75 protein-coding genes and 2 tRNA genes (2 of these 77 cut by a window edge) are annotated in these 115343 nt (G+C 45.1%); 33 read left to right on the top strand and 44 right to left on the bottom strand.

Features of this window, described 5'->3' with window-relative positions; all coding sequences use genetic code 11:
- The 7 genes from CLV98_RS12845 to asnS form a co-directional block, all read right to left on the bottom strand.
- Positions 1 to 95: the beginning of an RNA polymerase sigma factor gene (locus tag CLV98_RS12845; RefSeq protein WP_109674743.1), read on the bottom strand. The gene continues 514 nt to the left of window position 1, outside the view; the window shows 95 of its 609 coding nt (coding positions 1-95); its start codon is at positions 93 to 95; the stop codon falls past the left edge of the window.
- A 227-nt stretch (positions 96 to 322) separates the two neighbouring features.
- Complete coding sequence (locus tag CLV98_RS12850; RefSeq protein WP_109674744.1) at positions 323 to 1429, bottom strand: DegT/DnrJ/EryC1/StrS family aminotransferase; 1107 nt, start codon at positions 1427 to 1429, stop codon at positions 323 to 325.
- Between the two features lie 142 nt (positions 1430 to 1571).
- Positions 1572 to 2699, bottom strand: a complete 1128-nt coding sequence (locus tag CLV98_RS12855) for a YhgE/Pip domain-containing protein (protein WP_229203356.1) — start codon at positions 2697 to 2699, stop codon at positions 1572 to 1574.
- Positions 2700 to 2799: 100 nt separating this feature from the next.
- Positions 2800 to 4455 (bottom strand): complex I subunit 4 family protein, encoded by a 1656-nt coding sequence (locus CLV98_RS12860; RefSeq protein ID WP_109674746.1) that lies wholly within the window; start codon positions 4453 to 4455, stop codon positions 2800 to 2802.
- 19 nt (positions 4456 to 4474) lie between these two features.
- The gene (gene nuoL / locus CLV98_RS12865; RefSeq protein WP_109674747.1) at positions 4475 to 6415 is read right to left on the bottom strand and encodes an NADH-quinone oxidoreductase subunit L; all 1941 of its coding nucleotides are present in this window, start codon (positions 6413 to 6415) and stop codon (positions 4475 to 4477) included.
- A 62-nt stretch (positions 6416 to 6477) separates the two neighbouring features.
- Positions 6478 to 7692: a serine hydrolase domain-containing protein gene (locus tag CLV98_RS12870; protein WP_109674748.1), complete on the bottom strand. Its 1215-nt coding sequence runs from the start codon at positions 7690 to 7692 to the stop codon at positions 6478 to 6480.
- A 228-nt stretch (positions 7693 to 7920) separates the two neighbouring features.
- Positions 7921 to 9357, bottom strand: coding sequence for an asparagine--tRNA ligase (gene asnS, locus CLV98_RS12875; RefSeq protein WP_109674749.1), 1437 nt, complete (start codon positions 9355 to 9357; stop codon positions 7921 to 7923).
- A 204-nt stretch (positions 9358 to 9561) separates the two neighbouring features.
- Between asnS and CLV98_RS12880 the strand changes: the two genes are divergently transcribed.
- The 3 genes from CLV98_RS12880 (at position 9562) to CLV98_RS12890 (ending at position 11224) form a co-directional block, all read left to right on the top strand.
- Complete coding sequence (locus tag CLV98_RS12880; RefSeq protein WP_109674928.1) at positions 9562 to 10200, top strand: hypothetical protein; 639 nt, start codon at positions 9562 to 9564, stop codon at positions 10198 to 10200.
- An 81-nt stretch (positions 10201 to 10281) separates the two neighbouring features.
- Complete coding sequence (locus CLV98_RS12885; protein WP_109674750.1) at positions 10282 to 11061, top strand: enoyl-CoA hydratase/isomerase family protein; 780 nt, start codon at positions 10282 to 10284, stop codon at positions 11059 to 11061.
- Positions 11062 to 11150: 89 nt separating this feature from the next.
- Positions 11151 to 11224 (top strand) — tRNA-Arg (locus tag CLV98_RS12890).
- Positions 11225 to 11439: 215 nt separating this feature from the next.
- Here CLV98_RS12890 and CLV98_RS12895 read toward each other — a convergent pair.
- Positions 11440 to 11652, bottom strand: coding sequence for a hypothetical protein (locus CLV98_RS12895; protein WP_146202276.1), 213 nt, complete (start codon positions 11650 to 11652; stop codon positions 11440 to 11442).
- Between the two features lie 1868 nt (positions 11653 to 13520).
- Between CLV98_RS12895 and CLV98_RS12900 the strand changes: the two genes are divergently transcribed.
- On the top strand, positions 13521 to 15674 hold the full coding sequence (locus tag CLV98_RS12900; RefSeq protein WP_109674752.1) for a glycoside hydrolase family 31 protein: 2154 nt from the start codon (positions 13521 to 13523) through the stop codon (positions 15672 to 15674).
- 333 nt (positions 15675 to 16007) lie between these two features.
- Positions 16008 to 16376: a winged helix-turn-helix transcriptional regulator gene (locus CLV98_RS12905; protein WP_229203357.1), complete on the top strand. Its 369-nt coding sequence runs from the start codon at positions 16008 to 16010 to the stop codon at positions 16374 to 16376.
- A 73-nt stretch (positions 16377 to 16449) separates the two neighbouring features.
- Here CLV98_RS12905 and CLV98_RS12910 read toward each other — a convergent pair whose 3' ends face one another.
- Positions 16450 to 17973, bottom strand: a complete 1524-nt coding sequence (locus CLV98_RS12910) for a glycosyltransferase family 39 protein (RefSeq protein ID WP_109674753.1) — start codon at positions 17971 to 17973, stop codon at positions 16450 to 16452.
- A gap of 467 nt (positions 17974 to 18440) precedes the next feature.
- Between CLV98_RS12910 and CLV98_RS12920 the strand changes: the two genes are divergently transcribed.
- On the top strand, positions 18441 to 18572 hold the full coding sequence (locus tag CLV98_RS12920; RefSeq protein WP_109674755.1) for a transposase domain-containing protein: 132 nt from the start codon (positions 18441 to 18443) through the stop codon (positions 18570 to 18572).
- Positions 18573 to 18893: 321 nt separating this feature from the next.
- Here the strand turns inward: CLV98_RS12920 and drmB are convergent, their stop codons facing one another.
- The 4 genes from drmB to CLV98_RS12940 form a co-directional block, all read right to left on the bottom strand.
- The gene (gene drmB / locus CLV98_RS12925; RefSeq protein ID WP_211320035.1) at positions 18894 to 20897 is read right to left on the bottom strand and encodes an MrfA Zn-binding domain-containing protein; all 2004 of its coding nucleotides are present in this window, start codon (positions 20895 to 20897) and stop codon (positions 18894 to 18896) included.
- On the bottom strand, positions 20897 to 24502 hold the full coding sequence (locus CLV98_RS12930; protein WP_170120682.1) for a helicase-related protein: 3606 nt from the start codon (positions 24500 to 24502) through the stop codon (positions 20897 to 20899). Before CLV98_RS12930 ends, drmB begins: the two co-directional genes overlap by 1 nt.
- Positions 24495 to 26933, bottom strand: a complete 2439-nt coding sequence (locus CLV98_RS12935; protein ID WP_109674757.1) for a hypothetical protein — start codon at positions 26931 to 26933, stop codon at positions 24495 to 24497. The genes CLV98_RS12930 and CLV98_RS12935 overlap by 8 nt, the downstream gene beginning before the upstream one ends.
- 358 nt (positions 26934 to 27291) lie before the next feature.
- Positions 27292 to 28188, bottom strand: coding sequence for an SH3 domain-containing protein (locus CLV98_RS12940; RefSeq protein ID WP_211320036.1), 897 nt, complete (start codon positions 28186 to 28188; stop codon positions 27292 to 27294).
- 872 nt (positions 28189 to 29060) lie between these two features.
- On the opposite strand from CLV98_RS12940, the gene CLV98_RS23445 reads away from it, so the two are divergent.
- Complete coding sequence (locus CLV98_RS23445) at positions 29061 to 29210, top strand: hypothetical protein (RefSeq protein WP_158281253.1); 150 nt, start codon at positions 29061 to 29063, stop codon at positions 29208 to 29210.
- Here CLV98_RS23445 and CLV98_RS12955 read toward each other — a convergent pair.
- Positions 29197 to 30555, bottom strand: coding sequence for a DUF1593 domain-containing protein (locus CLV98_RS12955; RefSeq protein ID WP_109674761.1), 1359 nt, complete (start codon positions 30553 to 30555; stop codon positions 29197 to 29199). The genes CLV98_RS23445 and CLV98_RS12955 overlap by 14 nt on opposite strands.
- Positions 30556 to 31156: 601 nt before the next feature.
- Between CLV98_RS12955 and CLV98_RS12965 the strand changes: the two genes are divergently transcribed.
- A complete protein-coding gene (locus CLV98_RS12965) occupies positions 31157 to 31522 on the top strand; it encodes a DUF2200 domain-containing protein (protein ID WP_109674763.1) in 366 nt (121 codons plus the stop codon).
- 111 nt (positions 31523 to 31633) lie between these two features.
- Here CLV98_RS12965 and CLV98_RS12970 read toward each other — a convergent pair whose 3' ends face one another.
- Positions 31634 to 32611: a helix-turn-helix transcriptional regulator gene (locus tag CLV98_RS12970; protein WP_229203358.1), complete on the bottom strand. Its 978-nt coding sequence runs from the start codon at positions 32609 to 32611 to the stop codon at positions 31634 to 31636.
- A 44-nt stretch (positions 32612 to 32655) separates the two neighbouring features.
- Positions 32656 to 33237 carry a YdeI/OmpD-associated family protein gene (locus CLV98_RS12975; protein ID WP_109674764.1) on the bottom strand — a complete coding sequence of 194 codons (582 nt, stop codon included), beginning with the start codon at positions 33235 to 33237 and terminating at the stop codon, positions 32656 to 32658.
- Between the two features lie 241 nt (positions 33238 to 33478).
- On the opposite strand from CLV98_RS12975, the gene CLV98_RS12980 reads away from it, so the two are divergent.
- Positions 33479 to 33871: a RidA family protein gene (locus tag CLV98_RS12980; protein WP_109674765.1), complete on the top strand. Its 393-nt coding sequence runs from the start codon at positions 33479 to 33481 to the stop codon at positions 33869 to 33871.
- 129 nt (positions 33872 to 34000) lie between these two features.
- Here CLV98_RS12980 and CLV98_RS12985 read toward each other — a convergent pair whose 3' ends face one another.
- The 5 genes from CLV98_RS12985 to CLV98_RS13005 form a co-directional block, all read right to left on the bottom strand.
- The gene (locus CLV98_RS12985) at positions 34001 to 35500 is read right to left on the bottom strand and encodes a RagB/SusD family nutrient uptake outer membrane protein (RefSeq protein WP_109674766.1); all 1500 of its coding nucleotides are present in this window, start codon (positions 35498 to 35500) and stop codon (positions 34001 to 34003) included.
- Between the two features lie 11 nt (positions 35501 to 35511).
- A complete protein-coding gene (locus CLV98_RS12990) occupies positions 35512 to 38532 on the bottom strand; it encodes a SusC/RagA family TonB-linked outer membrane protein (protein ID WP_109674767.1) in 3021 nt (1006 codons plus the stop codon).
- A 160-nt stretch (positions 38533 to 38692) separates the two neighbouring features.
- Positions 38693 to 41317 (bottom strand): alpha-galactosidase, encoded by a 2625-nt coding sequence (locus CLV98_RS12995; protein WP_109674768.1) that lies wholly within the window; start codon positions 41315 to 41317, stop codon positions 38693 to 38695.
- Complete coding sequence (locus CLV98_RS13000; RefSeq protein WP_146202277.1) at positions 41304 to 45296, bottom strand: hybrid sensor histidine kinase/response regulator transcription factor; 3993 nt, start codon at positions 45294 to 45296, stop codon at positions 41304 to 41306. Before CLV98_RS13000 ends, CLV98_RS12995 begins: the two co-directional genes overlap by 14 nt.
- Before the next feature lie 12 nt (positions 45297 to 45308).
- On the bottom strand, positions 45309 to 46763 hold the full coding sequence (locus CLV98_RS13005) for an arylsulfatase (protein ID WP_109674770.1): 1455 nt from the start codon (positions 46761 to 46763) through the stop codon (positions 45309 to 45311).
- A gap of 784 nt (positions 46764 to 47547) precedes the next feature.
- On the opposite strand from CLV98_RS13005, the gene CLV98_RS13010 reads away from it, so the two are divergent.
- Entirely contained in the window at positions 47548 to 48690 is a 1143-nt protein-coding gene (locus CLV98_RS13010; protein WP_109674771.1) for a hypothetical protein, read from the top strand.
- 153 nt (positions 48691 to 48843) lie between these two features.
- Here CLV98_RS13010 and CLV98_RS13015 read toward each other — a convergent pair whose 3' ends face one another.
- The 12 genes from CLV98_RS13015 to CLV98_RS13075 form a co-directional block, all read right to left on the bottom strand.
- Positions 48844 to 50157, bottom strand: coding sequence for an alpha-L-fucosidase (locus tag CLV98_RS13015; protein WP_229203359.1), 1314 nt, complete (start codon positions 50155 to 50157; stop codon positions 48844 to 48846).
- 38 nt (positions 50158 to 50195) lie between these two features.
- Positions 50196 to 51707, bottom strand: a complete 1512-nt coding sequence (locus tag CLV98_RS13020) for a sulfatase family protein (protein WP_229203360.1) — start codon at positions 51705 to 51707, stop codon at positions 50196 to 50198.
- 37 nt (positions 51708 to 51744) lie between these two features.
- Positions 51745 to 54057 carry a GH92 family glycosyl hydrolase gene (locus tag CLV98_RS13025; RefSeq protein WP_109674774.1) on the bottom strand — a complete coding sequence of 771 codons (2313 nt, stop codon included), beginning with the start codon at positions 54055 to 54057 and terminating at the stop codon, positions 51745 to 51747.
- Positions 54058 to 54078: 21 nt separating this feature from the next.
- A complete protein-coding gene (locus CLV98_RS13030; RefSeq protein ID WP_109674775.1) occupies positions 54079 to 55569 on the bottom strand; it encodes a sulfatase family protein in 1491 nt (496 codons plus the stop codon).
- Positions 55570 to 55573: 4 nt separating this feature from the next.
- On the bottom strand, positions 55574 to 57424 hold the full coding sequence (locus CLV98_RS13035) for a family 20 glycosylhydrolase (protein WP_158281254.1): 1851 nt from the start codon (positions 57422 to 57424) through the stop codon (positions 55574 to 55576).
- 329 nt (positions 57425 to 57753) lie between these two features.
- Positions 57754 to 60051, bottom strand: a complete 2298-nt coding sequence (locus CLV98_RS13040) for a glycoside hydrolase family 95 protein (protein WP_229203361.1) — start codon at positions 60049 to 60051, stop codon at positions 57754 to 57756.
- A 16-nt stretch (positions 60052 to 60067) separates the two neighbouring features.
- Entirely contained in the window at positions 60068 to 61636 is a 1569-nt protein-coding gene (locus CLV98_RS13045; protein WP_109674777.1) for a sulfatase family protein, read from the bottom strand.
- 736 nt (positions 61637 to 62372) lie between these two features.
- A complete protein-coding gene (locus tag CLV98_RS13050) occupies positions 62373 to 64100 on the bottom strand; it encodes a RagB/SusD family nutrient uptake outer membrane protein (RefSeq protein WP_158281255.1) in 1728 nt (575 codons plus the stop codon).
- A gap of 39 nt (positions 64101 to 64139) precedes the next feature.
- On the bottom strand, positions 64140 to 67670 hold the full coding sequence (locus tag CLV98_RS13055; protein ID WP_109674779.1) for a SusC/RagA family TonB-linked outer membrane protein: 3531 nt from the start codon (positions 67668 to 67670) through the stop codon (positions 64140 to 64142).
- Between the two features lie 67 nt (positions 67671 to 67737).
- Positions 67738 to 68922: a FecR family protein gene (locus tag CLV98_RS13060; protein WP_109674780.1), complete on the bottom strand. Its 1185-nt coding sequence runs from the start codon at positions 68920 to 68922 to the stop codon at positions 67738 to 67740.
- Positions 68923 to 69218: 296 nt separating this feature from the next.
- Positions 69219 to 69773 carry an RNA polymerase sigma factor gene (locus CLV98_RS13065; RefSeq protein ID WP_146202278.1) on the bottom strand — a complete coding sequence of 185 codons (555 nt, stop codon included), beginning with the start codon at positions 69771 to 69773 and terminating at the stop codon, positions 69219 to 69221.
- Positions 69774 to 70354: 581 nt separating this feature from the next.
- Positions 70355 to 71827 (bottom strand): T9SS type A sorting domain-containing protein, encoded by a 1473-nt coding sequence (locus CLV98_RS13075; RefSeq protein WP_158281256.1) that lies wholly within the window; start codon positions 71825 to 71827, stop codon positions 70355 to 70357.
- 770 nt (positions 71828 to 72597) lie between these two features.
- Here CLV98_RS13075 and CLV98_RS13080 point away from each other — a divergent pair.
- The gene (locus tag CLV98_RS13080; protein WP_229203362.1) at positions 72598 to 73164 is read left to right on the top strand and encodes a Crp/Fnr family transcriptional regulator; all 567 of its coding nucleotides are present in this window, start codon (positions 72598 to 72600) and stop codon (positions 73162 to 73164) included.
- Positions 73165 to 73234: 70 nt separating this feature from the next.
- Positions 73235 to 73831, top strand: coding sequence for an NAD(P)H-dependent oxidoreductase (locus CLV98_RS13085; RefSeq protein ID WP_109674785.1), 597 nt, complete (start codon positions 73235 to 73237; stop codon positions 73829 to 73831).
- Positions 73832 to 75411: 1580 nt separating this feature from the next.
- Here the strand turns inward: CLV98_RS13085 and CLV98_RS13095 are convergent.
- The 4 genes from CLV98_RS13095 to CLV98_RS13110 form a co-directional block, all read right to left on the bottom strand.
- Positions 75412 to 75485, bottom strand: a tRNA-Asn gene (locus CLV98_RS13095).
- Between the two features lie 87 nt (positions 75486 to 75572).
- Positions 75573 to 75854 (bottom strand): hypothetical protein, encoded by a 282-nt coding sequence (locus CLV98_RS13100; protein ID WP_109674787.1) that lies wholly within the window; start codon positions 75852 to 75854, stop codon positions 75573 to 75575.
- A gap of 35 nt (positions 75855 to 75889) precedes the next feature.
- The gene (gene rsmG / locus CLV98_RS13105; protein ID WP_109674788.1) at positions 75890 to 76510 is read right to left on the bottom strand and encodes a 16S rRNA (guanine(527)-N(7))-methyltransferase RsmG; all 621 of its coding nucleotides are present in this window, start codon (positions 76508 to 76510) and stop codon (positions 75890 to 75892) included.
- The gene (locus CLV98_RS13110) at positions 76501 to 77631 is read right to left on the bottom strand and encodes a glycosyltransferase (RefSeq protein WP_229203363.1); all 1131 of its coding nucleotides are present in this window, start codon (positions 77629 to 77631) and stop codon (positions 76501 to 76503) included. Before CLV98_RS13110 ends, rsmG begins: the two co-directional genes overlap by 10 nt.
- Positions 77632 to 77739: 108 nt before the next feature.
- Here CLV98_RS13110 and tgt point away from each other — a divergent pair, with 108 nt between their 5' ends.
- From tgt to CLV98_RS13160, 10 genes are all read left to right on the top strand, one after another.
- Positions 77740 to 78873, top strand: a complete 1134-nt coding sequence (gene tgt, locus CLV98_RS13115) for a tRNA guanosine(34) transglycosylase Tgt (RefSeq protein WP_109674790.1) — start codon at positions 77740 to 77742, stop codon at positions 78871 to 78873.
- Positions 78874 to 79090: 217 nt separating this feature from the next.
- Positions 79091 to 80545: an OmpA family protein gene (locus CLV98_RS13120; protein WP_109674932.1), complete on the top strand. Its 1455-nt coding sequence runs from the start codon at positions 79091 to 79093 to the stop codon at positions 80543 to 80545.
- A gap of 113 nt (positions 80546 to 80658) precedes the next feature.
- The gene (glf, locus tag CLV98_RS13125) at positions 80659 to 81777 is read left to right on the top strand and encodes a UDP-galactopyranose mutase (protein ID WP_109674791.1); all 1119 of its coding nucleotides are present in this window, start codon (positions 80659 to 80661) and stop codon (positions 81775 to 81777) included.
- Positions 81778 to 81943: 166 nt separating this feature from the next.
- Positions 81944 to 82642, top strand: a complete 699-nt coding sequence (locus CLV98_RS13130) for a tyrosine-protein phosphatase (protein ID WP_109674792.1) — start codon at positions 81944 to 81946, stop codon at positions 82640 to 82642.
- A gap of 5 nt (positions 82643 to 82647) precedes the next feature.
- Entirely contained in the window at positions 82648 to 85080 is a 2433-nt protein-coding gene (locus CLV98_RS13135; RefSeq protein ID WP_109674793.1) for a tyrosine-protein kinase domain-containing protein, read from the top strand.
- A 50-nt stretch (positions 85081 to 85130) separates the two neighbouring features.
- Positions 85131 to 86207 (top strand): glycosyltransferase family 4 protein, encoded by a 1077-nt coding sequence (locus tag CLV98_RS13140; protein WP_109674794.1) that lies wholly within the window; start codon positions 85131 to 85133, stop codon positions 86205 to 86207.
- On the top strand, positions 86204 to 87355 hold the full coding sequence (locus CLV98_RS13145) for a glycosyltransferase family 4 protein (protein WP_109674795.1): 1152 nt from the start codon (positions 86204 to 86206) through the stop codon (positions 87353 to 87355). Before CLV98_RS13140 ends, CLV98_RS13145 begins: the two co-directional genes overlap by 4 nt.
- A gap of 6 nt (positions 87356 to 87361) precedes the next feature.
- Positions 87362 to 88585 carry an O-antigen ligase family protein gene (locus CLV98_RS13150; protein WP_109674796.1) on the top strand — a complete coding sequence of 408 codons (1224 nt, stop codon included), beginning with the start codon at positions 87362 to 87364 and terminating at the stop codon, positions 88583 to 88585.
- A 933-nt stretch (positions 88586 to 89518) separates the two neighbouring features.
- Entirely contained in the window at positions 89519 to 91495 is a 1977-nt protein-coding gene (gene dnaG / locus CLV98_RS13155) for a DNA primase (RefSeq protein WP_109674797.1), read from the top strand.
- A 41-nt stretch (positions 91496 to 91536) separates the two neighbouring features.
- Positions 91537 to 92385, top strand: a complete 849-nt coding sequence (locus tag CLV98_RS13160; protein ID WP_109674798.1) for a DUF2911 domain-containing protein — start codon at positions 91537 to 91539, stop codon at positions 92383 to 92385.
- A gap of 139 nt (positions 92386 to 92524) precedes the next feature.
- Here CLV98_RS13160 and CLV98_RS13165 read toward each other — a convergent pair whose 3' ends face one another.
- The gene (locus CLV98_RS13165; RefSeq protein ID WP_109674799.1) at positions 92525 to 92821 is read right to left on the bottom strand and encodes a YtxH domain-containing protein; all 297 of its coding nucleotides are present in this window, start codon (positions 92819 to 92821) and stop codon (positions 92525 to 92527) included.
- A gap of 59 nt (positions 92822 to 92880) precedes the next feature.
- On the opposite strand from CLV98_RS13165, the gene CLV98_RS13170 reads away from it, so the two are divergent.
- The 3 genes from CLV98_RS13170 to CLV98_RS13180 all read left to right on the top strand — a co-directional run bounded on the left by CLV98_RS13170 (position 92881) and on the right by CLV98_RS13180 (position 98912).
- Entirely contained in the window at positions 92881 to 94029 is a 1149-nt protein-coding gene (locus CLV98_RS13170; protein WP_229203364.1) for a WD40/YVTN/BNR-like repeat-containing protein, read from the top strand.
- A gap of 187 nt (positions 94030 to 94216) precedes the next feature.
- The gene (locus CLV98_RS13175; protein ID WP_109674801.1) at positions 94217 to 97396 is read left to right on the top strand and encodes a SusC/RagA family TonB-linked outer membrane protein; all 3180 of its coding nucleotides are present in this window, start codon (positions 94217 to 94219) and stop codon (positions 97394 to 97396) included.
- 28 nt (positions 97397 to 97424) lie between these two features.
- Positions 97425 to 98912, top strand: coding sequence for a RagB/SusD family nutrient uptake outer membrane protein (locus tag CLV98_RS13180; protein WP_109674802.1), 1488 nt, complete (start codon positions 97425 to 97427; stop codon positions 98910 to 98912).
- A gap of 65 nt (positions 98913 to 98977) precedes the next feature.
- Here CLV98_RS13180 and CLV98_RS13185 read toward each other — a convergent pair whose 3' ends face one another.
- On the bottom strand, positions 98978 to 100525 hold the full coding sequence (locus tag CLV98_RS13185; protein ID WP_109674803.1) for a bifunctional GNAT family N-acetyltransferase/carbon-nitrogen hydrolase family protein: 1548 nt from the start codon (positions 100523 to 100525) through the stop codon (positions 98978 to 98980).
- 288 nt (positions 100526 to 100813) lie between these two features.
- Positions 100814 to 101821: a YpdA family putative bacillithiol disulfide reductase gene (locus tag CLV98_RS13190; protein WP_109674804.1), complete on the bottom strand. Its 1008-nt coding sequence runs from the start codon at positions 101819 to 101821 to the stop codon at positions 100814 to 100816.
- Between the two features lie 158 nt (positions 101822 to 101979).
- On the opposite strand from CLV98_RS13190, the gene CLV98_RS13195 reads away from it, so the two are divergent.
- From CLV98_RS13195 to CLV98_RS13230, 8 genes are all read left to right on the top strand, one after another.
- The gene (locus CLV98_RS13195) at positions 101980 to 102984 is read left to right on the top strand and encodes an aminodeoxychorismate synthase component I (protein WP_109674805.1); all 1005 of its coding nucleotides are present in this window, start codon (positions 101980 to 101982) and stop codon (positions 102982 to 102984) included.
- Complete coding sequence (locus CLV98_RS13200) at positions 102962 to 103573, top strand: aminotransferase class IV (protein ID WP_109674806.1); 612 nt, start codon at positions 102962 to 102964, stop codon at positions 103571 to 103573. The genes CLV98_RS13195 and CLV98_RS13200 overlap by 23 nt, the downstream gene beginning before the upstream one ends.
- 141 nt (positions 103574 to 103714) lie before the next feature.
- Complete coding sequence (priA, locus tag CLV98_RS13205; RefSeq protein ID WP_262512150.1) at positions 103715 to 106225, top strand: replication restart helicase PriA; 2511 nt, start codon at positions 103715 to 103717, stop codon at positions 106223 to 106225.
- Between the two features lie 26 nt (positions 106226 to 106251).
- Positions 106252 to 107691, top strand: coding sequence for a pyruvate kinase (gene pyk, locus CLV98_RS13210; RefSeq protein WP_109674807.1), 1440 nt, complete (start codon positions 106252 to 106254; stop codon positions 107689 to 107691).
- A 139-nt stretch (positions 107692 to 107830) separates the two neighbouring features.
- Complete coding sequence (locus tag CLV98_RS13215; protein ID WP_109674808.1) at positions 107831 to 108205, top strand: BlaI/MecI/CopY family transcriptional regulator; 375 nt, start codon at positions 107831 to 107833, stop codon at positions 108203 to 108205.
- Positions 108205 to 109683 (top strand): M56 family metallopeptidase, encoded by a 1479-nt coding sequence (locus CLV98_RS13220; RefSeq protein ID WP_109674809.1) that lies wholly within the window; start codon positions 108205 to 108207, stop codon positions 109681 to 109683. The genes CLV98_RS13215 and CLV98_RS13220 overlap by 1 nt, the downstream gene beginning before the upstream one ends.
- 199 nt (positions 109684 to 109882) lie before the next feature.
- Positions 109883 to 110281 (top strand): VOC family protein, encoded by a 399-nt coding sequence (locus CLV98_RS13225; RefSeq protein ID WP_109674810.1) that lies wholly within the window; start codon positions 109883 to 109885, stop codon positions 110279 to 110281.
- A 107-nt stretch (positions 110282 to 110388) separates the two neighbouring features.
- On the top strand, positions 110389 to 111423 hold the full coding sequence (locus CLV98_RS13230; protein WP_109674811.1) for a Gfo/Idh/MocA family protein: 1035 nt from the start codon (positions 110389 to 110391) through the stop codon (positions 111421 to 111423).
- Positions 111424 to 111491: 68 nt separating this feature from the next.
- On the opposite strand, the gene CLV98_RS13235 is transcribed toward CLV98_RS13230, so the two are convergent.
- The 4 genes from CLV98_RS13235 to CLV98_RS13250 all read right to left on the bottom strand — a co-directional run.
- On the bottom strand, positions 111492 to 111884 hold the full coding sequence (locus CLV98_RS13235; RefSeq protein WP_109674812.1) for an ExbD/TolR family protein: 393 nt from the start codon (positions 111882 to 111884) through the stop codon (positions 111492 to 111494).
- A 107-nt stretch (positions 111885 to 111991) separates the two neighbouring features.
- On the bottom strand, positions 111992 to 112672 hold the full coding sequence (locus CLV98_RS13240) for a MotA/TolQ/ExbB proton channel family protein (RefSeq protein ID WP_109674813.1): 681 nt from the start codon (positions 112670 to 112672) through the stop codon (positions 111992 to 111994).
- Positions 112673 to 112952: 280 nt separating this feature from the next.
- Complete coding sequence (locus tag CLV98_RS13245) at positions 112953 to 113609, bottom strand: hypothetical protein (RefSeq protein WP_109674814.1); 657 nt, start codon at positions 113607 to 113609, stop codon at positions 112953 to 112955.
- A gap of 22 nt (positions 113610 to 113631) precedes the next feature.
- On the bottom strand, positions 113632 to 115343 hold the 3' portion of the coding sequence (locus tag CLV98_RS13250; protein WP_158281257.1) for a TonB-dependent receptor. The gene runs 589 nt beyond the window's last position; only the last 1712 of its 2301 coding nucleotides appear in the window; the start codon falls outside the window, past its right edge; its stop codon occupies positions 113632 to 113634.

The following is a 115343-nucleotide window of genomic DNA, read 5'->3' on the forward strand; positions in this document are numbered from 1 at the left end:
TCGGAGTAGGCATCATACAGTCGTTGAAAGGCCGAGCACGAGCCGGTCTCGACAAAATTATTCCAATACACCAGATCCAACCCTCTTAAATTCATCCTAAAACGTATTAGTAAATTAACAAAAGTAAGTATTATCGGAATTTTACCTAAATTACTTACATAATTTTTACAAAATAGGACAATCTTAATTAATTTTAATAAAGCTTAATATTGGAAAGGTTCCAGGCCCCTTTCGAAACCGACTATACACCCAATCATCAATACTTTATTCACCCTCCTTCTGCCCGGAGCCTTCCTTGTTTGACCAGCCTTTCCAAAAGATCTTATAGAGGGCTTAATGCGACACCGGCTTCATTTACGGCCCCAATGACCCGTTGCACCTCCTCCGCTGACAACTCAGCATGCAAAGGCAAGCTAATAACCTCCCGATGTATCTTTTCAGTAAGGGGCAAGCGGCAGGAATGAAGGTACCCATAGGCCTTTTGCTGGTGAATGGGAGTAGGATAATGCACCTGTGCCTCTATGCCCCGAACGCTCAAATATTCCAGCAACCGCTCTCGAGCCGGATGCCGTATTACAAACAAATGCCAGGCATCTTCCCATAGGGTGCCCGCCGGTGGCAGCTGTACCCATGGGGCTGTGATACCTTCTAGATAGCTGTGAGCGATATGCCTTCTGCGCCTATTACAACGATCCAAATCCATCAATTTTACCCCTAACACCGCCGCTTGCAGCTCATCCATCCGGCTGTTGTACCCTTGGTATTCGTTGCTGTACCGTATCGTGGCGCCGTAATTACGCAACGCCCTTACCTTATTGGCCAATAGCGCATCGTTGGTGGTAACGGCCCCAGCATCGCCAAGGGCTCCCAAATTTTTGGTAGGATAAAAACTAAAAGCGGTAGCATCGGCTATGCTCCCCACCTTTTGGCCTAAAAACGTGGCCCCATGCGCCTGTGCCGCATCGGTGATCAGCTTGAGCCCGTGCCGATTGGCTATATCGCTTAGGGCGTCCATCTCGCAACTTTTACCGTATAAATCTACCGCTAAAATGGCCCTCGTCTTCCGGGTGAGGTGACGCTCTATCATTCGGGGATCGAGCAACATGGTGCCATCATCAGGCTCCACCAATACGGGCGTTAGGTTCAATAAAGATACGGGAAGTACGGAGGCTATATAGGTATTGGCCGGGACGATCACCTCACTCCCTGCCCGAAAATCGTATGCTTTCAAGATCAAGAGTAGCGCATCCAACCCACTCCCCACTCCTACCGCAAACTGGGCCCCACAATAAGTGGCAAAAGCCTGCTCAAAAGCCTCTAACTCCTTCCCTAGCAGGTACCGACCCGACCGTGCCACGCGCAATATCGCCTCCTCCATCGCGGACTGGTAGGGTGCATTGATTCGGTTAAGATCGAGGAAAGGGATCATGACGGGGTATATTGAGCCTCCTAGAGTAACCCATGTAGTACCTACATTGGGGCATTTGACTAGCAAAATATACGAAATATCTCCCTATCATTGGACAGATCACCCTGACAATCAGTCGACTTAAATTGGGATAGCGTACGGTTCACATAAATATCCCCCAGCCGAAATACCTACTCAGCACCATCAGACCTTTGACCGGCAAAGGCTCCAACCATACAATTTTATTATAACCCATCGTAAATACTTGAGGCTCTAGCACACATAATACCATGGCGATAAATAGCAAGAGGGTAAGTACTGGAGTAGACGTATGTCGTTTTAAAATAGCAACGCTCAACAATATAAAGGGAAAGCCATAGCCGAAGGCTCTGTCGATGTCATGAACGTAGATACCGGTGGTGATCAATACCAAAAAGCCCAATACAAAGAGGAGTAAAAGCCAATTTCTCTTTTGTAGTTTTAAGATAAGCGCTCCAGCTAGTAGCAGCAGCCAGGTACCTTCGAAGGCCGTCCATAGGCTACTTCCAATACCATTGCGGTGTTGGTTTTCGAACATCACCGGTAGCCCCACGGCCGAATAATGATGTGCTTGAAAATATGTATATTTCACATACATCCGAATGGACAGATAGAGGACCCAAGCCAGCCAGACCATCAGGCTGCGTCCGGTAAACATGGATTTTAGAATGGACCAAAAATCTGCTTTCCCATCTCGATCGGCCTGAATGATAGCCCAAAATATCAGCACATAGCCGCCAGCCACCACGGCCCTTTCGTCTGTAAAATAAGCCACCAACATAGCCAAGCCAACCACCCATTTTTTCTGCGAGGTCAATGCCAGCAAAATAAAAAAATAAGCGATCCCATCTCCGTATCCATGCACATCGGCAAAGGACCATACACTCACGAAGATATTGGAAACGGCCAGCAACACGAGGGCCGTAAGCACCTTATTCTGAAAAAGCTGGTAACAGAAACGCCCTAAGAGGTAAATAAAACCTACGGCCAGGGCAAATTGAACCCCCAGTATCACCAGCAGCTTACCTCCTGTCAGATAGTACAAGGCCGGAAGCACCCACCTAAACACCATGGCCTCGCGACGTACGCCCAGGGTATAGTCGGCAGGATGTAGCAGGTCCTGGGCTTGATTGTGAATAAACAACCAGGCATCCAGCTTAGCACCCGAGGCACTGAAATGGTCGAGTAGCAGGGTATAGGGCGGAAATGCCAGGAATAACGACAGGGCCACACAGCATGCTACTAATTTCAACAACCAGTATTCAGAGGACAGGAAATGCTCTAACCTAGCTAAAAACCGTTGATAAAAGTCTTCGAGTATCATGGTGTGAAAGGAGGAATTATTACTACGCTTATTTTATAAAACTGGAAACACTAGCCCCTGTCCATTCGAAAATCAATCCCGGCATCAAGCCCAATAGCATGGCCAATATGGCCAGAGGAATGAGCAGAAGGTATTCGCGTTTTGTCAAGTCTGCAAAGGGTGTCTCCGCCGATTTGTAATAAAACTCTCCAAAGAACATGCGCTGATAGGTCCACAGGAAATAGGCGGCGGCTAGCACGATCCCCAAGGTAGACAAGGCAGGAATCCATACCGGCATGGCGTCGGCCTGAAAGGCCCCCATCAGCGTAAACAACTCCCCTACAAACCCAGAGAACCCAGGCAGACCCAAAGAAGCGAAATAGGCGATGCCGGTCAAAATGGTAAACTGAGGCATGACCCGTATAAGTCCCCTGTAATGTTCTATCTGACGGTCATGTGTGCGATCGTAAAGCACCCCTGTTAGCAAGAAAAGCATGGACGACAACACGCCATGACTCACCATCTGGTATATGGCGCCATTGAGACCTTCGGCCGTAAAAGCGGCAATACCCAATAAAACGAACCCCATATGGGAGACCGACGAATAAGCGATCATTTTCTTGAGGTCTTTCTGCCCTAAAGCGTTGAAACCGCCATAAACGATCGATATTAACGCCAATATCCCCAACGGAACCATGCTGTACTCGGCCTCATAAGGGAAAAACCCATCGACAATCCTGATAAACCCATAGCCTCCGATTTTCAATAGGATACCCGCCAAAACGACAGAGATAGGTGTCGGTGCCTCCACGTGGGCGTCGGGAAGCCAGGTATGGAAGGGCACTACGGGAAGCTTGACCCCAAAACCGATAAATATCAGCCAAAACGCTAGCATACGAACCGGCATATTCCATATATATAAGCCAGAGTCAATATTCAGGATAGACCCCGGAATGTAGTTGGCCAGATTGGCCAGGTATTCGAAGCGGAAGGTATGGACGAGCTGGGCTGGCGACAGGCTACCGTTGGCCAGGTATTGCTGTATAAGGGCCATAGCTTCCGTCGGACCCGCCTGTGGCGGCAATTGCAGCCCCACATACCGGGCGGTTTCCAGGGGATCTATTACCGATAGGTACAGGCCGATCATGACGATAAGAATCAGCAAGGAACCAAAAAACGTATAAATAAAAAACTTGAGTGCCGCATACTCCCTGCGAGGACCTCCCCAGAGGCCTATCAAAAAGTACATGGGCAATAACATAAACTCAAAGAACAAGTAGAACAAAAAGAAGTCTTGAGCCATAAAACACCCCAAAATACTGGCCGAGAGCACCAAGTATAGCGCAAAATAAGCCCTCGCCTTATCTTTGATATTCCAGGAGCTCACCACCCCTGCCAGCAACACCAGAACCCCCAAGAGTACTAAAGGCAAACTGATCCCGTCCACGGCCAAGGCATAATCGATAGACACCACCCCCAGCGACCCCAGGGGCAGGGTTATCCAGTCGACGGTTTCTACAAACTGCAAGCCGGCAAAGCTGGTATCGAACTGCATAGTCAAGGGAATTAACAACAGCAAATCCAGCAATAGGACGGCCAACGCAATGCTTCGGAAAAACTTTTGATCGCCCTGTGGCCAAAAAGTGATACCCAAAGCTCCCAGCAAAGGGATGACGATCAGCAAGGTAAGTATATGAGCAAGCATCTATATTTGATTCAATGATTTATAACACTAAAAAGAGCCAGAGCAACAGCAATACCATGCCCGTAGCAGTCACCAAAAAGTAGGACTGGATTTTGCCATTCTGCAAACTCCGAACTCCATTACCCAGCTGGCGAAGCCCCCCAGCTAGCATATGCACCAGCCCGTCGACGATAAGCCGGTCCCACCATGCGATGAGATGAGCCCCTACCACGGTGGCCTTGGACAATAGGTTGACTAACCCATCGATGATGCGCCTTTCGCAAGCAGCAGCCATTATAAAAACGGTCTCAAAAGGTTTGATAAAATAGGCTGTTTCCGAATAGTCCCTAAGCCAAGAGGGCCACTGAAGCCCCTTGTCGTCCTTGTGACGAAGGCCAAAAGGATTGGTTTTGACCGTTTGCAGATAGCCCATCAACAGGGCCAGGGCACTCACCGAACTGGCCACCCAGGGCACCCACGCCAGGTGGACACTATCGGTTAGTCCCAGGTATTTTAAAAACCAGCCGTGTCCCGCATCGAATGGGTGGAGTGAAAACCACCAAAAGAAAGACAGTACCGTCAAGAGTACCATCGGGAGCCACATGGCCATGGACGACTCATGAGGATGTGCCGAGGCCTCATACCTAGGCTTCCCAAAGAATACCAGCCATACCTGACGGAACATATAAAAGGCGGTGAGTCCCGCTGCCATCAGGATCAATACCGGAAATAGGATACCGATTTGCCCCAAATTAGAGGCATTTAAAAACCCCTCCGTAATAATGGCGTCTTTGGACAGGAAGCCCGAGAAAAATGGCAAACCAGCCAATGAAGCGGCACATAGCGTATAACAAATAAAAGTAATGGGAAGCTTTCGTCGAAGCCCCCCCATATTGCGCATATCCTGCGGGTCGAAGGGGGCGTCGGCATGCATGGCGTGAATCACCGACCCAGCCGACAAAAACAACCCCGCTTTAAAGAAGGCATGGGTCACCAAATGAAAAATGGCCATCTGCCAGCTTCCTAACCCCACAGCGGCCACCATCAGCCCCAGCTGCGACATGGTGGAGAAGGCCAACACCCTTTTGATATCCCAAGCAAACATAGCCTGAACGGCTCCTATCACCATGGTAATGCTACCAATAATGACAATAAAAAGCTGCGCATCGGGAGTGAGCAGGAAGACGATGCGGGCCAACAGGAAAATCCCCGCTGCCACCATCGTAGCCGCATGTATCAACGCCGAAACGGGTGTAGGCCCCTCCATGGCGTCGGGCAGCCAGCCCGAAAGCGGGAACTGTGCCGACTTACCCATACAGCCTCCAAAGAGGCAAATGCCTATCACCGTCATCATAGCCGGAGGAATGGTGGCTACCGAATAGGTTAAGGAATCTAAGTCGGTAGATCCAGTATAGTAAATCAACAACAAAATACCCGTCAGAAAGGCTGCATCCCCGATACGGTTCAGCACGAAGGCCTTCTGAGCAGCCCATACTGGCTTCGGTTTTTGATACCAAAAACCGATGAGCAAATAGGACGACAGCCCTACCAACTCCCAAAAAATATACATCAACAACAGATTCCCGGACAGGACTATCCCGAGCATCGAGAAGAGAAAGAGTTGAATAAAAGCGAAATAACGGTGTAAATGAGGGTCCTGCTTTAAATAAGACGTAGAATACACTTGTACCAGCAAAGCCACAAAATGAACGACCACCAGCATCAGATAGCCTAAGGAGTCGAATCGAAGGGTTAAGGCTATAACCCGATCGCCGATTCGCAGCCAAGGGTAGTCCAATACCTGAACCACCTCAGGACTAGGCTGTAACAGGAGCAGGAGCAAACCTACTAGGGTTATGGAAGCACCTACCCAGCCAGCCACCGCATTGAAACGCCTACCAGACAACCACAGCAAAAGGAATGCTGCAAAAGGAAATATCAGTAAAGAATAGACAGGTAACAAACCGGAGGTCTCAGGCATAAAAGGTAATAAATCGATTCATTCGGCAAATATCTCGAATAAAAGCCCGAATTCAAACAACCTTAAAGCTCTTTCTCGATATCCACAGGCCCATCGCCTCCTTCCAATACCGCCAAGACGCCTTTTATATCGTAAGTAGCACGATTATAGGAATTGCTCAACACCACAATCACCGACTTGGACTGTGGGCTTACCCATAGTATGGTGTTGTAGCCCTTCCACCATCCGCCATGATAAATATAAAGCGGGGTGCGATCGGGGTTGGTATGCATTCGGAACCCATAGCCATAATTACGTATCCCACGTTTCTCGAAACTACGTGGCGTAAAAGCTTCGTTCCTCAGGCTATCCGACAAGATCAACCCCTTGGACAACCCGTTGTAAAATTTGTATATATCACCTGTAGTCGAGTAAAGACCTTTGTCGCCCACCACACCATCGTAATAGTCCTTGGCGATGCGCCGTCCATATTGATGGCCTACCGTCCGATTGGCCATGGCAGCCGCCGTAGTATCCGTCACCAAAAAGGTTTGATCCATACCCAGGGGACTAAAAATAGACTCTTGTAGGTACTGCCCAAAAGTCTGGCCGGTAACTTTTTCAATAATAGCCGCCAACACACAATAATTGGTATTGCAATACACGAAGGAGCGATCGGGAAGGTTATAACGCTGAGGGGTAGGCTTCACCGTGGCGTACCAGTGCATGATATCCTGATTGCTGGGATAGCCCTGCCCATGGCGCACGCTGTCGGGAAAAGAATAGATATAATTGGGAAGGCCACTCCGGTGGCTCAACAAAAGGTCAATTTTAACCCCTGGATAGGGGAAGTCTGGAAAGAAACGTTGAACGGAATCACTGAGACTTACCCGCCCCTCTTGTACCAATTTTAACATGGCTACGGCGGTAATGGGTTTGGACAAGGAAGCCAGCTGGAAACGCGAGTCTTTATTTAAGGAATCTTTGTCCTTCAGATGCCCATAGCCAAACGATTGGCTGTAGAGCAGGGTATCATTTTGTACTACCAAAACATTTCCATTAAACCCACCACGGCGCTTACGCTGGAAAATCGCTTCTATTTCGGAGATCTTTCGGGCCATTTCGGGGTTCGTAGCCAGGACAGGCTTAGGATCCAGGGTTCGTTCCTCTGCTTTGCTATAGACAGTCTCCCTATCCGCTGCCCCTACTTCCTTCCAGGTCAATCCCCAAGAAGTTACCAATATCACACTCAAGGCGGCCAAGCCCCACCACACCTTCGGCTGCACGTTTCTCATCATAGTTTATACTATGGCCATTTTCAGTTTTTCAATACTCAAATCTAACGATATCCGATCGAAACTACCTATCCTTACCCTTTTGCCTGTACAGAATATATGGTATCTCTAATAATATCTTCTTATTATCACAGAACGACGCTTGTTTCGATGTGGTATGTCCTAATTATTAAATAAAAATGGCTTCCATCTTAGTAAAGCGGAAGCCATTTTCGTCGAAATCAAAAAATATTAAAATTCAGCGCTTTTGGGGAAACGAGGGAAGGGGATCACATCCCGGATATTGCCCATTCCTGTTACAAACAGTACGAGACGCTCGAAACCTAACCCAAAACCGGAGTGAGGAGCGGTTCCAAATTGGCGCGTTTCTAGGTACCACCATACATTCTGTGGGTCAATCCCTATTTCTTTTACCCGCTCCAGCAACTTGTCGTAGTTCTCCTCCCGTTGGCTACCACCGATAATCTCCCCGATTCCCGGAAACAATACATCCATGGCCCGTACGGTTTTTCCATCCTCGTCGAGCTTCATATAGAAAGACTTGATCTCCCGGGGATAATTGGTCAATATCACCGGTTTTTTAAAGTGCTTCTCTACCAAATACCGCTCATGCTCACTGGAAAGGTCTATCCCCCAACCCACAGGATACTGGAATTTCTTTTCTTTATGAGGCTTAGAATTTAATAGAATATCGATGGCCTCGGTATAAGTCAATCGTTCGAAAGGATTGTCGACCACGAAGCTCAGCTTCTCTAACAATGGCAGCGAACGATCTTTTTGAGGCTTAGATTTCTCCTCTTCTTCCAGGCGCTTCTGCAAGAACGCCAAATCGTCCTTACAATGCTCCATGGCATACCCGATAACGGTTTTAACGAAGTCTTCGGCCAAATCCATATTATCTTTAAGCTCGAAGAAGGCCATTTCGGGCTCTATCATCCAGAACTCCGCTAGGTGCCGGGTCGTATTGGAGTTTTCGGCCCTAAAGGTAGGTCCAAAGGTATATATCTTAGAAAGGGCCATGGCTCCTAGCTCTCCTTCCAGCTGTCCCGAAACGGTAAGATTGGCTTCTCTGCCGAAGAAATCCTCCTTATAATCGATGGCTCCTTGCTCGTCTCTCGGCGGCTTGTCCAGGTCCAAGGTCGTCACTTGGAACATTTCTCCGGCGCCTTCGGCATCGGAAGCCGTAATAATAGGGGTATGCAGGTAGAAGAAGCCCTTGTCGTTAAAATATTGATGCACGGCAAAAGCCAACGCATGACGCACCCTCAGTACCGCCCCAAAGGTGTTGGTACGGGGGCGAAGATGGGCTATCTCCCTTAAGAACTCTAAGGAATGTTTTTTGGGCTGCAAGGGATATTTCTCTGGATCGGCCGTTCCATAGACCTCCAATTCGGTAATTTTCACTTCTACCGACTGCCCCGCTCCCAGGGAAGCAACCAAGCTACCCTCAATACGCAGGCAAGCCCCCGTTGTAACCTGTTGAATTATTGTTTCGGCAAACTGGCCGGGCTCAGCCACCGCCTGAATATTATGAATGGTAGACCCGTCATTTAATGCAATAAAAATGGCATTCTTGCTTTCACGTTTCGTTCTCACCCAACCTTTGAGTGTCACGGCCTGGCCTTCAGGTGCCTTTTGTAATAGTTCTTTAATTTGCAACGGTCCCATTCTTTTTCAGTTTTTGGTCATAACTTAAGTTATTCCACCAGCAATTCGCTAAGATTGTACAACATAAATTTCGCCGCAAAACTACAAAATACCCCTCGAAAACCTATTTCCTTTCCCGCCTGTTTTTTGTATAGCGCGCCAATCCATTGCGCAAAAGCCTCAATTAACATACATTTGTCTGCCATTATTAACCCATATTTCGATTTGAATAGCCGTCTAGCCCTATATCTTTCTGTCGTATTCCACCCCTTGCTGATCACCACCTATGTATTCGGAATACTCTTCTACCAGTCACCCGACCTGGTAGGAGTCAGTGCCCTCGAACCAGCTACGCTAGGAAGCATCCTGCTGCTGCTATTTATGAATACATTCGTGGCCCCCTCCATTATCGTGTTTTATATGCATCGGTTCGGGCTGATAAGCTCCTTACATATCGACCACCTTCCCGAACGGCGGTGGCCCTACCTATCCACCATCCTGATCTATGCGGCGACGACCTTCTTTTTTGGCTGGTACCTGCAGCCTATCGCCAACCTGGCCCCTCAGATAGGCTTGCTGCTCGGCAGTGTTACCCTCTCGCTGATGGTGGTAGCCGTCGTTAGCCTCAACTGGAAAATCAGCGCCCACGCCACCGGAATGGGCGGTGCTGTGGGAATTTTGGGCTCACTATTCCTACGCTTCCAGGACCAAGCCCTACTCCCCTATTTGTTGGTCACCATTATCCTAGCAGGCGCCTTGGTAAGTGCCCGACTTAAACTCAACGCCCATACCCCTCCACAAACCCTCGCCGGCTTCGCTACCGGATTACTGATTGCCATGGTGACGATCTACGAATTTTTCTAATTCCACCCCCTAAACGCTAGGGGAATACCTATACATTGGCTAACTTAGGAGACAGTGGATCCACCCTAAGTTTGAAGGCTTATGTTTCAATATCTTAAATTCCAAAACCATGGAGGCATCGTAAGGATTAGCCTCAACCGCCCAGAAGTATTCCACGCCCTTAACAAAGTGCTTATCGCGGAGATCACCCAAGCCATTGGCCTGGCCCAGGCCGACGAGCAGGTAAGGGTGGTGTTGCTTACCGCTGAAGGCGATACTGCTTTTTGCTCTGGCGCCGACCTGAAAGACGCTTTTCTGAGTAAGCTCAATGTCGACCATACCCTTCGGGACTATTATAACCCCATGATTATGGCGATACGCAATATCCCCAAGCCGGTAGTATGCCGACTCAATGGCCTGGCAGTAGGTGCCGGAGCCTCTCTAGCCCTCAGCTGCGACCTGGTAATAGCCAGCGAACAAGCCTACCTCTCTCAGATGTTCGTCCAAATAGGCCTTATGCCCGACGCGGGCGCTAGCTTCATCCTTCCCCGCCTAGTAGGAGCCGCAAGGGCATTTGAGCTGGCCAGCACGGGCCGCAAAGTGCCCGCCTCCGAAGCCCAGCAAATGGGGATGATTGCCCAGTGTGTTTCCGCCGAGCTACTCGACAGCACCGTAGAAAGACAGCTGCAATATTACCTCCACGCCCCCACCCAAGCCATAGGAGCCATGAAGCTGGTAATGAACCAGTCCTTGAGCAGCGATCTACCACAAATGCTCGACCTGGAACGACACTATCAACAAAAATTGAGCGAAACTGCCGATTTCAAAGAAGGCCTCAACTCTTTTTTACAAAAGAAAAAGCCTGACTATCAGGGCAAATAAAAAATTCTTTATATTTTTTCGATATTTTTAAGACCCAACTATTGGATCATTAAAACACATACTCTATCTTTGCAGTCCAATTCAGGAACGGTTTCGTAGCTCAATTGGATAGAGCACCTGACTACGGATCAGGAGGTTTGGGGTTCGAATCCCTACGAGACCACAAAAGGACTTAGATTCATTTCTAAGTCCTTTTTTTATGATTTTCAATAGAGCACCTGACCACGGATCAGGAGATTTGGGCCGGGGACGCGTGCGGCTTCGAATCCCTACGAGACCACAAAAATCAACGCCTTACAGAAATGTGAGGCGTTTTTTTATGGTTTATAAATATGTCATATCTACGGGTTTTACGTCGGTTTTCTTTTTGTCTTGAACCTATGCCGCCGACAGCCGACAGCCCAAGGCCCAAGGCCAACAACCATCCTTGCAGGGTTTAGGTCGGTAGTCAAATAGAATCAAGTCCAATTTGGTCTGTTCCATGGTTAAAGACTGTGCTCCGTCTTGAACTGATGCCGCCGACAGCCGATCGCCGACGGCCAAAAGCCCAAGGCCGACAACCATCGTTGCAGGATTTAGGTCGGTAGTCAAATAGAATCAAGTCCAATTTGGTCTGTTCCAGGTTTAAAAACTGTGCTCCGTCTTGAACTGATGCCGCCGACGGCCGAATGCCGACAGCCCAAGGCCGACAGTTCGACTGCTCTGCAGTCGGAGATTCATCGGTTTTTTTGTTCTGCTACACACGTTAGATGCCGATGGAATCTTTTCGGGATTTACGTCGGTTTTCAAATCGAATCAAGTCGATTATTGACTGTTCCATGGTTAAAGACTGTATTGTCTCTTGAACTTATGCCGCCGACGGCCGACAGCCCAAGGCCCAAGGCCGACAACCATCCTTGCAGGATCTAGGTCGGTAGTCAAATAGAATCAAGTCCAATTTTGTCTGTTCCATGGTTAAAGACTGTGCTCCGTCTTGAACTGATGCCGCCGAAAGCCGACGGCCGACAGCCGAATGCCGACAGCCCAAGGCCGACAGTTCGACTGCTCTGCAGTCGGAGATTCATCGGTTTTTTTGTTCTGCTACAAACGTTAGATGCCGATGGCATCTTTTCGGGATTTACGTCGGTTTTTAAATTGAATCAAGTCGATTATTGACTGTTCCATGGTTAAAGACTGTGCTCCGTGTAGAACTGATGCCGCCGAAAGCCCATGGCCGATCGCCGACAACCATCCTTGCAGGGTTTAGGTCGGTAGTCAAATCGAATCAAGTCCAATCTTGTCTGTTCCATTTTTTAAAGACTGTGCTCCGTGTAGAACTGATGCCGCCGACAGCCGATCGCCGACGGCCGAAAGCCCAAGGCCGACAACCATCCTTGCAGGATCTAGGTCGGTAGTCAAATAGAATCAAGTCCAATTTTGTCTGTTCCATGGTTAAAGACTGTGCTCCGTCTTGAACTGATGCCGCCGAAAGCCGACGGCCGACAGCCGAATGCCGACAGCCCAAGGCCGACAGTTCGACTGCTCTGCAGTCGGAGATTCATCGGTTTTTTTGTTCTGCTACAAACGTTAGATGCCGATGGCATCTTTTCGGGATTTACGTCGGTTTTTAAATTGAATCAAGTCGATTATTGACTGTTCCATGGTTAAAGACTGTGCTCCGTGTAGAACTGATGCCGCCGAAAGCCCATGGCCGATCGCCGACAACCATCCTTGCAGGATTTAGGTCGGTAGTCAAATCGAATCAAGTCCAATTTTGTCTGTTCCATTTTTTAAAGACTGTGCTCCGTCTTGAACTGATGCCGCCGAATGCCGACGGCCGACAGCCGAATGCCGACAGCCCAAGGCCGACAGTTCGACTGCTCTACAGTCGGAGATTCATCGGTTTTTTTATTCTGCTACAAACGTAAGATCCGATGGCATCTTTTCGGGATTTACGTCAGTTTTTAAATTGAATCAAGTCGATTATTGACTGTTTCATGGTTAAAGACTGTGCTCCGTGTAGAACTGATGCCGCCGAAAGCCCATGGCCGATCGCCGACAACCATCCTTGCAGGATTTAGGTCGGTAGTCAAATCGAATCAAGTCCAATTTTGTCTGTTCCATTTTTTAAAGACTGTGCTCCGTCTTGAACTGATGCCGCCGAATGCCGACGGCCGATCGCCGACAAGCCGCCCTATAAGTAGATTAATGCCTATAGAATGCCTTTGGGGCCTAAGGGAGTAAATATCATTGTCTAATAAAGGTTGTTCGGAAGCAGCCACTAATAATGAACAAGTCAAAATCATTTCATAAAAAGCGCAAAACAGCGGATACGCTATCGGCGTCTATTGAGATAATGGCTTGAGCGAGAATAAGTTTATCAACTATCAGTCGACTTAGAGCATGGACGGACTCGCATGGAAAACCTTGAACAAAAATTAATACCTATTCTTAAACCCAGTAAAACAGTAAGAAAAATCATGAAACGACTATTCCTATTCCTTATTTTTAGTATTAGCTTTTTAAACCGAATACGGGCTCAAACCGATGATTTTCAATGGAAACAGGTAGCCCCCGGCGTATGGAAAGCCGTAGTGGGAGCACCAGAAACGATATCACCACTAGGAGTGGCGGGAATAAAACCCATGACGGAGGCTCTTGGCAAGCTTGGTTCCCCTGCCTTTCCCAGTCTGTTAAAAGAAAGCAAAAATGGACTCACCGACGGGAAAGTTTACCTGCGCTTTCCTTTGGAGCGTCATGAACAACTTTTTGGCCTGGGGCTGAATTTTAAATCTGTGCAGCAAAGAGGAACGATCAAAACCCTCCAGGTCGATCATTACGCTGGAAAAGATAATGGTAGAACGCATGCGCCCGTTCCGTTTTACGTTTCGGATAAGGGTTACGGAGTGCTTATCAATTCGGCCCGTTACATCAAGATATATGCTGGTACTACCGTGAGAAAGGACAGCAAAAACCCTCCGCCAGAAATGGATCGGAACAGTCAGCGCAACTGGAATCCCAATCCTTACTCCGATGCCGTCGAAGTTCTTATTCCCGCACCTGGCACGGAAATCTATGTGTTTGCCGGGAAAACAGCCATGGAGGTAGTTCAGCGCTATAATCTGTATTGCGGAGGCGGCACGCTCCCTCCTAAGTGGGGACTAGGATTTACGTATCGAACGCCGACTTTGTTTTCAGACCAACAGATCATCAGAGAAGTGGCGGAGTTCGAAAAGAAAGGTTACCCCCTGAGTTTTGTAGGCCTGGAACCAGGCTGGCAATCCCATTCTTATCCCAATAGTTTTGTATGGGACCCCACTCGATTTCCGAATCCCAAGCAATTTCTTGACAATTTATTAACCAAAAATATCCGAGTCAACCTGTGGATCAACCCTTACGTTTCATCTCGTTCGCCTATTTTTAAAAGTATCCAGCCTTACACCGCTTCTCACACGGTCTGGGTGGGGGAAGTGCCTGACTTTAATACGAAGCCCGCCAGGGATCTATTTAAAGGTCTGTTTACCGAACAGCATATCAACAAGGGTGTATCGGGCTATAAAGTAGATGAAACCGATGGATATGACCAGTGGCTGTGGCCCGACGTGGCACAATTCCCATCAGGCTTTAGCGCAGAGCAGGTCCGACAAACCTACGGGTTGCAGTTCCAAAAAATATCCTCAGACTGGTTTCGTGAAAAAAATACGAGAACTTACGGCTTGGTAAGGGCCTCCAATGCCGGTGCGTCAGCACTTCCGTATGTACTCTATAACGACTACTATAATCACAAGGACTTTATAACTGCGCTATGTAACAGTAGCTTTATTGGCGTGCTATGGACCCCAGAGGCTCGTTCATCAAAGACCTCCGAAGAGTGGCTTCGACGGTTTCAATCGGTTTGCTTTTCGCCAATGGCCATGCTGAACGCTTGGGCAGACGGAACAAAGCCATGGACATTCCCTGAGGTGGCCGACCAGGTAAAAGAAGTGATGCAGCTCCGGATGCAGTTGCTTCCTTACTTATACACGACCTTCGCACAATACCATTACGAGGGCAAGCCTCCAGTGCGCGCCATGAATCTAATCGATGGATTTACTTTCGAAGTAAAAACAAATGGAGCCGTGCTGAGCTCTACCGACAATCCATATGCACAGGCTACCCGTAGCGACATCAAGGATCAATATATGTTCGGCGATTATTTACTCGTTGCCCCCTTCTTTGCTGGGGAAACCAGCAGAAAAGTAGTGCTACCCCAAGGCAAATGGTATGATTTCTACACGGGAAAAATAGCAGGGGAAGGTGAAACGATTGTCGTATCACAGCCAGAGCCTGGTAGAATTCCTCTTTTTGTAAAAGACGGAGGCATTATCCCTATGATCCCACCGATGTTGCACGCTCCTTTAAAAGATCAAGTGCTCCCATTGACAGTTCGACACTACGGTTCTATAGCAAACAGCTGGGACTTGTACGATGATGACGGTGAAACCTTCGACTTCGAAGGAGGTGCGCATAGCTGGACAAAACTTGCAGTAAACAAGAAAGCCGACGGAAGCCTCGAGGGAACCGTAAAAGCTTCGCCTGGCAACCTGTTTCACTATCATGCGGTCAACTGGGAATATATGACGCCCAGGCCCTAATTTTCAGGGCCATAACCGGTGATCTTTACCTCATTGCCCCTAAAATGGCCCCGGTCGGTGTCTTGACCCGACCGGGGTTTACGAGAGCCCATGGATACGAATCTTCAATACCCCTTAATACTTGCTTGGGTGGATACAGAAAAACAGTAAGATTGTAGGTCCACTGGAGTCTACGCTCCAAAACTATTTATAGAGGGGTCAGTATGGACCAGAAAACTCTTTGTCATTGCTATCATCTTATTCTGCTTTTTTATACTATAAAATTTATAGTTGCAAAACTAAGTATAGCCTATTACTTTTGCTATAACGGTCAAAAAGGATCGTTTAAAAGATATGAAAACAACAGAAGTGAAAATGCTCAATTTTAGAGGTAATGAATATCCGTGTTGTGCAAGTTTAACAATGGGGATTATTGGTGGAAAATGGAAAACAGTGATCCTTTTTCATTTGATAAACGAAAAACTAAGGTATAATGAATTGAGAAAATCAATGCCTACGGTTACCGAAAGAACCTTGAGCCTACAGCTAAAAGCTTTAGAAGAAGATGGTCTGATCAAAAGAAAAGTTTTTGCTTCAAAACCTCCTTTGAAAGTCGAGTATTGTTTAACTGATTTCGGAAAAACATTAATTCCACTAATCCAATCTATTGCCAATTGGGGTGATTCTGTGGCTGAAAAATATTCAATGGAAAATTCGGTTTGACCAAATTCACTGGCATGGTCCCTCCGAAATAACCAGGAATTACTACAATCACGCCTATTTTGTATATACATTGTTAGTGGTAGTTTTTCTTTTCGGCAATTTCATTTTTAATTCTTTGTCTAATGTCAATTTTTGCACCTGTGAATACAAATATTCCTGTCCCAAATTCTCTTGAATATTTGTTTGTAATAGAGCCTACAATTAATGAAGTTTCAAAAAATGGCGATGTTTCGTGTAATTCTACATTTACTTCTTCGGCTTCTTTAACTCTAATTAAGTTTTCATATTTTTTAGTTAAATCAAACCACTCTATGTAGTCAGCATTGAATGAAACTGCTCGTAATTTTTGGCTTGAATAAAAATTTATAGCTCCTGCTTGTCCATAGTTGTCGCACAGAATTAAAGTCCTTTCTTTATTTGGTAATTTTGAGTAAATACTATCAACTTTTACGGTCAACTCTTTCCACCCCAACATATCAGCAAAGTCTTGTGGTAGTTCGTGGTCTTTACCGTCTTCCCAACGAAGCATACCCAATTTTTTATAATTTTCTGAATGCTGAATTATGTATTCAGGGCTTTTATTGGGGAATCCAACATTAAAAATTGGAATAAATAAAATTAACGGAACTGCAATCGCAACTATTTGTAAATATTTTTTCCAACCATCTATTAAAATATCTGCAAGATAAACAGAACCAAAAGCAATATAAATCGGGTAGATACCAATGGCATAATAATCTTTTGCCTTAAAGTAAATAAAGGCTGTTAAAGTAAATATGATAGAGAAAAAGAAAAGTTTATACTTACTGAAAGGCTTATAGAATAGCAAAGCATAAAACGAGGAAAAGAGTACTAATAATGAACCAAAGAAAAAGAGTAATTGATTCTTCAAAAAGTCTAATCTATTCACATTCACTAATTGAGTTTCTGCCAATTGTTTTAAGTGGAGAAAGACTGGAAAATTGTTATTGTATTGCCATACAAGATTAGGTAAAATTAGAACCAACCCTAATAAAATGGCAAAATACAAAGTAGGTCTTAAAAATATTTTTCTATGTTCTGTAAGCAATAAAGATGGCAAAAGTCCAATTAAGAGAAAAACTATATTGTATTTATTTAGAAAGCCAATTGCAAATACTGTCGCTCCTATATAAAGCCATTTTGAATCATCCGTTTTGATATATTTTAGTAGAATAAAGTATAAAACTGTCCAACTTAAGACATCAAAGGAATTGGGTTGATACAATGTATTTAGTCGCAATAGTGCGGAAAATAAAACACAAGTTGCACCTAAAATTAATGCAAAAAGGTTTCCTCCTAATTCTTCTATTGCTTTCCAAACCACAAAGATTGTCAAAGCTCCATACAGGGCAGGGAAGAATTTAACCCAAAAAATTGAATTGCCCAATACTTGAACAATGTATGATGTCCAAGAGGTAAAAGGTGGAACTGAAAGATAACCCCAAGCCAAATGATTTGCTTGGTCAAGATGCAAATACTCGTCTCGTTGCAAGTCATACTCACTACTTAATAGTAAAAATTGCAGCAAGAATTTAAGGCCAATAAAACCTATTAAAATTGTCGTTTTTATTGTCATTGAGACGTGTTAATTAAAACTACCGCCAACACCGTTATTCACGAAACCATTTGCGTCTATTTCGAATTAGTCAGTAGGATTCTTTACAATAATATCGAAATTTTCAAAAATACCAAGCGGGCTTTGGGGCTATTCATCCAGGTAAGCAGCCGTATTTACATCGTCCGCCCAAAGCCAGGATTCCTCACCGACCCGAATTAACCAAGAGACCCCGAATCAATACCACCAAAAAACAATGACCCCCTTTCAAGGTTTTAACTCGCTCGGCCTATCTATAAAATGTCATCCAGCGGGAAGATCCTCGGGAAGCCCTCGGGAAGCCCTGCAGTTTTTTTACCGAATCCAGCCCAAAGGATCAAGTAAGTTGGCCTTGTCGCATAGTGATGTTTTAAGCGGCAAGGTAATTTCTTGATCTTTTAAAGTGGCACAAAACGAACCGTAATATCCAAACAGCCCAAAATGCGACCATGATCTATTCCTTGTGCGCTACCTGCAAAAAACACAAGCTGAATCCAAACGACTGGCTACTGGACCTGCTACGCAAACTCAACGATATCAATTACGATGGTAAGTTCTCCGACCTGCTTCCGCATAGGTGAAAAACATCCTAAATCCTGTTAATTATATGGCATAAGGGGGGGGCGACTGATTATGTAATTTCAACCACTCTTTTGGCTCCACGATTTCCGTTTTGATTAGCCCAGTATCACGGTATTCCCTAGCCCAATGACTTCCATTTTAGACACCAATCGTACCCGTTTGATTTTGATTCTTCAACCAACTTGAACATTTCTATACTCTTTGAGTCTTGTTTTGACATCGCTTTCCATCTTTTAGGTCTTAATTTCAAAACTACATCCTGGTCATCGAATGAAAAATATGAACTTGCTTCGGCGGATACGGTTAAGCACCAAAGTTAGTTAAAATCCCGAACTTTCGGGCTGGAACTCCCCCCCATGGTGTATAGCCGATGTTATACACTCTCCCTTTAACGTTCTGTTTATCAAACCCTTAAAGTATCCATAATCTTTGTCAACTAAAATTCGTCTGTCAAGATAGCAATTGAATTTTTCGCAAGAAGTTTCGGGCAATAATGTACAACTGAAACAAGCGGAAAGATTCAAGTTTGCCACACCTTGTCCGTGTGTATGGTAGCAAATGGGGTCTGTCGCACAGTCAATTGCTCGAATCATTGCAGATTCAATTAGTTTACCTATTCTGTCGTCATCACAAATTGATGTTATTCCACCGTAACTTCCCTCAGAACCTGCAATTGTGTAAATTAAAACTCCATTCATTTCAGGGTTTTCGTCAATGTATAGTCGCTCTTGAATTGAAGTTGATGGATAACCACACAAATACTCCAACTCCTTAATAATTAAATGCGAAAATGTATGAATGAGAACATATTTTGGGTTTAAGTCAAAGTCCTCATTAAAGGTAGATTCAAACTGTTGTTTGTTCCCGATTAAAACTGAAATTCGTTCTTGTATTTTAGGATTGTTTCCAATCCATTCATCTAAAGTTTTATTGTCAAATTCAAAAAACACACCTTCTCCAAAACTTTCAATCGCTGGTAAATATGTTGTTGTTTTCCCATAAGTAGAAGTGAATTTTTTGACAATGCTTTCAATTGTGGTTTTTTCAGGGTCTTCATCTTCTAAAATTGCATTTGATGCAATTGGTTCTTGTCTCGTATACGAAGTCTGAACAGATGCAATTTTTATTTTATCCATTTTAAAAATGGATTTTATCAAATCACTCTGAAAAAAAGAATTGTCTATTTTGTCGAAAATTAATTTATCTTCAATTATCTCACTATCTTTTTCAGTGATGAATTTGTATTCATCAAATCTGTATTGGTTTTCAGTTTTTGCAATTTCAAGATTCCTTTCGCTGAAATTATTATCAATCAGTTTCTGAATGGTTTCGGAATCTATATCAATGTTTTTATAGCGTTTTAGATTTCTTGAAATTGTTTGGGCATTACTTCCGTCATTGTATTCTTCCTTAACCAAGTTGATTGAAAACTCGTTTAATTCATCATTGGCAGGAATAAAAATACTCGACAAAATATTTGGGTAATAAACGCTATTACTTGAACGAATAACAGGTTTAAATAAAATGTCGGTATCCTTTGAGTTAGGAATTAAATCTTGAATTTTTACCCTTAGATTGAACAAACCCGAAAGTGTTGTAAAGTTTATTTGCTCTCCGTTTTTTCTTTTTGCAATTATCCAAATACCTTTCAAATCGTCCATTTTATCGGATGTTTTGTACTCAAAAATAACATCATCTGGAACTTGAATATTTGCGAGCGTGATAATTTCTTCTTCACTTGGGGTATGGATTGATTCTGTACTTTCCTCTTTTTTTCTGTATCTGAGTAATGACCATTTATCCCAAGGTATATCGGCAATTTCTCCATTTGGAGATGTTAGAACAAAACGAACTTGTTCCAAATCATAGAACTTTCTTTTTTTATCTCTGTTTCTCACGTAGCAACTGTAACACTTGGGTGGGTAAAAATTGTCTTTATGGTATGAATCAACATTATTTTCCCAATTGATTTTCCACTTGTCAATTCTATCAAAACGATTACAGTTGTTGCAGTAAAACCACTCAGGGAAGTATTTTGCAGATATAAAAGCAAATTGATTTTCGGGCTTAAAACCTTGTTTTAAATCGTTAACGGGGATTTTTATTAAATGTTCTAACTCGTAAAAATACTTACTCAATCGGTTTTTGAATCTTTTGTCAATGACAAAATTGTGTTCTTCAAATTGTCCATTTATAGTTTGAAAAAAAGGCCATTCGTTAAAGTTGTCAATCAATATTGAACCATCTCTTGTTTCTAGAATAGAACCAACACCACCATACGAACTAATGGCTTTTCTTGTTTGTATTTGCTCAAATTGTCCCATTATTTGTTTATTATTTTCACAATACTATTCGTATCTATTTCTCTCATTGACATCATCAAACTCCAATCGTCCAAGTCGGACATTTTTTTAATCAAAATTTTATAGGTCAAATCGCCCTCTTTTGTCGTCCATTTTTCGGCTAAAACCTTCAACTTGTCCAACGCATAATCCAATTGCTTTTTATTTTTGATTCTTGCGGAAATGAAAGTTTTTAGTTCCTCATAATTGCCTGTGAAATCTTTGGCTCTGTTGTCAAGATATAAACCTTGTTTGTGTCGGACAAAACAAACCAACAAGCTCGCCAAAACTTTATCTAAAGCAATTTCTGTAAAAGGTGTGACACTTAATGGCTCTACGTATTTGTAATATGCGTTATTGAAAGGAACGTAATTTTCAAAATACGATTTGTCTCGTGAACGGTTAGCATCCAATAAATTGATAACAATTCCTTTATCCTTTCTACCAACACGGCTTGATGCCTGAATGTATTCGGCAACATTTTTAGGTTGTCCATTCATCAACATTACATTCAGTCGATCAATATCAATACCAACCGAAAACATATTGGATGCCAAAACCAAATCGACCGTGTTTTGAACAAAACACCATCCATCTTTGGCAATTAGGCTAAACTTCATTTCGAGTTCGTCCAATAGCTTCTTGATAGAATTACTTTCTATTCTACTTGTCAGTTCTTTTGTTCTTCCTGCAAGTCCAAAATAGTTAAAGCCATAAATCTGTTTATTAAGCTGATAACGATTATGTAAGAGTTTTAAAAAATCTGAAATTTCCGCAGGCACCTTGTTATAAACCTTTCCAACATCACGCAAACTGTTGTAAAAAGAAACAATAGTCCAAAAATTATTTTCTCGACTTATTGCCTCTTCTTGCGATAAATTCTCCTTTACTCTGTAATATTTGAACAACTCAATACGAGCCAAAAGCAAATTTCCCAAAATCCGTATTTGAGAATTTAAAGCTGTTTTCCCTGTTGGCATAAAACCGATATGCTTCCTCTTACTTTCAGTTGAAACGTAAGAAAAGAAGTTGTCATCATAAGTTACGCCCATTGGTGGAAATATGTTTAAGGCTCTATTCCCGTAAAGCATTGCAACTTGTTGTTCCGTATTTCGGGTTGTTGCTGTTGAAGTAATGATTTTGGGTTTTCTTTTTCCTTTCGTTGAAAGCATTTCAACAATTGATTCATATAAACCAGTAATTGAGCCCAAAGGACCACTCAACAAGTGCAACTCATCTTGAATAATCAAATCAGGTGGCTGTTTGTTTTCTTCCAATGAATTAAAAAGGCGATGTCCTTCTTTCCTATGCGAAAGCATTGCGAATTTATCAACCGTAGCAAACAGCAATGTAGGTGGGAAATCATAAATTTTACCATCAATAAAATAAATGGGCAATTCTTCACTAAATGCACAAATAGGATTTAAGCAGTTGGTTGAAAATGTTTTGTCGGTTGCTCTGTAACCTAAATCAAATTTACCCGATTGATTTTGGGAAACTAAATTACAGCCACACCAAGAACAGTTGGTAATTGGGAATGAATTTGCTTTACGATAATCTCCTGTTCTTCTGTTATTTAGCTTGGTAATTTCATCAAATACTTTTTTAAAAATTGTCCGAGCGTCCGAATATGAGTTTGGCGTTGTAGATGCTCCAACCCACATTCCAATTGAAACTTTATCATTACCAAAAAAGTAATTATCGCCTGAATGAAAATTCCTTCTCAAAAAATCCAACGAAAGAATCAGTTTTGTTGCTCGTTCAAATTGTTGAGCTGTCAACAATCGTAAAGTATATCGCATTATTACGGAAACCCCGTCAGCATATTTACCGTATGTAATTCTTCTACTAATTATTGTGAAAGCTGTAATTGCCAAATACGCTTCTGTTTTTCCGCCACCTGTCGGAAACCAAAGTAAATCAACAACATTATATCTGTCATCTGAATCTTCTTTGATTATTGATTCAATATTCAAAAGAAAGAATGCCAATTGAAACGGTCTGTAATTTGGCTTGAAAGAATGATTTTTGAAAAAGTCTAAATCATTGTAATTGATATTTTTGTCAATTTCAGATAGCTCAATTCCTTTTTTTCCAAACAAATCTTTGTTAGAGATTAGCATTTGAATATACATTGCCGTGTTTGCCAACAAAAAAGCTTTAAAAGCTATTTCGTTGTCATTTAGAAATTCAATGTTTTTGATTAGTCTTTCGTATGCTTTATTTTGCTTTTCTAAAATGGTGCATAGCGGTTTTTTGCAATTATCTTCCGCAGTTGTTTTTTCTTGTTCAGTTATCCAATTCTTGTACTCTTTGGCAAATAGTTTTAACTTTTGAATTATGGTTGGTTTGTCGAAATCAGTCCAAATTGAAAGTTTTTTCAACTCGGTTATATCTTTCAAATTTGCGGGGAAAGTGTCTTTAAAAGCGTTACTGTAATTTTTAATATCAACTTCGGGTAAAAAAGTGGTTTTTAATTCCGTTGGATTTTTGTCGTTATTCCAAGTAACCGCACAACCGTGTCCAATGGCAAAAGAGCGTTCATTTCTGTATTGAAAATTGATTAGGTTTAGTTCTTCGTCAAACGGATTTGTCTCAGAAATTTGCTTGTATGGCAAAAATGTAACATCCGAAACGGCAATTTCGCCCTGAAAAATTGCTTTCGTGTTTAAAAGTTCATTACCAAACGAAAATTTATTTTTCGGGTGGTTCAATCTGTTTGCCAATAGAATTTTTATGAATTTGCCGAATTGTGTTTCATAAATTTTCTTGTAGTAGCAAGTAATAATTGAATTGTCCTCTTGGTGTTGGTCTAACGGATATTCTTTTGATTCATCAGCATTAATTCCCATTAGGTTTAAAGGTACAATTACAGGCTCTCTCTTTACTCTTTTCCAAAGACGTTGTCCTAATATAAGCTCACCTTTTTTGTATCCAGTACTGTCAATTAATTCTTGTTGCTGTTCGTTTTCCTTAAATCTGCTTCTGTAATTTCGAACGGACAAACCTCCTTTGTCAAATTCTTCTTTATTTAAGGACATTAGTCCATTTTCATAGTTAAAATATTTGCTGACAGAATTATATGGGTTTTCGGAAAACTTTCTGAAATCTGCTTCTGATATTTCAATTACAGCATCTGTTGGGTTTATTTGAATGTACTTTGCGTAATTGAAGGTTACGGTCAAGCTTTCTGCATTTTTTGGAACGCAAAAAGTTAAACCAAAATTTGTTGGGAAATATTGATTAGCTTCTGAGTATTCTTTTTCAGGTTCTACATTTTTGCTTTTATCAACATCTTCGTCAAAATCATTTTCACTATCATTGGTTTGATTCAAATCTGTGTCAAGATTATCATCTTCAATTTCAGCGTTTGCATTCGCATCAGCATTTTTCCCAATACCGTCCTTTTTGGGATCATCAATATCACGTTCAGGAAACAAAATTCCTGAAAAATACCGACTCAAAGGGTAATCAGAGATAATTTCGTTATCTGAATCCGAAATCAAAACATCCGAACCTGGACCAATCAAATTTTGTTGAATGGTATCACGAAATAATAATCTTGGCTCGTTAAGGTAATTACTCATCAACTAAAGTTTTTTTAATTAAAGTTTTCTCTTGAATTGTTGCCGTCAGTTTTTCTAAAATATCTTCGGGCAATTTATTTAATGAATCGCTTCTTTCTTCTTTATTAGAAGCGATATAATCCAACAAATCGCTACCTAAAATTTTCCCTGCTTGTTGCCTTATAGAATGGTCTTTTTTTGAATACACCTTGAATTTGTCAAATTCAATAACAATTAAGTCATCTGAACGATTGTTTTTTACACAAAAATCTCGAATAACCTCCATTGTTTTCAACCTTGGAAATCGAGTTTCACAATCAGTATCCAAATAATTTCGGAATGTGTTATAATGGATTTTGTATGATTGGAAAAGGGAGTCGTACAGTTTTTCTGCACTTCCAAATTGCACGGATAAGTCCTTTAAAGTCTGTTTCCAACTGTCGGAATACTTGTCAAATGAATCCAATAAATTGTCTGCATCGAAGATTTTCAGGATTTTTCTAAACTCCTCTCTACTGTTATTTTGATAAAATCGAATAGTTGCGTTACAGTATAGTTCTCCAATAGTTGTATTTATTTGTTCGCCATTTTCAATTAGGAAAACACCTTTTGACGAGTCAAATTTGTCTATGGTTCCGTCACTAAACTGAATTTCATAAACAGCATTTTCTTTCGGCAAATCAAGAGTTTCGTAAGGATTGTTTTTAAAGTTTTCATTATTAAAATCAAATGAAAAAATATCATCTAAATCTCTTTTCTTCAATTCTGTTGAATGAGTGAAATTAGTTTTGAAAAATTCTAATCTGTCTTTATGATTTAGCTTCGCCTTTTCTTGATTTTGATAGGCTTGTTCAACATTTTCAAATGAAATTTCATCCAAATTCTCATAGCAAAGAACCTCGCAATCTCCTTTTAATGCCTTGATTTTTATATATAGTTCCATATTGTTTAAATAGGGAACAATAACCAGTTTGTTTTGCGAGTTTACATTGTCATTTAACCACTTATCCAAATAGAATTTGGAATTGTCAATTCTTTTGTCGCTTATCAATTTAATGTTACTGATTTTTTCGTTTTTAATTTGAGCTGAAACTGAATCAAAGTTTTTCTTTTCTACAACTACGTAAATTGGTTTGTGTATTTCTTGTGCTTTTGACTTGATGTAATTCCACTTCAAATTTTCGTTTTCTAATGTGCTAGAAATTTTGGAAAACAAAATATAAATTCTATTTGTGTAGCCCTTGATTGTGTCTGGATTGTAAATGTCTTTTTCGTAAAAGAGATTGTTTAATTCTTCTGAAAATGCTTCGCTTTGAAAATAATGATTTAGGCGGTCTAAATACTCTTGATAAATTCCTTTTGACAAATTAGTCTTGACCAAAATCATCCTTAAGAAAAAATTCGTGTACTTTAAGATGTAGGCAAGGTTTACCATGCTTTCATCTTTTATTTTTTGAATTTCTTCTTTTAATTCTATGAAAAGGGAATAAAGAGTGTTGTTTTGCAAACAAACTTTTTGCGTGTTGTTTGGTAATTCATCGTTAGCGATTTTTACTTCGTCATTAGACCACCACCAATCTAAAAACAGATTTTCTGAACTCGGCTTTTCTGTACCTATTATGATGATGTTTTTGTACTTTCCTCGATATTTATCTTGCAGAATGAAATCAAAATTATCACGATACTTGGAATCCCCAATAATTATTATCTCGTCAAACGTTTGGTTTTTATTTAATAAATAATTTTGAGCGGTTTCAAAATTATTACAGCATTCTACCATATAATTGAAAAAAGGTAAGTCATTCTTTAATTTGCCATTTCTATTTGTATATCTAATTGGCAAATGCTTACTTTCTTTGAAAAATCTTCGGTCTGCTATTACCAAAGTATTATTCTTAAAATCTGTTATGAATGGGAATTTTTTTCCAAAAACGTTTTTTAAATAGTTTACATAGTTGTCAATGTTTTTGGCTGTATTTCGACCATTGAATAGATTAGGATTTATTTTGTAAAACTTATGACCGCTAATTGAAATTTGCGCTCCTATTTCATTTCTTTTTGGAAATTGGTAATTCAGGGATAATCCTTTAACAGTCTTACCAATTACTCTAAATACACGTTTTTTTGTTTCAGAATATATTAAATCTCCTATTTCAAGCGGAGGATTCTCCTTCTCGAGCTTGAAAAAATTTTGATAAAGTTTTATTAGAACTATTGAATTAAAAATTGAAGCAAAAAAATTTTCTCGGTATTCGTCTTCGGGGATGCTTATGAAAAGGTCATTTTTGATCGACTCGTCGGTTAGAATATATTGGTAAATTAGGTGGAAGTTTACAAAGTCAAATGTGCTGTACTTTTCAAAATCAGTCACTCGCAGATTGATTTCGTCCGAGTAACATTCCTGTACTTCGGAGTCTATTCGGTTTAGGTAGTTTTTTATTTGTAATTTCATTCAAGGATAGTTCTATTAACTATGTCTGGTTATATTTAATTTTTTCTTTTCGGATTATTTTTGCTTTTATTGGCTGTTTTTGCCCTAAACGGAGCGGTCAAATAAATTATTTACAATTGCCATTTATGGGATATTCTTCTCAATTCAGTCTTTATAGATTTCTAATAAGTTTTTTTGAATAATACCCTTCAATTTATCCGCAATGTTCTTTTTGGGGGTTGCATAACGGTCTCGGCTATGCGTAGTGCGGGATTTCAAGGCAATTCACTTTCCGCTTAGCAGTAAGTTTATTTATTGTAATTGCTTTCATATCAGCACTTTCTCCCGCATTACGTATAGCCAATGTTGGTGGCTGGCTTTATTTTTCCAGTCCTTGAATTAAGCATCTATCTTTAGTTATTGTTATTGTTCCGCTCCATACATTCTGATTTCCTTTCGCTTCAATTTTATAGGTACCTACTGGTTTATTTACAGATAAAGTTCCCGATTCACCACAATCTGGAGTGCCATCTGTGAAGTATTGAGATAGTTTTCCAATGTATTTACCATCTAAATAGATTTTAATTTCTCCATCAGTCCCACAATTAGTCCAAATTGTAATTCTTCCATTTCCATATCCGTATGGCGCTGTAGTCGAATTAAGGCTAGAATACGTGTTATTATTGTACGAATAATTATAGTTGGAATAGCTGTCATTGAAGTATGGTTTTGAAGTACTTAAATAACTGCCCGATACATAGCCTGTCATAGTCCGATAAGAATAGGAGTCAAAATCGTAATAGCTGTATTGAACCTTTTTCCATCCGTTTGAATAAGATTCAATAACTTTTACATTGTCAGACTTAGAAAGAGAGCCAACTACTGTGTAGCTAGAAGAAGGTCCTGAACGCACATTTAAAGAACTTGCCGTCACGTAGTAATTTGAATAGTAGGATGAGCTTGAATTATTATAACTGCTATTGGATGGTGTTGAATATGTCGTTGATGGATAGTTGTAAGTTGAAGAATTAGAACTACTTGAAGAGCGATTATAATAATTATTTAAATAAGTATCAGGATTTCCTGTCGCTGTCTTTCCTGTATATGGATTAGTATTTCCAGGGTAACTCCAATTATTATATGGATTCCCGTCTGGATTAGACCTGTAATGTGGTTTAACGTAAGTTCCGTCTTTTCGGTAATATCCTTTAACTTTTACCTGTGCAAAGGATTGCAACGTCATCAATAATGTCAGAAAAATAAACAGTATTCTCATATTTGTCATTTTTTTAGCTTGACACCAACATTAGTATAAACTCCCCAAAATATACCCTATGTCATATATATCGTTATTGTGAATACCTATTTTTTCTTGAAATATCTAAATAATCAACCGGACTCTTTACAACTTTATTATTTACTGACAGTACGTGGGTGTAAACTTCACTGGTTTTACTGCTTCTATGTCCTAGCATTTTTTGAATTATCCTCAAATTAAGCCCTTTTTGTAATACAAGCCGACAGGCCGGACCCGTCTCTAAGCCATTCCGCAGGGAATATATTGTCTCTCAAGCATTTACACCGCAATTCCCACCGAAATATTTCATATATAATGAAAATATTAGCACTCCTCCTTTTATAATACCCAGGTATAAAGATTTTGATTAAAACAATATTACATATCGAATCTACCCGTATGGATGTCAAAAAAAGTTGAATTAATTTATCACCAATATGGTAAATAGAGGAGCTTAGCTTTTAAAATATCCTCGTCGCTGATCTAAAAGCTATTTATAGTCCACTGCCATGGCATTTATCACCGTATTATGCTAATAATCAGACCTATTATACTTCCTTTTTAAATAACAAACATGGTTTTCTAGCGCAATTATCTAAACGGATGAGGCTTTATGCAATTGCTCTTTAGCGCTGTATTCTTGGTTACTTATTCTATATTCAATAATAAAATATTCGCAACGCTATTACTAAATACGCTAAACCCTATACGTGTTTACCAGTACCTGGTCAAATCCCTTACTTCGTTCTGGCCCCACCCTATTCCCCCCCCCCCAAAAAAAAGCAGGGTGCCTAATAACCGAAAGTCTACCCTATACCCAGAGCAACTTTCAATTAAAAAAAGCACCAAAAATGGGCAAGAAAGAAGGAACCATGGAGATCTCTTTAATGAAATCGGAGGCTGGCTTCCAATCATTACTCCTTCCCACCTACTTTGCAATAGGCCCTTGCGTCATACGCACCCTAGTAGGCGCTCCTATTGGCATCCCTACTCCACCGTAATAACCGCCCGTCGGAAGGACGTAAGTGCTGGCGAGCCGCTGTCGGTAACTTCCAGGATGACATGGAAAACGGTGCCCTTAGGGGCGTCGGGGGGTATGGGAAAGGTACATTCTATTTTTTCAGGGTTTATAGGATGGACATTGCCCGAATAAGACCCTGCCTCCCAATAGTTCCACCATTTGTAGTGTAAGGGATGGTTGTCGGGGTCGGTGGAGCCGAAAGCCGAAAGCTTTACCGCTCCTCCCGCTTGGGCGGCGATCGTCACCACATCGGCTCCTGCCTGCTTGTTCAGTACCGCCACCGGGTGATGGTTGGCCTCGGCATAGCTCCTTACGCACCAGTCTAAGCGCGCTATAAAGTCATTTTGGAAGTAGGGACGCCAGCGCGAGACGGTGTGGCGCTCGTTCCAAACCCCGTTTTGAAAATCGACCATGTCGGTATATAATTGATTTTTCAACTTTCGGAAGCGCCCACCAAAACCACCCCAGTCTGGCCTTTCGGAGATATTAAGTCCGTTGGGAAGCAACCCGATATAGGAAGGGGTGTCCCCCTCTTTTAAGCCAACGACGCCCCCTCCGTCTAAGGGGTAGACGGCGGCCATAGGATTCTCTTCTCCTCTGATATGCTCCTGAACCCAGGCTCTGCTCGTCAACGATTCGTCGCCGGTCATATACATCCCACGCAGCGCCGAGTATTCCCTAACTTTTGGGAATAGCGGGTACCCTAGATTGACATAGCCAGCGCTAATAAGGAATAGGCCAGGAAAATTCTTTAAAATCCACCGCTCATGACCATCCTGATTCTCGATGACGTACACCCGCAGTTTTCGTACGAAGGCTTGCACCGCTTCGGGGCTGCGGGTCGCTTTAACCTTAGAGAGTGCCTGGGCCAGTTCACGTTGCCCTCCCCACACGGCCACCCAGACGGGCCTCGTATCGGGTTGGTCTACTACCTGTATCAGCCAATCGGAGGCAGGGGTATCATGCCCCACTCCAAACGCCTGCTGATCGCCTTGCCCAGGCTTCACCATGGTCCGTAGCGACATGGGGGTAGGGAAATTTTTGGAATGTTTCAGCAGATTGGGATACACTTTTTCGTAGGCATCCAACTGTTCATGGATGAGGTCGGGTCGGGTATCCTGCCCGTGTTCCAGACGGCTACTCGTCAGCAGCCCCTCCAACTGGACCTGGTCGGAATGCAGCAGCAGCCGCACCAGACTTTGCTGGTCGTCGGGATCACCCCCTATGTCGGTCATCACCACCAACCGCACGGGCTGCTGAGCGGCGGCAAGGCCAGAGAACCCCAAAAGACAATATATCCCCCATGCAAGAAATCTATTTTTCATATTTCAACTTATTGAGTTTCTTTTCGGTTTTTAAGGACTTCAATGTAAAGTTTTTGAATTACTTATAAGCTATAAAATCCAAATAAAATGGTATTGAGGCACTTATGTCCTACTCTACATGATGGCTCATTTCATCCCATCCATAAAGTTCTATTGGTTCACCACCGAAGGCCTTCCATACAGGTCTAGCAATCCCCTAGACAGTACCGAAAAATCAACCACATACTTTTTTTAAGTATATGTGGCCCTATTCGCCCTTCCTTATGTATCCGACAGTTAAGTTGGAATTTAGTTCTCCAATAGCCTGATAGAATGAAAAGTGTTATTTTTCCGAGAATGGAAAGGAGACCAGATTCTTACGGTAATCAATTTAAAAAACAGAAAAATCAAGGTACAGCCAGCCCTTCGGAAAGGAACGAGCACACGCATCGAAAATGGCGTTTCCAGTGGTAGCATCCAAAATGGCTTAGAACTCGAGGGATATGGATATTGGGTAGGTAGAATTTTAAAATAGGGGTTAGGGTCGACCGTCTGACTAAAAAACGTGATGCTCTCTCATTTATTTTTAATAAATTAAGGCCAAGCATCAAACCGAACAACCATGGAAATATCTCCAACACATCATGAAAAAATGGCAAAAATGACCTTTGCCTCCGTATATCCGCACTACGTTACCAAAGTCGAAAGAAAAGGACGTACTAAGGAAGAGTTGCACCAGGTCATAGAATGGCTCACCGGATTCGATCAGAATAAAATCCAGGATTGTATTGAACAAAAAATAACCTTTCAAACCTTTTTCGAAAGGGCTCATTTAAACCCGAATGCCCATCTGATTACTGGCCTAATCTGTGGGTACAGGATCGAGGAAATCGATAACCCTACCACTCGGCAGGTAAGGTATCTCGACAAGCTGGTGGACGAATTGGCCAAAGGCAGAAAAATGGAAAAAATTTTAAGAACGGCATAATCAAAATCTCCTAACCCTTAAAGGCATTCACAAATGGAATTCGAGTATTATAGAACATACATCAAATACTTAGCACTTTAACCATTCTAAGCTATAGGTAGGAAAGCATCGCTATTCAACACCAAACCAATCATACGTCCGCCTGGCCAACGCTGCAAGCTCTTCACGTAGGTCAGGCGGCTCCACCACCCGAATAGCCCCGGCATAAGGAAGCAGCCAGGTGGCCATATAGGGAAGTGAGGCTACTAAAAATACCATTTCCATGCAGTCGTCGGACAGGGGCGTCTGGTGGGTCCAGCCATATTGTTGTCTGGTATCCTGCAAATGATACCACAAACTCGGGGACATGGCCGTAGGATGGACATGGATAACGACTTTACGCTTCCCCTCTCTTTGAGCCTGGTCGGCCCAATATTGCCTCAAGGTTTCGGGGCGGGGAGAAAACACCTCCTCCCTGAGGACAAGATGCTTGATGCGGTCGAGCCGAAAATTACGAAAATCGTTCCGTAACCGGCAATAGGCGACCACATGCCAATATGTACTCCTATAAAGCCCGATTGGCTCTAGCTCTCGTCCGAGCGGATGGCCCGTTTCGGCTCCGGCATATTCGATATATACGAGTCTATGAGAAGTTATGGCCGCTACCATTTGCTGATAGGTATTGGGAGTGGTGGCCGGCCCAGCAGGCTCCAGCACTTGTATATGGGGATCTAAAGCTTCCAAATGATCCCTTTCCTGATAGCGTAGGGCGGCACGAAGCTTGTCCATAGCCCCGGCACAATATTGAGCCGTTATGGGGTCGGTGAGTTGAGCGGCCAACTTTTCGGCGGTGAGCAAAGCCGTAACTTCCTCCCTTGTAAACATGACGGGGGGCAACCTGTATCCGTCCAGCATGGCGTAGCCCTTCCCCTCCTGCGTGGTAATGGGGATGCCCGCAGCCTCCAAGGTACGTATGTCCCTGTAGATGGTGCGGGTGCTCACCGAAAAACGCTTGGCCAGTTCGGTAGCCGACATCACCCGCTTCGTCTGAAGCAGGGTAAGCAGGGCTACCAGTCGGGACAGTCGGGATACTTCAGAATCTATCATCATGCTTTACTTCCTCCTATTGGCGCGTACGCCATCCCCTATATGGTCTACCGTATAAATTTCGGTTTTATAGATTGACGGGTAGAGGCAACGATTTCGTCGATTCGTTTCTGGCGAGTCTCGGCCCTTTTCGCCATTAACAACCACTGTAGGAGGCCCTTTTGGTTCGACCTACTTAGGCTAAGAAAAAAGTCTTTGGCAATGGGCCATTTGTCTAATTCCTGCTCCAAATCCTGTGGAATGGTTAAAGCCTCCGCTGAGTCCAACAAAGACCAGGAGCCGTCCTCCATGGCCCGATCCACACATTCCATACCGGCTGGAGTCATCCGTTTCGTTTCAATCAATTGCTTCACCTTGTCCTTGTTAATGGCCGACCAGATGCTCTTGGGTTTTCTCCTACAAAAAAAACGCATAAACTTTTCCTCATCGATGGGCTTCACGAGGCTGTCGATCCAGCCATAGCATAGGGCTTCGTCCACCGCCTCACTCCAGCTGACCCCCTTGATCTTGGATTTGTTCTTGTAAAAAACCAGCCAAACGGACTTTTCCTTGGAATGGTTTTCCTGTAACCAGGCTCTCCATTCTCCGGCGTTGAAAGGACAAAAAGTCTTTACCTCTTTGTTGGGCATAATCGTTGGGTTTTGGACGGCGATAATGATCGAACAGCATCATTAAAAGGCCGTGGATGGTTTATATTACTTGAATGATACAAAGAAAAGCCAAGCTACTGACAACCCTATGTCAGGGGGGGGGGAGAATAGAAAAAAAACTCCCCCCTAGCTGAGGGTATGACATAAGGCTGTCGCAGGGAGCTCCGACTTTTGTGGTGTCGAGTGACAACAACTTCTTCTCATCACAAAAATTAAGCAAATGGAAAAGCGCACCATCGATCCCTGGAAATGGGGAGAATTTACCAATTCGGTACAGGCCGTCGAAATTAAACAACCAGCAGGGACCCTCTACTGTTCGGGACAGGTGGCCATCGATGCCAACGGGGTGCCCAGTGCTGCCGACATGAAAACCCAGCTAAGCCTGGCCCTACAAAACCTAGAGCAGCTTATTGCCGAGGCGGGCTACGCATGCAGTGGCATCGTCCGGCTCAATGTCTACACCCTATCTACTCAAGAATTTTTCTCTACCTGTATGGAGGTTTATGCCGGTTGGATAGCCACCCATGGCATCAAACAAGCCACTACCTTGCTCGAGGTTCAAGGGCTTTTTGGCCCGTTGACCGTCGAACTAGAGGCTACGGTCGTGAAGTAATAGGCCTGGCCTTTAAAAGCAATAGGGTCCGCGACCATCGAATTGGCTGCGGACCCTATAGGTATCACTTAAATCCTGACAAAAACCAGGTCAAGAACACCGGCAAGGGCACCGGTGTTCTTTTTGTTATTATCTGTAACCGTTGTTGGTCGGGTCAGACTCTAACAATGCAGGGTTTAGGTCTATTTCTTGTTGGGGAATAGGCAACTTCACCATATGGGGTTGAATATTTTCGTTCCCTTTAAAAATACCATAATTGGCATTTTGTACGGTCTCTACTAAGATTCCCCAGCGGATCAGGTCATAACGACGCTCCGACTCTCCGGCAAGTTCCCATTTGTATTCATCCTGAATGGCCTTTCTTAGGGCCGACTGATCGGTGGTGGTTACCGGCTGAGCAGGCGAATAGGCCCTTTCGCGAATACGGTTTAGATAGGCTAGCGATTCGGTTGTTTTCCCTAGTTCATTGGCAGCTTCTGCGGCCATCAAATATACCTGAGCCAAACGCATGGTGATCCACGCTTCTCCATGATTTCCACGGGGAGAGTTTACAAAATCGAAATTGGTCCTTTTGGTCAAATACGTAAAGTTAAGATCGTAGCCCAAATAGCTTTGAAGCAAGGTATAAGGACGTCTAAGATCGTCTTTAGGGAATTTGTCGATCAGGTCGTTCAAGGGAACATTCAAGCCATAACCGTTAAATTCTTCGCCTATGGCTGCCAGCTTCGCAGAAAACTCATTACGCAAGGCCGCATTTTTGGGTTCATCCCGAAGACGTGGGTTAAAGCTATCGGTGATATCCTGGGTATTATTGGGAGCATCTTTGGTATAATCGAAACCGAATATCGCCTCGGCATTAAACTGATTGTTTAAGTTAAACACTTCCCCATAAGTAGGCATCAATTGATGTGGCGAATTGTTGATAATATCTTGGCTCGCCTCCAGAGCACCTGCCCAATCTTTTTGCCATAGGTAAAAACGAGTTCTTAAAAACTTAGCGGACCATTTGGTAGCGCGGCCCACATTGGCACCCGTGTTGGTCGATGGCAACAGGCTTTCGGACTGTATAAGATCCTGTACCATCTGCTGGCGAATTTGCACCATATCCGAACGGCCTAGCACCGCCACCTCATCCAAGGGCAGGTCTTCTAAGAAATAAGGAACGTCTCCCCATAGGGCTGTCAAATGGTAATAGGCCAAGGCACGCAAAAACAAGGCTTCTCCTATCACTAGGTCGCGGGTAGCTGCCGAGATTTTCTCGTTGTCTTCCACATTGACCAATACGGAGTTGGCATCGCCTACTGCACTATACAAATCCCGCCACAAGCCATAGGCATTACCATAATTGGTTTCGGTGAGGTTATAATCCAAGATTGGAGCCAGGCCACCGAAAATACGACTCGACATCATCTCGTCGGAACCAAAGAAGGTCCAAGAAGTAATTCCTTGCCAGCCTTTATAAAGGTTACCTGTCCGGAAATCGAGGTACAAACCGTTAGCAGCCTGAATGGCCTCCTGGTCGGAGTTGTAAAAGTTACTTGGAGAAATTACCCCCCGAACATTCTCTTCCAAAAAGCTGCTACAGCTTCCGAGAAAAAATATCACTAATACTAAATATATTTTTTTCATGTCTGTTTTCTTTAAAAATTAGCTTTTAGGCCTAAAGTGAAAGTCTTGGCATTGGGATACTGGTTTTTGATGATCCCTCTTACTGTAGAATTGGTACCGAATCGCGTCGCTTCAGGGTCGTAACCTCTAAACTTCGAGATCAAAAACACATTGCTACCAACCCCATATACCGACAGGCCTTTTACGACTTTGCTGTTGATCGGCAGGGTGTACTCTAGCTTAAGGGTCTTAAGACGAAGGTGAGAACCGTCTTCCAACATAGCGGAGTTGGATACTACATCCGAAAGACTCGCAATACCACCAGCCTTAGGAATATCCGAAGTTGGATTTTCAGGAGACCAACGGTCCCGGTTCTCGGCATAAATATTCACTTCACTTAGTCCAAAGAAGCCTTGTTGATTATACTCGTTATAAACATCGTTACCCAATGTACCTTGGAAGAACACGTCCAATGTAAAGTTTTTATAACGGAACGAGTTATTCAAACCACCAAAGATTTTGGGCTCTGGATTTCCCATTTCGATATGATCGTCGTTATTGATTTTACCATCGCCATTCTCATCCTTGAAACGAGGGCCACCCACTACCTGGCGGATACCTAGGTTACCATCGGCATCAATTTCTTCTTGCGACTTGTAGGTACCCAAATACTGTACCCCAGTAAATACACCCACGGGACGCCCATTGATAAGTTTAGCACCAGGGCCACCTTGTTCCATGGTAAAAATGATAATCTCATCCACACCAGCCAGGTTCAAAATTTTAGAACGGTTACCCGATAAAGTCAATGTAGACTTCCACCCGAAGTCCTTTTTGTCTACATTGATGGTATTGATCATAAACTCTAGTCCTTGGTTACGAATAGAACCTACATTCTCTAATTTGGTATCAAACCCAGTCACTTTAGGAAGCTGACGAGCCAATAGCAAGTCTTTGGTTTTCTTATAGTAGAAGTCGATTTCCCCTGTAATTCGGTTATTAAGGAATCCAAACTCAAGACCTATGTCGAGCTGATCGGTGGTTTCCCATTTCAACTCTGGGTTGGCGGGTCTTCCGCGCTGAATTCCGATCGTTTGGATATCGTTAAACACCAGTATATTGTTGGTTAATACTGCTAACGTACTATATGGGTCTACAGATTCTTTACCGGCACTACCAAAACTCGATCTGAGTTTTAAGTTTGAGAAGACCCTTTGATTCTGCATGAAGGGCTCGTCGATGATCCGCCAAGCAAAAGCCGCTGAAGGGAAGAAAGCATAGGCATTATTAGATCCTGAATATACAGAAGCACCATCAACCCTGGCTACCCCGGTAAAGATATATCGGTTTTTGAAGGTATAATTGGCACGAGCTAACCAGGATACCAACTGACGTGACCCCGTAAGGTCAGACCCTACCCTATAGGTCAAAGGATCACCAATGCTAAGGTTGTCATAACTTATGGCATTCACAGACAGTCCCTGAGTTTGGGCATAGGCAGTTTCCTTTAATCCTTTCTGCCAGGTAAAACCAGCTAGGATATTTAAACGATTATTTTCGTTGATCTCCTTATCGAAGGTAACCGTGTTCTCCTGAAGTATATCAAATTCGAAGGTATTACTAACCTTAGCAAATCCGCCTTGTTGAGCGGCAGCTCTTACGGGCAGATCTCCAGGAAGAAACTGATTGGTTTTAGTCCAATTAATTTTTGGTCCTATTGTAGAACGGAAGGTAATATTTTTCCAAGGATTGTATTCCACATAAGCAGTAGTAAGCAAATTAGCACCATAAGTAAAATCTGTCATAAGTGCTAAATCGGCCAAAGGATTCCGTAAGGTACCTCCAGTAACAATATTTTGATCCCAATAGGTCACCCCGTCCGGATAATAAGTAGGAAAACTGGTCAACGCATTTTGAAGCACGCCCGACAAGTCGACTTTATCGTTCTCGTTCCTCGTGAATGCTCCGTTAAAACGGATACCAGCCTTTAATTTTTTGTTGAGTTTAAAGTCCAAATTGGCACGTAATATATAACGTTCCAATCCCGTACCTTTTACGATACCATCTTGTTTGAAGTAGTTGGTCGAAACATAATAGTTTAGATCTGGGGTATTACCTCCAACTGAAAAGTCGAGGTTGGTAATGGCTGCATTCTGGGTAATCAGATCTTGCCAGTCAGAATCGGCTACCTCACTCTTATCAGCAAATGGATCGGCACTGTTAGAATTGGCCGCAAATTCAGTACCATAATCGGCCCTTTCGAAGCCATTGAGGTATTCTATTTTTCTGGCCAATGTTTGTACTCCGCGATACACATTGACGGATATATTAGGTTTGCCTCCTTTAAAACCAGCACCACCCTTGGTGGTAACCATAATCACCCCGTTGGCACCGCGGGTACCATAGATCGATATCGCTGTAGCATCTTTCAATACTTCGATTGACTCAATATCGTTGGTGTTGATGTTGTTGAGGTTAAAATCGGTTCCTACAATAAAGCCGTCGATCACATAAAGTGGTTCGTTGTCGGCGCTGATGGAGTTCCCCCCCCTAATCCGAATACTCGAACGCGCACCTGGCGATCCGTTTGCGGCGGTAACCATCACACCTGAGGCTCTACCTTGTAATACCTGATCTAAACGTGAAGAAGGGGTGTCCTGCAACTGCTTGGAGTTCACCGTTCCAACCGCACCGGTCAAGTCACTCTTCCGAGTCACACCGTACCCAACGACTACCAGTTCCTCTAAGTTTTTATTGTCTTCCTGAAGTGTTACATCGATCACCGACTGGTTGCCCACGGCGATGGTTTGGCTCGTGTAGCCGATGTAAGAAAATACCAACTCCTGGCTAGGAGCAGCTTCCAGAGTGTACTTCCCTTCTACATCCGAAATGGTCCCCGTCGTAGTCCCCTTAATACTAATGGACACCCCGATCAGGGCCTCCTTATTTTGATCTACTATCTTACCGCTAATTTTGGATTGAGCCAAAGCTGTCGTGCAAATAAGCGTCAAGATGAGCAATACATAAGCATTGACACGTATTAGTTTCATCATGTTTGTATTTTTTGATAAATTAATGATACAAACATCCGACAAATTAATAAGAATAGCGTCTCAAAGTAGGGTTCAAATCGTTGCAATCCCCGTATAGAGGCTCCTAAGGCTATATTTCAGCACTTTTAAACTAATAAATTGTAAGAAAAGACCAAGCATATTAATTAACAACGGTGTACTTAAGCAACTGAAATTCCGCCGGATCCGACAGTGAAAAATCGATCTGACCATCGGGACCCAGGGTTTTCCTGACCGTTTTTCCTGTCAACAGATCTTCTAGTTCTACCTTTTTACTTTCTAGAAAATTTAACTTAAAATGCCCTACCGGATCCTCGTTATAATACTCACGGAACAGCAAAAGAAATCCACTTTGCCCCTCCGCTCCTACCGCCTGAAAACCGGTATAACTTCGATTGTCAGGAACGGCACCTATAGGGAATACCTGTGAGGTCCATATCTCTTTTTGGTATCGCTTATGAGCCGCCAGAAGTTCTTGGATGGCCCTCTTAGCGGGTGCGGAGTAGGTACTCGGAAACGAGAAGAACTGCGGGGTGCCAAACAAGGTGGTAGCGACACAATAGGCCGGTGAATAGAGGTAGGCATCGGATAGGCTCCTGTCGACGATCTCGGGATTATGGATGGTCAACTGAAACTTATTGAGGTTGGTATAATGGGAGATATACCAAAAGTCGCGCAAGGCCAAGGATGGGTTATAGGTAACGTTAGCAGGTGCTCCATTCTTGCGATTCATCACGTGTACGTTGCCATATTCCCGCGCCCAATAATACCCATATCGAGGGGCATTTTCGGTGAGATCCCAACTGATACTAGATTGAAAATCGGTGTATTGAATAAACTTCCTCACCTTACTCATCATGTTTTCCAGAGCACCATTATCGGGAAAGCTGGCGAAATCGAGCTTGAGTTGGGTCATTCGGAGCTCATCCCAATTGCGGATCATATCCTCAGTTTCCATGCCTCGGGCTATGCCCCACAGCCCCAGCTTCATATCCAACTGCTGAGCTTTCCGTACCACATTGCCCCATCCCGTCGGGTATACTTCGGGGTGAGGATTCCAGCCATTTCCCTTGGAAAACGAGGAGCCATCATGTTTCTTTCCTACCTGCCATCCATCGTCTATAAGCAGCAGATCGACCCCCAGTTCCTTACTCTCTTTCAAAAGCTTCAGGACAGAGGCTTCACTGGCGGCATCCTGCCCGTCACTTTTATCCTTGCTCATCCCCCAGGTACATATCATCGTGTACATATCCCTTTCTGGAATAGTAGGATAGCGTAGCCGATCGAATTCCTTAATGGCCAATTGCTTGTCGCCCTCCTCCCCATCGTACAAGATCAGCCAGGAGGCCCAGCTCCAGTGATAACCCTTTGCATCGATATCTGCAGGGTACAGACTCGTACCCGTATTGCTCAGTCCATGAGCAGTGAGGGTGAACTCCCCCGTGTCGACCCCATACTGATTCACACATTTATGCGATTCCTTTAGCATTACCAGGCCATCTTGTCCGTCCTTAAAATCGATTAAATTGGCCCAGTTATAATCGACGGGGCCATTTACTTGAAGCACTTCCTGCTTCATGATCGGCGTAGCTTCCGTGTTTCGGTGCTGGGTATCGTTAAAATACCCCGTTAAGGTGGCCTGCCTATTCAAGAAATTGATAGGCAGATAATCCACCCGTCCTGTAGGGAGCATTTTATCGTTAGACTTATGTACGCCAGCATCTAAGTATTCGGCCAGTCTATACCCCTGGGGCCACTCCTGCTCCAAGCTTCTATACCGCTCCATATCTACCGATTTGGGTACCGGGCCCTGGGTCGATTTCTCTAAAACCACCACCTCCGACACCCGAACGTCGGCGCTGCCCATATTTTCTAAATATACCCGTATGCTTCCATCGGTAGCCAGTTGTTTGACGGGCAGGGGCATAAACACCATCGCTGGCTTATGGTCCATCGCCCTGGCCTTCAACACTTCCTTGCCTATTTCCCCGTCTACGGAGGTCATCTTCACCCGGTATTTCCGACCCTTTCTGTCCCAATCCCAGCATAATACCCCCAACTGATATTCGGTGTCGGGATTGAGCCCCTTGATATGAAATTGGAGGCTATTAGTATCTACCGACTGACTAGCGACGGTTCGGAAAGCCAAGGCCTGCGACTCGTAAGGATTTTCGTTTTTACCATTCACCTGCTCGATCCGTACCCGATTGTTCTGATTGTCGGCGGTTCCTTTATAGTACTGCTCAGCGGGCCCTTTAAAAAACACCTGGGTCCGTATTCCTGGGGCATTGGGATAAGCCCAGGCCTGGTACTTTACATAGGTATCCACGGCTTTATAATACACAATGGCCTCTATCTGTAAGTATTCGGAGGTAAAGCCTTCGTCGTTCCCTACCGAGGGTTTTATCGACAACAGTTCGCCCTGTGTGCCATCGATAAGCCCATAATAGGCCCAATCGGCCGTAACATTGGGCTTGGTATTGACCCATTGTTTTTTTGTCTTTACATTTTCGAGGCTCGTAGTCACCAATCCTTCGCCCGTCCAGCTCCAGGTACGCTGTACCAGGCCAGTAGAGAGAACCAGTCGGTTTTGCGCAAAACTTGCGGAAGCCTGCTGGTGATGAAATTCGAAAGAATCCTGAAAATTGGTTCCGGCCTGAGCATGGAAGACGAATAAGCTAAGCAAAGCACTTAACACGCCAAAAAAGCGATAGGGATCATTATTCATAGGGGTAGGTTTAAGCGATGAAAACTTAGTCTTCATCATTTTTTAGATTGTTCAAATATTCTGAAGGAGTGACCCCAAATTCCTTTTGAAAGATTCGGGTAAAATACTTCGGGTTTTTAAAGCCCGTTTGGTAGGCGACTTCAGAAATATATAAATTGGTGTTTTTCAACAATTGAGTGGCCTTTTTAAGGCGATAGGTACGGATAAAATCGGAGGGAGACTCCCCGATCATATTCTCCATTTTCCTATAGAATGTCGCCCGGCTCATACTACATTCCTCTGCCAGGAACTCGATATTCAGTTTCTGATCGGTAATATGCTCTTCAATGAGGGATACTACCTTTTGCAAGAACTCCTCTTCCGGCGATTTGATGAGCCCTTCTTCAGGGTTTAGATTTAGCTTTTTAGAGAACTTGGTTTCCAATAGTTGGCGGTTCTCAATCAAACTTTTAGCCCTCCATTTAATCAGCTTCGGACTAAAAGGTTTGTCAATAAAATCGTCGACCCCACTTTGAATACAGACTAGCTTATGAAATTCCGAATTTTTACCCGTAAGTATGATAAACGGAATATGATTCCACTGTTGGTTTTCCTTTAGGTTACGGAGTAAAGCCAAGCCATCCAGCTTGGGCATAGACAAGTCGCTAATCACCAGCTCAAAGTCATTTTTAGAAATAAGGTCCAGTGCCTCCTGACCGTTCACTGCCTGGGTTATGTTGAAATCTTCATAAAGGGTTTGGTACAACAGGCTAAGGATATCCGGATCGTCATCGACAATCAGCACAGCAGGCTTATTAAGCACATCGACCCGCTTGGGTTCGGGACTCTCCTCTATTATGGGCATGATATTGACAGAGAGTTTCATTTCATTGATTTGGAAATGATGCTTCTCGATCGGGATATAAAAAGTGACATTAGTGCCCTTATTGAGTTCACTTTTGATATCCATAAAGCCCTTATGTTTTTGGATTAAGCGGGTAACCAGTTCCAACCCTATCCCAGTGCCTTCTTTGAGTTGTGAAGAATTACTCGCCCTGTAAAAACGTTCGAAAAGGTGCTTCACTTCGTTTTCGGGAATCCCTAGACCGGTATCTTCTACCACACATCGCAGATAGCTCCCAGGTAAAGGCGCCGTATCGGGGAGGTCGGAGTTGTCGAGCACGACTAAGCCACCACGCACCTGCACCGTCCCTCCAGGCGAATTGTATTTGATGGCATTATTAAGCAGGTTCAAGAGCATAATTTCCACTAGCTCCTCGTCAAACCAGGCGTCGGATAGGTCCTCGTCGAAAGAGTAATCCAACTTGATATCGGTGATCAACGCCAGGGGCTCGGTATCGCGACAGATCGCTGTCATTTTTTGAGACAAATCTCCTACCGAAACCTTCAAAAGGAACTCTCCGGCCTCACTCTTACGGATATTCATAATCTGATCCGTAATTCTCTTAAGTCTTTGTGCCTGTTCGTACAAATTACCGAGTACGGCCTGGTTCACCTTCTTCCCCGAAAGGGCATTCTCCAAAGGTCCCAGGATCATGGTGAGCCTGTTCTTGAGCTCATGGGAGAGGTCGGAGAAATAGACCATCTGCTGGTCCTTTATGGCCGCATATTCTTGTTCTTCTTTTAGTTTCCGGTTTAAGGCCTCCCATCTCTTATAGGCTAACAAGGCAGTATAGATGAGCAGCAGTAATAGCAAGCCATAAAAGATAAAGGCTAGCTGCGAGCGGTAGAAAGGTGGCGCTATGGTAATGGCGAGCGTCACCACCTCGTCGTTCCACTGGCCATAACTGTTGGCGGTTTTCACCTCTAGCTGATACTCCCCAGGAGGTACCGATAATAATTGAATTTTCTGGACATTGGTATTATTATACACCCAGTCCTCTCCATTCAAGCCATTGAGTCGATAGGCAAAGCGGTTTTTGCTAGGGTTGCTGAGGTCGGTATAGGAGAACTTTACTTCGAAGCTATTGTCCTTGAAGGGCAGTGATATTTTTTGATCCTCGCCTATTCGGTGTCGCTCGGTGCTTTCGGCACCTAGTACTTGTACGGAGTTCCAAAAGAAATTGGTTTTCCCCCGCTTAATTTTTGGGATAGGGCCTACCCTATAAAGCCCGTTGGTATTACCGAAATACACATCTCCATTGGCTCCTTTGGAAACGGCGTTAAAGGTAAAATCGGTAAAGTCGATCCCATCCTCCACACCAAAGCTTTGAAAAGGGATAGGTTCGTTGGGAATATGCACCGCCAGCCCGTTATTGGTACTGATAATTAATTCATTATTACGATCTTCTACGATTCCGCAAATCACATCTGACGGTAAGCCATGTGCTGTGGTAAACTGTTTAAAACCATCCGTTTCCGGAATATACCGGTACAAGCCCCCCGTCCGAGTTCCTATCCAAATACGCCCCTTGCTATCTTCATAAAGGCTCAAAATCCTTCTAGAAATCACCCCTTCCTTTAGGTTAATTCCAGAGTACTTTTTAACCTCCCCGGTCGTAAGGTTCATGCGCATTAACCCATCCCCTCTCGACCCAATCCACACATTTTGAGAATGGTCCTTCATCATCACAAAAACGAAAGAATCGAGGTTAAACAATCTATTGGCTTTGGCAATCAAGTTTGAATACAGCTTAGAGTCGTTGCTGGAGTAATATTCTAGCCCATTTTTTTGACAGCCTAATATCCATTCGCCTTTTTCGATTTCTATGGCACAGGTGATATCCGATTTGCCTTTATAAACTTGGGTATAATTTTGGCCATCCTTTTGAAACAACCCTTCCGGAGTGGCATAATAGGCAGTCCCCCCAATGGACTGATAAATGGTATTGATATTGGAAGGGAAGTCGGTCTTAGTGAACTTTTTGGTGGCGGGATCAAATATAAAAATGCCGTCATTTCGGGTTTTAAGCCAGAGTTTATTCGTAAAATCCTTGTGTAGATAATGTACCGACTGGTTGATAGGCGAATAATTGGGCGCTGTAATCCGCAATCTTTCTACCTTAATGGCCTTGGGCCTAATCTTCAACAGGCCCTTCAGCGTCCCCAACCATACAATACCCGAATCGTCGATATAGGTCGTCAGTATATTATTATCCTCCAGCAGATAAGGCTCATGTTGATAGGCTACAAACTGGCGTACTCCCCTATTTTTATTCGATAAATAGATCATCCTCAGGGTAGAAGCCACACATTCGCCATTCTTCCCAAAGCTTACTGAATTGACGTTATCGTAACCGGCCTGCCCTTTTTGGCCAAAATGGTAATGATTTTCTGTGTGGATAGTATTATTATCGAAAGTGAGCTCAAACAGGCCGTTGGTGGCTGTTCCCACCATTATCTCCCCCTCTTTGGATTTTTGAATGACATTGACGGGGTCGGTAATCGTCGTAGCCTTTACGACCCCCTTGGTGGTAAGGGTAAAAAGCCCTTTTGGTGTCCCTACGAGTAGTAAGTCTGGAGCAAGGGAGCAAATGGCATTGATGGCTTGAATTTGGTCAAAAACCTTAGCAAATGATCCGATTGCCGGCTTCAGCTTATCTCCTATTTTATAATTATAGTCAAGCCTGTAAAGCAGTTTGTTATTGCCTACTGTGAGCCAAGTATTGCCTTTATTGTCTTGGGTCAGGGCATTATACGATTCGATATTTTCGGAAACGGTCTCGAAATAATGGGTCTTCTTATCGAAAATACTCAACCCACTTTCGGTACCGATCACCATATCGCCATTCCTTAATTCGGCAATACTCGTTACGGTATTGGTAAAAATGGCGTGCTCATTATTGGGCTGGGTGGTAAAATGAAGCACCTCGTAACCGTCGTACCGGTATAAACCAGACACCGCCCCTATCCATAATAAGCCCCTAGAATCTTGATAAATACAATTGATGGAGCGCCTGGGCAACCAGTTTTCCTCGGACATAATCAGGTTCGACAGGTCCACAGATTGCCCAAACGCCATACTATTCATCCATAGAATGACGGCTACGATACCAGTTATAAATTTCTGAATAGTCAAATTTTAAATTGATTACTTACTAGACCTTAACTTCCAAAATTCGCTAGGAGTTCTGGCCTTATCAAATATAATCTGCATCTCTTTGACAATTTCGGGATTTTCGGCGGCAATGTTTTTCTCCTCCTTACGGTCGGTCGTTAGGTTGTACAGCTCGATTTCCCCCTTAGGGTCGTGGCGAACCGCCTTATAATCTCCTTTTCTGATGGCCTGGTCCGTGGTCGGGTTTTCATGGAACTCCCAGTACAAATATTCATGCTGAGGTTGCTCTTGGCCCAGCAAAGTGGGTAGGAAAGAGATTCCGTTGGTTTCTGCCGGATCCACCGTTTGCCCCGTAATATCGGCCACGGTAGGTAAGAAGTCCCAGAAGGCCGAAATAAGATCAGATTTGCCGCCCTGCTTCACTTTAGCAGGCCATTTTACGATCATCGGTACGTGGATCCCCCCTTCATACAAATCACGCTTCATCCCTTTATAACCTCCCGAACTGTTGAAATAGGCAGGGTTAGCGCCTCCCTCTTTATGTGGGCCGTTGTCGGAGCTAAAAATAATAATGGTATTTTTATCCATTCCTTTAGCCTTTAGCTCGGCTACTACTTTCCCTACGCAAGCGTCCAGATGCGACACCTGAGCGGCATAGGCGGCGGCAGGATTGTCGGTGGAGCGGTAGGCCCATTCGTTGCCATCGACCTTGCTCGCCTTGTTTTTGAAGGGCTTATCTTTTACAATCTTTTTATACTCCTCGTACTGCGCCGACTCCGGTATGGTCATTTCGGCATGAGGGGTGGTGTATGCCAAATAGAGGAAAAATGGCGTTTCTCGCTCTTTAGAGATAAATTGTAATGCCTCTTTGGTAAATAGATCGTTAGAAAATGCTCCCTGCTGTAAATTCTGATTCTCAGGAATTTGTATTTTTTCGCCATTCCTAAATAGGTAAGCAGGAAACTGGTTATGGGCATGCCCCTGGTTGAGGTACCCATAGCTGTAATCAAACCCTTGTTTTTTGGGTTCGCCAGTGGTTCCATCCATTCCCATGCCCCATTTGCCTACCACGGCAGTTTCATACTGCGCTTGCTTGAGTATCTCTCCGACGGTGACGTCCTCATCACGAAGTTCTAGACAAGCCCCAAAACCCAACGGACCCGTTTCATAATTGCCGCGTACATAGCCGTTGCCGGTGTGCTTGCCGGTCATCAGAGAGGCCCTCGAAGGTGCACAAACCGAACTCCCGGAGTAATGGTTGGTAAACAACATTCCATCCGCCGCAAGTTGATCGATATTCGGCGTTTTGATGGTCTGCTGTCCGTAGCAACCTAAGTCGCCATAACCCAGGTCATCGGCGAGTATATATACAATATTTGGTTTGCCCTCATTAGGCTGGCCCTCACTGCTGCTGTCATCAGTAGATTGCTGGCTCTTGCTGCTGCATCCAAGGAGTAAGGAAAGGAATAATGCGTATGGTAATCTCATCTTTACAGTTTTATTATTTTGTTCAAGTACGTGATTATAAACCTTTCCAAAAAGTGCAGGTGTCTCTATATATATGAATTGAACCGAATGTGTACCCTATTTGAAACAAAAGCAGGCCCCCATGAGGGTTTGTTTTGGGGGAAGGTTATAGGGGTTAGGGGTTAGGGGGGAAGATTAATTGTTAAAGGTCAAAGGCGGCCGCCGCGCGGTTAAAGGCGGCCGCCGCCCGGTTAAAGTTTAAATGTTAAATGTTAAAGGTCAAAGGTTAAAGGCGGTCCGCCGCCCGGTTAAAGGTTAAATGTTAAAGGTTAAAGGCAGCGCAATTAAATACGGTCCGCCTCGAGGTTAAAAGCAGCGCAAGCCTATTGCATATGGCCTATTGCTTACAGCCTCTTCAATTTGTTAAAGGCGGTCCGCCGCGCGGTTAAAGGCGGCCGCAGCGCGGTTAAAAGCAGCGAATGCCTATAGCTATGTCAGCCAGAGCCCGTCGAAGGCCTACAGATTACAGCCTTTTAGGGATTAGGGGGGAAAGTGACGGTGGGGTGGGGAAAGAATAAAGTTTAAAGGCGGCCGCAGCGCGGTTAAATGCCACGCAAGCATATTGCTTATTGCATATTGCTTACAGCCTTTTAGCTTACAGCCGCTTAATAACTCCAATTGGAACCCTTTAAAAATTAACTTAAATTACAGATAACAAACAGATTATCTCAAAAAAAATACAACTTAAAACACCCCGTCAAATACCCCATGCATATATAGGCGTTTAACCATTCATACTGCTATTATGGACTTCTCGATCAATGAACTTTTCAATAAGAATGAACCTTTGGCTTGGGTCCTTGGGGTACTAGGGGTAATGGTTATTTTGTTGTTATCCTCTAAGATCATAAAGCCTATCGGTGAAGATCTGGGGGTCAAGCTACTGATCACGCTGATCGTATCGGTGGTGGTGGTATATATAGCGAGTCTATATTTTAAAAATACCTCTTCCCCCACACAAGATCCGCCCTCCCCTCCTACAAAAAGCACCCTCACGCTTATATTTCATGAATTGGGGAATAGAGAAATGCGCCCTTTTGACGATCAAGGGCGGGTATTGCTGAGCGACAGCGCCGATCATCTCGTAGCCAAAAGCATAGGCAAATACGGAATAGTACGGTTCGACCCGGTCGAAAACTGGCTATTGCATAGAAAAACGCCGATTCTGGTGCGCCTTAAGAATATTGACACCACGGCTTATACCTACGTATTGGAAGATCCGTTGCTAGACGGCATTGCTCCTAACGACACCATAGAAATCCCCGTCAGGAAAATCCCCAAAACAACCTCCAATCCGTTGGCCGGAACTTCTAATAATATCAGGCTGCTTTACTATAACAACAAAAAACAGTCGGCGGTACCCGTTAATTTCCAGAAAGACAAAACGATTCAAGAATTAAAAGAAGTGCTGATTACGAAATATATACCCCAGGGTGAATTGAAGTACATGGATCGGGTAGGACTGGCCTATAGATCGATGAGCAATATCCTAGATAATGAGCAACAAACCCTTGCAGAGGTCGGCATGAACGATGGGGAAAAGGTTTTCTTAAGTATCATATCCATGGTGGTATACAGCAAGAAATCCGACGATTTCCAACTGGACATATCGAATGGAAATTTTAAAAACCCAGTAGTCAAAATTGACAATAAAACCCTTCCCTTTACGAGAGACAAGGGAAAATTAAGCGTACAGATACCAATGACCGATACCGCTTATACTGTGACCGTTCGGGATGGATCTAAATATTACTCTCAAAGGGTTAGAACCAAGGACAGTTCCAAAATAGATATTTCGGCCAGTAAGATGAGCCAGATCAATATGAGCAGCTGGCCTATTAAGCGTTCGGGTGCTGCAAATCCAGAATCCAAAGAGCAAAAAAAATAGTGCGTAAAGTTTGGGCCAACCCGCAGCCATAACCTGTTTCACCATCTTTAAAACCAGAAATCTACCTCTGGAGGTAGTCCTATACCAAAAACCCCGAAAAGCTATTTTAAACTTTTCGGGGTTAAGGACGATCGAAATCATCATGAGGAGCTATTATTTGATCGTTAATGTCACAATTTGATTCACTTCGTTGTGAGGAATATCTTTGGTATAAATAAATACCCCTTCGTTTTGCTGTTTAAAGTCGACCTTACTTCCGTTTTCATACGATACTGCCCGCACTATCTTAGGACGGAAGTTTGGTATAAAAATATAATCGGCCGAGGTGGGCTTTAAGATATGAACATATAAGGTATTGTCTTTCCGGGTGACCACCCCCCAATCCTGAGGGTCCATCCCTGCCCCTCTGCTTCCATAAATGGTCTCGCCATATTTGGCCAACCATTCTCCGGTTTTTTTAAGGGTATCGATAAACTCAGGCTGAATTTCCCCATTGGGCATGGGTCCAACGTTCAACAGTAAATTTGCATTCCTACCGGCTGCATTCACCAAATAATGAATGACCTGCTTGGGCGATTTGTAAGCCCTGTCGAGGATATTAAAGCCCCAGGTTTTATTCATCGTTTCACAGGACTCTAAAGGCAGCTGACTCACGGTCGATTCATCATTAAAGCCCCCTTTATTCTCTCCGGGTAAGTCCCTTTCAAACATTTGGAAATCTTCACCAGCTATGGGAGTCAGGTGATGGTTATTGCCAACCAAGGTACCTGGACTTAATTCATGGATAAGGGAATAAATTTCATCATAATGCCAGTTGGCCGTTTTCCGTTGCCAATGGCCATCAAACCATATAGCCCCTATCTCTCCGTAGTTGGTTAACAACTCGGTCAACTGGGCCTTCATAAATTCGATATACTGATCCCAATTGGTGTCTACTGGAGCGCCATTCACTATTTTCTTGGTAAATCCATAATCTTCCCGGGCCCAGTCTAACAGGGAGTAGTAAAAGTTTAGCTTAATTCCTTCCTTTTGACACTCCTCAGCCAACTCTTTTAGGGGGTCCTTCCCATAAGGGGTAGCGTCCACAATATTGTAGGGAGAGGCACTGGTCTTAAACATGCTAAAGCTATCGTGATGGCGGGTCGTAACAGTGATATATTTCATTCCTGCTGCCTTAGCCACCTGTACCCATTCCTTGGCACTATAGGCCTGAGGGTTAAAAAAGCTGGCCAATCGCTTATAGCTATCGTATGGAATTTTTTGATTCAACATCACCCATTCACCATCTCCTAATATGCTATAGATTCCCCAGTGAATAAACAGTCCAAATTTCATATCCTGGAATTCCTTACGCTGGGCCAAGTTCTCTGCTGATGGAGTATACTTGGGCATGGGATAGGGATACTGTTGCGCAAAGGTACATAGTGAAAGGAAACTCAATATACCTACTAAAACTACTTTTTTCATACCTAACTCGATATTGTATTTTTTTGATGTTACGAAACTTATTGATGATTGCTTTTTTTGACCCGGTCCAGATTCACCCCTTTAAAATATTTTTCCAGGACATAAGGAGGCTGGAGGTTATCGGGGTTTTGCTTGAGTTTTTTATAATCGTATTCCAGAGGCAATATTTTTGCTGGATGTAGCTCAGCCGTATCTTCATACTCTTGATGTGCCTGCGTCAATAGCTCCATCAACTCCTTTTTCTTATCGGCAAATTCCGGTATGGCGGCCAAATTGTTGATCTCTAAAGGGTCGGATTTTAGATTAAAAAGCTGGATAAAGTTACGCTCTGGGTAGTAAATCAGTTTCCAGCTCTGATTACGGATAGCCCTGGCGGTACCACGGTAAACGGTATAAAGCGTTTTTCTGACCTCCAATTCCTCTTCATTCATAATAGGCATGAGGGATTTTCCATCTATCCCTTCGGTAGCCGGCAACTGACACAGATCGCTCAGGGTAGGAAATAGATCATACAAATAAACCAGGGCTTCACTGATCTTATCGTTAGGGATATGGGGTCCGCTGATAATTAACGGCACTTTGGTACTATGCTCGTACATATCTTGCTTCCCCAACAAACCATGACTTCCCATGGCCAGGCCATTATCGGCGGCATATACGATAATGGTATTGTCGAAGAGACCGTTTTTCTTGAGCGTATGGATGATATCACCGATACGATGATCCATATGCGAAATTAGTGCGTAGTAATCGGCCAGGGACTCCTGAATAATTTCTGGTGTTCGAGGCCATGGCGCCAGGGTTTCATCTCTGATGTTGAGGTCGTCGAATTCGAAGGGATGCAGGGCTTTGAAATTTCCGGGCAGAGGCATAGACTCTGGAGTGTACATGGTCTTATAGTCGTCACGTGGCGACCTCGGGTCGTGTGGGGCGGTAAAGGCCACATAACAGAAGAATGGGTTCTGCTTATCAGAAGAGGCATAGTCGTTTAGGTACTCTATGGCCGATTCGGCGAATATGTCGGTAGAAAAGCCTTTTATAGTAGGCTTCCCCAATTTCCCATCGGCCCCCAAGTCCCGGCAAGGCACTTCATAATGACTACTCATACCGGCCAACATGATGTTTTTACCCTTCATAAACGAGGCTTCGAATGTTGCCCCACCATTATGCCATTTGCCCGTCCCAAAAGTTTCGTAACCATTTTTGGAAAAGTGCATGGGCATGGTATAAACGCCATTAAGTTTATCATAGACATGAAACAGGCTTTTACCACTCATTAACATGGCCCGGCTGGGGGCACAGATCGCCGCTTGGGTACCACCCATCACATAGGCATTTTCGAACCTAACCCCCGTCTTCGCTAATCGGTCGATATGAGGGGTCTGTATGTAGCCATTGCCTGCGATGCCTAGTGCATCGGCGCGTTGGTCATCGGCAAATATGAACAGCACATTGGGTTTGTTGGTGCTTTGGGTAGGCTGCGCTTCTGCCTGTAGGAGGAACCCGACCCAATAAAGACTACTTAAAACGAAAGTCTTGGAAATTTTCAAAACGGCACTTTTTAACATTTTTTCTAACCTATAAAATTTATTTATTCATGACCAACGGCTCCGGACCCATTTCCATTTCCAGCACCCCTCCATCCGTAATTTCCTGATGACTAATCCAATACCTGTCCAAGGGTTTACCATTTAATTGGAGGCTTTGGATATAGATGTTTTCTGGGGAATTATGACGGGCTATGATGGAGAACTTTTTCCCGCTATAATATTGAGCATCCAAATTGATATCAATTCTGTTGAATACCGGACTTGTAATCTGGTATTTATTATCGCCAGGACAAATAGGATGAATCCCTATGGCCGCCAAAACATACCAGGCCGACATTTGTCCCACATCTTCGTTGCCACAAAGCCCATAAGGGTCTATGCCATAGGCTGCACTACAAATTTTTCTGGTCCATTTTTGAGTTAGATGAGGTACCCCCGCCGTATTAAATAAAAAGGGGACATGATGCACGGGTTCATTGGCGTGGTTATAGTAATTGTTCCATAGAAAATGATCGGGGGTTTGGTCGAAGAATGAGGTGAGCTCCGCTTTAAAAGCCGCCTCTCCACCCATCAATTGCTTCAATCCGTCCACATCATGAGGCACAAACCAGCCCTGCTGAAATGGATTACTCTCTATACAACCCTGCCCATGTACTGTTTTTCCTTTCCACTCCGTCCACTTTCCTGAGCTATCCCTGGCATGGAACCAATTGACCTCCTTATCCCAAATGGAGGCATAAGACTTACTCTTTTCGAAATAGGTCTGAGCTAGGCTGGTTTTATTTAAAGACTGGGCAAAGGTGCCCAAGCACCAATCGGTATAGGCATATTCCAGGGTTTTGGACACCTGATTGGCCGTAAAACCCTCGGCATTATTCGCAAAAGTATCCACGGTATTTTTACTGTACTCAAAGGCCTTAGCGATATCATAATTACGGATACCCTTCTGATAGGCATCCACAATCACCGACACTGCCGGGTTGCCCAGCATGCAGTTGGAGTACGAATTAAGCATTTCCCAGCGTGGCAGGTAATTTTTACCACTCAGCTCGGCCATCTGAATCAAAGAATTGACTTCATCATTGACCAAGGCAGGGTTAATAATACTTTGCAGGGGAAACTGCGAGCGAAAAACATCCCAACCACTAAAAATGCTTCTATAGGTAAAGCCATCGGTCTTATGGACCTTGTTATCGGCTCCTATGTAGTTTCCATTGCTATCGGAAAAGGCTCTAGGGTCGATCATGGTATGGTATAGTGCGGTATAAAAAATTGTTTTTTCATCCTCGGTACCACCAGTCACCTGGGTATTCTCTAGCGCTTTAGCCCATAAGCCTCGGGCCTCCTGGTATACCTGATCGAAATCCCAACCCTTGATGTCATGTTCCAGGTTTTCTTTGGCGCCTTGCAAATTCACGAAAGAGATCCCACTTTTCACCATGACCTCTTCTCCTTCGGTGGTAGCGAAATTGGAGTAGAAGCCCAAATGCTTGCCTTGAAACTCTCTTTTATTCTTGTATATCTTGGCGTTGGCAACGGCTAGCTGATAGGCTTCTGTGCCTATCTGCCTCATTTTTCTGGGACCATCAGGGATCTCCGCACTCCAAATACCATAGTCTTTTAAAGGCTTGCTAAACTGGCAATAGAAATAGATGGTGTAGTTGGCGTTTCCGGCCCCGGCCCCCCAGCCCCCTCCTTCGGGGGTACATTTCATCCAGCCCGATATCGTATGGTCATCCACTATCTTGATGTACTGCTCCGTAGAAGTCCCCCCTACCCGGCGCGATAAATCGATCTGGATTCTGGATTCTTTATTTTGGGGATAGGTAAACCGGATGATCCCCGCTCTTGGCGCAGCAGTGAGCTCGGCCTTCACCTTATAGTCGTCGAGTGTTACGCTATAATAGCCTGCCTTGGCCGTTTCCGTGTCATGGGAAAAACGAGAGCGATAGCCCCCCTCCGGATGGTCCGGAACGCCACGGTTGGTTTTGAGAGGCCCTGTAGTGGGAGTTACCAGGAAATTACCCAGGTCGCCAAACCAGCCTACCCCGCTCATATGCGTAAAGCTAAACCCCTCCAAGGTAGGATGCTCATAGGAATAGCCCGAGCCATTGTCACCACCCGTAAAGGTGTCGGGACTTAGCTGTACCAAACCAAAGGGTGTGGCCGCCCCAGGGAAAGTTTTGCCAAACCCATGGGCATCTTTAGACTGCTTCCCGTACGTTACCGCACCAATCATAGGGTTAATATGGTCTACGGGCTCCTTATCTTGAAAGCCATAGCCCATCTGGCCGACCAGTACCACCAAGAAGGCGGCTATACTGAAACCCTTTATTTTGTTTGGAGTCATGCTATAGGTATTATCTATTGGTCAATGTTTCTCGGTCGTGTTTTCAGTTAGCCCCTTCTTGTAAACGTCTATAGGAACATCGTTACTCCTTCTGCTACCGGGGGTACTTCGACCGTCATCGATAATTTTCATCAACTTTTTAGTGAGTTTCGCCACTACAGCGGGGTTTTCTTGATAGACGTTATGTTGCTCCCCTTCATCGGCTAGGATATTGTAGAGCTGTATTTCGGGCAGGTCTTTCTTTTGGGCCGCCGCATCGGTAGGGTTAGACCATCCACCCGAGCCCGGGCATAACTCCAATTTCCATTTGCCGTCCCGGATCGAGAACATACCGTTGATAGAATGGCTGACGATCGGGGCTGTAGATTTCACCTTTTTACCAATCAATAAAGGCCACATGCTATAAGAGTCTTCGCCGGCATCGTCGGGGATTTTCAGCCCGGTTATTTCTGCACAGGTCGCCATCAGGTTGGTAGCGCAGATGGTTTGGGTGTTCACCGTCCCAGCCTTTATCGTACCTGTCCAGCGCACGATAAAGGGAACTCGATGCCCCCCTTCCCAAATGTCGGATTTGTAGCCGCGGAATTGTGCACTGGGATAATGTCCGTACTCATTTACCAGCTTCTTCCCGTTGGCCGCCGGATAAGAGCAGCCGTTATCGCTGGTAAAAATCACCAAAGTGTTTTCATCCAATCCATTTTTTGCGAGTGCGTCCATCACCTGCCCTAACACATCGTCGGTTTGCATCACATAGTCGCCATAGCTACCTACCCCACTTTTCCCTTGCCACTTGGCCGACGGCACGATGGGGGAATGGGGGGAGTTTAAGGCTAGGTATAAGAAAAAGGGTTCGGTACTTTGGGCTCGTTCGGTGATGTACGTACAGGCCCTCTTGCTTAATAGATCCAACATCTCTACCGGTGCGACTTCGGCGACCACCTTGTCATTTTCTATCAGCGTCGACATAGACGCCGCATGGTGAAAGCCATAGTAATAATCGAAGCCCCGGGTGATAGGACCATCGGGTACCCGGGTGCCCATAGGCACACCCGACGAAAAGTTTTTGTTTTTAACCGATAGGCTATCCCCATTTTCATCCACGAAGTGAAACCCCAAATGCCATTTCCCTATAGCCGCCGAATGGTAGTTGGCTCGGGCTAACAGACTAGGAACCGTTAACCGGTCTTGGTCGATTAAGGGGCTAAACTCCTTCCCCCCGAGCAATACGCCCGCTTGCAGTTCGGAGCGCCAGGCATATCGGCCTGTCAACACCCCATAGCGTGTGGGCGTACATACCGACGAGCCCGAATGAGCGTCGGTAAAAGTCATAGACTGTTGAGCCAGCTGATCTATATGGGGGGTGGGAATTTTACCCCTCTCTTTATTTAGAAACTGCACATCACCATAGCCCAGGTCGTCACATAATATATAGACGACATTCGGGGATTTCTGAGCATAGGCCGTTGCCAGGGATATAGACCAGCAAAAGAGAATAAGTTTCGATAAACGCATATTTCTATTTCAGTTTTAATTCTGTGATTTTAGGACTTAGTAGCTTTCCGTCCCTATCAAATAGCCCGGCTTTTAGGGTTATGCCCGGTTGATGTACCGCTACCCCCTCGTATTTGATGGCGTTCATGGTTGGGTTGGACCCATCGATCGTGTAGTAAATCTGATACCCTTCGGTCTCTGTAAGCAAATACACCATAGCCTGTTTATTCAATTTATCCAGAGCGTAGGAACCATAGATGCTGTACATACTCGTAGAGAAGTTGACCTCATCCCGTCTCATCCTATCAAAATGGGATTCAATGGCCGCTTGAAACCTCGGCCAACTTTTGACCTCCGGATTACTCCAGGCTACTTCTGCATTGGCCAGGGCTCTGGGATAAAGCATATATTCGGTATGCTGAGGCGTAGGAGTAAACTCCCCCCACAAACAAGCTTCTGTCCCTATCACCAGCTTGGCTTCCGCTGCTGTCAGTTCCTGAGGGATAGGCTCGTAGCCATATACTCCCGATAAGGCCACAATGCCTTTGGGACCCTCTGGCTCGAGCTCATTGGGGCCTTGTACCTGGCTGATATAGGATTGCTGATAAGACGCCATGATAGTGGGGTATCCATCCTTTGGTGCGTCTATCTCGGGGCTGTGCCTACCGCGTCGCCAGGCCATAATGGTGGCCCCTTTGGCGCCTTTTCCACTCAATATCTCATCCCAACCTATCATCACCTTCCCGTTTTTGACGATCATAGCATTCATTTTTTGTATAAAATGACTTTGTAGCTCTTCTACATCCTTCAGCTGATGGTCCCGAATCGTTTTTTGACAATGGGGGCATTTTAGCCAGTTCCTCTTGTCACACTCATCGCCCCCGATATGAAAATACGGAGTCGGGAATAAAGCCGCCACCTCCGCTATTACATTTTCCATAAACGCATAGGTGGATTCTTTCCCAGCACATAGGGCATTATCTGGTGCCTTGCCGCCCACTGCTACTTCAAAATTGGCACTATCCAAGCAAAAAAGCTCAGGATAAGCGGCTATTAAGGCTTTGCTATGAGCAGGGACATCGATCTCTGGAATCACCTCCACATTCCTCACTCTGGCATATTCTATTACTTCTTTAACGTCGTCTTGGGTATAAAAGCCCCCTACGGTTTTGGGCTCTTCGGCCGTAGCCGCTTTGCGTTCCCACCAGGCGATCCCCGTTCTATCGGCCCGCCAGGCGCCTTTTTGGGTAAGCTTAGGATATTTCTTGATCTCTATTCGCCAACCCTGATCGTCGGTCAAATGCCAATGAAATTTATTGATTTTATAAGCCGACAGCTGGTCGATCTGTTTTAGAACGAATTCCTTCGTTCTAAAATGCCTCGAAACATCGAGCATCATCCCTCTCCATCCAAAGCGTGGCTGATCGGTGATGGTCACACTTGGAATATTCACTACGGCCACCTTCCCAACGGGCATAAGCTGCCTGATGGTTTGGAAGGCATTGAACATGCCCGCATAATCCCTCGCTTTAACATGGATTCTATCCTGAGATACCGACAGTTCATAGGCTTCAGGGGCCATGGCGGGGTCTTTTGTTTTTTCAAAAAAGATCCCCTTCCCTGCCACGGAGCCTTGTCCGGAAACTACTTGAATCTTGATCCCCACATCGGCCAACACCTTCGTTGGTAGATAGGCGCTAAGGTCCTTAGCATATTCTTTAGGTACAATAACCTTTGTTTTCTCAGTCAACTCAAAGTAACCCGTCCCCATTTTCACCTGTTGGGGCTGGGGAATAAGGTCCAAAGATTTGCCTGGAAGATAAGCGAATAGACCGACCAAAAGAGGCAACATCAGGATCTTAAACTTCCTCTTCATTCTGTCGGCAGATTTGGTTAATGGGTACATGGGGTCTTCGATGTGATTCTTTGAAAATATTATTAATTATCTCGGCCCTTAAAAGGGTAAACGGAGGCTATTAGAGCCGTTTAAAAAATACCAGTGCTTCGATTTTACCTAAGCAGCGCTTCGATTGTGCTTCGATAGCGCTTCAATTGTGCTTCGACAGGCTCAGCATGACAATGCTTTAGCAGCGCTCAAGCAGTGCTTCGAAATTTACCGATGTCAGCCTGATCACGCAGAGCGTGACAGGGCTCGTCGAAGGCCCTTTTTTTCGTGATTCGATAGCGCTTTGGCTGAACAGCTAATTATAATTTATTCAGCTCTCCGTTAAGCATATATTTCTTACCCTTTTCAGTATCAAAAGTAATGCTATGGTTTTTATAGGTTAGGGTACACGTTTTACCAGCCGTCGAAAGTACTTCTATCTGGCTCAGCACCCCGTCCTGCCATTTAAAGGACAGTTCAAAGCCCCCTCTGGCGCGTAAGCCGCTAATCTGTCCCTGGGGGAGTGCATCTGGCAAGGCGGGCAACACGCTAATAGAACCTAAGTGGCTCTGCATCAGCATCTCTATCACGCCCGATGTCCCTCCAAAATTACCGTCAATTTGAAATGGCGGATGCGCATCAAAAAGATTAGGATAGGTTCCGCCACGAGCGGGTTTACCAGGAACCTCTGCCGGGCTTAGCAATTTATGCACCAGGGTATAGGCCCTATTACCGTCTAGAAACCGGGCCCAATAATTGATTTTCCATGCCAAACTCCAGCCTGTCCCGTTGTCGCCACGGTACATCAGAGATTGTTTGGCTGCATCAAAAAACTTGGGGGTCTCTACCGGGTTGAGTTCGTTGCCTGGATATACGGCCCATAGGTGCGATACATGGCGGTGATGCTCGTTGGGGTCGTCTTGATCTTCCTTCCATTCCTGCAGCTGGCCATGTTTTCCAATTTGGTAAGGTAGTATTTGAGGAATCATTTCCTTTAGTTTCTGAGCAAACTCCACATCGGTTTTTAGGGTTTCCGAAGCTTCGATAACGATCCGGAATAAGGCTCTGATAATTTCATGGTCCATAGTAGGGCCAGCCACGAGCCCGCCTATTTCGGGAGAGGTGGAGGGCGTACTGATCAAATAGCCCGTTTTAGGATCTTTGATAAGGAAATCGGTAAAGAAAAGGGCAGCATCCCGCATTAAAGGATATTTCTCCTTTAGGAAAGCTTGATCTTGCGTATACAAATAACGCTCCCAGATGTGGGTGCTTAGCCAAGCCGCGCCAGTCACCCAAATACCATGGTTGGAATGGTTGACGGGGGCTGCTCCTCGCCAAATATCGGTATTATGGTGTAATACCCATCCTTTGGCGCCATAATGCTCCTGAGCTACTACCCTCCCGGTTTCAGCACACTCTTCAATCAATTTGAACAGGGGGTCATGGCATTCGGAGAGATTGGTACTTTCTACGGCCCAATAATTCATTTCGGTGTTGATATTGGTAGTATAGCTGCTAAACCAGGGCGGGGTCAGCTTATCGTTCCATATACCCTGTAAGGTACCAGGGTTGGTTCCCGACCTGCTGGAGGCTATGGTCAAATAGCGGCTAAACTGCATATACAGGGCAATCAACTGGGGATCATTAGGTGCTTCGGCAAAGGCAACCAAGCGCTGGTCGGTAGGTAGTCCAGACCTTTCGTTTTCCCCAAAACTAATTTGAAAACGATTATAAAGTGCCTGGTAGTCTGCTTGGTGAGCGGCTTTTAGTCGAGCAAAATCCTTATTCTTAATTTTGTTAATTTGTCCTTTTGCTAATGCCTCAGCGTTACCACTTACATCCTTGAAATTTTTATAATTGGTAGCTGCACAAAGATAGATGGACGCTTGGGAGGCATCGCTAATTAGCAACTTGCCCCCAACAGTTTTTATTTTACCATTGGTGTTTACCGTCAATATAGCCACACCGTTCAACACCCCATCCTTCACCTTAACGGTCAAGGTTTGGGTGTTTTTCGAACTACTAACCGATTTTTCCTCGTGAAGGGCGTCTAGCCATAGTTCAAAATTCAATGCTTTGGCTTGGCTCGCCGTTAGGTTAATCGCTATGGCTTGGTCGGGGTGACTGGCCAAAACCTCTCTATCATATTTCACCTCCCCAACTCTATAGCTGGTCGTACAGAGGGCCTTTTCGAGATCCAACACCCTGCTATAGTCACGGAAACTTTCATGACCTTTGAAATCGATATACAAATCGCCAAAAGGTTGATAAGCCATTTGACTTAAAGGAACGCTCATAAACTTTTCACCCGCCAGGTTTTGAGCCGCTACCTGCTTCCCATCGGCCAGTAATTGCCTAATTTCGGCTAAATAATCCTTGGCTCCTGAATGGGCGTAATCATGTGGAGCACCCCTCCATAGGGTTTCGTGATTAAACTGAATATGCTCTTGAGAAACCCCAGCAAACACCATCGCCCCCATACTACCGTTTCCAACGGGCAAGGCCTCTGTCCATTTTTTGGCGGGTTCCGTATAAACTAGCTGCTGCTTTTGCTGGGCCTGACTCGAAAGTGTAAGGCCTAGCAAAAGCCCCATTAAACTAAATACTTTTTTCATCATGCTATATTCGTTTCTATTAATCGTTCCAATGCTTGGCTATAATGGCCAGTATTTCTTCGTTTCCTTGATCGGTATCCCCCAATAACTGACGCTGACTAATTATTTCCTTTTTCATATTAGCGATAATATCCTGATACTTTGGCTCCTTATAGCCATTCCGAACCTCTAGCGGATCTTCCTGCAAATCGTGGAAATCCCAATACAGCGTTGGTTCTTCTCCCGGTTTATAATTATTCTCTTTTAAGCCATTACCATAATAGAAAGCCAGCTTATACCTGCTTCCGCGAATACCAAAATGGCCTGGACGGTCTTTGGAACTTTCCCAGTAGCGGTAGTATCCGTATTTACGCCAGTTTTTTGGCGTTTTTCCCTTGAGGTTCTCCCGGAAGCTCACCCCTTGCATAGAGGAAGGATATTTTATCCCTGCGTAGTCGGCAAAGAGGGCCGAGAAGTCCACGTTCTCAATCAGATCGGAATTACGGGTATTAGCGGGTATTTCCTTGGGGTAGCGTATGACGAATGGCATATGAACCGATTCTTCGTAAATGAGCCTTTTGTCAAACCAGCCATGCTCTCCTAAAAAATAGCCTTGATCGGAGGTATAAATCACGATGGTATTCTCGGCCAATCCATTCTTGTCTAGATAATCCAGCAGCCTCCCGATATTATCGTCTATCGCTGCGGCACAGCGCATATAGTCCTTTATGAACTTTTGATAGGTCTTCATACGGGCCGCCTCGCGGGTAAGGCCCGCTACCGTAAAGGGCAGCTCGGGGTACATCATATGATGCACCCAATGCGAGGGATCCTCACTGGCATACAACATACGGCGCTGAAGTTCGTCGATAGACTGCCCCGTAAATGGCCTATTGGTCGTGGCGGCGCTGCTGTCCCAAAATGTGGGTGGAACGGGAATATCAATATCCTTATACAAATCTTTGAATCGCTCGGGATAATCGAACGGTTCGTGGGTAGCCTTGAAATGGCACATCATCATAAAGGGCTTGGACTGATCCCGATTTTCAATCCAGTCGATCGTCATATCGGTAACAATATCGGTACTAAAGCCTTTATGTACCTTACCCCCTCCTTCATTGGGCAACCAGTCGCCCTTGGAGATCATCAAAGGATCGAAATATACGCCCTGTCCAGGAAAGACACTGTAATAATCAAAGCCAGAAGGCTCTTTTTTCAAATGCCATTTCCCTATCAGCGAGGTCTGATACCCGCCTTTCTGTAACTGTTTTTGAATATTATCGACCTCTGGGCTCAATGCTCCCCCCAAGGTCTTAACCCCGTTGACATGACTGTACTGCCCCGTCACGATAGAAGCTCGACTAGGTACACATATAGAGTTGGATACCAGGCAATTTTCTAATACACAACCCTCGTTGGCCAATCGGGTAATATTGTCCACCTTTACATAGTCCTTCAAAAAGCCCCCATATATCCCCCAGGATTGAGCGGTATGGTCATCGGCCATGATAAATAATATATTGGGCTTTTTCGGTTTTTCAGGAGCTTTAAAAGCACATAATACACACAAGGCCAAAGCGAGAATAGGAAATTGGATTTTTTTAAGCATTATTCTATTATAAAAATTAAGTTTTAAACTATAGCAGAACGACTTCGTATGCCAGCATGTTTTAGGTGATTCATCTTTTTCCTGAGAAGATTATCTAGTCTGTTGCAGATGGATATAGGCCGAAACATAAGATGGTCATAGTTTATCAAGGATCATACAGTCTACTATACTTCTAATTATTTTATTTCTTGGCAGAAAGTTGAATAAATTTCTGATCAATATCATCATAAACCTCCTTTATAGGTCTATTATGTTCGTATTTCACTAAGTTATCTACATTTTCTTTAACTAATGCAGGGCCCATATTACCCTTTGGTCTTTCTCGAAAATCGGTGTTAAAGGGAAGTACGTCTATCTATTGAAATAAAAGGACGGTACATCCGCCCTTTTTAGTGCCGTAATCAGAAAGGAAAGTTTGCTTTCAAATCCCTTCAACTGGTCAAAAGTTGGTATCCCAATAAATTATAAAAATGGTTTTAAAGGGTTTAGGAGCACTAAAATATGAGACGGTTGGCATACACTGGTTAAGATGGTGAATCTGTCGTTATCGAAAAAGAAGCCATCAATCGGTCTTCAGGCCGATTGATGGATGAATTGGACAGCCGGTTGACATACCAAACGCTTCATATCATATCCGTTTTACCATAAAGAAGTCCCATCCAATACCCAAGACTCCTCAATGGTACCTTGAGCAATTAGAGTTTTCGATAGGGATATGCTATCTTGTTTCACTCCTTTACCAACCCGGATTATTGGGTTTAAGGTTTGGATTTATCGTAATCTCGTCAGTTGGAATCGGACTCAAATAATCACGTTCCGGCTTAAAGGCATATCCAGCCGTACCCACAAAGGTTATGTAAGGATCCAGGTAATTTTCACTGTCAACCTTTAAGTTGGAGGCTGCACTTTTCAGAATCTGCTCGTAGTAAGCTCCCCGAGGTCTCTGGCCTAGGAACAAGGCATGGGCTCTCCAACGCATCATATCGTCGAACCGGAAGCCTTCGTTCATCAATTCGACCGTCCGCTCTCTTCTGATCTCATACAATACCGGCGTGAGCGAATAGCCATAATTGGGCCAGTTAGGATCCGTTACGATGGACGACATCACCAGGTCGGGCATACCCACTCCCGATCTTTTGCGCAGTTTGTTGATCGAAATATCCAAATCGGCTTGGGTTATGGTGCCCAGTTCGGCTTTTGCCTCTGCGTATATCAACAGGGCCTCCGCATATCTCATAATAATCTTCGCCGTACTCCTGGTAAAAGTCCCTGTTAAAGGATCAATATTAGGGATACGATATTTTTGGGACTCATATCCCCCTACAGCCGCATTATTGGTCGTTAGCTTCGGAACTGTAAAAGGGGTGATGGTCCCGTTCACGGCGATGGCCACGGTATCTCCTGGCACCATGATGGTGGCTGCCAGACGCGGATCCCGGTTTACTTCTATCTTCGACAGGAGTTGATCGCCCTGGTACAAGGGGCTTAGGGCATACGGCAACCCATCTTTACATAAGTAGCTGCGTACTGCAAAGCGCGAATAAGAACTGCGGTTAGGCCACGATATCTGTAGGTCATTACCATAACTATTGCCAAAGGTAAAATTGTATTCTTTCCATAGTATCACCTCCGAATTGGCACTGAGCGAAGTTTGATTGAACAACTTAGCATAGCTGTTATGGAGGCTAAGGGTATTATCATCGATCAGCTTTTTAGCCGATTCGGCAGCTTGCTGTAGATAGGTGGCACCGGTTGATCCTTCCACTCCATAGGCCGTTCCCTGGTGGTATTTCTCCCAGGTTCCCTCATAGAGAGCCACTGTGGCCTTCAGCAATAGCGCAGCTTCCTTATTTATACGTGGATTGCTGGCAGTCAATTCCGATTTTGTTTTCAAAAGAGAAATAGCCTGATCCAAATCAGAGAGCATAAAATCCACTACTTTGTTTCTAGGATCACGGCCTTTATAGAGGTAATCCACATCGGTATTTTCTATGTATTTATCAATAATGGGCAGGTCGCCATAAGATTTTAAAAGACTAAAATAATAATACGCTCTAAAGAATAGCCCCTCCCCCTTGTACTGATTAATGTCGGCCTCAGCACCTGTGGCTTTATCAACATTAGCCAAAAAGTAATTGGCCTTCCTGACGTTACTCCAATTCCAGACAGAAGTACTGGAAGTAGTAGGGATGGTCACGTTTCCCAACAAGCGAGTAGATGCCTCCGTCGATGATAAGCTTAGATCGGTGCCATTGTCGGGCATGGGCGAAAAGCCGTTTCCAACCCCGGCCCATCCTGGCAAATTCTGATAGAAAGCGTTGGCATACAACTCCAGGTCGCCTGTCGTTTTCCAGAATTCGGGTTCCGAGATTTCATCTAAGGGGTTTCTATCTAGAAAATCTTCTTTGCACCCAGCAATGGCTAGCAAGCTAAATAATAGAAATATATATTTCGACTTTTTCATGTTCTTCATATTTTATAAAAAATGAATCATTTAAAATTTTTAGAATGAAACATTTAGACCGGTAGATAGGACCTTTGCCAAAGGATAAGAATAAGCACTTCCAAAATTTCCGGGAGTAGTTTCAGGATCGTAAAACATATAGTCCGTGGAGGTCAATAAGTTTTCGCCAGACACAAACACCCTTAATCTGTTCACTTTGAACCTTTTGGTCAGTGAAGTAGGCAGGGTGTAGCCTATTTGAAGATTTTTCAGCCTGATGTACGAACCATCCTGGATGTAACGATCCACGGCGGCGTTATTAGGATAGTTACGAACATTCCGTCCTGGGTTTTCGGCATAAGGCTTGGGGAAATAGGCATCATAATTGGCGCCCAAAGGGCTCGTTTCGTCTCTCCAATAGTCCAAATGCTCGGCTAATACATTGGCGTGCAAGGGACCCTGGGCGGGGCCACGGAATCTTTGATGGTTCGACACCAGCACATCCCTTTTACCGACTCCTTGAATATACATGCTCAAATCGAAACCCTTCCAACTACCTCCAATGGTAAAGGAGTATTGGTAGCGAGGTGTGGTGTTAGCGACCACCGTTAAGTCGCCAGAGTCCCCTAGGGTATTGGTTCCCCGATCTATTTTACCGTCATTATTAATGTCGACAAATTTAGTGTCTCCAGGATTAAAGCTATTGGCTATACTGGATTGGTCGATCGCATAGCTACTCACATCGTCGGCGGATTGGAACCATCCGGCCCATCTGAAACCGTATACATCTCCCAAGTCCTGGCCGGCATAATAGTCCGACAATAGGTTGGTAGCATTGGGATAGCTGACGATACTGCGCTTATAATCGGAGAGGACGGCTTTGACATTATATTTGAATTCACCAATGGCATCTTGCCAGGCCACTTCGGTTTCCCAGCCCTGTACCCGTGAGCGGCCCACGTTGGTTCTCGGCGCGTCCGTACCCAGTACGGCGGGGAGGGTCTGTCCGGGTGCTGCCATGCCATCAATATCGCTTCGATACCAATCAAAATTGATATTCAAACGATTTTTAAAGGCTGCCAAATCGACACCAAAATCCGTCGTTTGAACGGTTTCCCAAGTTAAATTCACGCTCGTTAAAGAAGGAGGATTTACAAAAAATCGGTAACTTCCATTAAAAAGATAGGTACCCTGTGAAGGGGATAAAGTGGGCACATATAAGTAATTCTCCACGTTCTGGTTTCCTAGGGTACCATAAGAACCACGAAGTTTAAAGGTTTGTATTTTATCCTTCAAGGGCCAATATGCCTCATTGGCTAAGTCATACCCAGCCGAAAAAGAAGGAAAGCCTAAGGTCCTCTTTCCGGGCTCAAACTTAGACGAACCATCTTTTCTATAGCTAACTTCTAAGAAGTACTTTTCTTTATAGTTATAGTTTAACCTGCTAAAAACACTTCTTGTCGCCCAATGGGTAATACCATCGGTAATCACCTTATTACCGACGGCAGTAGATATAGAAGGTACACTTTCCGATAACAAATTTAATGCGGAGGCGTATAAGTTATAAGACTCATAAAGCTCGTTCTGATACCCTAATAGAATCTTAAAAAAATGTTGGTTTATGGACTTCGTATAAGTAGTAAATAAGTTCGGTGAAAAGTACTCGTTGGTATAAAGTCTTGGATTCACCTGAGTCGACGCTAAGTTGGGTGTGGTTACGACAGTACCATTCGGGAGCTTAGAGGTATAGGGCAAGGCTGTATATATTTGCCTGTCGTTATTCCTTCTATAGTTATATTGTAGGTTGATCTGCCAATCTTTCAGGGGTTCTATCATCACCCGGGGTAGGATAGATATTTGATTGTCCAGGTTTTTCTCTCGCTGGGTGCTCCATAATGGATATTGCGCCTGAATTAACGGTTCGCCATATAGAGGATCGACGGTGGGCAAGGTGGGTTTTAGCTTAGATATGATATCGAAAACCCGTCCTCGACCATTGGTCGTTCCTTGGCTATAATCCCAAGGAAACTCGTCCTGGCTCCTCAACATTTTGGTAAGAAGTTCAAAACTTAACCATTTCAATGGTTTGGCGGCAATTTTGGCATCCATATTAAACCTTTGGAACGACTCTCCGCCCACTTTCAATAAGCCGCCTTCATTATAATAACCAGTCGACAAATAATAATTCAGCTTTTCATTACCACCTGTAAAGCTGATATTATTTTTGCTCCGGCTGGCCCATTTCTTAAATAGAAAATCTTTCCATTGGGTAGAGCCTGTGGCTCCTAAGCCAAAGTTATTCTGATCCCAGGCCGTACCTGCCGAGTTGGCTACCAAGGTAGGTGCACTACCCGGATTCAACATATTTTGCTGGATGTACTCCAGTTGCTGATCGGAGTAATAAGGAACGGTGGAACCGGAGTTCTTCGTGGCATCATTCATGACATAGGCAAAGGTGAGGGCATCCACCTGTTCGGGCCACAGGGTAGGTTGGGATATCGCAAAGTTATTGGAATAGGAAATTTTCATCCCTCCATTCATGCTCTTCCCGTTCTTGGTGGTTACCAATAAGGCCCCCCCAGCGGCCCTTGCGCCATAAACGGCAGCAGCGGCAGCATCCTTCAATACCGAAACGGAAGCGATATCGTCGGGATCGATATCGGCCAGGCTCATCTCTACACCGTCTATCAGCACCAGTGGACTTGCCTCACCGATGCTCCCACCCGAGCTGGTGATAAAGCCCCTAACATTGATGCTGGGAGAGGCTCCTGGCTCTCCACCAAAGCTCGAATTGGAGATCTGCAAGTTGGGCACAGCCCCCTGCAAGGCCTGTACGGCGTTAGAAACCGGCCTATTCTCAAAAACCTCTTCTCCCACTTGGGATACGGAAGCCGTTACATGTGCTTTTTTCTGAACTCCATATCCTACCACGACCACCTCGCCAAGGCCTTGGGTATCTTCTTCTAACTTGATATTAAATACCACATTTCTTCCGATGGTTACTTCCTGGGTTTTCATACCCACAAAACTGAAAGCCAACTTGGTGACCGTCTCCGGCACACTCAACTTGAACTTACCATTCACGTCGGTTATCGTGGCTCGGGTAGAACCAACGGCCGTTACGCCCACCCCAGGTAGGGTAACCCCATCCTTATCGGTTACCGTACCCGACAGTTCTATGTCCGCATTCACCTCAATGGTTTGAGGAATCTTAATGGGCGCCGACAGCGAGGCTTTCTTAGGACTTAGTATAATTTGCTTGTCTTTCAGCTCGAACTCTACGTCCGTTTGCTTAGACACACTTTTTAATATGTTGCCAAGATCGGTATTATTAAAATTTCCATTTATTTTTTTCGGTCCTTTTAACAACTCATCTTGATACAAAAACATATACCCCGTTTTTGCCTCTATGGCATTCAAAACCTCCTTGAGACTTGCATTCTTAAATCGTACGGTCAGCTTGACTTGTGAGAAGCTATTCCCAAAGCTTATTATCGATATTAAAACGAAAACCATTACAAATTGAACCCTCTTGAATGGTATTCTTTTGCGATAACTGGGAGCCAGAAATTTGAGTAATCTTCTTAGCATAATTCTAGACAATTAGGATGAACATTCATGTTTTTGCTGTTTTAATGATTATAGGTACGCTTATTGATTATTTATAAATAGTATATCGATTACCTCCCGTATGCTCCACCCGCATGGCGGCCGTCCTGGCTACCAGCTCTACCACCTCATTCACATCCTCCTTCAATTGTAGCTTTCCCGATATGCGTATGCCCCTATACTGCTGCTCACCTAATCGGAACTTGATATTATAATACCTTTCTAGCTTATTAAGCACGGTCCCCAGCGCTTCCGACTCAAATTTCATCACCCCCTTAACCCATAGAATATAGTCTAACGCTGCCACCTCCGACAGCTCGGCTTCTTGCGTGTCCTTCCGATAGGCATACATCTGCCCGGGTCTCAGCTCGGTATCCTTCGTAAATACGGTAGATTTCGTCTTCTGGACAGCCACCTTACCCTCTATGAGCGTGGTTTCTATCCTTAGGTCGTGATCATATGCACTCACATTGAATTTCGTACCTAAGTCCTTTACCAACAAATCCTTAATCCGTACCGTGAATGGCTGGCTTTCATCATGAGTTACTTCAAAATAGGCTTCTCCAGTTAGAAAAACCTCCCTGGAATCACCCGTAAAAACCGATGGATAGGCCAAACGACTACCCGCATTGAGGTATACTTTGGTACCGTCGGCAAGCAAAACCTCGGCCGTCTTACCATAAGGTACGAGCAATTGATTCAAGGTCCTTTGATGAGGAGCCACCGAAACATTCCCTTCTTGATCCTTATCGATACGGAGTTGGCCCTTGTCGGAGTATTCCAGTCGGGAGTGGTCCTCTTTTAAAATAATGGTTTCCCCGTCCATTCTTACCAGTTTCGATTCCTTGCCAAAGTCGACTTGTTGGGCGACGAAAACATCAAAATCACTATCATTTTGGTTATATCTGGATGTTACATATAGCCCTATCGAAATGAAACCCAATAGGATAGCAGCGTATTTTAAGCCTATCAGATAAAAGCTCCTATGGCTAGTACCTTGGTGACTATCTATTTCGGAAATAATCCCTGCCAATAGCTCCTGCTTTTCCTCTCGGTGGAGCAAATGAGCCTCCGTGCTAAACTTGGAGGCTATTTTCCGGGCCTGATCGATATTGGCCATCTCATCGGGGTTCTCGACCATATAATCCTCCCAATAGGCGTTGAGGTCCGGATTAGGATTTAAAACCCAGGTAATAAAATCGCTGTCGTTGAGATATTGATCGATGCCTTTCATATTAGTTTCGTTGTACGCCCTTAAAGGCTCGAAACTTTATAAACATGGACAGTATTTTTAATATTTTTTACAAAAAATTAATATTTACGAAATTTTCTATTCAAATAGACTCGGATAAAGATCCTTCCGATTTAACCCCAAAGCCCCGAAGAAACTTCTGCCAACCGGAGGCATGGCATCCGCTGCGCCCTATGCCCGCTCCCCCTGCCTAGCACCGGATCGGGTAGGCTAAATTGAAAGAAATGTGCCTAGCTGTCACATGCGAACGTACCACTATAAACGCATCCTATTTCATCCTAAACGCCCAAACTTTCTCTGATTGTTTTGATCCCCCGGTAAAATTGCTTTCGCACCGATTCAATACTGATCCCCATGATCGTGGCTATCTCGGGATACTCTAACGATTCATTAAATCTCAGATAAATCGACTCTTTCTGTTTGGGAGGTAAGTTGTCCAACACCGCCTGTACCCTTCTTGTCACTTCTTCGTTGGTCTCATACTCAATAAACTTATACTCAATGCTAAACTCCATACCCAATTCGATCTCACTATAATCGTTCCAAGGATCAAAACGTCGACGTTGTTTGAGTTTTTTGATCAAATTCCTTTTCAGACCTAAAAAAAGGTAAAACTTAAGGTTTTCGAAGCAGCTATTATTATGCTCTCTTTTGAGATACAAGTCCACAAAGACTTCTTGAATGGCCTCTTTTACGGTATCGCTGTCCGTGCATATTTTTATGCCATAGTTGAATAGGCTATCCACATGTAGGTTATAGAGCATAGTAAAGGCTTCCTGATCGCCGTTTTTGAACCGCAACCAGGTATCTTCATGTTTTGCAGGTATTTTCACAACCTTTTCCACTATTCAACACTGATAAAATTATAATTTGGCCTATTATGAAATCAATCTCTAAAAATGTGTTGGGTCATCAGGAGTAAGATGGGAACCCTTCTAATGGTCGATGGGAGTATCTTGAATATATCCAACTTACTATTGTCATAAACCATGACCTCCCTATCTGCCAATTGTCTTAAAGGAATTAAAAAGCAATGAACAATATTATTAAAATTTTTAAATACTTTAAAAAAAATTTCGTCAAATGGCTTAAAATATATAAAATATTTCCCCGTTGGTGTTTTTTTGAGTCCAAATATCATGGGGTATTTTTTGGTGTAACGATACAATAACAACCAAAGTGATCTCGATAGCTTTCAGGTCCCATGCCCGCTCTGACCCAGGCTTCCCTAGCCAGTGGACACGTTCTACCCTTATTGCCCTCCCTGTTTGAAGTTAATTACCGAATAAAACGTTGTTCCAGGAGTACCAAACCATCCCCCCCCTTTCCCCTTCTTAAGTTTCAGCCTGATTTACGAAAATGGCCCTTGAGATCGGTTCTCAAGGGCCATTTTATGGGTTGGGTAAGCGAAGCCTTAGTTAATCAACAAGCGGGAAGATAATACTTGTCCGTTTTGAAGAACGGCGTTAACGATATAAAATCCTTTAGAGATTCCATCCATGCTGATTCCCTCCGCACTCGGTTTTTCGATGCTATAGGCTACCATTCCGGTAATAGAAACAAGCTCTATTTTTTGGAGTTCAGAAGGTAGATTGTCGAACTGAAGTTTTTGTTGAGACGAGGAAATAGGATTTGGGAAAAGCGTCAGCTTATTAACAGACGGGCCATCTGTAACACTACGGATTCGGCTGTATGCATAGCTACCATCTATATCCAGTATTTTAAGTCGGTAATACGTAGTTCCTCCCACATTTTCATAGTCGTAGTACTGATATTCTGCCAACGATACGCCTTGATTGGTGGTAGGGACCACTCCGATGGTCGACCAGTCGGTAGCATTACTACTTCTTTCTATCTGAAACTCTTTGCTAAGCTCTTCTTCTGCCGTTGTCCATTCTAAGAAGGTTGGCTCGTTTTTTTGTTTGGTAGCCTCAAACGATACCAGACGTACCGGAAGTGGGTCTGATGAATAGGTGTATACCAAACAAGCTCCGGCATTGGAATTACTCGCTACACTGAATGCAACATTCCCCCCATTGATGGTTGAGGTGATCGTAGCTTCGGCTGCGATTTGTAATTGAACATTATTTCCATTTGTAGCATAATTGGCATCCGACAGGTTGCCGCTTGTCCAGGTATTGCCCGATGAAATATCGTAATAGGTGTAGGTAGTAGAGGCGGGAACTACAAGGTTTTGACTCCCCCCAATATTACTCTTTGCAAACTCCATATAGGAGTTAATACTACTCGATGAACCAGGAGCCTCATGGTAGACGGTGGCACCAACTTCCAAACGGGGCACTCTGGCATCTTCGCCGCCATTGGAGTTGATAACCTGTAGTTCTTCTTCACGGGTCGTTGCCGATGTAAATAACTTCACAGAATTATAGGCCGTAGAGATCTCTGGCTTTTTTAGGTTCAAGTATACTGCCGAACTTAAGCCCCATGGCGCCAAGGTTGGCTCATATACGTCACAAACGGTTAAGGTGTTTGGATTTCTAACAAGCGTAAAGTCCTTGCCGTTTACCATCTGGCTACCCGACAATGCGAAAGCCGCTGGTGCGGTCAATATCGAGAATCCATCTACGGGATATTCTATTTCTAAGCTGTAATTATCGGCCTCCGCCTTGGCTGTCAGCTCATACTGGCCTAGGTCGTCCGTTAATGTATTGCTAATCACCCGGCCACTGGAGTTCTTTAATTTGACGAGGATTCCAGCAATTCCGCTACCTCCATCCTGGCTTACCGTTCCTTTGACCAACGCTGCATGGTTTACATCATAGTTTGGACTCGGCAATACCGGGAATGTTTGTGCGTATCCCGAAGGGGTGAAACCGATCGAGGCCAATACCACTAAAACTACACAACTATACTTTACTTTTTTCAAGAATGTGTTTTTTTGTAGATAAAATAGCATGATTATTATAGATTAAAATTAATAACAAGAAATATACTTCTATTTGGGACAAAATTAAATGTAAACATATAGAAAATATACGAAGAACCTATTCTAGAAATTATAAATTTTAATCAAATATATTGATCTATAAACTAATTTAATCAGTATAAAATTAATTAATAATAATAATCTAAAAGTAATTAGTTTGTGAAATTTAGAAGTACTTTACAAGAGGACTATTTATAGTGTAGTAAGTAGCCATTTTTTTAATAAATAAAAATGATGTACATTAGTAAAATAGTTGAAATTACGATGAATTTTGTTAGTTTTGTAGTATCTATTCTAGATATACTTCTTAACACTAAGGCAAATTAGGGTAGGCTCCAAATACATAGAGCAGAGCATGCATACCCCAAAACAAAGAATAAGAGCGGAGGCATCCTCTAGGACCCCGGGAGTTAACCACTCATTAACTGCATGTTAGCCAAACATTCCAAGACCAACAGAACGAAGCAAGGAACGACTCCCCCACCGAAATGGCGCTTAAACACCTCAAAAGTTCATCGTTCTACTACAATTCCCGTTATTCCGTCCCAAGAACATCTCCCTACGTACCACCGTTATTTTTTGAATATATTTGTATAGTAATATAACTATAGACATTCGAGGCTCCTTAGGTAGGGCTCGATTGTACTTTGGTCGAAAATGGGATCGGACAAGACAGGAGTTAGACGCTCATCCCAGGCTTATACCAGCGTATGAATCGAAATCAATCTTCAGTGAAAGAAACAATGGAAATAGGGAAAATCGAGTGGCAAGAATTTCAGCATCTATTTAAGAAAGAGACCGTCCCTGCCAAGACCATCCTACTACATGAAGGCGAAATTTCTAAAAATGCATATTTTATTGAAAAGGGTTGTTTAAGGTCTTGGTTCAATCACCAGGGTACAGACATTACTTTTCAGTTCTTTATGGAAGGACAGTTCGTTTCATCGATAGAAAGCTTTAAAACAAGCCAACCGAGTCTGTTTAATATAGAAACCATAGAGCCTTCCGTCGTTCATTCTATTACCAAAAGCCATTTTCAATCCATATTGGACCAGTCGCCCGAAATAGAACAACAAGTGGAGAGACTAACCTTCGAACGATTGTACACGTACCAAAAACTCTTTCTTTCAAGAATCAAGGACAAGCCAGAAAAAAGGTACCTCGACCTGATCGAATCCAACCCAGAAATAGTATTGCGCGTACCACAGCATTATATCGCTTCATTTTTAGGAATTACACCCGTGTCATTAAGTCGCATTAGAAATAGAAAGTTGTGATTTCTTAACAATTGTTATCGTCTGACGAATACCCAAGCCTGACTTTTGTACTGTAAACAAACAGTATAAAATGAAAGTAGTCATCGTGTTTAATCACCCTTATGAGGGGAGTTTTTGTAATGCCATCTTACAGGCCGTAAGCAATGGACTTAAAAAAGGGAACCACCAAATAGACTTAATCCATCTGGATCGGGACAACTTCAATCCCGTAATGACCGCCCATGACCTAAAAGCATTTAGAGACCAGAAACCCATTGACCCCCAAGTTATCAATTACCAAGCGAGAATAGAACGAGCCGATCACCTCGTTTTTATTTTCCCGATATGGTGGGAATTAATGCCTGCCATGACCAAGGGTTTTATTGATAAGGTTATCTTTCCGGGCGTGGCTTATGGCTATACCAATCGGGCCAATACCCGAATGAAACCGCTTTGGACCCAAATAAAAGGCGTCACCATGCTAACGACCATGAATACCCCTAAGGCATTGTACTGGGCCATATTTGGTAACGCCATCAAGAAAGCCGTGATACTGGGCACCTTATGGAAAACTGGTTATAGAAACCTGAAATGGATGAGCTTGAATTCAGTAAAACAGGTGCCCCATCAGAAAAGAGCAAAATGGCTGAATGGGATTGAAGCAAAATTTGCTCAATTAAAAAACTAATATTTTACCGTTTTATTAGACTTGCCTTTAGTCAACGGCCCTAAACTTATGATGCCGCCCTGCTGGGGCTCTGTGCGCTTGAGGACTACCCCGAAGTTCATTTTCCTAAGAGAAGGGCTAAGGAGGGGGAGGGTCCAACCTGATCTTTCTGAAATCTGAGCATTGTTTTACGCCAACCTAAATTTAGAAAGTAGTTTAGTTTTTGACCAAATATTTAGACTAACGAAATATTTAGTTTTTAAGCGGAAAGAGCATATTTATCCGAGTATCCTTAGGGAGCAAGCCCCATCCAAATAGAACAAGGTAAGTTAAACCTAAAAGTGGTGGATAGTCCTAATTACTCCTAACCATCGCCTTCGGTCGACCTCGCTCGCCCATGACATATCCAGTCGGGCTATTTACGAAGCACTTGAAAAATGAATAATAAATTTGAATGGATATTTAACCCCAGACATAGTTTATTTTTTACACCCTTTCTTTGCGAATTGAGCCTGGGTTTACAGTGATTAGAGTATGGTTAGTGCTAAAAATATCTTCGCTAAAGTTCCATTACCATTTATAAACGACATCAAAAATCTTAAGAATCCCAATCCCAAAGGGGTCAACATGCTCCAGAATATCCACGCAAACAGCAAACTAGGCCGGCAAAGTTCATGGTATTATGTGGTGCCGCATACAGTGCAGGTTACCTCCATTTTTCTCCGTACTCTCCCCCCCATTTGCACATTCAATCTTAAATCTATTTGCAGAATGATCCCAATAAGGTGAAATGTGGTACGCAACTAGTTAGCTTCTTAATCTGTCTAATCAATCACAAAATACCCTCCTATTTTCCTACTCCCTTTTCTCTCAATTAATTGATATTCAATTAATTTTCTAATTTGTTTCTCAATCGTACTGATGGATCTGTTGTTCAGTTTGATAGCAATTTCTTTTGTCTGAATCCCCGGAAATTGATCGATTATATCCAAAACTGAGTTTAATCCGCCATCCACAGTTACCGGCACCGGAATTATCATCTTGAAAACACTACCTTCCACAAACTCTGATTTCCGTTTCCCCGAATACTGTGTAGTTAGGCGTGTTACGTTCAAGACGCCGGAGCCTAGCTCGTCTACACGACCAAGTTGTATGAAAAATTTGGCAATGGCCGGATTTTTGGGAAACGGCGTGAAATGGTCTCAAACAGATTGCCGGGCAAAGCAAATCTAGCCTCTTTGAATTCAAGATGGATGCTCTCTTGTTCGGTAAGCAATCTTTTTAACCTCAGGATGCTCATAAGTTTTAAAATGTAATTTCTGTTTGTCGGATTTCCTTACTTTGGGAGCCACTACGTCCTTCTCCCCCTCCAGCGGGTCGTTTTTTTTAAACGCTGTTTTCAAGCGTTGATTATCCTAGCGCTTTGTTTTAGATTGTAACCATCCGCCATTGGAGCTCTCTCGTATATTCTTGATCCATACATTTGTCCTTGTTTAGGCTATAAACTGGTAGAAGGATTTTAGGAGTAAAGAACACAATTTTATATGCAACCAACAAAAAAAGCACCTACCAAATAAATGATAAGTGCTTAAGTATTAGGGCTCCCGAAGCTGGGCTCGAACCAGCGACCCTCTGATTAACAGTCAGATGCTCTAACCGACTGAGCTATTCGGGAATTCATATTTTCAGACCGTTCATCTGAATTGTGGTGCAAATGTATACCAATCTTAAATACGACGCAAGCAATCAAACAAAAAAAATTTTAGGCTTGAACCTTGTCGAGGATTAACTGCTTGACTTTCTTAGCATCTCCCTTCGTAAAATTATTAATAATAATTTCGGGACGCATCCGTGGAATGATCCGGATGGTCGAAAAAAAGATCCCACTCTCGATTTCTACCCCAGAGATATCGGTGTAAAAAACAAAATTATCGTTGCTCTTAAAGAGCTTGCGTACTTTAAAGGTCACTCCCTTATCTCCAAAGGATACCTCGTCAGGAAAAAATGGATTCATTAATCCGCTGGCACTGAAACGTTCGTTCATCGTATTTTAGGTTATGCTGGCTGCTGTAAATTTTACTATAAAGGTACGTATACTACCTTCTTTGTTTCAAAAAAATCTTCCTCAAAATAATTGGATAATTCGAATATTTTCGATTTCACCCCCGCTTCCGCAATTTCTTCGGTCAAATCCCCCCCTTTGAGGTACAAAATACCGTTCCTAAGTTCATGAAAAGAGTTACGGCTGATTTTGTTACGCACCCAGCCCACAAACGGCCCCATGCGGGTCACGGCCCGGCTCACCACGAATTCGTAGGTGTCTGTAAGTTTCTCGGCGCGTATCTGCTCGGCATGCACATTGGTAAGGCCCAGCTCCTCGGCTATGGCCTGCACCACCCTGATTTTCTTCCCGATGCTGTCGACGAGGTGAAACTGGCTGTCGGGGTTCATCACCGCCAGGGGGATTCCAGGAAAGCCTCCTCCCGTGCCCACGTCGAGCACGGCAGTGCCCGGCTTAAAGGCCATCACCTTGGCAATCCCCAGCGAATGCAACACATGCCGCTCGTAGAGGGTGTCGATGTCCTGACGGGATATCACGTTCACCTTGGCATTCCAGTCTTGATATAAGGCTCCCATACGCTCAAACTGATCTTTTTGCTGGTCAGTAAGGTCAGGAAAGTATTTTTGTATTAATTCCATGAGGTTCTTGGTTTCTTACGGGTGAAGCTGATCCACCCAAACACGATATAATAAAGATATAAGGCAAAATCCATGGGCAGGAAGCTATACCATTCCAGGGTTCTGTCCAGTTTGTTGTTGATAGGCACCAATAAGATCAGTTGCATCAGCCACCGTATCCCCCACACGATCCCGAGGGTCTCCAGCAGGGCTCTGTCGTGCTGCCAGCAGCCATAGGCCAACAGCCCCAGCGCCAGGGTCCATACGGCTACATGCGCCCCCGACAGCAGGGCCAACAATATTTTGTTGCGGGTGCGGTAATAATGACTGACCGACAGATGGCGGGTCTTTTGGCGGTACCAGTCCCGCCAGCTCATCTTAGGATAGGAATAGGCGAACGCATCGGAATCCAGGCATATGCCCGTATTATCGCTGGTGGCTACCTCATTGAGGAAAATATCGTCGTCGCCTCCATAGATCTTGCTATGCCTATAAAACCCCTTATTGGCGAAAAATAGCGAACGCTTGTACATGATATTCCGCCCTACCCCCATATAGGTAAAGCCTCCTAGGGCAAACGACAGGTATTGAACGGCAGTATAGAAGGTTTCGCAACGGATAAACCAGTTGAGCACCCCTGGGAAACGGTAGTAAGGAGAAAAGCCGAGTACAATTTCCTGGCTGCCGCCTAGGGACGACACCATGGCGGTGATCCAGTCGGTAGACTGTGGGCGACAGTCGGCGTCGGTCATAAGCGCCAGGGGGTATTGGGCCTGTTTCATCCCTACGGTCAGGGCGTATTTCTTGGGCGTTATATGTTCAAAACTCTCGTTGATCCTAATGTATTTGACATGCTTCCAGCTACCTATTTGGCTTCTGATATACTCCTCGCTGCCGTCGTCGGAACGGTCGTCGAGTAAAATTACCTCAAACTGTGGATATTCCTGAGCGTCGAGCAGGGGCAGTAGTTCCTCTAAATTTTCGAGTTCGTTCCAGGCACAGACCAACACGGACACCCCAGGCCTATCGGCCTCCTCCCGAGAGGGTGGGGAATAAAAGGCCAGTCTGGCAAAAAAAAGCAAATAGTAAACCAACTGAATGGCCACGAAAGCCATCAGTAAGTAAAGAATGAATGCAGTCACTATAGAAGAGTTGTATTATTTAGCTATTTCAATACAAATATACGGGCATTGTCAGCATTCTTCGAAGGGGAGTGCCTATTTTTGCGGAAACAACCTGATAAAGCATACATGAAGTTTACCTTAGAGGCCCAGGATAAGGCATCGAAAGCGAGGGCTGGAAGCGTAGAAACCGATCATGGGACCATAGAAACGCCCATTTTTATGCCGGTAGGCACGGCCGGCACGGTAAAAGCCGTTCATCAACGCGAACTTAAAGAAGACATAAAAGCCCAAATTATTTTGGGCAACACCTACCATTTGTACCTGCGGCCCGAGCTGCCCGTCATTCAAAAGGCAGGCGGATTGCACCGTTTCAATGGCTGGGACAAGCCCATATTGACCGACAGCGGGGGCTATCAGGTATACTCCCTAGCAGGAACAGGCCGTAAGATCAATGAGGAAGGTGTAGTATTTAAGTCCCATATTGACGGCAGTATCCACACTTTTACGCCCGAGGGCGTCATGGACATACAGCGGAGCATCGGGGCCGACATCATCATGGCTTTCGACGAATGTACCCCCTACCCCTGCGAGTTCACCTATGCGCGGAAGTCTATGGAGATGACCCACCGCTGGCTGAAGCGCTGCTGCCAGCGCTTCGACAGCACCAGTCCCCATTACGATTATCAGCAAACCCTCTTCCCCATTGTTCAAGGGAGTGTGTACAAGGATCTTAGGGTACAGTCGGCCGAGTTTATTGCCGCTCAAGACCGGGAAGGAAACGCCATAGGCGGCCTTTCGGTAGGCGAACCCGCCGAGATCATGTACGAACTCACTGAGGTAGTCTGCGACATTCTGCCCAGCGACAAGCCCCGCTACCTGATGGGTGTGGGCACTCCAGCCAACATTTTAGAATGTATTGCCTTGGGGGTAGACATGTTCGACTGTGTGATGCCGACACGTAATGCAAGAAATGGCATGATTTTTACAACGGAAGGTATCATTAATATTAAGAACGAAAAATGGAAAGACGATCTCTCCCCTCTCGATCCCTCCTTGGGTGGGTATGTGAGTGGGAATTATAGCAAGGCCTATTTGCGCCATTTGATTAAATCGGGCGAGATGTTGGGCGCACAAATTGCCAGCATTCAAAACCTGACTTTTTACCTATGGCTAGTGAATACGGCTCGAGAAAAAATAAAATCTGGGGAGTTCCTGCCTTGGAAAAATCAAATGACCAATAAGTTAATGCAACGCTTGTAGAATTTTCGCCTCGCGCATTACCAGCCAGTGTGTTTACATTAATTCAATTAAAAAAATAGACAATTGTAAAATCTTGGTTGATTTAATGATTTTGTTAGTCTATTTTTGTGCCCACTAGGAGTAAGGTAAATTGCCCTTTGGCCATGAATGTTAATTTATCAATTTGGTTGATAACAATCAAAACCTAGTTAAACTAAAAAACGATAATTTGATTAGTATGAAAAAAGTATCCCAGTTAATCAGTTCACTTGCTTTGGGAACCTTGTTGGCTATACCCACTCTAGCACAGCCTCTTGTGCAGCCAAATGCTCCTGACTACAACCCAAAGGCATCTTATGACGGCCCATACAAGCTAAACACATGGTCTATTTCCGCACACTTCGGACCTTCTATGTTTTTTGGGGATTTGAGGGAATACGACTTTTGGCCTGTTACTAAGACAACCTCCGATAGCCATAAAGAATCGGGAACTATTCAGGGTGGTATCACCATCAACAAGCAACTTTCTTATTTTTTTGGAGCCCGTCTGGACGGTTCTATCGGAAATCTAAGAGGGATGAAACGCCGTAACTACAACCGTTATTTCGAAGGAAATTATGGAGATGTGAGTCTTTCGGGAACGGTAAATTTGAAAGGCCTTTTGATGGGACCTAACAAAATGAAGCGTTGGAAAGTAGATCTATATGCTGGTTTCGGACAGATTTTCTACGACGCTACAGCCTATGACCTTACAGGTGGCATCGACCTTCGTACCACTGGAAAGAAAAATGACTGGATCGTACCAACTGGATTGAACGTGTCCTATGAGCTTACCAAGCGCCTGGACCTTGGCTTAGACTTCCGTCTTACACACACCAATTCGGACTATTTGGACGCTACCTATGGTGGTGACTATGACAGAACGAAAAACAGCTTTATCATTGCCGATCAAAAAACTTCCCATAAAGGAAATTCGGAATTGGATAAGTATGGTTTCGGTGCCATCCAATTGACCTTCAAACTAGGTAAAAACCCACTTAAAGTTCAGAAAGTAGATGGCAAGTGGGATTACAAACCAGAAGATGGTGGATTCTACAACCTTCGTTACACCGACCCACGGGTATTGGTGAAGGCACCAAAAATCCTTACACTGGAAGAAATGGACTCTGTGGCTAAGGCCAACCGTCCTGAGGATATCGACCCACGCTTGTTGCTAGATACCGACGGTGATGGTGTTTCCGACTTCTTCGATAAAGAGCCTAACTCTCCTGCAGGAAGCATCGTAGATGGAGCTGGTCGCGTGTTGGATTTCGACTCTTATGTTAAAAATGCCTTGGCAACTGGTGCTGCATGTAGCGAGATCTTCGCCAACGTACAGTTTGATACCGACAAAAACGTGATCCAACCTGAGTTCCAAGAAATGTTGAAAAACGTAGCTGCATTGATGAACAAAAACGGATGTCGCCTGCAACTGGCTGGCCATGCCGACCGTCGTGCAACCGATCGTTATAATATGGCCCTTTCACGTCGCCGTGTAGAAGCCGTTAAAAACTTCTTGATCAACGAAGGTGGATTGAAAGACCCAAGCAAAGTAATCGTTGACTACTTCGGTTCTTTCAAACCAATAGCGGATAGCTCGACACGCCAAGGATTGGTTAAAAACCGTCGCGTAGAATTGAAGCTTCTTCCCTAATTAATAATCAGGAAAAGCGAATTATAGATATGAGAAAGGCTCCCCATGGGAGCCTTTCTCATATCTATTCTCTAAATTTGTCTGTCTAAGCACATTACTACTAACCTTATCTCATGAAAAATTACGATTATCTTATTGTTGGTGCGGGCCTTTGGGGTTCTGTTTTCGCACACGAGGCCACCAAAAGGGGAAAAAAATGCCTGGTCATCGACCGCCGTACGCATACAGGAGGAAATATCTATTGTGAGGATGTGGAGGGCATCAACGTCCATAAATATGGGGCTCATATCTTCCATACCAACGATAAAGAGATCTGGGATTATGTTAACTCCTTCGTGGAGTTCAACAGGTATACCAACTCTCCAGTAGCCAATTATTATGGAGAGCTCTATAATCTTCCGTTCAATATGAACACGTTCTACCAGCTATGGAAGGTAAAGACGCCTGAAGAGGCAAAAGCGAAAATCGCCGAGCAGGTGAAGGAAGCCGGAATCACCAATCCTAAGAATCTGGAGGAGCAGGCGATCTCGCTCGTAGGGACGGACATCTACGAAAAGCTGATAAAATCCTATACCGAAAAGCAATGGGGACGCCCGGCAACCGAGCTGCCCGCCTTTATCATCAAGCGGCTCCCCGTAAGGTTTACCTTCGACAATAATTATTTCAACGACCGCTACCAGGGAATCCCTAACGGGGGCTATAACAAGCTTACCGAAGGACTCCTGCAAGGCGTAGAGACGCGCCTCGGGGTCGACTTTTTTAAAGACCGGGAGGCGCTTAGCGCTCTAGCCGATACCATCGTGTACACTGGGCCCATCGACGAGTATTTTGGATATGCCCATGGCCAGCTAGAATACCGAAGCCTCCGTTTCGAAAATCAGCTGCTCGACCAAGAGAATTATCAAGGCAATGCGGTAGTTAACTATACCGATTCCGAAACTAAGTTTACCCGCATTATCGAGCACAAGCACTTCGAATTTGGCACGCAACCCAAAACCGTCGTAACCCACGAATACCCCCAGGAATGGGTGAAAGGTGCGGAGCCTTATTACCCGGTCAATAACGATAAGAATACCGCTATTTTCAATCAATATAAGGCCCTGGCCCAACAGGAGTCTCAGGTTATATTTGGTGGCCGATTGGCCGAATACCGCTATTATGACATGCACCAGGTGATCGGCTCGGCGCTCAAAAAAGTGAAGGTACATTTTGAAGGAGTGCTTCAAGACTAAGCCCTAGCCAATAGGCTTCCACCCGGCTTCCCAGCGTAGACTGGGGAGCCGGGTATTTTTTTATAGTCTCCACCTCCCCGCCGAGGTCGGTTCCAAAGAAAAATGGATGATTTTTGAATTTTATTCGTTAAATTAACATAAGCAGTATCCTATTTTCATCCTTAATATGCTAGAAACCATTGGAACCGATCTGCACATCCACGCCTTGCCGGGTATAGACGACGGTTCAAGAAACATAGAAGAGAGCAAGGCCATTATTACAAAACATTACCAGTCAGGTATGCGGCGCATCATTACCACGCCTCATATCCGTTCCGATTTATTTTTGAATAACAAAGCCAGCATCCAGGCTGCCTTCGACACCCTCGCCAAAGATAGCGCCATAGAATGGCCAGAACTGGAACTCTCGTTTGCGGCAGAATACTATGCCGACGACCATTTTGTAGAACTCCTCGACCGAGACGAAATCCTCCCGTTATTTGGTCCTTATGTACTCGTAGAGACCTCCATGCGCCTGGAACAGCCGCTTTTTACCAGCATACTCCGGCGCATGATCGACAAACGCTGGAAGCCCGTGTTGGCACATCCAGAAAGGTACCGTCCCTGGTGGGACCATAAAACCATCTACGACGAGGTGTATGAGATGGAAGTGATATTCCAGGTCAACCTGCTCTCCTTAGCCGGAAAGTATGGGCCCAAGCAGCAAGAAGTAGCTGAAACATTGATAGAAAAGCAAAAGATAAAGGCCATCGGCAGCGACCTGCACCGCATTAGCCAGTATGACGATCTGCACCGGGCCACGCAGAATCCCTATTATGACCAGTTAATAGAATTGCCACTTTTAAATAGAAACGAGCTTGGATAGAAATCATGACCGACAACGGGCGAGATCAGGACTTTTTCGAGCGGCTCACGAGCCCTAACGACCGAGTCGATACGATGGCATTACTGCGGGTGATCCTGAGTCGATGGCACTGGATGCTGTCCGCTCTCGCCTTGGCTGCCCTACTTGGCCTGTTCTATTATAAATGGGCTACCCCACGATACGCTTCTAAAGTTACTTTTAAGTACCACCAAAAGGCTTCCCAACTGGATGAGCTCACCAACACCTACTCGGGGTACTTTTTTGACAATAGCCCGGCCGACTACTTAACCGAAGCGTTTATCATCCGATCGCAGGGGGTTGTGGAGGAAGCCTTGGCAGTGTTGAACAGTCCTTTTACTTTTTATCGGACCAAGGCCTTACGCCAGGTGGATGTGTATCCTTACCGACCGCTGCGAATTAGCATCCTCGACTACCGTCCTGAGGAATTTGAAAATGGTACTTTTATACTAGACGAGCGGCTCGGGCTCACCTATACTTCCCCTGGTAGTACCCTCCACTGGGCCGACCCGCTTCTGCAGCCCATCCACCTCCCTGGCCTCACGCTCCGAGTCGACAGCCTGCTCACCCAACCGGGCTATCGGTACCGCTTCCATTATAATGACCCTACCAAGCTGGCCAAGCGCCTTGCCGAACAGATAGAGATGAAAGAGGTAGAGGAGGCGATGCCCATCATGCACCTGAGCTTTGAGCACCAAAGCGAAGCCTATACCCACGACTTCACCAAGAGCCTGATTCAATCCTATGGCGCTTTCGATTTATTGAAAAAACGCAAGTCCTCCGATCTTACCATCGCCTTTATTCGTCAACAGCTCCAGATTTTTTCTGACTCCTTGAAACAGGCTGCTCAGCAACTTGAAGATTTCAAACAGAATAATAAGACCCTCGATCTTCGGCAAGCCGCAGAAGTTACGGCCTCTCGGCTCGAAGCAATTGACGCTGAGAAGCAAAAACTACTCGTCCAAAATTCTTATTTAAAACTACTCGAACAGAACCTTACCCTAGGGCTCGAACCAACTCCATGGCTATCTATGGGCCTAGATGCCCCCTCCGAGGCACTGTTTACGAACCTGCTCAGCCAATACCACCAAGCCCTTTACAAGCGAAAAGAAATGCTCTTGCAGTTCTCCCTCAATGCCCCACCCCTGGTGCTAGCAACCCAGCGAGTGGAGTCCCTGCAACAACAGATCATCAATCAGATGGCGCTCCTAGAGAAAAAAAACCAGGTCACCGCCAACCTGCTAACGAGCCAGAGAATAAAGCTTCAAAGCCAACTGCTCACGTGGCCAGTCCTAGAAAGAACTCAGCTATACCTTCAAAGTAATTACGACGTCAATCAAAGAATATACGCCATGCTGAGAGATAAGGACCTAGAAGCATCCATCCTTAGGGCTGGCATACTCCCTACCTTTACGGTGATATCGGGCCTAGACGTAGAGCAAGTGGCCCCGCGTCCCTGGGCTATCGGTGCCCTGGCTGTGGTGCTGGGCCTCCTGCTAGGCATAGGCAGTATCGCCGGGGCGCGTATCAGCAACTCGAAATTACACGCGCTTCACCACCTCAGAGACGCCCCCAAGCTTGCTTTTTGGGGCATCATATACCACCATCAGGGCATGCGCTACCCCATAGACTGGGCCCATATACTTTCTGATAGGTCGCTGTTTACCGAATCGGTCAACCTCGTACGAAGCCGACTAACACTAGGAAACCATAAGGAGTCAGCGGAGGGCACTCAAATCCTGATCACCTCCCAAACTGCCGGAGAAGGCAAGAGTTTTTTTACCATCCATTTGGCCCTATCCTTGTCCAAACTCGGCAAACGGGTCCTGATCATCGATGCCGACCTTCGGAAGCCACAGCTATCGTACTACTTATCCGAAACGAATCTGGTGGGACTGGGGTCGTTTTTAGAGGCTCAACGCAGCGACTTCCCCGCGCTTATACGGGCAACGGAGGCCCCAAACCTTCATTTTATCGGCACGCAGTTGGGTCCAGAGCGCCCTGCCGAACTGCTACAAGCCGAGACCTTCCGCCGCTTGCTCGCCTATTGTAAGTCGCAATATCAATATATCCTCCTCGACTCCGCCCCCCTGGCCCTGGTTTCCGACAGCCTACCCTTGCTTCAAAGCAGCGATTACACCTTATTTATGGCTCGTTGGCTACGATCGGACCGGGACGTGCTCCGCTTTGCCCGGCAGGCAGCCCTCCAATACCCAGGCTCTAATATGAAATTGGTGCTTACCGATTTTTACCAAGATGGCCTGTTTGAACCGATTACCGGTCATCGTGAAATAGAGCAAAGGATGGCCACCTACGTCATGAGCCAATCCGACAACAGCGGCTATTATGCAGCCACTACCCCTCCGCCTTGGTACATACGCTGGCTTAGCCGGCGGTCCCCGCATAAAAGACAACATTAGCACAGACCCTCCCGATAAGTAACTAGATAAGCGCACCAACCCGCCAGATCATGAACCACCGCCACACCGGTATACGTTTACTGATTCTCCAGAAACGCCTACCTACTTTTCGGATTCCCCTCTTTGAAGCCTTGTCGGCCCGCTACACCCTAACGGTGGCCTATACCGATGGAGCGGCTCTGGACAGGGTTTCTTTCCAACAAACCCGGCTAACCCCTACCCGACTAGGAAGCCTAGTGATACTGAAAGGTCTAGCCACTTACTGTCAGAATTTTCAGATCGTCATTTGCATGTTCGACCTCCATTGGTTGTCCTGCATCGCGCTGGCCTTCCATCCCAGACCATTCCGGCTGATCCTCTGGGGCGCAGGGCTGTCTACCTCAGCAGGGTTTCAACGATACAAGCATTTCGACTGGCTACGTAGCCTGATAGCCCGGAAAGCAGATGCCGTTTTACTCTATTCCGAAGTGGCTCAAAAACAGTATCTAAACTGGGGCCTCCCTCCCACTCAGGTGACGGTAGCCCCAAATACCATTGCCACCAAGCTACCTTCTCATTATTGGCAAAGGAGGAGAGAAGGTGTAAAAAATAAGCTCGTCTTTATTGGCACCATGGCTCCACGCAAAGGCATAGATACCCTGATCAAGAGCTTTGAGCTATTGGCCACAGAGTTCCCAAAACTAGAGCTCCACTTCATAGGAGATGGGCCATGGAAAACCCAGTTAACATCACTTATTGAAGAATCGGAGTTTAGCAGTCGTATGTATTGCCATGGCCAGCTGGAGGACGACCATTCGTTGAGCTCCATTTTTATGGAGGCCAGTGCTTGTATCTCCCCCGGCCAGGCAGGATTAGCCGTCCTAAAGAGTTTTTCTTTTGGGGTGCCTTTCATCACCAGCAGGGGGGCCATTACCGGAGGCGAGCGCTTCAATATCATCGACGGAGCCACTGGCCACTTCTATGACCAAGACCTGACCCACTGTCTGAGGCAATGCCTCATTAACCCTCAGGACATGGAACGAATGTCGACCATCGCCTTTCATTATTATTGGGCCCACCGCACCCAGCTACAAATGGTAGCGGAATTCGAAGCGGCCATACAGCGGACCCTTAACCGTTCATCATGATGCATATACTTCATATCGTCTATAGCCTCGTTCCGGGGCAATACTTCGGAGGTGTCCCCAAAATGGCCTTTGAGCTGGCATGTGCCCAAGCCCGGCTCGGGCATCGGGTATCCATCTATACAACCAATATCAACGGCCCCCACCACTTCCCCCTACCCAGCACACCCCTCCGTGTTCATTTTGGTCCCATCGAAGTATATTATTTTCCTGCCCAAAAATACGGGGTGTTTTTTTCGAATTCTCTCCGTCATTACCTCCATCAATATGGAGCCACCTTCGACGCCATCCATACCCATAATACCTACCACCCACTCAATCAATATGCCCGACAAACGGCAGCGCGGCAAGCTATACCCCTTTTTTATCATACCCATGGCTGTTTTAACCCCATCTCCCTCCATCAGGGCTTTTGGAAGGCTATCAAAAAACGGCTTTATCTTCAGCTATGGGAATACCCCGGACTGCGACGTGCCACCGGGATATTTGTAAACACCGAAGCGGAGCAGCAAGAAATAAAAAAAAGGATTCCTCAGGCCACGGTCTATGAACTAGCCAATGGCGTGGCTCCCCCTCCACGACAGTGCTCGAAAACCAGCGGCCCCATCGTACTGGTTACTCTGAGCCGTATCCATCCCTGTAAGGGGCTCCATTATCTCATAGAGGCACTCCATAAGCTCCCACAAGACCACCTTTGCTTGAAAATTATAGGCGACTTCCAACAAGACAGGGCCTATACCCATCGCCTCCAGGAGCGCATACGAGCCTGGGGACTAACCGATAAAATTAAGTTTTTAGGGCATCTAAACGAGCCTCAAAAATATGAGCAATTATGCAATGCGGATATCTACTGCCAGTTTTCTGAGAGCGAGGGTACGTCCTTATCGATCCTGGAGGCGATGAGCGTCGGACTGTGCTGTGTGGTAAGTGAAGGCTGTTCCATGCACCAAGCCGCCACTCACCATGCCTTGCTGGCCTGTAAAAATGGGGATATTCAAGATATCGTTGAGCGACTACTTTTAGTCGTTCAGAACTCGGAGTACCGCCGAAGTATGGGCATAAAGGCGCAACAATATATACTTCAGCATCATGGATGGGATCGACTAGCCGCCAAGGTAATGGCTCATTATCCGCACAACTCAAACCACTAGTAAGGGATGTATTATAGACCCATATTTTTCTGGAAATTTTTACTAAAATTCGACCTCGATTGGGCGCTATTTCTGGTTAATACCCTTTTGGTAGTAATAGGTTATTGGATGGCACATCTGGATCCGTCATTTTTTGTATTTCTAAAATGGAGTCGCATCGTTCTTTTAACCCTGTCGATCGTCCGGTTAAGGCTCATCGGCCTTCCGGGGTCCTCGCCGTCCTACCTACTCCCACTTATTGTTTGGCTTCTTTTATACGTCCCCTCCACCCTACTGAGTCAGGACCCCACACAGGGGTTCACAGGGTTGGTGAGCCTTGCCTATTTTTTATACTATCTTCATTTGTTTTTTAGGCACATGGCCAGCCGGCATACCGATCGACAAAATTGCTATATCCTTCTAGAAATTTTTAGATTTTGCTATTTCCTACCGGTGGCCCTATACTTTTTCCAGCGCCCCGGCCTGCTCAACCATAACATTTACGGCCAAACCGACTTAGGGCTAGCTTCCAATAATTTTGGCTGGGCGGCTTCCTTTTATTTTTTACTAACCATAGACAGGCTCCAAAACTTCCCATACAACCGCTTGTATTCCTTCTTGGATATATTGTCCCTACCATTGGCCGCCTATTTGGTCCTCATCAGTGGTAGCCGAAGTGCAGTGCTCGCGGTGACGGTCTGCCTCACGGTTTGGCTAATTAACAGCCGCAGCCGTTCCATCCCGATGCACCTGCTGCTGCTAACGGGGGGCCTACTAGTCTACTTACTGCTGGCCAATGGTCAGGAGCTGGCTTTAAACCGGAAAGGGGGCGTTGGGATGATGGATCGAGCGTCGAAAGAAGCCCGTTTTCCATTATGGACGAGCCTTACAAAAAAAATGGTAAACAAGCCTCAAATGTTGCTTTTTGGTGTAGGCTACGGCCATATTCACGCTTGGATGCCTCGCCCCGCCAAAGGGATCCGTCCTGAGCCACTGGCCCATCCGCACAATACTTTTCTGATGGTTTTATGGGAAGGAGGTGCCTTATGTTTCCTATGGTTTATATCCCTATTCGTGATCCTTCCCTTATGGAACTACCTAAGGATCGATGCAAAATGCCTTTGCTTTCCCCTACACCCTTTCATTATCTCCTGTTTCGATCACCAAATGGGCGCTGGTCAATTTCTCGCCTTCCCGCTCTTTGGTACCATATTCTATTATCTCTATCTTACAAAACGCAAAAAAATATAGCCTGTATATAAAAAACGAAGGCATAGAAAATTTTCCATGCCCTGTTTCACACTATACACACACTATATTTTTAATATTTTTCTATATTTTTCGTAGATTCTTCAGTATTCCTTTACAAAATAAATGAATTCTGGCGTCAAAAAAAACTTTTTAATTTTAAAAATTAAATTTTTGTTTCCCAAGGATTCAATTCCAGCTAGAATACTATTTTACAAATCAACGAAATACTAGACAGAAAATCAAACCTTTTTTAACAATTATTTATTAACTCCATTAGCCTAAATTGGAATCATTACTAATTATATACATCCTAGTAAGTTTACTAACGCTTACACTAAGGGAAATCGTATTTGGAATCTATAACATTAATTTTATTCTAATAGTTGCAGGTATGCTATTAATTTGACAAAGTAAATGTCCCACATGTGCGTAACCTCAGCGAATTTGAAATAAAAACCCTTCTAAATCGGGCCAAAAATGGGTTTGACTGACTACCCGATTGGACGACGGAGTTAATGTTAAAGAAGGAGAATTATGCCAACAACTCTCCAGCAGGGATAAGGGAAGCCTTTGGAACCCATCCTGATCTAACATACACCACCCTTTCCGGTACGTGGAGTCGCTTGGGCCTATACCCCTGAGACTAAATAGAGATAGGCTCGTAATAAAAAATAGCCTACACTAGCAAAAGTTCTATTCCCTATGGTACCCACTTTCTTGAAATCTGAGAGCACTTAATTTTTAGGTAAGATTGGCACTTTGTTGCCGAGCGAATCGTTGCATTATGAAATTCCATCAGGATACGCCTAATTTGTAGGGGCTAACCTAGGTGGCCCTACCGATAGAGGACAGGCCCGACAAACATACATAGGATCCTGAAAAACCAAGGAGAAGTATCGACAGGGTCGATTTACCAATCAGAAAAACTAAAACATGCGCATCAATCCGGAAACGGTCGACAGAATAAAGCAGTCTGCGGACATCGTGGAAGTAGTGGGAGACTTTGTTTCTTTGAAAAAAAAGGGCGCCAACTATTCGGCTTGTTGTCCTTTTCATAATGAAAAAACCCCATCGTTCAACGTAAACCCGGTTCGGCAGATCTATAAATGCTTCGGTTGCGGTGCCGCAGGCGACTCTATCAAGTTCATTATGGATATCGATGGAGTGGGCTATGGGGAAGCCCTACGTTACCTAGCCGACAAGTACCAGATCGAGATAGAGGAGGAGGAACTTACTGATGAAGAGACTGCCAGGCAAAATGCCCGCGATAGCCTGTATATCATCCTCAACTACGCCAAAAATTATTTTCAACAACAACTACAGCAACACGAGGAAGGGCAAGCCATTGGGCTTAGCTATTTTAAAGAGAGAGGTTTTTCTAAAAATATTCTCGACAAATTCGAGCTTGGATATAGCCTTGAACAATGGGATGGCTTCACCAAATCGGCCCTAGCGAAAGGCTATTCGGCCGATATCATCGAAAAAGCTGGACTTCTCATTCACAAGGAAGGAAGCCGAACAGCCGGGTATGACCGGTTCCGAGGTAGGGTCATATTCCCGATTCACTCGGTAGCAGGCAAGGTCATCGCCTTTGGGGCGCGGATTTTAAAGGCCGACAAGTCCCAACCCAAATACCTTAACTCACCAGAAACGGAGGTATACCATAAAGGGGACGTACTCTACGGTGTTTTTCAGGCCAAAAATACCATTCGTCAACAGGACGCCTGTTATCTGGTAGAAGGCTATACCGATGTACTTTCGCTACATCAAGCGGGCATCGAAAACGTAGTCGCTTCGTCGGGCACCGCCCTTACGGTGGAGCAAATCAAGCTAATTGCCCGTTTTACTTCCAATATTACCATCCTTTACGATGGAGATATTGCGGGGGTTAAGGCCGCTTTACGAGGCCTCGACCTGGTACTGGAAGAGGGACTTAACGTAAATGTAGTCCTATTCCCCGACGGTGACGACCCCGATAGCTATGTTCGTAAAGTGGGGGCAGAGGCATTCAAGACCTATATACAGAATGCTTCCCAAGATTTTATCGCTTTCAAAACCAAGACCCTCCTGCAGGAAGCCGGTACCGACCCCTTCAAAAGGGCTGAGGTAATCAGCGAGATGGTACAAAGCATCGTCAAAATACCAGACGCCATTAAGCGGCAGGTGTTCTTCCAGAGAACCGCCGAGATGATGCAAGTGGACGAACAGATGCTGATATCGGAAGGTAACAAGGTTATCCGAAAACAACAGAAAGCCCCCGATCGGACCAATTTCCGCGATAGAGGCTTTCAGCAGGACCTGCGCGACGCTGGAGCGGGCAGTGGCCCTTTCGACCAGGCACCCCCACCAGACCTTTTTGAACCCCAAGAACCCGAGCAGCCCACCAAGCAGCGTACCCAGTTATATTATCAGGAAGAGGCTTTTATAAGGTTGCTCGTGCTTCACGGTGCCCGAGAGCTCGAGCCCGACATTACGGTGTGCAGCTATGTACTGGGCGAAATAGATGGCATAGAGTTCGAAGAGCCTATCTTTGCACAGTTACTTTTACTTTTTCGAGAGAATCACAGCCGTCAACTCGTCCTTGACACCGATTATTTCGTTCACCACCGCGATACCGATATTCGTCATTTGGCCATGGAGTGGGTGACGGAGAAATATGAACTGAGTAATTTATGGAAAGACAAGTTCGAAATCTTCGTTCCCTTCGAAACGGATGTCCTCGACAAAACGGCCTTTATAAATATTTTAAGACTAAAAAAGGCCTTCGTAGAAGGTAAAATGAAGTCCTGTATGCAGCGACTACTTCAAAAACCCGATCAAGAGGAGGAAATCGCTTTGATGAACGAATTTATGTTTTATAAAGGCATCAGTATGGCTGCCGCCAAAGAACTTGGCCGGGTAATCGGCTGATCATACGCTTTAATTATGTTTTATTATATATCTAGTTATCCATGAAAGTTCAAGTATCTACCCTATTACTCGCACTGACACTAGGCTTTGGTACGGCCAATGCCCAGATTCGCACCCCTGAGCCTAGCCCTTCGGCTACCGTTTCCCAGGCTATTGGCCTCGGCACTGCTACCATCTCCTACTCCAGGCCCAGCTTGAAAGGTCGTAAAATGTTCAACCATCAAGTCCCCTATGGCAGCGTATGGAGAACCGGCGCCAATAAGATCACCAACCTCACGCTTTCAGAAGATATGGAAGTGGCCGGCCATAAACTGGCCGCAGGTACTTATGCCCTATTTACGATTCCTACGGCTACCGAATGGACCATTATCCTCAATAACGGGGCCAATCAGTGGGGTTCTTACACCTACGACCAGAAAGATGATGTGTTGCGTTTCAAGGTTAAACCGGAAAAGCTAGCGAAAAAAGAAGAGCATTTCACCATAGATTTTACGGACTTCAGCCCTACCAAGGCTCACCTGAGTATACGTTGGGAAAATACAGCGGTCAAATTTGCCATTAGTCAAGATCCTCATGCCCGAATTATGGCGCAGATAAAGGATGAACTGGCCAAAGCTGATGTAAAAGCGAGCACTTACCTTGCAGCCTCCAACTACTACTTCGATACCAAATCGGACCAACAAGCGGTATATGATTGGGCAAAAAAAGCGGTAGACCTAGACCCAAAATTCTGGACGCATTATTACTTCGCCAGAGCGGCAGCATTGAATGGCAAATGTGAAGAAGCCATTGTGCATGCTAAGGCCGGCCTGGCCATGGCCAAAGAAGCCGGAGACCAAGCCTATGTAATCAACAACCAGTCGATTATCGACCAGTGTAGCAAGAAATAAGCCCCTTATTTATTACCATTAAAAACGGCGCCAAAATGGATAAAACCATGATTGGCGCCGTTTCTCGTGAGGGGCTAGGCCCAAAAAAAATGGCTGACACAAGGGCCAACCATCTACTGAGCTATTTCTGAGTAGCTTATTAGCTATTCACAGTACCTTTTACTTTTTCACTCACAGTCCCAGCCATGTCGGTAGCCTTATGTTTTACATTCTCATACTTTTCTGAGATTCCCGCTTTCAATTTTTCAGACAGTTGTGCCAATTCGTCAACACTCTTCTCGAACTTGTCTTTGGTTTTCCCACCAAAGTCATTGGCTTTGTTTTTGATAAGCTTACGAGTTTGCTTGCCATCTTTAGGTGCTACCAATAGGCCTATAGCGATTCCAGTCAATAACGCACCAACGGCTCCAATCAAAAATTTCTCGTTCTTATTCATGTGAATTTCTTATTTTGTGTGATGATTTACTTGTAATACCTAAAATTAAACAAAATATCGTGCCAAGTCAACTAATAAGGTCTCAATTTAATAATAAATACACCGTACTCCTTTTGAGCATAGCATTTGTACTCTCTGGAGTAAGTAGCGTTCGGGCCCAGTGGGAAATGATCGATATACAGTCCAAGGCTCCTATGCGCGCGGTTCATACCCTAACGCCCACCCTTTGCTGGATTGGCAGCTCTGGGGGCAATATACTCAAGACAAAGGATGGGGGAAAAACCTGGACCACCTACCATTTGCCGGACAGCGACTCCCTGGACTTCCGCGACATCCATGCCTTTAGCAGTGAGGTGGCCCTGGCCATGAGTGCAGGACTATCCCAAGACGGGAAGGCGCGAATCTACAGAACCGAAGACGGCGGCCAGCATTGGGAGCTTGTTTATAGCACCACCCAACCCGACGTGTTTTTGGATGGCCTCTCCTTTTGGAATAAAAAGAGGGGAATATGCCAAGGCGATCCAGTAAATGGCCGGTTCTTTATACTGCTTACTCAGGACGGTGGCAAGACCTGGACCGAACTACCCGAGGCAAGCCGCCCTGTGGCTCAGGACCACGAAGCCTGCTTTGCTGCCAGCGGCACTTCCCTAATCACCTACGGAAAGGGAATGGCCTTCTTTGGGACCGGTGGCGCCAAGCAAGCACGCATCATGCGGTCGTTGGATTATGGTACTAGCTGGGAGGCCATCACCACGGCCCTACCGGCAGGGCCTTCGAGTGGGGTGTTCGGCCTACATTTCAGTAGTGCCAAACAGGGCATCGCCGTGGGGGGCGATTACAAGCAAACGGACGAAGAGGCCCCAAATGTACTTACCACCAGCGATGGAGGCGCCACTTGGAGCCTACAAAAGGCTACCGTTCCCGCTGGACTAAAAGAGTGTGTAGCCCAATACAAAATGACCAATAAGACCTGGAATGGCCAGACTCAAATCCGTAAGGATAATAAAATTTTGGTTGCCGTAGGCCCCTCGGGCACCAGCCTCTCTTTCGACAAAGGCTATAGCTGGAAAGAACTGGACCAACAACCCTTTCACTCGGCTAGTTTTGCCGGTTCTATAGGGTTCGCCGTAGGGGCCGCGGGCCGCGTAGGGAAGATCACACGCTTGTCGCCCGTCAAAAAAACTAGACGTCGCCTAAGGTTGGATTAGCAGCAATACGATACTAATATTATGTCAACTGGGCGATACTTAATATAATCATATTGTATTTTAGTTGTATTTGTTGATTTTTCTTCTGCGTTTTTTTCGTTTTTTTTAAAATTAATTTTGATTTTTTTCTACCTTTAGGCTGCTAATCGTTAGCATTGCAACAATTAACAAAACTAGCTAATTTAACATGCAAAAAATTCTATTCATTTTTTTATCGCTTTTTTTGAGCGGAGGGGCCCTCTATGCGCAAAAAAACGTAGAAGGTGTAATCACCTCTAGTGAAGACGGATCCCCACTGCCCGGGGTAAGTATCCTTGAAAAAGGTACTGGTAACGGAACAACCTCCGACATGAACGGCAAATACACCATTAAGGTGACCGACAACAATAACAGCCTCGTAATTAGCTTCGTAGGTTTTGTTAGTAAAGAGGTTCAAATCGACAAACGCAGCATTATTAATGTAGGTCTCGAACAGGACATCAAGATGATGAATGAGGTCCTCGTAGTGGGCTACGGATCAGTAAACAAGACGACACACGTGGGCTCGTCTAGTCAGATAGGTTCGCTGGATATCGAGAAACGTCCTACCTCCAATGCCTTCAACAGCTTAATAGGTGCGGCCCCTGGTATTCAGACTACCCTACCCGACGGAGCCCCTGGATCCACCCCTTCTATCCGGATTAGAGGATATGGCTCTATCTCCAACTCCAACACCGCACTTTACGTGGTAGATGGGGTTCCTTACAGTGGCGACATTTCTAACTTAAATCCAAGTGATATCGAATCGATTTCGGTATTAAAAGACGCTTCTACAACGGCTATTTATGGCTCTAGGGGGGCTAATGGGGTGATAATGGTCACTACCAAATCAGGTAAAGCAGGAAAGGGAAGCTTTTCTTTCAACGCTTCGGGCGGTGTAATTTCTCGCGGATTGCCCGAATACGAAAGGGTAGATGCCCAACAGTACTATCCACTCATGTGGGAAGCCTATCGCAACAACCTCGTATATGGCTCATCGAAACTTCCTCGCGAAGTTGCCAACAGTGTTGCTTCTGGCCTTACAACCTCTTATGGTGGTAAAAACTACACCGGTATCGCCGACCTACTCGTATACAACCCTTTCAACGTAGCCAACAACCAAGTAGTGGGCGTAGACGGAACGCTTAACCCCAATGCCCAATTGCTTTATCCAGACGACCTAGACTGGGCTAGTGCCCTTCAAAAAGGTGGTAAAAGCCGCCAAAACTACCTGATGTCTTTCGACGGTGGGACCAACAAATCCAATTTCTTCGCCTCTTTGGGGTATACCAACGAAAAGGGATATCTATTAAAATCGGATTTCCGTCGCTTTACTGGCCGTGTTAACGTAAGCACCCAAGCTACAAAATGGCTAAAAACGGGCCTTAACATCAATGGATCCTATAGCCTAAGCAACCAAGATAATGCTGGCGGAAGTAGCTCTATCGTCAACCCATTCCTCGTGTCACGTTATATGGGTCCAATCTATCCTGTATATGCACATGAGGCCGATGGCGCCTATACACTCGACGAGAATGGCAACCGTATCTACGACATGGGTGATAAGCGCCCTTCTTATGGTGGTCGCCATACCATCTGGGAGAATGAGCTCAATACACGCTATCAGGTGCGTACTACCTTGGGAGCCAGAACCTTCGCAACAGTAAATATCCTTCCTTCTTTGAAGGCCACTACCAACCTAAGCTTTGATATTCAGGATACCCACTTGCGTCGCTATGACAACCCGATCATTGGAGATGGATCGCCCGCCGGTAGAGCGTACCATTACCTTTACCGTACTACCAGCTATACCTGGAACCAGCTCCTAGAATACGACAAATCCTTCGGAAAGCACCATGTCAATGTATTGGGAGGTCACGAAAATTATTCTTACAAATACAACACCCTATCGGGTGGTCGCTCGGGCTTTATCGTGGACGGTATCACGGAACTCCCCAACTTCGCCACGGTACTTACCCTTACTTCGGGAGAAGACAACCATACCATCGAAAGTTATTTCAGCAGGGCTAGCTACGATTTCGATAAGAAATACATCATTAGCGCTTCCTTACGTAAAGATGGTAACTCCCGCTTCTACAAGGACGTGAGATGGGCTAATTTCTGGTCGGTCGGTGGTGCTTATAACATCGAGCGCGAAGATTTCTTCAATGTTCGCTGGGTAGACCTACTTAAGCTTCGGGCCTCATATGGGGTAGTTGGTAGCGATGGTATCCTCGACCCCGATGGTTATAGCTTGTATTATCCTTACCAAGCCCTATACAATTTGGGACGTAATAACGACGCTGAGCCCGGTTTTACTCAATATTCGATTGCCAATAATGAGTTGACTTGGGAAACGGCCAAGAATTTCGACATTGGCGTTGATTTCAGCGCTTTCAAAGGCAGATTGTCCGGTTCGGTAGAATACTACCACCGCAAAACCGATGGTCTGATCTTCAGCGTGCCTTTGGCCTTGAACAACGGAGGTACCTTGAGTGGAGGGTTTGAAGTAAACAGAAACATCGGTAACCTTTATAACAAAGGACTGGAGTTCCAAATTACGGGCGATATCGTTCGGTCTGGCGACTTTACCTATAGCACCACCTTGAACCTATCGACCATCAAGAACAGGATCACCAAAATGCCCGACAATCAGGAATTGATCGTTAACGGAACCAAGGCCTATAGTGTAGGACATTCGATTTATGACTTTTACATGCGCGATTTTTACGGAGTAAATAGCGAAACGGGTAAAGCACTTTACCGGACCAATATTATTACAGATAGCACCACCATTATGGGATCGGATACACTGACTCCGTTGATCTCAGAGGCCAACTATCGGTATATCGGCAAGTCGGCTATTCCTAAAATTTACGGGTCTATGCTCCACAACTTTAGCTACCGCAACTTCTCGCTATCCTTCTTGTTGACCTACCGTGTAGGAGGCCAGATATACGATGGTGGCTATGCAGGATTGATGCACGGAGGAAGCTACGGAACGGCCTTGCATGTGGATGCCCTTAACAGATGGCAGCAACCTGGGGACATTTCCGATGTACCTCGCCTCGACGCCGGTGATGTGACCAACCAAGCCGGAACCAGCGACCGCTTCCTTACCGATGCTTCTTACCTTCAACTCAATAATATAAGTCTAAATTACCGGGTACCCGTGGACCTTGCAGCCAAAATTGGTGCCAGCGAAGCCAGTATCTATGTAACAGGAGAGAATTTAGGATTACTTTCTGCTCGCAAGGGTATGAACGTGGTGGGAACCTTTAACGGTACCGTTTCTAACACCTATACCTTCAACAAGGTATTTTCTATAGGAGCCAAATTGAAATTCTAATTCATCAGACTTTATCTAGTATAACCATATGAAAAAGTTATTAACAATACTTCTTGCCTCTTCCCTGCTCGTGGTAAACACAGCCTGTGAGGAGGACTATTTGGAGACCGTACCCACCGACCAAGTATCGGCAGCCGACGCCTTCAAAACTACCACCAACGCCTGGGCGGCCTTAAATGGTATCCACAGGATTATGTATTCCCAAATCTATTCGGTACAGGCCCAAGGAGGCCAGTCGGGGAATATGCTCTATATGGACATCATGGGTGAAGATTTGGTTTTCCCCACTTCTTCCAGCAGCTGGCTACGAAATGAGTACCAGTGGATCTCGCATAGAAGCACCTCCGCTAGTTCCGTTTATTACAATTACGCCTTTTACTATATGATCATTGCTAATGCCAATATGGTCATTAGTAATATCGACCAGGCCGAGGGCCCACAGTCCGACATTAAGGCCATCAAAGCGGAAGCGTTGACTTACCGGGCTTGGGCACATTTTAACTTGGTGCAGATGTTTGGAGAGCGTTTCGATGCTAGCTCGGCCAATAACGGCTTGGGAGTTCCTTTGGTATTGGAACCTACCATTACCCCGAGTCCTAGAAATACAGTTGCCGAAGTATATGCTCAGATCAACACCGACCTTGACGATGCCATTGGCCTTTTTGCTGGATATACTAGAAACAACAAGTCGCACTTCGACCTAACCGTAGCTAAAGGTATAAAAGCAAGGGTGGCTCTTACTCAGCAAGATTATGCCACGGCGGTTACCATGGCCAAAGAGGCACGCACGGGTTACACCCTAATGAGCAACGAAGACTACCTAGGTGGTTTCAACAACTACGATAATAAAGAATGGATGTGGTCATCACGGATCGTTTCGGACCAAACTAACTATTTCTATTCTTTCTTCGCCTATATGTCTAACAACTTTAGCGCATCGGTTATTCGTACCACCCCTAAGGTGATATTCTCCGTCCTTTATGACAAAATAGCAGAAGGTGATATTCGTAAAAAGCTTTGGGACCCTACCGGTACGAACACGGTCGATTTCCCCCTTCCTGCTTCTACCTTCCAGCGGTTTAAGTATCATTCTAGGAAGTTTAGAGTGGCCGACCAGTCTTTGAGCATCGGAGATGTTCCCTATATGCGTGCAGCAGAAATGTACCTGATCGAAGCAGAAGCCCTGGCCCGTCAGGGTAAGGATGCCGATGCCGCTACCGCCTTGTATCCTTTGGCAGTGAACAGGAACCCTAGCTACGTGAAGTCGACCAATACGGGTGCGGCTTTGATCGAAGAGATCATGATTCAACGTCGTGTTGAACTATGGGGAGAAGGCTTCCGTTTTTATGACCTAAAACGTACCAACAGTGCCCTGAATAGGAATGGTGGCAACCACAGTGCCACTTATACCAATGGTGTACTGGATGTGCCTGCTGGCGATAAAAGATGGCAGTTCTTAATCCATCAGGACGAAATCAATAACTCGAACGGCCTGATCGAACAAAATCCTCAATAAGGATAGAAACAACAAAAAAAAGCCTGGACCGCATGTCGGTCCAGGCTTTTTTTTGTTAGCCCCTTTTAGTCGATTAGCTCGGTTTTTACGCTCACCTTCGTTTTCCTTTTACGGGTAACATCATATAGATCGGTGCGTCGGTCCTTCAACACCTGCACAGAACCATGCTCGTGAAGCTCTTTAAGCTGAAGCAGGTCTACATCGGCGATCAGCATCATCTCGGTGTTGGGGGTCGTTTCGGCCTTCACCCCATTGGTAGGAAACTGGAAGTCGGCAGGGGTAAATACCGCCGACTGGGCATAATGTATGTCCATGTTTTCAACCCCTGGCAGGTTACCCACACAGCCTGAAATAGCCACATAACATTCGTTTTCTATAGCCCGAGCCATAGAACAGTTCCGAACCCGCATATAGGCGTTTTGAGTATCGGTGAGGAAGGGAACAAATAGTATATCCATCCCTTGACTCCCCAGCAAGCGGCTTAGTTCTGGAAACTCCACATCATAGCAAATGTTGATCCCGATTCTACCACAGTCGGTGTCAAAAACCGCTACTTCATTCCCCCCTACCATTCCATAATGGCGCACTTCGTTGGGAGTAATATGGATTTTCCGATACTCCTCACTGGTACCATCGCGGCGATATAGATAAGCGGCATTATACAAGAGTTCATCTTCTACCAAGGGCATACTCCCCCCTACAATATTGACATTATAGGAAATAGCAAACTCCTCCATTTTCTTACGTACCTGAGCCGTAAAATCGGCTAACTTCCGTACCGCCTGTGGCTCTGGCATCTCGTTAAACTGAGCCAATAAGGGCATATTGAAGAACTCTGGGAAGAGAATAAAGTCCGATTTATACGAACTTACCGTATCTACAAAGAACTCAACCTGGTCGAAAAAGGCGTCCACATCTTTGAACAACCGCATCTGCCATTGTACCACCCCAATCCTGATGATGGAGTCGGAGGGATTGGTGCGTTTTTTGCCAGGCTGGAAATATATATTATTCCATTCGAGCAAGGTGGCGTAATCCTTCGACTGGGTATCTCCGGGCAAATAATTATTGAGCACCTTCCTTACGTGAAAGTCGTTGGCCAACTGAAAGGTGAGGGTAGGATCGAACAACTCCCGGCTCTTCACCTTCTCGATGTACTCCTTCGGTGTAAATTCCTTGGCATAGGTGTTATAATTGGGGATACGCCCCCCAGCCACGATACTGCGTAGATTAAGTCGCTCACACAATTCCTTGCGAGCGTCGTACAACCGTCGCCCCAGCCGTAAGTTGCGGTATTCGGGATGCACAAACACCTCGATGCCGTACAGCACATCCCCTTTGGGGTCGTGGGTGCTAAAGGTATAGTCGCCAGTAACTTCCGCATAGGTATGCTCGTCACCATATTTGTCGTACTTAATGATAATAGACAAGGCTACGGCTACCACCTTTTCGTCGACCTCCACACATAGCTGGCCTTCCGGAAATTTCTTCAATAGCATATCGATCTTTTCCCGTCGCCAATATTCCCCTCCTATTCCTTCATAGGCCTCTATCATGGCCGCCTTCAAATCGGCATAATCGGCCTCCGTTAACTCCCTGTTAATAATTTTCATAAAATAATTTGTTGGCGCTTGAATAGGTCTTTAATTGATATCAAAATTAATGCATTTGCTATCTTCAGCCACTATCCAAGTCAGCAATATTTGAATTCTATCCCTAAACTACCCCTCTTTTCCCCCCAGCTCTTTAAAGAAACAACCTGACGATGAAACTACACCTCAGCCTTCTTCGGACTTACAGCCATTAAACCCATTCTCCAATCGGATATAGGGGCTCATGGAGACGGCGAAGTCAGGCTGCCAAACCAATATAATTAGCGATTCCGTATACAGCCCCTAATGCTAAATCCGGTCGATCAATTCCTTGACCTTTCTCACTTTTTTACCAGCCAAATGATCCGCAATAGCGGCGGCGTGGTCGCGTCCATTCTCAATAAACACCTTTTCGGTATGCACGCCAGCGAGCACGGTACCACAGAGGTACAGTCCTGGCACATTGGTCTCGAAGGTATCGGTATCGTAGGTCGGCACTTTAGAGACCGGGTCGAGCTCAACCCCACAGCGAGCCAACAGGTGCTCGTCGGGCAGATACCCCACCAGTAAGAATACAAAATCGGCCTTTATCCACTCCATCTCACCCGAGTGCGTGTTGGCGATCTGCATGCGGCCTGGCTCTATGGCCTGCACCACCGAGTCGAATCGGGTATTGATTTTACCCTCTTTTACCCTATTTTTTATATCTGGTACCAGCCAATACTTGACTTTCGTACGAAAATCGGCCCCTTTATGAACGATCGTTACGCGGGCGTCGTGACGGTACAGCTCCAAGGCAGCTTCCACCGCCGAGTTGGACCCACCTACCAACACTACGTCGGTAAAGGAATACTTGAAAGGTTCGTCATAATAATGAGATACATGGGGCAGACGCTCCCCTGGAATGTCCAATTTACGAGGTACATCGAAATAGCCCGTAGCCAATACTACCTTAGAAGAGCGAAAGGTAGTCCCATCGGCCGCATAAGTAATAAACCCTCCATCCGGCTGCTTTTCCACCTTGTCTACCGTTACAAAGAGCTTAAACTGGAGATCATAATACCCCGCCACCTTCCTGTAATATTGCAAAGCCTCGTTACGATTGGCCTTCACTTCGGAAATTGCGAAAGGGATTCCGCCTATTTCAATATTTTCGGCAGTCGAAAAAAAGCGCATTCTCCTGGGATATTTCCGAATCGATTCGGTCAAATTCCCTTTTTCGAGGATTAAATAATCCAGCCCATTGCGGGAGGCCTCTATGGCCATAGCCAACCCACAAGGGCCACCACCTATAATAATCAAATCGTACTGATGCATATGCTGTTTTTAAAGGGCACTTAGACGTGCGCGTTTTGATTTACTTAAAATAGAGTCATTGGACTGCTATATGTTGTTTTTCAATATTTTTACTGAACTTTGCCTCCCCTTTTAGTGGTTTACCGGGCAAGTATCAATTCATAATCGTTTACAAATCATTGTTCACTTCGGCTCAAGAATTCAGAAATCGACTCAACGAGTGGGGAGACGCGGGCATTCCATTCGTCTTTATGATCGACTATGCCAAGTCTCAACCCATGGCCTGGACGACCGAAGCCTTGGATGCACCCACCATAGCATTCGATTTCAATGGCTATAGCAATGGATCTATACTCCCAAAAAGACATATATTCGAAAAGTTTAGTTTCCATAAGGCGCCAATTTCCTTTGAGCAATATAAGCAGAAATTCGACCTGGTGATGCGCCACCTCAATGCCGGCAACTCCTTTCTGGTCAATCTGTCGGTCCCTACTCCTATCGACACCAATCTTACTTTACACGATATCTTCGAAAGGGCTCATGCCCCCTATCGGCTTCGCTACAAAGACGAATGGGTATGCTTCTCTCCAGAGATTTTCGTTCGAATAAAGGACCATGAAATAGGGTCCTACCCGATGAAAGGGACTATCGATGCCGCCATTCCAAATGCGGCAGAAAAGATCCTGAACGACCCAAAGGAGTCTGCCGAGCATGCTACGATCGTCGATCTGATCCGCAACGACCTGAGTATGGTCTGCAATAAGGTGTGGGTGGAAAGATACCGCTATTTGGAGCCCGTACAGACCCACCAGAAAACCTTGTTACAGGTAAGTTCCGAAGTCAGAGGGACGCTAGCTCCCACTTTCCAAAACAGATTCGGAGACTTGCTCTGGGAACTCCTGCCTGCTGGCTCCATTACTGGCGCCCCTAAGCCAAGTACCATGGCCATCATCGAAGAGGCAGAAGGGTACCAAAGGGGGTATTATACCGGGGTGATGGGCTATTATGATGGGGTGCAGTTCGAAAGTGCCGTCATGATCCGCTTCATCGAGAAAGGGCCCGACGGCCTGCTCTTTAAAAGCGGTGGCGGGATAACGGCCCAAAGTGTTGCCGAAAGTGAATACCAAGAAATGATCGACAAAGTATATTTCCCCTTCGAAAATGTCCAACCCAGCATTGTATAATTTTTGCTTTGAAACCATCTGTGTGGAAAACCGGCAGATTCGCAATCAATCCTATCACCAGGCGAGGATAAACCGCACCCAGCAGGCCCTATGGGGAGGCATTAAAACCATAGACTTGGGCCAAATAACCATCCCCGACCATATCACCAAAGAGCGTCACAAATTAAGGATCAGTTATGACCAGCATATACAACAGATCACCTGGCAGCTACATCACCCCCGGCCGATCGGCCAGGTAAAAAAGGTGTACGCTCAGGGAATCGACTACCGCTACAAATATGAGGATCGCCGCGGCTTGGAGGCCCTATTTGCCCTGCGCGAACAGGCCGACGAAATCATTATCGTACAGGATGGCTTGCTTACCGACAGCTTTTATGGCAACCTGGTACTGGGCGATGGTACCACCTGGCATACCCCCGCCAATTGCCTTTTACCAGGGACACAAAGGGCTTATTTGATAGATCAGGGCGTCATAACCCCGCAAATCATCCGAGAGGAACAGATCCAATCCTATCCTCTGTTGAGGATCATCAATGCGCTCAATGATTGGGAACATGCGCCTACGATACCCTTGCAATCCGTTGTATAATCCACACCGAAATATGATTATCGGCAGAAGTAATACAATATTGGACGAATCTAATACGATCTCCTTCCATTTTTGAGCAATAAGACATCAAAAAAGAGAACAATACTGTAAATTGCACCTCCATTAAAGAGAATATTAGACTTGCACCCAGCATCGCAACCCAACTTATTCGAAGACGAGACTACCTACTTTGCCGACTTGATTCTGCCGGTGCCTATCCCCTCGCTGTTTACCTACCGGGTGCCCAGGGATATGGCCTCCATGATTCAGGTAGGGGCGCGGGTGATCGTACAGTTTGGGTCCAAAAGGGTGATAACCGGTGTGGTGGCTCAATTGCACACCACGCCACCCGTTAAGTACCAAGCCAAGTATATTCTGGAATTGCTCGACGACCAGCCTATCGTCACGGCACAGCAGCTTGGACTATTTAAATGGGTGGCCGAATACTACCTCTGTAATATTGGCGAGGTCATGAATGTAGCACTTCCAGCAGGGCTCAAAATCACCAGCCAAAGCAAAATCCAATTCAATCCGGAGTTCGAAGACGACCACCTACTCACCGACCTGGAGACTATCATCGTAGAGGCGATCAAAAAGCAGGACGCCTTGACCTACGAAGAAGTGGAAAGATTGGTACAAAAAACCAAGATTACCACCATCATCAAGTCGTTGGTGGGAAAAAGGGCGGTGATACTATTTGAAGAAGTCAAGGAAAAATACAAGCCTAAGGTTCTACGTAAAATACGACTGACCGCGGCCTACCTGACCGACGACGCCTTGGTAGCGCTGACCAATTCCCTGGAAAAGTCGGCCAAGCAACAAGAAATCCTATTACGCTACCTAAGCCATGTACCCGTATACAACCATGCCGAGCTCAACCAGAAGGGCTTAGACAAGTCTGTTTTCAGCCAGGACGACAGCCTTTCCGACTCCGCCTTACAAACCCTGATCAAAAAGGGTATCTTCGAGTCCTTTGAAGTTTTTATTTCCCGATTCGACGATATCCCGATGGGTAAGCCCGTAGAGATCCACCTTAGTGAGCCTCAGCGCATCGCTTTTACTGACATTCAAAGGCAGTTTCAGGAAAAAGAGGTAGTGCTCCTTCATGGTATCACGGGCAGTGGGAAGACGGAAGTATATATCGAACTCATTAAGGCGGCCTTATCGGGAGGCACACAAGTCCTATTCTTGCTGCCCGAAATAGCCCTTACCACGCAAATCGTGGTACGCTTGCGCAAGGTCTTCGGGGATAAAATGGGGATTTACCATTCCAAGTTCTCCGATAATGAACGGGTAGAAGTTTGGAAAGGAATCCTGGACGGAAAATTTCAGTTCGTCGTGGGGGTACGTTCCGCCATATTTCTTCCCTTCGACAACCTTGGCCTTATCATCGTAGACGAGGAGCATGAGACCTCCTATAAGCAGTTCGACCCGGCTCCACGCTACCATGCCAGGGATGTGGCCGTTATGATGGCCTACCTCCATAAGGGCAAAACCCTCTTGGGATCGGCCACTCCCTCTTTGGAGAGCTACTACCATGCCCAAAATGGCCGGTATGGCCATGTAGAAATGAATATACGCTATGGCAATGCCTCCTTGCCTCAATTTGAGCTGATTAATACCAAGCTTGAAAAGCGACAGAAGAAAATGAAAAATGAGTTTTCTTCCGTTTTACTAGCCCATATCGAGAAAAATTTGGTACAAAATCACCAGACCATTCTCTTTCAAAATCGACGGGGGTACTCCCCCTATCTACAATGTGAAGAATGTAGCTGGATAGCCGAATGTAATAACTGCGACGTAAGCCTAACCTACCATATGAAAGTGGGTGAACTACGCTGCCATTACTGTGGCCATAAGGAACAGGTACCGCGCACCTGTCCCACTTGTGGCTCTCCGAAGGTAAAAACCATGGGGTATGGAACTGAAAAAATCGAAGATGAGTTATCCATACTTTTCCCCCAAGCCAGGGTTCAAAGGATGGATTTGGATACTACGAGGGCCAAAAACGCTTATCAACAAATTATCCAGGAGTTCGAACAGGGACAGATCGACATTCTGGTCGGCACCCAAATGGTGAGCAAAGGCCTAGATTTTGACAATGTCAGTATGGTCGGTATCTTTGACGTCGATAGAATGATCCATTTCCCCGAGTTTAGAGCATCGGAAAGGGCCTTTCAGATGGTCACTCAGGTGAGTGGCCGCGCAGGACGCCGGGCCGACAAGCCAGGGTCCGTTCTGATCCAAACTGCCAACCCGGCACAGCCGCTGTTGGAAAAAATAATACAGCACGATTATAAGGGCATGTATGCTGCTGAAATAGAGGAAAGAAACAAATTCCAATACCCTCCATTCACGCGCCTTATCAAGCTGACTGTAAAGCATATAGACGCTAACACGAGCCGGAGAGCCGCCACCATTCTGGCCGAGAAACTTCATGTGGAATTAGGTAAAAGCAGAGTACTGGGCCCAGAGCCACCCTTGGTCGACCGGGTAAGAAATCAGTATTTGTTTGATATTCTAATAAAACTTGAAAGAGAAAAGATTAATTTTAAGGCGGCAAAAACCTTTATACAAGAAAAAGTACTCGATGTCTTGACAGACAAGACCTTAAAAAGCATCCACATTGTAATCGATGTAGATTCCATATAAAACAATAATTTACTGCACAGTAACCTATGTCATCCAAAAAAACCAGAATTGTAGCCACCGTAGGCCCCACTTCAGAAACCAAGGAAATGCTACTTTCCTTAGCCCAAGCAGGAGTCAACGTATTCAGACTAAACTTTTCGCACGGTACCCATGCCGATCACCTGGCCCGACTTACCACCATCCGCCAAATCAACGAGGAGCATGGAATGAACCTCGCCATCTTACAGGATCTTCAAGGCCCAAAAATTAGAATTGGATTGGTAGAGGATAAGGATGGTGTTCTGATTGAAGCTGGTAATAAATTGATTCTTTCCAATACCGAAGTACTGGGCACCGCCCAAAAAGTGAGCACTCCTTACGATGGAATGTATAACGACGTAAAAATTGGCGACCGTATCCTGATGGACGACGGCAAGCTAGAGGTACTCGTTACAGGTATTGAAGGCACCGATGTAGTGACTGAGGTCGTCTACGGCGGGCTGCTCAAATCCAAAAAAGGAGTGAACCTACCCAACACCAGGGTATCTATGCCTTCGGTAACCGCCAAAGATTACGAAGATCTAGAGTTCGGCTTGGAACATAACGCCGAATGGATCGCCTTGTCTTTCGTAAGAACGGCCGCTGAGATCATTAAAGTGAAGGAATATATCCAAAGCAAAGGCAAGCTCTCGAAGGTAGTAGCCAAAATAGAAAAACCCGAAGCCATCGAGAATATCGACGAGATTATCGCCGCTACCGATGCTATAATGGTTGCCAGAGGAGACTTGGGCGTGGAACTTCCTGCTGAAGAAGTACCTATGATCCAAAAAATGATCGTGGAGAAATGTAACAAGGCGGGCAAGCCCGTTATTGTGGCTACTCAGATGCTCGAAAGTATGATCGACAGCCCCCGCGCTACCCGTGCCGAGCTTAACGACGTGGCCAACTCCGTACTCGACGGCGCCGATGCCGTCATGCTAAGTGCCGAAACGGCTTCGGGTAAATACCCCTTGCTAGCCGTTGAAAGCATGACCCGCACCATAGAAAGGGTTGAAAGCAACACCAACGCCGTGTACTTCAAATACCACGCATACGTCAACGAGCATGAAGGCGTCAACAAACTAAACGATAACGTGGTGATGAGTGCCTGCCGCTTGGCTAGGGATACCCAAGCCGCCGCTATTATCGGGATCACTAGCTCGGGATATACCTCGTTCCGCCTGTCGCACCACCGTCCTAAAGCCAAGTTGATCCTCTTCACTTCTAATAAGATGCTGATGAACCAACTGGCCCTTTACTGGGGTACTAAGGTGTTCTATTACGATAAAGAAGAACAAATATCTACCGACAAACTAGTAGAAGATATCAAAAGCTTTTTGATCGAAAAAAAGGAACTTGAAAAAGGAGATGTGTTTATCAATTGCTTAAGCATGCCACTTTCTAAAAAACGCAAAACCAATACCGTTAAAATTAGCGTGGTAGAATAACCTCCGTTTTATAAAAAAACACCAGGTACCCGGCATCTTCCGGGTACCTTTTTTTGTGCCATTTTAAATAAAACTAAAATTATAGTTTCACAACTAAATGTTTAGTTCTATATTTGTCCATACCTAAAAGCAATAGACTATGGAAATAAAAACCCTTACCCGAGCCGAAGAAGAGGTGATGCGCATCTTGTGGCGCCTAAAGAAAGCCTTTGTAAAGGATATATTGGCCGAAATGCCCGAACCCAAGCCGGCCTATAACACGGTATCGACCATTATCAGAATCCTAGAGAAAAAAGAAGTGGTGGGCTACCAGGCTTATGGAAAGACCCATGAGTACTACCCCCTGATCGATGAAGATACCTACAAGCGCCACGAAGTGCAGAATTTGATGCAAAACTATTTTGGCAATTCACTCCCCAACCTACTTTCGTACTTCGCCAACGAGAAGGTGATTAAGGAAGAAGAGCTTAAATACATCCTAAAGATCATAGACAGCCCTGAATCCAACTCCTAATGGAACTACTACTCTATCTTGGAAAAGTGAGTCTCTACTGGATCGTATCCTGGGGGCTCTATAGGCTACTCCTTAGTCGACATACATTTTTTGTCTGGAACAGGGCCTACCTACTCCTATCCCTGCTAGGAGCCTTACTCTTACCCTTTATCCAATATCCCCAGCAGGTGCCAGGGCTCCCGGAAGTATATCTGAGCACCCTGCCCACCTTCGAAGTCACCCAGCTTCCCCCCAGCCCTCCAGGAATATCACCTTGGACGCTACTTATATGGACGCTTTATGCATGTGGGGCCGCACGGGCGGCCATCCGCTTGGGACGACAATGGCAAAAAATTGGCCAAATCATGGGACAAGGGGAGAAAATAGAACTGGACCAAGGAAATCTCATCCTACTCAATCACTCTCATATCGGTTCCTTTTCATTTTTGAACAGCATCGTTATCAACCAGAACGACTACGTCCATCATTTCGAGCCCATACTTCGCCATGAAACGGTACACCTCCAGCAAAGGCATAGCCTGGACATACTATTGGTAGAGGCCCTGCGCATCGTTTTTTGGTTCAACCCTATCTTACTCCTCTACAAGCGGGAACTACAGATCGTACATGAGTTCCTGGCCGATAAAGATGCCCAAAACCGTCAGCATTATGCCCATTTCCTGCTGTCGTATGTTGCAGGACAGAGAGTTACCGGACTGACGAATACCTTTTTTCAATCATCTCAAATCAAAACAAGAATCACCATGCTTTACAAAAAACCAACTTCTGCCTGGATGTTGAGTAGCTACGTCGTAGTCATGCTCGGCCTAGGCTCCGTGGCCCTTACGGTGGCCGGTTGCCAGCAAACCAGCGATCAAAAGGAGGCTACCCTACCGGAATCGATAAAAGTGGAGGGCGACCAGGAGCGCATCGATGCAAGCCTGGAAGGAAAAAAGATATTCGCAGTAGTGGAACAACAACCGGAATTCCCAGGAGGACAGGAAAAACTATTCCAATTCTTAGGCGACAACCTAAAATATCCAGAAGAAGCCACCAGGGCCAATATAGAGGGAAAGGTAGTCGTATCATTCGTAGTCACCGAAACGGGAGAAATTGGCCAGGCTAAGGTCCAGAAAGGAATCGGTCATGGCTGCGATGAGGAGGCCTTGAGAGTTGTAAAGGCATTTCCAAAATGGACCCCAGGAGCTCAAGATGGACAAGCGATCAACGTACGATATGTATTACCCATCAACTTCCAACTCAATACTTCCCATAAAACCACCACACAGCCTCAGGCGATTGAAAACCTGCCCGCCGACAAGCGTCCTATGGTCGTCATTGATGGCCAAAAGCAAGACCCAACGGGTCCTGACCCCATTAAAACCCTTCCTCCATCCCGCATTGCCAGCATCAATGTACTAAAAGGCCCCAAGGCACAGGAGGCATATGGAGCCGAAGGGGCCAACGGAGTCATAGAGATTAAGACGAAGGCGGAATAAGACAACCCCCATCCCCCCCACCACCGGCTTGTAACACAAGTCGGTTTTTTTGTAGGCATTCCCAAAATTGATGTCACTTAATTGGCTATATTTTTAACTTATTTCGTATCTTTAACCATAACATCAATCCATTCAGTCCATTACATCCGGCTATCATTGCATCCTGCTTCATTCTATTCACCACTAACGCCAAGGAATTATGGAAAAAATGAGTCCCAACACCAACAGCCTTAATTGGTTCGAAATCCCCGTTACCGATACGGCACGGGCCAAAGCCTTTTATGAGGCGGTCTTCGATGTGCAGATGAGCACCCAAGATATGCTCAATATGGAAATGACCTTTTTCCCATCGGACATGGAGGTTCAAAATGGCCGGGTCTCGGGAGCACTCGTAAAAAGTGACTTCCATAAACCCAGCGCCGATGGTTCCATTATCTACCTCAATGCCAACCCAACGATTCAGACGGTAATCGACCGAATAGAACCCGCCGGGGGAAGCATCATCATGCCCAAAACCAAAATCAGCGACGATATCGGCTATATGGCCTTCTTCGCCGATACGGAAGGCAATCGGGTAGCGATACATGCAGGGGCCTAAGCTCAGTACCTGAGTGGTATTGGCAGAAATTCGCCGACTTGCACATGGCCTACAAATATTTTAGATAACTTGTAGGCTATTGCTTACCCATCTAAAATACCAACGTTTTGACTACCAAAAAGCATTTCCGTGTGGCCCTGATTGGGGCTGGCCATATAGCAAAACAAAACCATCTTCCCGCCCTCAGGGCCCTCGCAGACCGAGCCGAGGTAGTGGCCATTTGCGGCCGAGAGGCCACCCGCACCCACCACTTCGCCCAGGAACAAAATATTCCGGCTGCTTTCACTTCCTTAGAATCGATGTTGGCAGATGCCCAGCCCGACATTCTCGTCAACTGCACGGCCAATAACTTACACTACCCCTTTACAATGGAAGCTTTGAAAAAGGGATGCCATGTATTTTGTGAAAAACCACCCGCTATATGGGCCAAAGAAGCCCAGGAAATGGCAGATTTGGCCACTCATCAAGGGGTTTTCTTAGGATATAACTTTCAACGGCGTCAGTCGGCCGCCTATAGGCTGCTCCAAAAACAAATAGTCGAGGGCACCTTCGGGGAGATCTACCATATCAAGGCCGACTACCTCCGCCGGAGCGGGATACCAGGCTGGGGGAACTTCACCAACAAGACCATCCAAGGAGGAGGGGCCCTCATCGATTTGGGCGTTCACCTGCTCGACCTGGCCCTGGGCCTCATAGGTTACGAGCCTCCTAAGGCGGTACTCGCCAATACCTATGACCATATTGGCAAGCGGGGCGGAAAGGGGTTAAGAGGCAGCTGGGATGGGTCCCACTTCGAGGTGGAGGATGCTTGCTTTGCCCATATCAACTTCCCCAGCCGTGCGAGCGTGACCTTATCGAGCTCTTTTGCCCTCCACCGCAAAGAAGCCGAGACGGTACAGCTCCAGATATTCGGGACTAAAGCGGGGGCAACCCTCTACCCATTGGAAATATTTACCGAGTCGGCAGGTGAGCATATGAATCTTCAGTTCCCCCACCTGACCGAACCCGACCATCAACTAGAAAATACCCGAGCCTTCCTGGATGCTTGTGAGGGTCTTCCCAGCAATATCTGTAATGGACAGCAAGGGGCGCTGCTACAGTCCATCTTAGAGAAAATCTATGCCAGTGCTCAGGAAAACTAGTCCCACAAAAAAGGGTCCTGAACAAATGAATGCTCAGGACCCTCGATTTCTTAACTTATATTGACGGACTATTTGGCCGTGGCCATCACCATTTTTATATCATTCTTGGCTCCCAACTCCAGCACATCTACCAGGTCCTGAACGGCCAAATTCTTGTCGACCCGTAGCACGATAGTCCTCTCCTCTACCCCTTCGAAAATGCTCACCAAGGTAGCCTCCAGCATATCGGCCGGGATTGCCTCTTTATCGATATAGTATACCTTGTTTTCATCGATAGAAAGGGTGATCTGCTTCTTGTACATTTGTTGCGAAGCTGAAGCCTTAGGCAGCATCAGTTTGATCACGTTCGGATTGGACATCGTAGAGATGATCAAAAAGAACAGGAGCAAGAAGAACATAATATCGTTGAGCGAATGCGTAAACACCTCCGGTGCAAACCTGGCCTTTCGACGTATTTTCATAGTATTTTATAATAAGCTAAATCCCGTCGGAAATATCCCTCAGGGCCTGTGAACGGACTTAAACCCGCAAGTGAGGACCTAAGTCATATGTAATAATAGGGTGATAACTACTTAGAAGCGACCGGCTTTTGCAGGACATCCAAAAAGTCGGATGCGGCCATTTGCAACCTAAGGGCAAATCGGTCGATCTTCATATTTAACATATGGTAGCCTGCATAGGCGATCAACCCAATGATCAGACCCGAACCCGACGTAATCATTTTTTCGTACATCCCCCCAGCAATGGTACTGATGTTAAAATCGTTGGAAATAGAGATATCGTAGAAAATACGGATAATACCCGAAATGGTACCCACAAACCCAAGCATGGGCGCAATACCGGCGATTACCCCTAGATAAGGCAAGTTCCCTTCCATACGCTGAATTTCGATTTGGCTGGCATTCTCTATCGTCGTTTCAATGTCTTTGATCGGATAACCGATGCGGCCAATGGCACGTTCCAGGATCCGACCAGCGGCATTTCTTTGGTTGCGACAGGTCGATTCAGCAGATTTTAGATTTCCTTGTTGGATAAAATCCTTGACATTATCGACAAACTGCGGTTCTATAGCCGCATTCGCCTTAATCCCGAGAAATCGTTCAAAAATCAAGAAGAGAGTCGTTAGGAACAATAGGCCAAGTGGTAACATTACCCAGCCTCCTTTGGCCAACAGATCGAAAATAGACAGTCCTTGGTCGGCCATCGGAGCCGCCATAGTTGAATCAGAAAGTGCTTGCAGCAGCATCATATGTAATGATAAAATGATTGATTATGCGTTAAAATTGAGGCCAGTAGCCCTCAGAATGACTTTGAACTTAAACGGTTGAAAAGACACCATATTGTTTAAAGGGCAAATATAGAAAAATTACTCTATGTAGGTACTGCTCTTTGTGCGCATGAATGTTATTTAATGTGGGCTTGATGAAGTTTCCACGCCAAGCAATGGAAATTGACTAACGCAGATAACCATTACGTTGCAATACTTTTTTTTAATTAATACCGAAGTATTCACCGCTCTATACTAGACTTTAGCCATGGAGCCCAGTAGTAATGGAAAGCATGGGATAAACTCTATTACATAACCCCAGCCGAATACGGTTCCCTCTGATCATATCATTCGTATTCGAGTCTACAACTAAAGGCAAATTATACTGAGTCTGCAATCCCATATTCTTACCGATCCGCAAACTCAAGCCAACGGCCCCAAACATGACGTAATGATTGGTATTCATCGTGATTTCTTCTCCTGCAATCGTCGAGGCTCCTGTCAATTTCCCAAAATTATAACCTGATGATAACTGTACAAAGGGCGTTAGCCGGAAGGGTAGGACATAATAACGGGTGTATACTTCAGGTGTAAAGGCATATTCCTTTAGCCCACCCCGTTTCAGACTTGCCCAGCCGTTTCCCTGCTTCGAAAAACGGTTTGCCATAGACAACTGAAGCCCAACCACCCATCGATCCGCCACCAGATAACCGGCCTGGGGCGTCAATGACCAACCTGCTTTTTGTTCACTATTATTCGCTGAGCCATTCAATGTAATAGTAAGGGCTCTTTTTTGTAAGTCCTGATAGGTGGGACGCTCTATTGACCTATCTGCATGATTAGAATCAACACCCTGTTGTGCAAATGAATACCCCGCAATGAGGAGACAGGCCAGAAAGAAAATGGATGCTTTTGTCATGGTCAATTTTGAATATTTTTGTTTAAAATTTCAATGTATAGCCTATATAAGGCAAGATGGGTAGGAAGGAAACTTGCTTGATAACAATCCGGGTGGGGGCATTAAGGTTTTGCTCTGTCTTCAGATCCAGATATAGCGGATTGCTCCTATTATAAGCATTATAGAGGCCGAGTCGCAACTCAGCTTTTCGCTTGTGAGGCGTTACCAACGATTTGCTAGCACCTAAGTCTAGCCGGTGAAACGCAGGCATTCTTCCGTTGTTTCTTTTATCGAATATAAATCGGGGACCGCCACTGTCGTCAGTAACAAAAGCACTCTCGGGCAATGTAACGGCATGCCCGGTCTGATAAATAAAATTGGTATTTAATTTCCATTTTTTACCTAGGACATAGCTTGCTGTGATGGATAGATTATGGCGTCGGTCATATTTCATCGGGAACCAGGCAGCGTCATTTATTTCCGAAAATCTCCTTTCCGATTTTGACCAGGTATAGGAAAACCAGCCATTGAATTTGCCCGTCTTTTTACTCAGCATAAACTCAATTCCTTTTACACGCCCCTTTCCGTTTTTTATAACAATATCATCCCAGGACTCGGCCAGTAGTCCGGTAAAATTGGTACCATCCGGATAGTCTATCAGATTTTTCATCTGCGTTGTATAAACTTCAACAGACAGATCCAGACCAGGGCGATGAAAAGTTTTGTACACCCCAACTGAGATTTGATTGCTTCTGGATGGCACAACCTTGGCGGTAGACGGAAGCCAGGCATCATAGCCAAATCCAAAGCCATTATTGGTGAGCAGATGAACATATTGATTCATCATCGTGTACCCACCTTTGAGAGTCCAGTTGGCTGGAAGCGACCAGCTCAACCCCAAGCGGGGCTCTGGATTCAAAAACGTACGATTTTCAACCTGATAGGTACTATAGCGTAGACCTGGATCAAAGCGTAATGTCGGCGTGATGGCGATAGCAGCATCAACGTAGAGGTCTAGCTGCGTTCCCGGAAGCTTGTCTTTTTTTGTATCGTTGGGTGCGTCATTATAATTGCTTTCGGTAACAAATGGGCTAAAGGAGTGTCTGGTGACGTCCAATCCAAACTTCAGAGTTGCACGGTTGTTCAGGAAATAATCGAACTGGGCCTTACCGCCTAAGTCCACTACGCCGGCATTTGTGTTTCGAAACAATTTTACGGGATCAACATTCCACTTTATATCGTCAAAACGATTGGTCATCTCACTGGTATACTTCGAATAGAGTAGAGCGAATCGGGCAAAGAGTTTTTGAGAAAAAACCTTACTATACCGGATCGTTGCCGTGGTGTTACCCCAGTTGTTCCCTAGGGCCGCTTCCGTTTCCCTCCCGCCGTTAGCACTCCATTCACTGTAGGTAAAGTGGTCAAAACCATTGTACACACTGAGGTAGATCTGGTCTGTTTTATTGATCTGGTAGTTGAATTTTGCATTGAGATCGTAGAAGCGATACTCCCGTGTTTCACCATATCCGCTCGACTTCTTCGGCTGCAACAAGGGAGATAGGCCTAAGGTAGAGATCCGACCCGACACAATAAATGAAGCTTTATTACCAATGATGGGCCCTTCCAATGTCAGATTTTGATTGAGAATACCGATGCCCACTTCTCCGCCGAATTTCTGATTGTTCCCGTCTTTCATGGTGAGGTCTATCACCGAGGCCAGCCTGCCGCCATAGCGGGCAGGGAACGCTCCTTTGA

It is taken from the genome of Dyadobacter jejuensis, from assembly GCF_003149085.1.
Taxonomy (GTDB): Bacteria; Bacteroidota; Bacteroidia; order Cytophagales; family Spirosomataceae; genus Dyadobacter; species Dyadobacter jejuensis.

Excerpts from the sequence above, each read along its gene's own strand:
- CLV98_RS12850 (WP_109674744.1), bottom strand. The coding sequence starts at position 1,429 with ATGATCCCTTTCCTCGATCTTAACCGAATCAATGCACCCTACCAGTCC.
- CLV98_RS12860 (WP_109674746.1), bottom strand. The coding sequence starts at position 4,455 with ATGCTTGCTCATATACTTACCTTGCTGATCGTCATCCCTTTGCTGGGA.
- nuoL (WP_109674747.1), bottom strand. The coding sequence starts at position 6,415 with ATGCCTGAGACCTCCGGTTTGTTACCTGTCTATTCTTTACTGATATTT.
- CLV98_RS12870 (WP_109674748.1), bottom strand. The coding sequence starts at position 7,692 with ATGATGAGAAACGTGCAGCCGAAGGTGTGGTGGGGCTTGGCCGCCTTG.
- asnS (WP_109674749.1), bottom strand. The coding sequence starts at position 9,357 with ATGGGACCGTTGCAAATTAAAGAACTATTACAAAAGGCACCTGAAGGC.
- CLV98_RS12885 (WP_109674750.1), top strand. The coding sequence starts at position 10,282 with ATGTTTCAATATCTTAAATTCCAAAACCATGGAGGCATCGTAAGGATT.
- CLV98_RS12900 (WP_109674752.1), top strand. The coding sequence starts at position 13,521 with ATGAAACGACTATTCCTATTCCTTATTTTTAGTATTAGCTTTTTAAAC.
- CLV98_RS12905 (WP_229203357.1), top strand. The coding sequence starts at position 16,008 with ATGAAAACAACAGAAGTGAAAATGCTCAATTTTAGAGGTAATGAATAT.
- CLV98_RS12910 (WP_109674753.1), bottom strand. The coding sequence starts at position 17,973 with ATGACAATAAAAACGACAATTTTAATAGGTTTTATTGGCCTTAAATTC.
- CLV98_RS12920 (WP_109674755.1), top strand. The coding sequence starts at position 18,441 with ATGATCTATTCCTTGTGCGCTACCTGCAAAAAACACAAGCTGAATCCA.
- drmB (WP_211320035.1), bottom strand. The coding sequence starts at position 20,897 with ATGGGACAATTTGAGCAAATACAAACAAGAAAAGCCATTAGTTCGTAT.
- CLV98_RS12930 (WP_170120682.1), bottom strand. The coding sequence starts at position 24,502 with ATGAGTAATTACCTTAACGAGCCAAGATTATTATTTCGTGATACCATT.
- CLV98_RS12935 (WP_109674757.1), bottom strand. The coding sequence starts at position 26,933 with ATGAAATTACAAATAAAAAACTACCTAAACCGAATAGACTCCGAAGTA.
- CLV98_RS12940 (WP_211320036.1), bottom strand. The coding sequence starts at position 28,188 with ATGAGAATACTGTTTATTTTTCTGACATTATTGATGACGTTGCAATCC.
- CLV98_RS23445 (WP_158281253.1), top strand. The coding sequence starts at position 29,061 with ATGGGCAAGAAAGAAGGAACCATGGAGATCTCTTTAATGAAATCGGAG.
- CLV98_RS12955 (WP_109674761.1), bottom strand. The coding sequence starts at position 30,555 with ATGAAAAATAGATTTCTTGCATGGGGGATATATTGTCTTTTGGGGTTC.
- CLV98_RS12965 (WP_109674763.1), top strand. The coding sequence starts at position 31,157 with ATGGAAATATCTCCAACACATCATGAAAAAATGGCAAAAATGACCTTT.
- CLV98_RS12970 (WP_229203358.1), bottom strand. The coding sequence starts at position 32,611 with ATGATGATAGATTCTGAAGTATCCCGACTGTCCCGACTGGTAGCCCTG.
- CLV98_RS12975 (WP_109674764.1), bottom strand. The coding sequence starts at position 33,237 with ATGCCCAACAAAGAGGTAAAGACTTTTTGTCCTTTCAACGCCGGAGAA.
- CLV98_RS12980 (WP_109674765.1), top strand. The coding sequence starts at position 33,479 with ATGGAAAAGCGCACCATCGATCCCTGGAAATGGGGAGAATTTACCAAT.
- CLV98_RS12985 (WP_109674766.1), bottom strand. The coding sequence starts at position 35,500 with ATGAAAAAAATATATTTAGTATTAGTGATATTTTTTCTCGGAAGCTGT.
- CLV98_RS12990 (WP_109674767.1), bottom strand. The coding sequence starts at position 38,532 with ATGATGAAACTAATACGTGTCAATGCTTATGTATTGCTCATCTTGACG.
- CLV98_RS12995 (WP_109674768.1), bottom strand. The coding sequence starts at position 41,317 with ATGATGAAGACTAAGTTTTCATCGCTTAAACCTACCCCTATGAATAAT.
- CLV98_RS13005 (WP_109674770.1), bottom strand. The coding sequence starts at position 46,763 with ATGAGATTACCATACGCATTATTCCTTTCCTTACTCCTTGGATGCAGC.
- CLV98_RS13010 (WP_109674771.1), top strand. The coding sequence starts at position 47,548 with ATGGACTTCTCGATCAATGAACTTTTCAATAAGAATGAACCTTTGGCT.
- CLV98_RS13015 (WP_229203359.1), bottom strand. The coding sequence starts at position 50,157 with ATGAAAAAAGTAGTTTTAGTAGGTATATTGAGTTTCCTTTCACTATGT.
- CLV98_RS13025 (WP_109674774.1), bottom strand. The coding sequence starts at position 54,057 with ATGACTCCAAACAAAATAAAGGGTTTCAGTATAGCCGCCTTCTTGGTG.
- CLV98_RS13030 (WP_109674775.1), bottom strand. The coding sequence starts at position 55,569 with ATGCGTTTATCGAAACTTATTCTCTTTTGCTGGTCTATATCCCTGGCA.
- CLV98_RS13035 (WP_158281254.1), bottom strand. The coding sequence starts at position 57,424 with ATGAAGAGGAAGTTTAAGATCCTGATGTTGCCTCTTTTGGTCGGTCTA.
- CLV98_RS13040 (WP_229203361.1), bottom strand. The coding sequence starts at position 60,051 with ATGATGAAAAAAGTATTTAGTTTAATGGGGCTTTTGCTAGGCCTTACA.
- CLV98_RS13045 (WP_109674777.1), bottom strand. The coding sequence starts at position 61,636 with ATGCTTAAAAAAATCCAATTTCCTATTCTCGCTTTGGCCTTGTGTGTA.
- CLV98_RS13050 (WP_158281255.1), bottom strand. The coding sequence starts at position 64,100 with ATGAAAAAGTCGAAATATATATTTCTATTATTTAGCTTGCTAGCCATT.
- CLV98_RS13055 (WP_109674779.1), bottom strand. The coding sequence starts at position 67,670 with ATGCTAAGAAGATTACTCAAATTTCTGGCTCCCAGTTATCGCAAAAGA.
- CLV98_RS13060 (WP_109674780.1), bottom strand. The coding sequence starts at position 68,922 with ATGAAAGGCATCGATCAATATCTCAACGACAGCGATTTTATTACCTGG.
- CLV98_RS13080 (WP_229203362.1), top strand. The coding sequence starts at position 72,598 with ATGAATCGAAATCAATCTTCAGTGAAAGAAACAATGGAAATAGGGAAA.
- CLV98_RS13085 (WP_109674785.1), top strand. The coding sequence starts at position 73,235 with ATGAAAGTAGTCATCGTGTTTAATCACCCTTATGAGGGGAGTTTTTGT.
- CLV98_RS13100 (WP_109674787.1), bottom strand. The coding sequence starts at position 75,854 with ATGAACGAACGTTTCAGTGCCAGCGGATTAATGAATCCATTTTTTCCT.
- rsmG (WP_109674788.1), bottom strand. The coding sequence starts at position 76,510 with ATGGAATTAATACAAAAATACTTTCCTGACCTTACTGACCAGCAAAAA.
- tgt (WP_109674790.1), top strand. The coding sequence starts at position 77,740 with ATGAAGTTTACCTTAGAGGCCCAGGATAAGGCATCGAAAGCGAGGGCT.
- CLV98_RS13120 (WP_109674932.1), top strand. The coding sequence starts at position 79,091 with ATGAAAAAAGTATCCCAGTTAATCAGTTCACTTGCTTTGGGAACCTTG.
- glf (WP_109674791.1), top strand. The coding sequence starts at position 80,659 with ATGAAAAATTACGATTATCTTATTGTTGGTGCGGGCCTTTGGGGTTCT.
- CLV98_RS13130 (WP_109674792.1), top strand. The coding sequence starts at position 81,944 with ATGCTAGAAACCATTGGAACCGATCTGCACATCCACGCCTTGCCGGGT.
- CLV98_RS13135 (WP_109674793.1), top strand. The coding sequence starts at position 82,648 with ATGACCGACAACGGGCGAGATCAGGACTTTTTCGAGCGGCTCACGAGC.
- CLV98_RS13140 (WP_109674794.1), top strand. The coding sequence starts at position 85,131 with ATGAACCACCGCCACACCGGTATACGTTTACTGATTCTCCAGAAACGC.
- CLV98_RS13145 (WP_109674795.1), top strand. The coding sequence starts at position 86,204 with ATGATGCATATACTTCATATCGTCTATAGCCTCGTTCCGGGGCAATAC.
- CLV98_RS13150 (WP_109674796.1), top strand. The coding sequence starts at position 87,362 with ATGTATTATAGACCCATATTTTTCTGGAAATTTTTACTAAAATTCGAC.
- dnaG (WP_109674797.1), top strand. The coding sequence starts at position 89,519 with ATGCGCATCAATCCGGAAACGGTCGACAGAATAAAGCAGTCTGCGGAC.
- CLV98_RS13160 (WP_109674798.1), top strand. The coding sequence starts at position 91,537 with ATGAAAGTTCAAGTATCTACCCTATTACTCGCACTGACACTAGGCTTT.
- CLV98_RS13165 (WP_109674799.1), bottom strand. The coding sequence starts at position 92,821 with ATGAATAAGAACGAGAAATTTTTGATTGGAGCCGTTGGTGCGTTATTG.
- CLV98_RS13175 (WP_109674801.1), top strand. The coding sequence starts at position 94,217 with ATGCAAAAAATTCTATTCATTTTTTTATCGCTTTTTTTGAGCGGAGGG.
- CLV98_RS13180 (WP_109674802.1), top strand. The coding sequence starts at position 97,425 with ATGAAAAAGTTATTAACAATACTTCTTGCCTCTTCCCTGCTCGTGGTA.
- CLV98_RS13185 (WP_109674803.1), bottom strand. The coding sequence starts at position 100,525 with ATGAAAATTATTAACAGGGAGTTAACGGAGGCCGATTATGCCGATTTG.
- CLV98_RS13190 (WP_109674804.1), bottom strand. The coding sequence starts at position 101,821 with ATGCATCAGTACGATTTGATTATTATAGGTGGTGGCCCTTGTGGGTTG.
- CLV98_RS13200 (WP_109674806.1), top strand. The coding sequence starts at position 102,962 with ATGTCCAACCCAGCATTGTATAATTTTTGCTTTGAAACCATCTGTGTG.
- pyk (WP_109674807.1), top strand. The coding sequence starts at position 106,252 with ATGTCATCCAAAAAAACCAGAATTGTAGCCACCGTAGGCCCCACTTCA.
- CLV98_RS13215 (WP_109674808.1), top strand. The coding sequence starts at position 107,831 with ATGGAAATAAAAACCCTTACCCGAGCCGAAGAAGAGGTGATGCGCATC.
- CLV98_RS13220 (WP_109674809.1), top strand. The coding sequence starts at position 108,205 with ATGGAACTACTACTCTATCTTGGAAAAGTGAGTCTCTACTGGATCGTA.
- CLV98_RS13225 (WP_109674810.1), top strand. The coding sequence starts at position 109,883 with ATGGAAAAAATGAGTCCCAACACCAACAGCCTTAATTGGTTCGAAATC.
- CLV98_RS13235 (WP_109674812.1), bottom strand. The coding sequence starts at position 111,884 with ATGAAAATACGTCGAAAGGCCAGGTTTGCACCGGAGGTGTTTACGCAT.
- CLV98_RS13240 (WP_109674813.1), bottom strand. The coding sequence starts at position 112,672 with ATGATGCTGCTGCAAGCACTTTCTGATTCAACTATGGCGGCTCCGATG.
- CLV98_RS13245 (WP_109674814.1), bottom strand. The coding sequence starts at position 113,609 with ATGACAAAAGCATCCATTTTCTTTCTGGCCTGTCTCCTCATTGCGGGG.